Here is a 96,814-nt window from a genome sequence, read left to right as displayed (position 1 = left end):
CGGCCCAACCGGCCCAACCGGCCCAACCGGCCCAACCGGCCCAACCGGCCCAACCGGCCCAACCGGCCCAACCGGCCCAACCGGCCCAACCGGCCCAACCGGCCCAACCGGCCCAACCGGCCCAACCGGCCCAACCAGCCCAACCAGCCCAACCAGCCAAATTAGCCCAACCGGACCAATCAACACGACCGGACCAAGCAGCCGACCCAGACCAGCCAGCCCATTGGTCGCTCCCAGCGCGCCCATTCGCAGAAGCCCCAGCCACCCTCTCAACAAGCACACCAGAGGGCGCGCACCGGACCGGGGGCCGGCGCTGCCGACCTTCGAACGAAGCGCTTTATCCCCGCAATGTCAGGACTAAGGGTGATCTAAGCGCGCCACCCACAAGAGCGCCGGCCCAAGGGGCCGGTCCGGCGCGCGCCCGGCACCTTCGGTGCTATTCGGGCGCAAGAAGGGGTGGGTGGTGGATGTGGTGACAAGGGGTTTCGGGGCGAGGGGTTGGACCGTTATCAAGGCTGTCCTGCGACAGCTCTCTTGCGACAGGCCGGAGGTTTGGCCGACAGCGTCCCGAGAAAAAAATCGGAAACCCGGCAGCTCCCGCCAACCGGTCCGGTGGAGATCCGGCCAGCCGGTCCGTCGGCGACCCAGCCAACTACCAATGCCGAGCGCAAAACCGCCCGACTTCAACCGTCCACAGACTGCCGCCGCGCCGCGCCCACAGCCCCCAGGCGCGCCACGCCCCGCGCGCAACAGCCCCCCTCAAAACAACCGAAACGCCCGCAGCACCAGCCACACCGCGAGGCCGAGCCCCAGGCAGGCCAGCGTCAGCACCCCGAAGGCGGCGGGGGTGCCGACCCCGGGCATGCCCGCGACGTTCACCCCGAACAGCCCGGTCAAAAACCCCATCGGCAGGAAGATCGCCGCCACGATGGACAGCGCGTAGGAGTTCTTCGCCAGCCGCATGTTGCGCGCCTGGTCGAGGTGATCCGAGAGCGCCTCGAGCCGGTCGCGGGTGCTCTGCACTTCCTCCACGGCGCGGCGCGCGCGGTCGGCGATCTCGTCGAGATCCTCGCGCGCCTCGGCGCCGATCAGGCCCATGTCGGCATGGGTCAGCCGCGCCAGCGCATCGGCCTGCGGACCCAGGAAGCGGCCAAGCCGGATCACCGTCCGGCGCAGCTCGGGGATCACCCGGGCCTCGGGGTTGCGGTCGTCGAGGAACAACAGGTCCTCGAGCGCATCGACCCGGCTCTCCAGCGCCACGCCATGGGTCTCGATGCGCTGGGTGAAGTTCTCCGCAAGCGCGGTCAGGAACATGTCGGGGCTCGCGGGCAGATGCCCGGCGAGGCCGCGCTTGCGCAGATCGTCGGCGGCAAAGACCTTGCGGCGCCGCACCGTCACCACGAGCCGCGGCGCGGCCCAGATCCGCAGCGCCACCATGTCGTCGCGGTCCTCGCCCTGGTTTAGGTTCAACCCGCGCAGAATGGCGATCACCCCGCCGTCATGGGAGAGCGCCCGGGGCCGGGTCTCGGGCAGGAGCAGCGCCTCGGCGGCGCGCTCGGGCAGGGTGGCGAAAAGCCAGTCCTCGAGCCCGGGCTCGGAAAGATCGGTGTGCACCCAGCGGTAGCCCTCGGCGGGCAGCGGCTCGGCGGGGTCGATCGCACGGGCCGTGCCGTCCGGGGCGATGTCGAAGGCGCAGATCGGCGTCATGGCGGGCCTCGCTCGGCGGTGGGGCAGTGGCCTGAGCCCGCAAGCCGGGCTCAGGTGCCGCAGAATGTGGCCGGGACGACCTCCTCGGGCAAGGGCGTGCGGGCGAGGTCCGCCGCCTCGGGCTGATCGGTGAAGGGCTGCGAGAGCACCGCGTTCAGCCGGTGGAAGGGCGCGTCATCGCCTGCCACGGCCGCCTGGATCATCTCCTCGATCCGGTGATTGCGGGGGATGAAGGCGGGGTTGGCCCCGGCCATGAGCGCCTCGGCGCGGGGCTGATCGGCGATCCGCTTGCGCCACTTCGCGGCCCAGGCGTCGAAGGCCGCGCGGTCGGTGAACTGGTCGCGCGTGCTGCCGTCGAGGAGCCCCCGGAAGGTATTGGTGAAATCCGCGCCCTCGGCCTGCATGAGGCTCAGAAGCTCGCCGATCAGCGCGCCGTCCTCGGGCGTCGGCGCGTCGAGGCCGATCTTGGCGCCGAAGCGGGCCAGCCAGTCGGCGCGGATGCGCTCGGGCATGGCATGCACCTGCTCGGTGAAGCGGGTCACCGCCGCCTCCTGGTCGGGGCAGAGCGGCACCAGCGCGGTGGCGAGCTGGGCCATGTTCCAGACGATGATGTCGGCCTGGTTGGAATAGGCGTAACGCCCCATCCGGTCGATCGAGGAATAGACCCGGTCGGGGTGATAGGCATCCATGAAGGCGCAGGGCCCGTAGTCGATGGTCTCGCCCGAGAGCGTGCAATTGTCGGTGTTCATTACCCCGTGGATGAAGCCGAGGCTCATCCATTGCGCGATCAGCGCCGATTGCCGGGCGATCACCCGGTCGAGGAACTCATGCGGATCGGCGGCGCCGGGGTAATGCCGCGCCAAGGTGTAGCGGTAAAGCGCCTCGAGCGCCGCGCCGTCGCGGCGGGCGGCGAAAACCTGGAAGGTGCCGACGCGGATATGGCTTTCGGCCACCCGGGTCAGAATCGCGCCGGGCAGGGCGGTCTCGCGGTAGATCTCCTCGCCGGTGCGCACCGCGGCCAGCGCCCGGGTCGTCGGCACGCCAAGCGCGTGCATCGCCTCGGAGACCACGTATTCGCGCAGCACCGGCCCGAGCCAGGCGCGGCCGTCGCCCATGCGGGAATAGGGCGTCCGGCCCGAGCCCTTGAGCTGGATGTCGCGCCGCTTGCCCTCGCGGTCGACCACCTCGCCCAGCAGCAGCGCGCGGCCGTCGCCGAGCTGCGGGTTGAAGGTGCCGAACTGGTGGCCGGCGTAAAGCTGCGCCAGCGGGTCGGCGCCCGGCAGCGCGGCATTGCCCGAGAAGATCTCGGCGACCTCCTCGGGGGCGATGGCGCCGCCGATGCCCAGCTCCTCGGCCAGGGGGCGGTTGAAGGCCAGAAGCGAGGGCGCGGCCACCGGCGTGGCGGCAAGCTTGCTGTAGAAGCCCTCGGGCAGGCGGGCATAGGTGTTGTCAAAGGGGATCGTGAGGCTCATGGGAGGGATATATGAGCCGTGCCGCCCGGGTGCAAAGGTGGGCGGCGGCGGAAGCCGCCCTAGGGTCTGTCGTTCAACGTAAACGTGCAGGAGGCCCCTCATGGCAGCCAAGGAAGACCGCGCCGGCGCGGCGATCAAGGATCGCCCGGAATACAAGAGCAAGGGCAGGCCGCTCACCATGACCGAGGGCGAGACGGTCCTGTCGGCGGTGCGCGCCATGAACGAGAAGAACTACGGCTCGGTGGTCATCGTGGATGGCGACAACCGGGTGACCGGCGTGGTCACCGAACGCGACGTCATGCGCAAGATCGTCGGCGAGGAGCGCAACCCCGGCGAGGTCAAGCTGGCCGAGGTGATGACCCGCGAGCCGCGCGTCGCCCGCGAGGACGACGACCTGCTCGACTGGCTGCGGATCATGTCGAACGAACGCTTCCGCCGCCTGCCGGTGGTCGACGCCGAGGGGCGGATCAAGATGGTCTTCACCCAGGGCGACTTCGTCAGCTACACCTGGCCGGACCTGATCTACCAGGCGACCTCGCTCGCCAAGGCCAGCGTGACGCGCAGCTTCCCGATCTGGATGATCGGCGGCGGCATCATGCTCTATTCGATCCTGATGGTGATCGTGGTGGCCTCGATTTCCTAAGGCCCTTTGCGGGGCGCCTCGCGCCCTAGCGCAGCACCCGCGACATGAACATGTAGCGGTCGCGCGGCTTGAAGCGCGACCGCGCGTAGAAGCGCTGGGCGTCCTCGTCGGTGTGGTCCACCTCGAGGTGCAGCGCCCGGACGCCGGCCTCGCGGAGCGCCTTGGCGATCTCGTTCAGCGCCTCGCTGCCCATGCCGCGCCGACGCACGGCGGGGCGGATGTAGACCTCGTCCACGATCGCATCGAGCCCGCCGTACTCCACCGACCAGCCGAAGGTGATCACGATGTAGCCCACCGGCGCCTTGCGCGGGCCGACCAGCCAGATCGCCCCGTGCGGCGAGCCCTCGAGCAGCGGCGCGATGGCGTCCGCCTGATGCGCCGGATCGGTCTCGTAGCCCTGTTCGTGGTGGAAGGCGGCGACCAGCGGCAGAAGCTTTTCCGCGTCGTCCGGCCCGGCGAGGTGCAGCGATTTCATGTCAGCCTTTCGCGAGAGGTGCTGCCGTCCCCTAGGGCATAAGGCCCTCGGAAGAAAGGGGCGCGGGGCGGGGATCGGCGGAGCTTCGCCCCTAGCGGGGAAAGAGGTCCTCGGGCGGGGCCATCCCGGGCAGGGCCGCCATGCGCGCGATCCAGCCCGCCATGGCGGGCGAGGGGGACTGGCCCGCCTTCTCGACCCATTGGACATAGCCCCAGACCGCGCAATCGGCGATGCCGGGGGTCTCGCCGTGGAAAAACGGCCCGGCGCCGAGCATCAGCTCGAAGCGCACGCGGTCGGTGGCATAGCGCCCCTCGAGCCAGTCGAGCGCGCCGGGCGGGAAATGATCGCCGCCGGGCCGCCGCGCCTCGATGAGCTGGGGCAGGCACATGCCGATGCGGTTGGCCTCCCAGAACAGGACCTCGCGGGCGCGGCGCATCATATCCGGGTCGGTGCCGCCGAGGACGCCGAAGCGGCTGGCGATCTCCAGCAGGATCGCGCCCGACTGCACATGCGGCGCGCCGTCGATCATCAGGCAGGGCACCTCACCCGCGGGGCTCGCGGCCAGGAACGCCTCCGGGCGGGTCTCGCGCGGCTCCCAGATCTCGATCCGGCGGGTCTCATGCTCGAGACCCGCGAGCCGCAGCGCCAGCGCCACCTTGCAGGCATGGCCCGAGTCCGGGTGACCATAGAGAAGAAGCCCGCTCACAGCCGGCCCAGCCGGTCGGTGAGAAGGTCGAAGAACCCCTCGGCGTCGATCTCGCGCATGAAGGTGGCATTGGCGGGCCTGTCGGTCACCCGCCACCAGTCGGCGACGGTCATGCCCATGCAGAGCTCCGACGTGGTCTCGATCTCGACGTTGATGTGCCGCCCCGAGAAGAGCTCGGGCCGGATCAGATAGGCGGTCACGCAGGGGTCGTGCAGCGGCGCGCCCTCGGAGCCGTATTTCTCGCGGTCGAAGCGTTCGAAGAAGTCGGTCATCTCGGCCACGGCAATGCCGACCGGCGTGCCGAGCGCGCGGAAGGCGTCGTTGCGAGGCTTGGTCACCAGCGCCTTGTGGGTCACGTCGAGCGGCATGACGGTGATCGGCGCGCCCGCGGCGAAGACCTCGGCGGCGGCCTCGGGGTCGACGTAGATGTTGAACTCGGCGGTGGGGGTGATGTTGCCGACCTCGAAATAGGCCCCACCCATGAGCACGATCTCGGCGATGCGCGGGGCGATGTCGGGGGCGCGGCGCAGCGCGGTGGCGATATTGGTCAGCGGGCCGAGCGGGCAGAGGGTGACGGTGCCCGGGGGCTCGGCGCGCAGCGACTCGATGATGAAATCCACCGCGTGCCGGTCCTCCAGCGCCATGCTCGGCTCGGGCAGCTCGGGGCCGTCGAGGCCGGTCTTGCCGTGGACGTGCTCGGCGGTGACCAGATCGCGCCCGAGCGGGCGGTCGCAGCCCGAGAAGACCCGCACATCGGGCCGGCCGGCCAGCTCGCAGACCACGCGGGCGTTCTTGGCGGTCAGCTCCAGCGGCACGTTGCCGGCGACGGCGGTCACGCCCAGCACCTCGATCTCCTCGGGCGAGGCGAGCGCCAGAAGGATCGCCACGGCGTCGTCCTGGCCGGGATCGGTGTCGATGATGATCTTGCGGGGGGTCATGGGCGTCCTCTGCACTTGCGCCGGAAAAGTCGTGGCACTTCGCGCCGGGGCGCGCAAGCGCCGGGGGGCGGGGCCGGGACGTGGCAGGACGGCGCCGGGCAGGGCGGCTGTGACCGGCTTGCACGGGCGCGGGGCCGGGCTGTCACAAACGGGTTAGACTTCCGCGCGCGCATCGGCTAACCGGAGGCCACGGCGCTCGTTAGCGCTAACGATTTTGTCCATCCGGCCCGCCTGCCATTGCGGAAGGCGCGGCACTTTGGGCAGGAAGGACACGACACAGGACGAATCGGAGCTTCGATCATGGTTTCCCGCGTCATTCCGGTCGATCCCTTCGACCTCGTGATTTTCGGCGGCACCGGCGACCTCGCCCGCCGCAAGATCCTGCCGGGCCTGTTCCGCCGCTACTGCGCCGGACAGATGCCCCCCGATGCCAAGATCATCGGCGCGGCCCGCTCCGAGATGTCCTCGGAGGACTACCGCGAGATGGTCCGCGGCGCGGTCGAGGAGTTCGGCTCCGCCCCGCATGAGCCCGGGCAGCTTTCCAGTTTCCTCGAACGGATCGAATACGAGGCGGTCGACGCCATGGGCGACGGCGGCTGGCAGGAGCTGAAGTCGCATCTGCGCGACGACACGGTGCGCGCCTTCTACTTCTCGGTCGGGCCCTCGCTCTTCGGCAATATCGCCGAACGGCTGCGCGACAAGGGGCTGGCCGACGGCGAAAGCCGGATCGTCGTGGAAAAGCCCTTCGGCCATGACCTGGCCTCGGCCAAGGCGCTGAACGCCACGCTGGCGCAGCATTTCGACGAAACGCAGATCTACCGGATCGACCATTACCTCGGGAAGGAGACGGTGCAGAACCTCATGGCCGTGCGCTTCGGCAACATGCTGTTCGAGCCGCTCTGGAACTCGCAGTTCGTCGACCACATCCAGATCACCGTCTCCGAGACCGTCGGCGTCGGCGGGCGCGGGGCCTATTACGACAAGTCGGGCGCCATGCGGGACATGGTGCAGAACCACCTGATGCAGCTTCTGTGCCTGATCGCCATGGAGCCGCCGGCGAAATTCGACCCCGACGCGGTCCGCGACGAGAAGCTCAAGGTGATCCGCGCGCTCGACCCGGTGGAGCCGCATCACATCGTTCGCGGCCAATACGCCGAGGGCGGCGGCGAGGCGAGCTACCGCGAGCACGTCGAGGACGACAAGTCCCGCACCGAGAGCTTCATCGCCATGCGGGTCAACGTCTCGAACTGGCGCTGGGCGGGCACGCCCTTCTACCTGCGCACCGGCAAGCGGCTGCGGGCCCGCGCCTCCGAGATCGCGGTGGTCTTCAAGGATGCGCCGCATTCGATCTTCGGCGAAGAGGCCGGGCGGCACCGCAACGTGCTGTCGATCCGGCTGCAGCCGAACGAGGGCATGACGCTGGACGTCACCATCAAGGAGCCGGGCCCCGGGGGCATGCGGCTGGTGGACGTGCCGCTCGACATGACCTTCGCCGATGCGCTGGGCCCCGACGGCGAGGCCGTGCCCGACGCCTACGAGCGGCTGGTGATGGACGTGATCCGCGGCAACCAGACGCTCTTCATGCGGGGCGACGAGGTCGAGGCCGCCTGGGCCTGGACCGATCCGATCATCGAGGGATGGCGGTCGCGCAACGAGGTGCCGAAGCCCTACGACCCGGGCGGCTCGGGCCCCGAGGACGCGCTGATGCTCCTGCATCGCGACGGCCGCCGCTGGAGGGAGATCAAGCCATGACCTACCGCCTGGAAGAATACGCCGACCGCGAGATGCTCGCGATCAACCTCGCCAACAAGCTCGCCGGAGAGCTGCGCGGCGCCCTGGCCCGGGCCGAGCGGGTGGCCTTCGCGGTGCCCGGCGGCACCACGCCGGGGCCGGTCTTCGACGACCTCTGCTCGGTCGATCTGGACTGGGACCGCGTCGACGTCATGCTGACCGACGAACGCTGGGTGCCCGAGGAGAGCGAACGCTCCAACACCCGGCTCCTGCGCCAGCGGCTCCTGGTCGAGAAGGCCGCCGCGGCGCGGCTCCTGCCGATGTATATGCCCTGCCAGACCCCCGAGGACCGGCTCGACGAGATCGCCCAGATCATCGCGCCCGAGCTGCCGCTCTCGGTGGTGCTGCTGGGCATGGGCTCGGACATGCACACCGCCTCGCTCTTTCCCGGCGCCGACCGGCTGGAGCAGGCGCTCGACCGGCGCGCGCCGATCCTCATGCCGATGCGCGCCGCCGGCGCGCCCGAGCCGCGGGTGACGCTGACCGCGCCGGTGCTGAACGGCGCGCTCTCGAAGCACGTCCTGATCACCGGCCCCGAGAAGCGCGAGGCGCTCGAGAAGGCCCGGGGCAAGTCCCACGCGGAAGCCCCGATCAATGCCGTGCTCGACGGCGCCACGGTTCACTGGGCGGAGTAAAGACATGTTCGACGCGCTGAAGTCCCTTGCCAGCCAGATCGGCGACCGCCGCATCGAGGCGCTTTTCGACGAGAATGCCAACCGCGGGCCGGAGTTCAGCCTGAAGGCGGCCGGGCTGTTCTTCGACTACTCCAAGACCCAGCTCGACGAGCAGATCCGCGCCGCACTGCTGACCCTGGCGCGGGAACGCGGGCTCGAGGCGCGCCGCGAGGCGATGTTCACCGGCCATCCGATCAACGAGACCGAGGGCCGGGCGGTCCTGCACACCGCGCTGCGCAACCTCGACGGCGGGCCGGTGCATGTGGCGGGCGAAGACGTCATGCCCGAGGTCCGCGAGACGCTGTCGCGGATGGAGGGCCTCGCCGCCGAGATCCGCGCCTCGGATGTGACCGATGTGGTCAACATCGGCATCGGCGGCTCGGACCTCGGCCCGGCCATGGCCTACAAGGCGCTCGGGCCCTATTGCGACGGGCCGCGCTGTCATTTCGTCTCGAATGTCGACGGCGCCGACATCGCCGACACTCTGCGCGGGCTCGACCCCGAGACGACGCTCTTCATCGTCGCCTCCAAGACCTTCACCACCATCGAGACCATGACCAACGCGCGCACCGCGCGGGCCTGGCTGATGGACCGCGAGGTCAGCCCCGAGGGCCGCTTCGTGGCGCTCTCCTCGAACCAGGAGAAGGCCGCCGAATGGGGCATCCCGCCCGAGCGCACCTTCGGCTTCGCCGATTGGGTCGGCGGGCGCTACTCCATGTGGGGGCCGATCGGCCTGTCCTTGATGATCGCCATGGGCGGCGCGGCCTTCCGCGCCTTCCTGCGCGGCGGCCAGGAGGTCGACCGCCATTTCGAGGCCGCCGAGCTGCACGAGAACCTGCCGGTGCTGCTGGCGCTGGTCGGCATCTGGCACAATCAGGTGCTGGGCCATGCCACCCGCGCGGTCCTGCCCTACGACGACCGGCTGGCGCGGCTGCCGGCCTATTTCCAGCAGCTCGAGATGGAGAGCAACGGCAAGCGCGTCGCCATGGACGGCAGCGATCTGCCCTATGACAGCGGCCCGGTGGTCTGGGGCGAGCCCGGCACCAATGGCCAGCACGCCTTCTACCAGCTCATCCACCAGGGCACCCGGGTCATCCCTTGCGAGTTCCTCCTGGCCGCGCGCGGCCACGAGCAGGACCTGCGCCACCACCACGACCTGCTGATCGCCAACTGCCTGGCGCAGTCCGAGGCGCTGATGCGCGGGCGCGACCTCGAGGAGGCGCGCGGCAAGGTCGCGGGCCAGTTCGAGGGCACCGAGCTCGAGCGCCAGGCGCGCCACCGGGTCTTCCCGGGCAACCGCCCCTCGGTCACCCTGGTCTACCCGCAGCTCACCCCCGAGGTGCTGGGCAAGATCGTGGCGCTCTACGAGCACCGGGTCTTCGTCGAGGGGGTGATCCTCGGCATCAACTCCTTCGACCAATGGGGCGTGGAGCTGGGCAAGGAACTGGCGAATTCGCTGGGCCCCGTGGTCACCGGAGAGGCCGACGCCAGCGGCAAGGACGGCTCGACCCGGCAGCTGGTGGACTTCGTGCACCTCTATCGCGACGGCGACTAAGCCTTTGGCCTGATGCGCTAATCCGGGCGGCCCCTGCAATGCATGAGGCCGCCCTGGGTTCCGAAAATTTTGTGACTTTTATTTACGCCTAATTCGGAACGCAGCCGATCTGTCCCGTGTTCTCGGACCAGTTGCATGAGAGACAGAAAGGAGCTTTCCGAATGACTCGCATTATGACCTCCGCACTCGCCCTGACCCTGGCCACCGGCACCGCATTTGCCGACAGCCACACCGCCGGCCAGGACATGGAGAACGCCGCAGAGCAGACCGGCGACGCGATCAAGAAGAGCGCCGAGGCGACCGAGAACGCCGCCGAAAACGCGGCCCAGACCGCCGAGAACGCCGGCGAGGAGATGGCGAACGAGGTCAAAGAGGCCGCCGGCATCGCCGAGGACGCCGAGCTCATCCGCACCCGCGACATCACCGACGGCCCGGTCTATTCGGTCAACGCCGAGGACGGCATCGAGAACATCGGCGCAGAGACCTATGACTCGGTCTCCGACGACTGGGACCAGATCGGCTCCATCGAGGACGTGGTCCTCACCCGCGAGGGCGAATTCCGCGGTGTCGTGATCGAGATCGGCGGCTTCCTCGACCTGGGCGACAAGCACGTCTTCATGTCCACCGACGACGTGCAGCTGGTGCCCGTGGATGACGTGAACTACGCGCTGGCCGTGGGTCAGAGCGAAGAGCAGCTCGAAGAGATGGAAGGCGTCGACGAGACCTTCTGGCAGTAATCCTGCGCTCTCGAGATGACGGAAAGGCCGGGCGGTTTGCCCGGCCTTTTTTGTGTGGGGGATAGCGCCTCGGTCTTTATTCGGCGGGTGATCTGTGCGCGGCGGGCTCAGGGCTCCGACGCTCCAGGAAATTGGGGCGCGGCTTTAGGTGCCAAGCGCAGCCCTCCCGGACTTCCCCGCGCCCCGGCGGCTCACCCCTCGTCGGGAATGTCGAACCCCGGCGCGGCCAGCTCGAAGCCCGAGAAGCGGAACCCCGGCGAGACCGTGCAGCCCACGAGCGTCCAGTCGCCGGTGGTCTCGGCCGATTGCCAGGCGCCCTCGGGGATGACGATCTGGGGGCTCTCGCCGGCCAGCAGGTCCGGTCCCAGCACCAGCCGCTCGGCCGGGCCCTCGGCGCTCTCCGCCTGGCGCAGGATCAGCGGCGCGCCGGCGTAGAAATGCCAGATCTCCGCGGCATCGACCCGGTGCCAATGGCTGCGCTCGCCCGCCGCCAGGAGGAAATAGATCGCCGTGCCCGAGGCCCGCTCGGCCCCCGGCCCGATCCAGGTCTCGCGGTAATGCCCGCCCTCGGGATGGGGCGAGAGACCCAGGTGGGCGATGATCCCGTCGGCTGTCATGGCGGTCCTTTCCGGTGGGGCGGCGGTGAGGGTTATCTGGCGGGAACCCTGCAAGATCGCGCGGGGCAAGGGAAGGCCGGAGCGGGGATCGGTGGGCAGGGGACGCCCAGGCGGGCAGGGGGCGCTCAGGGGGGGATCGCACCGGTTAGAGGGACGCACACCGCCAATCATGGCGGGAAAGTAATGCGCTCCGTCTATCGTGTGGGATGCGGAAAGCGCGTCGCCAGACGCGGCCGGTGGGACACGCCCGCCGCTGGTGCCTCTCCGCGGGCAACACGCGGAACAGAGGGCGCGCGCTGGACCGGGGGCCGGCGCTGCCGACTTCTGAGCGGAGCGCTTAATGGCAGCAAGGTCAGGACTAAAGACGAGCTAAGCACGCCACCCACAAGAGCGCCGGCCCATCGGGCCGGTCCGGCGCGCGCCCGGCATCTTCGATGCTATTCGGGCGCAAGAAGGGCGCGGCGCCGTAAAAAGCCCCTCCGCGCGGTGCCCTTGCGCGCCCTTAACGCCCCGAGGGCCAGTCTCCCGCCCATCCCTCATCGCCCAGGAGACCCCCGCCATGTCGCAGACCCATCCCCGGATCGACCGCATCGCCCGGGCCATCGTCGCCCGCGAGGGCGGCTACGTGAACGACCCCGACGACCCCGGCGGGGCGACCAAGCACGGGGTCACGCTGACGACCCTGCGGCGTCTGGGCCGTGACCTCGACGGGGACGGCACGGTCACGCTCTCCGACCTCCGCCGCCTCACGCCCGAGCAGGCCCGCGACCTTTTCCTGCAGCATTACTACCGCGCGCCGGGCATCGACGGGCTGCCAGAGACCCTCCAGCCCAGCGTCTTCGACATGCAGGTCAACGCAGGGACCCAGGCGGTGAAGATCCTCCAGCACCTCCTGGGCGAGATGGGCTGGCGCCTTGCCATCGACGGGATCATCGGCCCGGCCACCCGGCGCGCCGCCGCGGAGGCCGCCGCCCAGGCCCCCGCGCATCTCTCCGATTCCTATGGGATCGCCCGGCGGAACTACTATTTCGCCCTGGCCGACCGCCGCCCGGCCTCGCGCAAATACGTCCGCACCCGCGCTGGCGGCAAGGGCGGCTGGATCACCCGGGCCGAGGAGTTCATCGCCCCGCGCTACCACCTGAGCGCGCGGGCCTTCGAGCGGAGGGTCGCGGCATGGGGCTGATGGAGCTGATCTTCGGCTCGGGGCGCAACGTCCTGGCCGAGACCGCGCAGGTCTTCCGCGCCAGCGCCGAGAACGAGGCCGCCCGCGCCCAGGCGCTGCAGGAGGCCGCCCTGGCGCAATTCGCCGCCGAGGTGGCGCGGCCCCGCAAAGGCTGGTTCGACCGGCTGATCGACGGGCTGAACCGGCTGCCGCGCCCGGCCATGGCGCTGGGGACCATCGGGCTTTTCGTGGCGGCGCTGATCGATCCGGCCTGGTTCGGCACGCGGATGGCCGGGGTGGCGCTGGTGCCGGAGCCGCTCTGGTGGCTGCTGGGCGCGGTGGTCAGCTTCTATTTCGGCGCGCGCCACCAGGCCAAGGGGCAGGACTTCCAGCGCGAGCTGGCCGCCGGGATCACCGCGCTGCCCGACATGCTGGCGCGTCTGCGCGCGCTCGAGGGGCCGGGGGCACCGGGGGAGGACCGGGGGCAGGGCGCGGACGTCGAAGCCCAAGCCTCCACGCGGCGCGCCCGTGAAGGCACGCGCGCCACCTCCGCCTGGACCCCGGCCAGACCCGAGGGCACCCCGGCACCCACCGCGACAAGCCGTGCGAAACCAACCGACCCCACAGACACACGCCCCCAACCCGGCCCCCCGGCGCAGCCCTCCAACACCGACACCTCCACCGCCGAGCCGAACGCCGCGCTGGCCGCCTGGCGCGCCTCTCGCGGCCAATAACAAGCGCGACAAGTTGATCCGGGGCGGGCCTGTTCCCATTGGCCCGCCCCGCGTTTCGTGCCAGATATTCGGGCATGATCACAGAGTTCGGCCACTTCGCCCTCATCCTCGCCTTCCTGGTCGCCGTGGTGCAGACCGTCGTGCCGCTGGTCGGCGCGCACAAACGCTGGTCGGGCTGGATGGCCGTCGGCGAACCGGCGGCGACCACGCAGTTCCTGCTCGTGGGCTTTTCCTTCGCCGCCCTGGTCCATGCCTTCGTGACCTCGGACTTCTCGCTCGACCTGGTGGTCAACAACTCCCATTCGGCGAAACCGATGATCTACAAGATCTCGGGCACCTGGGGGAACCACGAAGGCTCGATGCTGCTTTGGGTGCTGATCCTGGCGCTCTTCGGGGCCATGGCGGCCTGGTTCGGGGGCAATCTGCCCGAGACGCTGAAGGCCCGCGTCCTGGCGGTGCAGGCCTCGGTGGGCGTGGCCTTCTACGCCTTCATCCTCTGGACCTCGAACCCCTTCACCCGGCAGGCGGTGCCGCCCTTCGACGGGCAGGACCTGAACCCGCTTCTGCAGGACCCCGGGCTGGCGCTGCATCCGCCGTTTCTCTACCTGGGCTATGTCGGCCTCTCGATCTGCTTCTCCTTCGCGGTCGCCGCGCTGATCGAGGGCCGGGTCGATGCCGCCTGGGGCCGCTGGGTGCGGCCCTGGACGCTGGCGGCCTGGATCTTCCTGACCATCGGCATCGGGCTCGGCTCCTGGTGGGCCTATTACGAGCTTGGCTGGGGCGGATTCTGGTTCTGGGACCCGGTGGAGAACGCCTCCTTCATGCCCTGGCTCTTCGCCGCGGCGCTCCTGCATTCGGCCATCGTGGTCGAGAAGCGCGAGGCGCTGAAGGCCTGGACGATCCTCCTCGCGATCCTGGCCTTCGGCTTCTCGCTGATCGGCACCTTCATCGTTCGCTCGGGCGTGCTGACCAGCGTGCATGCCTTCGCCAGCGACCCCGAGCGCGGGGTCTTCATCCTGATGATCCTGGTGGCCTTCACCGGCGGCGCGCTGACGCTTTTCGCGGCCCGCGCGGGCTCCATGCAGGCCAAGGGCGTCTTCGGCGTGGTCAGCCGCGAGAGCGCGCTGGTGGCCAACAACATCCTGCTGGCGGTCTCCTCCTTCGTGGTCTTCGTGGGCACGATCTGGCCGCTGGTGGCCGAGATGGCCTTCGACCGGAAGCTCTCGGTCGGGCCGCCCTTCTTCAACGCGGCCTTCACGCCCTTCATGGTGGCCCTGGGGCTGATCCTGCCCTTCGGGGCGATGATCTCCTGGAAGCGCGGCAAGACCTCGCGGCTCGTGAAGAGCCTCGTGCCGGTTTTCGTGCTGGCGCTGGCGCTGGCGGCGCTGGCCTGGGCGATGCAGAGCGGACGCTCGGCACTGGGGCCGGTGGGGCTCTTCCTCGGGGCTTGGATGGTCGGGGGCGCGCTGGTCGACCTCTGGTCGCGCACCGGGCAGAGCCGCGACCTGTCGCGCCTGGCGCGGCTGCCGCGCGCGGACTGGGGCAAGTCGGTGGCCCATGGCGGCCTCGGCATCCTCTTCATCGGGGTCGCGGGGCTCATGGCCTGGGAGAAAGAGGACATCCGCGTCGTCCAGGTCGGCGAAAGCTTCGAGGTCGCGGGCTTCACCCTGACGCTCGACGACGTGCAGCGGGTGCGCGGGCCGAACTACACCTCGGTCATGGGCTTCGTGACCCTGGCGCGCGACGGCGCCGAGGTGGCCCAGCTGCGCCCGGAAAAACGCAACTACCCGGTGGCGCGCATGCCCACCACCGAGGCGGCGATCGACTACCGCGCGATGCGCGACGTCTACGTGGTGATCGGCGACCGGCAGGACGACGGCGGCTGGGTCATGCGGACCTACATCAAGCCGCTCGCGAACTGGATCTGGGCGGGCTGCCTGATCATGTCGCTGGGCGGCGCGCTGAGCCTCTCGGACCGCCGCTTCCGGGTGGCCGCCGGCGCGCGCAAGCCGCGCCCCGGCCAGGTGCCGGCGGAATGAGGGCGCTGCGGAGCCTCGCCCTGGCCTTGGCGCTGGCCGCGGCCCCGGGCCTGCCCGCGGGCGCGGTGCAGCCCGACGAGGTGCTGGAGGACCCCGCCCTCGAGGCCCGGGCGCGGCAGATCTCGGAGGGGCTGCGCTGCCTCGTCTGCCGCAACGAGTCGATCGACGAGAGCAACGCCTCGCTCGCCCGCGACCTGCGGCTCCTGGTGCGCGAGCGGCTGAGCGCGGGCGACAGCGACGAAGAAGTGGTCGACTACATCGTCGAGCGCTACGGCGAATACGTGCTTCTGAACCCGCAGGCCGACGGCTGGAACTGGCTGCTCTGGGGCGCCGGGCCGCTGATGCTGCTGATCGCGGGCGGGCTCGGCGCGGGCTACCTGCGCGGGCGCGCCAGGGCCCGGCCCGAGACCGAGGAGGGCCTCAGCCCCGAAGAGAAGCGCCGGCTCGACGACCTCCTCGGGCGGTGACGCCGCGTAGCGCTTTGCCTTTCGCCCGCGGGCCATGTTTGATGGCGCGCAACACGAGGCGAGAGGGGGAGCCCCATGCAATACGAGACGATCACCTACGAGGTCCGCGACGATGTCGCCGTGGTCACCATGAACCGCGCCGACGTGATGAACGCGCTCAACACCCAGATGCGGGCCGAGATCACCCACGCCATGAAGCAGGGCGGCGAAGAGGCCCGCTGCGTGGTGCTGACCGGCACCGGACGGGCCTTCTGCTCGGGCCAGGACCTGGGCGACCGGGGCACCGCGAACAACCTCGACCTGGAGCGCACGCTGCGCGACGAATACGTGCCGATGCTGCGCGCCGTGGTCGACTGCCCGGTGCCGACCATCGCCGCGGTCAACGGCGCCGCGGCCGGGGCAGGGGCCAACCTCGCGCTGGTCGCCGACGTGGTGATCGCCACCGAGAGCGCCTTCTTCAGCCAGGCCTTCACGCGCATCGGGCTTATCCCGGATGCCGGCGGCACCTGGGCGCTGCCGCGGCAGATGGGGCTGGCCAAGGCCATGGGCGCGGCGCTTTTCGCCGAGAAGATCACCGCGCGGCAGGCGGACGACTGGGGGATGATCTGGGAGGCCGTGGCCGACGAGAGCTTCGAGAGCCACTGGCAGTCCCGCGCCGCGCATCTGGCCAAGGGCCCGACGGCGGCCTTCCAGAAGGTGAAACAGGCGCTGCACGCGAGCTTTGCGAACGATCTCGAGGAGCAGCTGGCGCTCGAGGCCAAGCTGCAGGGCGAATGCGGCAAGACCCGGGACTTCAAGGAGGGCGTGGTGGCCTTCCTGGAGAAGCGGCCGCCGGCGTTTGAGGGGCGGTGAAGACCGCGTAGCAGCTAGCTAGCGATTTGGCTCCGATGATTTCTTCTGGCCCCGTCTGCTTCAAAGCTAAATAAGCGAGATCTAGTAAAACCGTCTGATGGTGATCTGATCACGCACAGTGGCTTTTGAGATTGAAGCACTTTGGGGGGCTTCTACCGCTCATTCGCAAGCTAGGTCATTTTGACGACTATGTTGTGAATGGGCGGATTAAGCAAAGGATTGCATTGAACCCACCGGTTGCATCCCATCTGCATTGCAGAAGGATGTAGCGGAAACGGGAAAGTGCCTTCTCCTCGGCGAGAAACCCGAGATGGGGAAACTTCTCCAGGTTAGCTTTGCTAAAGAACTCACCCTGATTTGCTCCAAACGTCGCTGACCCGTCCGAATACGCACAAGTCCAGTTTTTGGCGTCAAAAATCGTGCAGTCTTCGTATTCGTTTAGGAAATCCCCGGTTCGACTGACGACCTTGTCCTGTTGGACGCGATATTCTGTGACTGCACGGGGAAATAGCTTGGGTTGCCCTTGTTCCGGGTCAATGGCGTCAGAAGCCGTGTAAGCGACAAAAATTTCTCGATCAAAGTTGAGATCGAAAATCGCGAAGACGAACCACGAGACGATGAACAAGCTGGCAATGCCTCTCATCCTCAAGGTTTAGCACGGCGACATCGAAACACGATCCCCCCTTAGCCCACAAAAAAACCGCGGCACCCTCGGTGCCGCGGCTCAAATCTCTCGCGAAGAGCTCCCCGCCTCAGCGGGTCTCGATGTCCGAGTAGTCCCGCTCGGTGTTGCCCAGGTAGAGCTGCCGCGGGCGGCCGATCTTGTTCTGCGGATCGTTCAGCATCTCCTTCCACTGGCTCACCCAGCCGACCGTGCGCGAAAGCGCGAAGATCGGGGTGAACATCGAGGTCGGGAAGCCCATGGCCTCGAGGATGATGCCCGAGTAGAAATCCACGTTCGGGAAGAGCTTCTTCTCGGTGAAATAGGGGTCCGCGAGGGCCTGTTTCTCCAGCTCCTTGGCGGTCGCCAGCACCGGGTTGTTCTCGATCCCCATGAGGTCGAGCACCTCGTCGGCGGACTGTTTCATCACCTTCGCGCGCGGGTCGAAGTTCTTGTAGACCCGGTGGCCGAAGCCCATCAGGCGGAAGGGATCGTTCTTGTCCTTGGCGCGCGCGATGAACTCGGGGATGCGCTCGGGCGAGCCGATCTCCTTGAGCATCTCGAGGCAGGCCTGGTTGGCGCCGCCGTGTGCGGGGCCCCAGAGGCAGGCAATGCCGGCGGCGATGCAGGCGAAGGGGTTGGCGCCCGAGGAGGAGGCCAGCCGCACCGTCGAGGTCGAGGCGTTCTGCTCGTGGTCCGCGTGCAGCGTGAAGATCCGGTCCATGGCGCGCGCCAGGATCGGGTCGACGACATATTCCTCGGCCGGCACGGCAAAGCACATATGCAGGAAGTTCGCCGCGTAGGACAGGTCGTTGCGCGGATAGACGAAGGGCTGGCCCACCGAATACTTGTAGGCCCAGGCCGCGATCGTCGGCATCTTGGCGATCAGCCGGTGCGAGGCGATCTCGCGCTGGTGCGGGTCCGAGATGTCGGTGGAATCGTGGTAGAAGGCCGACATGGCGCCGACCACGCCCACCATGATCGCCATGGGATGCGCGTCGCGGCGGAACCCGCGGAAGAAGTTCACCATCTGCTCGTGCAGCATGGTGTGGCGGGTGATCGTGCCCTCGAAGGTCTCGAGCTGCTGCGCAGAGGGAAGCTCGCCGTAAAGCAGCAGGTAGCAGACCTCGAGGTAATGCGACTTCGACGCCAGCTGGTCGATCGGGTAGCCGCGGTGCAGCAGCTCGCCCTTGTCACCGTCGATGAAGGTGATGGTCGAGTCGCAGCTCGCCGTCGAGGTATAGCCCGGGTCATAGGTGAAGACCCCGGCCTGGGCGTAGAGCTTGCGGATGTCGATCACGTCCGGCCCGGCGGTCGGCGAGTAGATCGGCAGGTCCCAGGAGTTTCCGTCGATGGAAAGCGTGGCGTTCTTGGTGCTGTCAGGCATGCGTCGTCCCTTCGTACTTCCTGTTGCGCGCCGGAAGGGCCGGCGCGGGCATTATGTCTGCGGCCGGACCGGCGGCGCGCCCTTGGCGCTCAGCCCGGTTCGGCCGCCGCTTGATCGAGCCGGAGGAGGCTTTCCTCGCGTCCCAGAACCAGCATCATGTCGAAAACGCTCGGGGTGACGGAGCGCCCGGCCAGGGCCGCGCGCAGGGGCCCTGCGAGCTTGCCGAACTTGATCCCGTTTGTCTCCGCGGCAGCCGTCAGAACGGCCTCGAGTTGATCTCGCGACCAGCTAGCATTTTGCAACTGCGGCGTCAATTCTGCCAGTATACCACGGGATACATCGTCCAGCGCCTTGGCCGCCTTCTCATCCGGCTCGATCGGCGCGGACGTCAGGATAAAGTGTCCCTTTTCAAGGAGTTCCGGCAGGGTCTTCGCGCGGTCTTTCAGGCAATACATGGCCCGAGCCAGCCCGTCTTTCTGGGCCTCGGTCAGGGCCGGCTGGCCGGCTGCCGCGAGGTAACCCTCGAGTTCTTGCAGCAGCGCAGCATCCTCCATGACCGCGATGTGCTGGCCGCAGATGTTCTCGAGCTTCTTGAAGTCGAGCCGCGCGGCGGATTTGCCGATGCCCGAGACGTCGAACCACTCCAGCGCCTGGGCGTCGGTGAAGAACTCGTCGTCGCCATGGCTCCAGCCCAGCCGCGCCAGGTAGTTGCGCATCCCCGGCGCCGGGTAGCCCATGACCTGGTATTCCTCGAGCCCCACCGCGCCGTGGCGCTTCGAGAGCTTCTTGCCGTCCGGCCCGTGGATCAGCGGGATATGCGCGTAGACCGGCACCGGCCAGCCCATGGCGGTATAGATGCCCATCTGCCGCGCGGCGTTGTTGAGGTGGTCGTCGCCGCGGATCACATGGGTCACGCCCATGTCGTGGTCGTCGACCACCACCGCCAGCATGTAGACCGGCGTCCCGTCCGAGCGCAGCAGCACCATGTCGTCGAGCTGGTCGTTGCGGATCTTCACGTCGCCCTGGACCGCGTCGGCGATCACCGTCTCGCCTTCGAGCGGGGTTTTCAGGCGCACCACGAAAGCCGCATCCGCCGGGTGATCGGCGGGATCGGCCTCGCGCCAGGGCGAGACGAAGAGGGTCGAGCGGCCCTCGGATTTGGCGGCCTCGCGGAAGGCCTCGATCTCTTCCTGGGTCGAGAAGCACTTGTAGGCCATGCCGCGTTCCAGCAGCGCCTGGGCGACCTCGGCGTGGCGCTCGGCGCGGTCGGCCTGGCTGACCACCTCGCCGTCATGGTCGAGCCCCAGCCAGTCGAGCCCCTTGAGGATCGCCTCGGTCGCCTCGGGGGTCGAGCGCGCCTTGTCGGTGTCCTCGATCCGCAGGAGGAACTTGCCGCCCCGGCCGCGGGCGAAGAGCCAGTTGAACAGCGCCGTCCGCGCGCCGCCGATGTGCAGATATCCGGTGGGCGAGGGGGCGAAACGGGTGACAATCCTGTCCGACATGAGCGGCGATTAACCTTTCCATAAGAGAGGGGGCGCATCCTGGTTGCGCGAGCCTTAGCGGCGCGACGGACAGAGGACAAGCATGGGCCGCATCGGGGGCAGCGTGGCGGATTTCCTGGCGGATCTGCTGGCGCGGCAGGCCGGGGCCTTCTTCGCCTGGGGCGTGGCCGCGCTGGCCGCGGGCATCGGGCTCTATTTCGCCCTCCGGGTGGAGCCGCCGCTCTGGGCGCTGGCCGCGCTTTGGATGCTGGGGCTGGCGGGGCTTTGGGCCGCGCGGCGGGTGGCGCTGGTGCCCCGGGCGCTGATCTGCGCGCTGGTCTTGCCGGCCTTGGGGCTGGCGCTGGCGGGCAGCCGGGCGCATCTGGTCGCGGGCCCGGTGATCGAAGGGCGCTATTACGGCCCGATCGAAGGGCGCATCGTCCAGATCGACCGCTCCGCCTCGGACAAGCTGCGGCTGACGCTCGACGGGGTGGTGCTGCCCTGGCACGCGCCCGAGGCGCTGCCGCGCCGGGTGCGCGTCTCGCTGCATGGCGCGCAGGGCTGGTTCGACCCGCGCCCCGGGCAGCGGGTGATCCTGACCGGCCATCTTTCCGCGCCCGGCGGCCCGGTAGAGCCCGGCGGCTTCGACTTCCGGCGCCACGCCTGGTTCCAGGGCGTGGGCGGCGTCGGCTACACGCGCAGCCCGGTGCTGTTGCTGGCCCCGCCTGAACCCGGGGCCTCGGGTTTGGGTGCGCTGCGCCACCGCGTCTCGGCGCGCCTCCAGGCGGGGCTGCCGGGGCCCGCGGGCGCCGTCGCCGCGGCGATCCTGACCGGCGACCGCAGCGCCATCCCGCGCGCGGTGACCCGCGACCTGCGGCAGGCGAACCTCGCGCATCTCCTGGCGATTTCAGGTCTGCACATGGGGCTGCTGACGGGGCTCGTCTTCGCCGTGGTGCGGCTCGGGCTGGTGGCCCTGCCGGGGGTCGGGCAGACTTGGCCGGTGAAGAAGATCGCCGCCCTCGCGGGGCTGGGCGCCGGGGCCGGCTACCTCGCCCTTTCCGGCGCCAATGTCGCCACCGAGCGCGCCTTTGTCATGGTGGCGATCATGTTCCTCGCGGTGCTCTTCGACCGCCGCGCGCTGTCGCTGCGCTCGGTCGCGCTGGCGGCGCTGGTGATCCTCGTCACCCGGCCCGAGGCGCTCCTCTCGCCCGGCTTCCAGATGTCTTTCGCCGCCACCGGTGCGCTGGTCGCGGCCTTCGCGGCCTGGCGCGACAGCGGGGTGGAGCGGCGCCTGCCGCGGCTCGCCCGGGGCCCCGCCGCGCTGGTGCTGTCGTCGCTGGTCGCGGGCGGGGCGACGGCGCCGATCGCCATGGCGCATTTCAACATCCTCGCCCATTACGGGCTGCTGGCGAACCTCCTGGCGGTGCCGCTCATGGGGCTCTGGGTCATGCCGCTGGGCCTTCTGGCGCTGGGGATGATGCCCTTCGGCCTCGAGGCGCTGCCGCTCCGGGCCATGGGCTGGGGGCTCGACTGGATCCTCGGCGTCGCGGCGCGGGTGGCGGGCCTGCCCGGCGCCCTCGGCCAGATCCGCGCGCCGCCCGAGATGGTGCTGCCGCTGATCACCCTGGCCTTCCTGCTGGTGCTCCTGACGCTCGGCCGGCTGCGGCTCCTGGCGCTGGCGCCCGCGGCGCTGGCGGCGCTTCTCTGGTCCGGGGCTGAGCGGCCCTGGCTCCTGATCGACCGGCAGGGCGTGCTGGTGGGACAGATGACGCACAAGGGCAGGGCGCTCTCGCGCCCGGCGGGCGCGGGCTTCGCCGCGCGGCTCTGGCTCGAGAATGACGGCGATGCCGCCGATCAGCCACGCGCCGCGGCGCGCTGGCCCGCGGTCACGCGTGTCACGCATCTGGGCGACCGCCAGGCGCTGGCGGGGTTCACCGGATGCAAAAAGGGCGAGATCCTGGTCAGCCGCTATGCCCTGGAGGCTACCCCGGGCTGCCGCGCCTATACGCCCGAGAGCCTGGCCCTGACCGGGCCTGTCGCGCTTTACCGCGACAGTGCCGATGCCAAAGCGCCCCTGCGCGAGGTCACCGCCGCCGCCCGCTCGGGCCCGCGGCTCTGGGTGCAGGGCGCGCCCGCGCCCCGCGAAAGGCTCGCGGGGCTGGCGGCGCGCTCGCTCAATAGGTTCGGATCAGCCCGACCAACCGGCCCTGAACCTTGACCGAGCCGCGCGGCAGCACGCGGGGCTCGTATGCCGGGTTCGCCGCCTCCAGCACGATCATGTCGTCCTTGCGGCGGAAGCGTTTCAGCGTCGCCTCGTAGCCTTCGACCTGGGCCACGACGATGTCGCCGTTCTGCGCCTCGGTCGTCTCGCGGATCACCACGACGTCGCCGTCGTTGATCCCGGCTTCGATCATCGAGTCGCCGCGCACCTCGAGGGCGAAATGCCGCCCCGCGCCCGAGAGCATGCTGCCCGGCACCGCGATGCCCGGAGGCGCGTCGTTGATCGCCTCGATTGGCATGCCCGCGGCGATCCGGCCCAGAAGCGGCAGCTCGCTGGCATGCACCGGCTCCACCGGGTCGGAATTGGCCGGGCGCCCGTCGGGGCGGTCGCCCTCGATCACCCGGGGCTCGAAGCCATGCGTGGCGCTGCCGCCAAGGCTTTCGGGCAGTTTCACGATCTCGATCGCGCGGGCGCGATGGGCGAGACGGCGGATGAAGCCGCGTTCCTCGAGCGCGGTGATCAGCCGGTGAATGCCCGACTTCGACCGGAGGTCGAGCGCCTCCTTCATTTCGTCGAAACTGGGGGGAACCCCGTCGCGCAGCACGCGCCGGTTGATGAAGTCGAGGAGATCGAGTTGTTTCTTGGTCAGCATGACACAAATTCCTGCAGCCTGTCCGCTTTTGTTCTACGTGCGTTCGCGTTTTGTGTCAACACGGGCGCGAATCGACCAGATATTGTGCGGGGTGACGTGATGCGCGCGCTCTTGGCCGTGGATGGCGGCGGCACGCGCTGCCGGATGCTCTTCGCAGAAGGCGCGTCGCGCGCCGAGGTGACCCTGGGCGGCTGCAACCTCTCGAGCGATTTTGCCAGCGGAATCAATGTCCTGACCGAAGGACTGTCGGCGCTGGAGGCGCAGTTGGGCCGCCCGCTGGCGCAGGTGCCCGCCTATTGCGCCCTGGCCGGGGTCGTCGACGACAGCATCGCCCGCCGCGCCGAGGCGGCGCTGCCCCTGGCCCGCGTTCGGGTCGAGGAGGACCGCCGCGCCGCGCTTTGGGGCGCGCTTGGTCCCCGGGGTGACGGCATGATCCTGCACGCCGGCACCGGCTCCTTCGTGGGGCTTCGCCGCGAGGGTCAGGCGCGCTTCGCCGGCGGCTGGGGCGCAAGGCTCGGCGACGAGGGTTCGGGCTACGCGGTCGGCCGCGCCGCCCTCAGGACCGCGCTGGCGGTGGGCGAGGGCCGGGCGCCCGAAGGCCCGCTCAGCCGTCGCATCACGCGCGAGATCGGCCCGCCCGCCCAGGTCATCGCCTTCGCCCAGGCGCGGGCCCCGCATGAGATCGCGGCGCTGGCCGAATGGGTCACCGAGGCGCAGGAGAGCGACCCCGCCGCCCGCGCGATCCTGACCGAAGCCGCGGGCGCGCTGACCGGGACCGCCCGCGAGATCGGCGCCCGTCCGGGCATGGCGCTTTGCCTGACCGGCGGGCTCGGCCCCGCGCTCGGTGCCTTCCTGCCCGAGGCCTTCCGCCCGGGCCTCACCCCCGCCGCGGGCCGCCCGCTTGACGGCGCGCTGCGCCTCGCGGCGGATTTCGCGGAGAGCCTCGCATGACCCGGATCACCTATCTCAACGCCCGGCTCTTCGACGGCTGGGACCTGCACGAGCCGCAGCCCGTCAGCTTCGAAGGCGGGCGGCGGCTGCCCGAGGCCGACCCTGGCGGAGGCGCGACGGCGGACCTCGAAGGCGACATCCTGGCCCCGGGCTTCGTCGATCTGCAGGTGAACGGCGGCGGCGGGGTGCTTTTCAACCACGACCCGAGCGCCGCGACGCTCCAGACCATCGCCCGCGCGCACCGGCGGCTCGGCACCGCGCATCTTCTGCCGACGCTGATCACCGACACCCCCGAGGTCACCCGCGCCGCCATCGCGGCCGCGCGCGAGGCCTGCGCTGCACGGGTGCCGGGCATCGCGGGGTTGCACCTCGAGGGCCCGCATCTCTCGGTCGAAAAATGCGGCGCCCATGACCCCGCGCTGATCCGCCCGATGACCGAGGAAGACCTCGCGACGCTTCTCGCCGCCGCCCGCGATCTGCCCTGTCTGAAGGTCACGCTGGCGCCCGAGTCGGTCAGCGAGGCGCAGGTTGCAGCACTGGCCGAGGCCGGGGTCTACGTGGCGCTTGGCCATAGCGCCTGCGACGCCGAGACCGCGCGCGCCTATATCCGCGCCGGGGCGCGCGGCGTCACACATCTCTACAACGCCATGAGCCAGCTGAGCGCGCGCGCCCCGGGCCTGACCGGCGCGGCCCTGGCCGAGGGCGTCTGGGCCGGGCTCATCGCCGACGGGGTGCATGTGGCGCCCGAGGCCATGCGCGTGGCGCTCGCCGCCAACCCGCGGGTCTTCCTGGTCAGCGACGCCATGGCGGTGGCTGGCACCGAGGCCACGGAATTCACCCTGAACGGGAGGCGTATCCTGCGTGCGGGCGGAGAGCTGCGGCTCGAGGACGGGACGCTGGCGGGGGCGGATCTGGACCTCGCGCGGGCGGTCTCGGTGCTGATGCGCGCCTGCCACGCGCCGCTGCCCTGGGCCCTGGCGCGCGCCACCCGGCTGCCCGCCGAGGCGGCCGAGCTGCGCGGCGGGGCAGGGCGGCTGCGCCCCGGCGACGCGGGCCGTCCGATCCGGCTGCGGCAGGGGCCTGAGGGTCTGGCGCTGGTGCCGCTGCCGATGGGGTGACGCGGGGCGCGCGTGCTTTGGGGTATGATTTTGCGGCTGGGAGGGCCGATAGCGCGGCAAGGGGCCTGCAAAGGTCTCGCCGCCCTAAGCCCGACGGGCGGCGAGCCGGCCAGACGGTGCGCCGGGTCGGCAAAGTGCCGCCCCCCGCAACGACCTTCAGCGAGCGGTCAAAGCCGCACCGCGCCCGCCTTGGACCAAACCGACAGCCTGCCTCAGCCCAGCCCCCGCAAGAGCGCCTGCGACGGCTCGCCCGTCACCGCCAGCCCCTGCGCCGCCTGGTAGGCGCGGATCGCCTCGGTGGTCTTCGGCCCGATCACCCCGTCGGTGCCGCCGGTGTCGAAGCCCCGCGCGGTCAGCCGCTCCTGCAGGCGGCGGCGGTCCTCCACCGTCAGCCCGTATTCATCCGGCCCGAAACTCGCCGAGAGCGGCGGCGCGCCCGCGATCCGCGCGGCCAGGTAGCCCACCGCCAGTGCGTAGTTCTCGGAGTTGTTGTAGCGCAGGCCCACGTCGAAGTTGCGCGAGGCCAGGAAGGCCGGCCCGCCCGCGCCCGCAGGTGTAAAGAGCGCCGCCTCGCCGAGCTCCGGCAGGGGGCCGCCGCGCGCCGGCCGCACACCCGCCGCGGCCCAGGCCGAGGTCGCCCGCCGCGCCCCGCGCTCGGTCGGCAGACCCGCGGGCGCCGTCACCTCGACCAGCAAAGGCAGACCCCGCCGCCAGCCGCTGTCGGCCAGATAGGCCGCCGCCGAGGCCAAGGCGTCGGTCGGATCCTCCGCCCAGATGTCGCGCCGCCCGTCGCCGGTGAAATCCACCGCATGGGCCTGGAAGGTGGTCGGGATGAACTGCGTGTGCCCCATGGCCCCGGCCCAGGAGCCGGTCAGCCGCTCGGGCGTGGTGTCGCCGCGCGCCAGGATGCGCAGGGCGGCCAGGAGCTGGGCCTCGAAGAAGGCCCCGCGCCGCCCGTCGAAGGCCAGGGTCGAGGTGGCCGAGACCACCGGGATGTCCCCGCGCCGCGCGCCGAAGCGGCTCTCCACCCCCCAGATTGCCGTCACGACCGAGGCCGGCACGCCGTAGCGCGCCTCGATCCGGGCGAGGGTGTCCGAGAAGGCCGCGTATTTCTGCCGCCCGGTGGTGACCCGCGCCTCGCCCGCGACGATGTTGAGGTAGTCCTCGAAGCTGCGCTTGAACTCGGTCTGGTTGCGGTCACGCTCGACCACGCCGGGCAGGTAGCCCGCCCCCCGGAAGGCCCGCGCCAGCGTCGCCTCGGGGATCCCTTGCGCCGCCGCCCGGCCGCGGAAACTGGCGACCCAGGCGTCATAGGCGGCATTGGGCTGGGGCCTCAGCCCCGGGTCACCCACGGGCGCGGGGCTCGTCGCCACCGGCAAGCCGGCGCCACCGCCGCAAGCGGACAGAAGGCCCGCCGCGGCGAGCGAGGTGAAGGTTCTGCGGGTCAGGGTCATGGGGGTGCTCGGGAGTTGTGAAATTATCTGCCTCGCGCCCGAGTGTGGCGCGGCGCCGCCCGCCCGGCAAGAGACCGCCGGGGCACCGGCGGGCGGACGCCGAGGCCGCTCGGGCCTCGGGCGCGCCCGCCGAAACGCCCCCCGCTCAGAACCCCTGCGCCGCGGTCACCGCGCGGGTCCAGGCGGCGTATTTCGCCTCCCGGGTCTCGGCGTCCATGCCCGGTTCGAACTTGCGGTCCAGCGCCCACATCTCGGCAAAGCCCGCCTGGTCGGGGTAGATGCCGGCGCGCATGCCGGCGAGCCAGGCCGCGCCCATGGCCGTGGTCTCAAGGACCTCGGGCCGGTCCACATCGGCGCCGATGATGTCGGCCAGGAACTGCATCGCCCAGTCCGAGGCGCTCATCCCGCCGTCGACGCGCAGGGTGGCCGCGGCGCCTTCCCCGGCCCAGTCGGCGCGCATGGCGTCGAGCAGGTCGCGGGTCTGGTAGCCGACGCTTTCCAGCGCGGCGCGGGCGAACTCCTCGGGGCCGGAGTTGCGCGTCAGCCCGAAAATCGCGCCCCGGCATTCGGCGTTCCAGTAGGGCGCGCCGAGCCCGGTGAAGGCCGGCACCAGCACGACGTTCTGGCTTTCGTCGGCCTTCTCGGCCAGGGGCTGGGTCTCCTTGGCCTCGCGGATGATCTTCAGCCCGTCGCGCAGCCATTGCACCACGGCGCCGGCGATGAAGATCGAGCCCTCGAGCGCATAGGTCGGCTTGCCGTCGAGCTGGTAGGCGATGGTGGTCAGGAGCCGGTTCTCCGAGCGTACGGGCTCGGGCCCGGTGTTCAGCAGCGCGAAACAGCCGGTCCCATAGGTGGATTTCAGCATGCCCGGCTCGAAACAGGCCTGGCCGATGGTCGCCGCCTGCTGGTCGCCCGCCACGCCGAGGATCGGCAGCTCGCGGCCGAAAAGATCGGCGCGGGTGGTGCCGTAGTCCGCGGCGCTGTCGCGCACCTCGGGCAGCATCTCCATGGGGATGTCGAGGAGCTTGCAGATCGAGCTCGACCAGCGCCCCTTGCGGATGTCGTAGAGCATCGTGCGGCAGGCGTTGGTGGCATCGGTGGCATGGGTGCGCCCGCCCGTCAGCTTCCAGATCAGGTAGCTGTCGACGGTCCCGAACAGAAGCTTGCCGGATGTCGCGCGCGCCCGGTCGGGATCGACCTCGTCGAGGATCCACTTGAGCTTGGTCGCCGAGAAATAGGGGTCGAGCAGCAGCCCGGTGCGGTCGGTGACCATCTCCTCGTGGCCCGCGGCCTTCAGCTCCTGGCAGAGCGCTGAGGTCCGCCGATCCTGCCAGACGATGGCGCGATGCACCGCCTGGCCGGTCTCGGCGTCCCAGACCAGCGTGGTCTCGCGCTGGTTGGTGATGCCGATGCCGGCGATCTCCTCGGCGGGCAGCCCGGCCTTCTCGATCACCCCGCGGCAGGTCGCCGCCGTGGTGGTCCAGAGGTCCGAGGCCTCGTGTTCGACCCAGCCGCTGGCGGGGTAGTGCTGTTCGAACTCCTCCTGCGCGGTGGCGACGATGCGCAGCCGGTCGTCGAAGAGGATCGCCCGGCTCGAGGTGGTGCCCTGGTCGATGGCGAGGATATGGGTCATGCGGGGGGCCTCCGGTCTTCTCTCTCTCCCGTGTGCCCCAGAGAGAACCCGATGGAGCGCCGAGGTGCAATGCCCGCCGCCGCCTCCCGCGCCCCTGACCGCGCCGCCTGCCTCAAAAGCCCGCCGTCACCCGCTCAAACGCCCCATCGCAACGGGCTCCCCTCAGGCCCGGAGCGCCACACCGGCCACCCCGCACCCCCACCCCCAGGCTTGACCGGGCCCAAAATACTCCGGGGGCTCCGGGGGCAGAGCCCCCGACCACCCGCGCCACAAGCGCATCGCGCCCACCGGAGACCCCAAACCAGCAACTGGCGCCCCTCAGGCCCGGAGCGCCACATCAGCCACCTCGCTCCATCACCCCCAGGCCTGACCGGGCCCAAAATACTCCGGGGGCTCCGGGGGCAGAGCCCCCGACCACCCGCGCCACAAGCGCACCGCGCCCACCGGAGAACCAAACCCGCAACAAGGCCCGCTCAGACCCGGCGCGCCACACCAACCCAAGCCCCCCATGACTGGGCCAGATACACTCCGGGGGTCCGGGGGCAGCGCCCCCGGCCTTCCCCCTCGTCACGCGAAGCGGACGAATTTCTCGAAGGGCATCTCCCGCAGCCGCGTGCCGGTTGCCGCGAAGATCGCGCCGGCGAGGGCGGGTGCGGCGGGGGGCACCGGGGGTTCGCCGATGCCCAGCACCCGGTCGCCGTTCTCGAGCCCGCGCACCGCGATCTCGGGGGCCTGCCAGATGCGCATGCCGGAATGGGCGTAGTAGTTGTCCGGGCCCGCCACGCCCCCCGAGAAGGTCACCTCGCAGTTCATCGCGTGGCCGAGCGCCCAGATCATGCCGCCCTGGCAGAGGTTCCCGAAGTTCACCGGGTCGACCACGCGGCCGACCTCGGCGGCGATCCAGGCGCGGGTGAGGCGCAGCCCGTTCTCGCTGTCCTCGACCTCGATCACCTCGGCGGTGGGCACGCCGAAGCTTTTCACGAAGGCCACGCCGCGGCCGACGCCCGGCCGGGGCGCGGGGCCGGACCAGTCCGACATCTCGCCCACCGCCTCGAGCACCGCGCGGGCAAGCGGGTCCGAGGCCAGCCGCAGCCGTTCCTCGAGCGGATCGGCGCCCGCGGCGTGGATCAGCTCGTCGAGCGCGGCATTGTAGAAGAACCCGTTGGCCGAGGCCCCGACCGAGCGCCAGGAGGAGACCGGCGCCAGCCCCTCGGTCCGGTAGCCCGAGATCCGCTGGTGCGGCAGGGCGAAGGGCTGCTCGAAGGCGCCGGCGACGATCTGGCTGTCGGGACCTGGGGCCGAGAGCCCCTGGCGGCCCATCTGCGAGGCCATGACCGAGGGCTGGGCGATGCCAAGGTCCATGGCCTCGACCCGGCCGTCGCGCACGCTGCCTTTCAGCCGGGCCATGGCGATGGCGCGGGGGAAGTCGTGGATCATGTCCTCTTCGCGCGAATAGGTCAGCTTGACCGGCGTTCCGGGCATCTGCAGGGCGATCTCGGTGGCGTGTTTGACCACTTCGTCCTCGAGCCGGTGGCCGAAGGAGCCGCCCATCATGGCGACATGAAGCCGGACCTGGTCGGGGTCGATCCCGGCGAGCCGCGCGACGTTGTTCTGCACGAAGCGCGGGATCTGGGTGCCGGTCCAGACCTCGGCGCCCTGGGCGTCGATCTTGACCACCGCCGAGATCGGCTCGAGCGGGGCATGGGCGAGATAGGGCGCCCGGTATTCGGCCTCGACGGGGGTGGCCTCGGCCAGCGCCGCGGTCACATCGCCGTCGTCGCGCTTGCGGCTGTCGAGCGCCTCTTCGGTGAAGGAGGCCGAGAGCGCCGCCCAGTGGTCCTCCTGGTCGAGCGGATAGGCGGGCGGGCCCCAGTCGGCGCGGATCGCCCGGGCGGCCTGGAAGGCGCGCCAGGTGTTGTCGGCGACGATGCCGAGCCCGCCGGTGATCGGCACGATGTCGGTCACGCCGCGCATCTTCAGAGCCTCGGCGGCGTCGAAATCCTCGCGCGCGCCGCCCTGGGCGGGGTTCAAGAGCACCGTGGCATGGACCATGCCGGGGATCTCGGCGTCGATGCCGTAGCGCTGGGTGCCGGTGCTTTTCGCGACGATGTCGAGCCGCTGCATCTCGCGGCCGATGTAGCGCCAGTCCTCGGGGGCGCGGAGCGGCACGTCCTGCACCACCTCGATGTCCTGCAGGTCGGCCGCGAGGTCGGTGTAGGGCAGGCGGCTGCCGTCGGGCAAAAGGACCGCGCCGTCTTCGGTCCTGAGGCTGGTCACATCCGCGCCGCTGCGGCGCGCGGCGGCGAGCTTCAGCGTCTCGCGGGCCGAGGCGCCCGCGGCGCGCAGCTTGTCGAACCCGTCGGCCACGGTGGTCGAGCCGCCGGTGATCTGCATGCCCATGACCTTCATCACGCCGTTGACCGCGCCTTCGGTCATGCTGCGCATGGCGCCCTGGGCGGGCACAAGGAATTCCGAGGCTTCGGCGGCGAGCGCGGTGTTCCAATAGGCGGGCGCGGGCGGGCCCGGGTCGATCCGCACATCCTCGAGCGCCACGTCGAGCTCCTCGGCGATGAGCGCGGCCTGGACGTGGTAGACGCCCTGGCCCTTGTCTGCGCGGGGCGTGATGAGCGTCACGCCCTCGGCGTCGATGCGCACGTAGGGCGTGAGCGCGGCGCTGCCCTCGGGGGCGGGCTTTAGCGGGTTCGCATGGGGCTTGCGGACGGTATAGGCGCCGAAGGCAACGCCGCCTGCGACCACCAGGCCGCCGACCAGGAAGCTGCGCCGCGCGATGGTTCCGATGCGGCTCATCTCAGGCCTCCTTCATCTTGAGGGCGGCGCTATGGATCGCGGCGCGGATGCGGACATAGGTGCCGCAGCGGCAGAGGTTGCCGCCCATGAAATCGTCGATGTCTTCGTCGGTCGGCTCGGGCACCTGCGAGAGCAGATCGGCGGCCTGCATGATCTGGCCCGACTGGCAGTAGCCGCATTGCGCGACCTGGTGATCGATCCAGGCGGCCTGCAGCGCATGCAGCGCCTCGGGCGTGCCGAGGCCCTCGATGGTGGTCACCTGCGAGCCCGCGAGGCTGCCCGCGGGGATCTGGCAGCTGCGCACGGCCACCCCGTCGAGATGCACCGTGCAGGCGCCGCATTGGGCGATGCCGCAGCCGTATTTCACGCCCTTGATGTCGAGTTCGTCGCGCAGCACCCAGAGCAGGGGCATGTCGTCCTCGACGTCGACCTCGTGCTCGGTGCCGTTCACCGTGAGTTTCATCCGTGATCCCTCCGTGGGTTTGGCAAAAGCCTAGCACCTTGGGGCGGGCGCGCCTATCGGGGCGCGATCACTTCTGGGCTGACGTGGGGGCCGGTTTCGGGGGCAGTTGCGGGGCTGTCGCGAGGGCAGGCAGCGGGGCTGCGCGCGGCTCTGTGATCGCCCCCGCGGGCGATTGCGGGGAACCCGGGGCCCGCGCTTTGCGCTCGGTCTGAAAGCCCCCCTTGCGCCGGAGCCGCTCCGGCCTCCAGCCAATCAAAGGACACTCTATGAGCGAGACGCAGCGCGACCCCGTGATCGACACTGACAAACCCGTGCTGGTGACCGGCGCCACCGGCTATGTGGCCGGCTGGATCGTCCAGCGCCTCCTGCAGGCCGGCGCCACCGTGCATGCCCCGATCCGCGACCCCGAGCGGGCCGAGAAGACCCGCCACCTCGACGCCCTGGCCGAGGATGCGCCGGGCACGATCCGCTATTTCAAGGCCGATCTCCTCGAGGACGGCTCTTATGCCGAGGCCATGGCGGGCTGCGGCGTGGTCTTTCACACCGCTTCGCCTTTCACCTCGGATTTCGAGGACCCCCAGCGCGACCTCGTCGACCCCGCGCTCGAGGGCACCCGCAACGTGCTGACCGAGGCCGCCAAGACCGAGAGCGTGACCCGCGTGGTGGTGACCTCCTCCTGCGCGGCGATCTACACCGACAACAGCGAATGCGCCGCCGCCCCGGGCGGGGTGCTGACCGAGGATGTCTGGAACACCAGCGCCTCGCTCGAGTACCAGCCCTACAATTACTCCAAGACCGTGGCCGAGCGCGAGGCCTGGGCCATCGCCGAAAGCCAGGATCGCTGGCGGCTGGTCACGGTGAACCCCAGCCTGGTGATCGGCCCCGCGATCGGCGGCAAGCCGACCTCGGAGAGCTTCACCATCATGGAGCGCCTCGGCACCGGCGAGTTCAAACAGGGCGCGCCGCGGCTCGGGATCGGCATGGTCGACGTGCGCGACGTGGCCGACGCCCATATCGCTGCCGGCTTCCTGCCCGAGGCCCAGGGGCGCCACATCACCTCGGGTCATGACACCGATCTTTACGCCGCCTCGCAGGAGCTGGTCGGGGAGTTCGGCGACCGCTTCCCGCTGCCCGGCCGCGCCGCGCCGAAATGGTTGGTCTGGCTGATCGCGCCGAAAGCGGGCCTCGAGCGCGGCTATGTCGCGCGCAACGTCGGCGTGCCCTTCCGGGCGGACAACTCCAAGAGCCGCCAGGCGCTCGGCGTGAGCTACCGCCCGCTCGGCCAGTCGATGCGGGAGATGTTCGATTACATGATCGAGGCGGGGTATTTCACGCGGGTTTGAGAGTTGGGGGCTGGCTGCGGTTGGGGGGATTTTTCTCCGTCTTTGGCGTCGGCGTCGGCGTTGGCCTCGGCCCTGGCTTCGGGCTGCGGGCTCCGGGCTCCGGGCTGCGGGCTGAGGCCTCGCCTGCCGAGGACGTCACGGACAGGCCCCGCTGCCCCTGTTCCTCGGTTGAGAGCGGCTGCCCCCGCCACCCACCGCCTCAGCTCGCCCACACCAGTCCGCCCTCGACACCAACCCACCCAGACAGTCCAAAACACCAACCCCATCACCCCTCACACCTCCTTGCGCCCGAACAGCATCGAAGATGCCGGGCGCGCGCCGGACCGGCCCGATGGGCCGGCGCTCCTTGGGGTGGTGCGTTCAGATCGCCTCTAGCCCTGACCTTGCCGGGATAAAGCGCCTCGCTCGGAGGGAAGCTGCGCCGACCCCCGGTCCGGCGCGCGCCCTCTGGTGTGCAAAATGGCGGCCGTCGAAGGATGCGGGCTGGAACGCATGTTCGCCGCACGGCAGGCACGCCCCCCCTCCAGCTGTCGCGTCGCGCGGAGGCTTTTCCCTACATCCCCCTGCAGCCGTCGCGCCACGCGGAAGCATTTCCCTACTTCCCCCTCCAGCCGTCGCGCCACGCGGAGGCCTTTCCCTATTTCCCGTCCAGACGTCGCGCCGCACAAAGACTTTTCCCAACCTCCATCACATCTCACGCCGATCTTGCACCAACCACGCGCCCCCTTGCGCCCGAACAGCACCGAAGGTGCTGGGCGCGCGCCGGACCGGCCCCTTGGGCCGGCGCTCCTTGGGGTGGTGCGCTTAACTCTCCTCAAGCCCTGACCTTGCGTGGATAAAGCGCCCCGCTCCGAGGTCGGCAGCGCCGGCCCCCGGTCCGGTGCGCGCCCTCTGGTGCGAAAGCTTTGAGCGGGGAGGGGGCGGTTTGGGAGGTGAGGACTAGGAGTGGAGGCGGTGACGCTTTCCGCGCTGTCGCGCCGCGCAGGCCCCACGCGGCACCCATATACGCCCCCAAACGAACAAGGCCGCCGCACCCCAGCGCGACGGCCCCCTCACTCTCCACCGGGCAGGCCAAAACCCACCCAGCCTCAGCCCCGATCACGACGCCTTCCGGATACCCCCATCGTCGGAGGCTTCCGTCGGCACCAGCGCGGTGACCACGTCGCGCATCGGCAGGACGCCGGTCTGCCGGCCCTCGCGGGTCACGCGGTAGGTCAGGTCGGCATTGCCCTCGGCCTTGGCGATCACGCTTTCCAGCGTGTCGTTCTCGTCGACCTCGCCGTCGGCATTGCCGGGGTCGGCCTCGGTCTCCTGCATCACCGTGCGGGCGCGCAGCACCCGGGCGCGATTGATGTCCGAGATGAAGTCCACGATGTAGGGATCGTTGGGATGCATCAGGATGTGCTGCGGCTCGCCCTGCTGCACCACCTCGCCGTCCTTCAGGATCACCAGGTGATCGGCCAGCTTCAGCGCCTCGTCGAGGTCGTGGGTGATGAAGACCACGGTCTTCTGCAGCTCGCGCTGCAGCTCGATCAGCAGGTCCTGCATGTCCGTGCGGATCAGCGGGTCCAGCGCCGAGAAGGCCTCGTCCATCAGCATGATGTCGGAGTTCGAGGTCAGCGCCCGGGCGATGCCCACGCGCTGCTGCATGCCGCCCGAAAGCTGGTGGGGGAACTGCGGCCCCTGGCCCTCGAGCCCGACGCGGTCGAGCCACTTTGTGGCCTCGGCCTCCCAGTCGGCGCGCGGCGCCCCGTCGACGATCATCGGCGTCGCGGCGTTTTCCAGCACCGTGCGGTGCGGCAGAAGCGCGAACTTCTGGAACACCATCGACATCTTCTTGCGGCGCATCTCGCGCAACTTGGCCTCGGAGTAGGTCATGATGTCGGAACCATCGACCCAGACCTCGCCGTCGGTGGGCTCGATCAGCCGGTTCAGGTGCCGGATCAGGGTCGACTTGCCCGAGCCCGAGAGGCCCATGATGACGGTGATCTCGCCGGCCTGCATGTCGACGTTGATGTCGCGCAGGCCCAACACGTGGCGGTGCTGGTCGAGCAGCTCGGCCTTGTGCATCCCGTCCTTGGCGTGGCGCAGGGCCTCCTGCGGGTCGGTGCCGAAGATCTTGTAGAGCTTGCGGATCGAAATCTTGGGATCAGCCATGTCCGGTCCTCCTCAATGCTTCTGCGCGGCGTTGACGCGCGCCAGCGCCGCCTTGGTGGAGCGGTCGAGGATGACCGCGAGCAGCACGATGCCCAGGCCCGAGACCAGGCCCACGCCCAGCTCGAGGTTGCGGATGCCGCGCAGGACGAGCACGCCGAGACCCGGCGCCGAGACCAGCGAGGCGATCACCACCATGGCGAGCGACATCATGATCGTCTGGTTCACGCCGGCCATGATGTTGGGCAGCGCCAGCGGGATCTGCACGCCGTAGAGCTTCTGCCGCTTGGTCATGCCGAAGGCGTCCGCGGCCTCGATCACCTCCTTGTCGACGAGCCGGATGCCGAGGTTGGTCAGGCGGATCACCGGCACGATGGCATAGAGGATGATCGCGATGCCGTAGAGTTTCGGCTCGGTCACCGAGAACAGGAAGATCAGCGGGATCAGGTAGACGAAGGGCGGCAGCGTCTGGAGCATGTCCAGGACCGGGATCATGCCCGCCTGCAGCCGGTCCGAACGCGACATGGCGATGCCGATGGGCACGCCCAGGAGCACGCAGATGAAGGCGCAGACGAAGATCACCGCCAGCGTCTGCATGGCGTAGTCGTAGTAGTCGATGAAGGCCATGGCGGCGAAGGAACCGGCGACGAAGGCGGTCAGCCCCCAGGAGCGGCTGATCAGCCGGATCACCAGCGCCAGGAAGGGGATCATGATCCACCACGGGATGCCCTGGAAGGCCCAGAGCGCGTATTCCAGCGCCCAGCTCAGCGGCTGGGTGATCGGGTCGAGCACCAGCGAGAGCGCGTCCTTGATGCCGAGAAAGCCCTGCTCGAGCCCCTTGGTCACCTCGCGGGACTGCGGGAAGGCCTCGCAGGAATCGTTCAGTGCATCCATCGAGGGGAAGGGCGTGTCCCAGATCGAGACCTCGGGCGCGTCGCCCTTGGCCTTGTTCATCAGGTCCGACATCGACATCGGCGCGCCGCCGCCGCCGCTTCCGTCGCACCAATCGCGGAGCCCCAGTGTGTTGAACACCCAGTCGTAGGTCGCCATGGTCGTGTTCCCTAGTTTGTATCCTTGGCCCCGGGACCGCGCGGACCCCCGGGCGTAAAACAAAAGCGGCGAGGCAGCGCTAGGCTGCCCCGCCGGCAAGACTGCGTGACGCGCCTTACTGCAGGACGGCCTGCAGGTTCTCGGTCGCGCTGTCGTTCAGCCACTCGGTCCAGATGTCCTGGTAGGTGGTCAGGAAGTAGACCGCGCCTTCCTCTGCGGAGGCGGAGTTCTCGTCCATCCAGCCCAGGACCGAGTTCATCACGTCGGTCGGGAAGGTCATGGTGGCGAGGAACTCGGTCAGGTCCGGGTGCTCCTCGGCGAAGGTCGAGACGACCGCGGTCTTCACCGGGGCGGCCGGGTAGGAGGTCTTGCCCACGTCGGTCGCGTCCTTCTGGGTGGCCTTCTTGTGCTCGGCCTCGTTGTAGGGGCCCATGTCCACGGAGACCATGTCATAGGAGCCCAGAAGCGCGGTCGGCGCCCAGTAGTAGCCGAACCAGGGTTCCTCGTTCTCGAAGGCCGAGGCCATGGAGGTCGCCAGCGTCTCGCCGGAGCCGTGGTTGAAGACCTCGAGGCCCGATTCCTCGACGCCGAAGGCCGGGATCAGGTTGTCGTTGGTGATCCGGCAGCCCCAGCCCTCGGGGCAGTTGTGGAACATGCCGCCGACCAGCTCGGGGTTGGCCAGCACGCCGTCGATGGTCTTCAGCTCGGGGTGCTCCTCGACCAGGTAGGCCGGGACCCACCAGCCCTCGACGCCGCCGGGCTGCAGCACGTCGCCCAGCTCCTGGACGCGGCCTTCCTCGACCAGCTTGCGATAGGCTTCGCCCGTGGAGTTGGTCCAGAGCTCGGTCACGATGTCGGGCTCGCCGTTCTCCACCAGCGAGGTGATCGCGGGCACGGTGTCCGAGGGCACGACCTGCACTTCGCAGCCGTAGCCCTGCTGCATGATGAAGGAGGCGACATTGGTCACGACCGAGGCCGAGGCCCAGTTCATTTCGGTGATCGACACCTGGCCGCACTCTTCCTGAGCGAGCGCCGGGGCTGCGAAGAGCGCCAGCGCGGCGGAGGTATAGGCAAGTTTGTTCATGGTTTCCCTGATCTTTGCTTATGCGTTGCTTGTGCGTTCATCCGGGTCCGCGAAACCGCCGCTGGGGCGGTCCGCGGGACCGTCCAAGCGTCGAAGGTATCGGTGGATTTCCGCCGAAAAAAGGGGTGAATTGTCGGAAAACGACATTACCTGTCGCAATCGGACCGGTTCCGGGGCTTGGACGGCCAGGGCCGATTTTCCGTGATTGTTCATGATTTTCAGCAGTTTGCGGCGCGTTCCTCAAGCGCCCCGCGCCGAGACGCATTGTCGCGCGCCTGTCGCGCCTGCTAGATCCCGATCCAGACCGTGAACATCCGTCGCACCGGGAGCCCGCCCATGTCTTCGCTCAGATTCGCCGCGAGCCTGTCGCGGCTCGGCACCGAATCCGCCTTTACCGTCCTGGCCCGCGCGGGTGCGCTTGCCGCCGAGGGACGCGACATCGTCAACCTCGGGATCGGCCAGCCGGATTTCCCCACGCCCGCCCATATCGTCGAGGCCGGGGCCGAGGCGCTCCGGGCCGGCCATCACGGCTATACCCCCGCCGCGGGCACGCCCGAGCTGCGCGCCGCGGTGGCCGAGGATCTTGCCCGGCGCCACGGCGTCTCGGTCGATCCGGGCCGCGTGGTGGTGGTGCCGGGCGGCAAGCCCACGATGTTCTTCGCGGTCCTGATGTTCGGTGAGCCCGGCGCCGAGATCCTCTATCCCGACCCCGGCTTCCCGATCTACGGCTCGCTGGTGCGCTACTCGGGCGCCACGCCCGTGCCCTATGCGCCCTCCGAGGCGCTGGGCTTCGGCATCTCCGCCGAGAGCATCCTGTCGCGCATCACCGAGAAGACCCGCCTGGTGATCCTGAACTCGCCCGGCAATCCGACGGGCGGGGTGACCAGCCGGGAGGAGATCGACAAGCTCGTCGCCGGGCTGGCCAAGCATCCGCATGTGGCCGTTCTTTCCGACGAGATCTATTCGCAGATGCTCTACGGCGGGCGCGAACATGTCTCGCTCCTGCAATACCCCGAGATCGCCGACCAGCTGATCCTGCTCGACGGCTGGTCCAAGACCTACGCGATGACCGGCTGGCGGCTGGGCTACGCGGTCTGGCCCGAGGCGGCGGTGGAACATGTCACCCGGCTTTGCATCAACGACCACAGCTGCGTGAACGCCGCGGCGCAACAGGCGGGGCTCGCGGCGCTGACCGGCCCGCAGGACGCGGTGGCCGAGATGGTCGCCGCCTTCGACCGCCGCCGAGCGCTGATCGTCGAGGGGCTGAACGCGCTGCCCGGGGTCAGCGCGCCCGATCCCGGCGGCGCCTTCTACGCCTTCGCCAATATCACCGGCACCGGGCTCGACGCGCGGGCGGCGCAGGACCTGTTCCTGGAGAAGGCCGGGGTGGCCAGCGTGGCCGGCACCTCCTTCGGGGAGAACGGCGAGGGCTACCTGCGGTTCTCCTACGCCAATTCCGAGGCGAACATTGAGAAAGCGCTGGAGCGCATCGCCGCGGTGCTGCGCGCGGGGTGAGGTTGGGGCGGGCCCTCGGTCCTGTCCCGCGCCTCATCCCGAACGGAGCGCCAGCGCCGGGCCGGGGGCCGGCGCCGCTGCCCGCCGATCGGCGCGCTTTATCCCGGCCATGTTCGTCCTAGCCCGGAGCAAAGCGCGTCACTCGCAAGAGCGCCGGCCCATCGGGCCGGACCGGCGCTGGCGCGGCGGGCCTGCGGCCCTTGTTCCGCGCCAAATTGGGGGGCGGCCGGGCAGGGTGCGCGGATGACCGCTGCGAAGCGCGCCCTGCCAATCCGCACTCCACAACACCCCACACAAAAAAAACGCCCCCGAGGATCTCCCCCGGGGGCGTCTTTCACTCGCAAGGGACCACCAAGGCCCCCGACGCGGCTCAGGCCACGTCGAAGCGGTCGGCGTCCATGACCTTGGTCCAGGCCTTCACGAAGTCCGCCACGAACTTCTTCTCGTGGCCGTTCTCGGCATAGACCTCGGAGAGCGCGCGCAGCTGCGAGTTCGACCCGAAGACCAGGTCGACCCGGCTCGCGGTCCACTTCGCCTCGCCCGAGGCGCGGTCGCGGCCCTCGAACTCCTGGGCGTCGTCGGACAGCGGCTTCCACTCGGTGTCCATGTCCAGCACGTTGACGAAGAAGTCGTTGGTCAGCGCGCCCGGACGGTCGGTCAGCACGCCGTGCTTGGACCCGCCGGTGTTCAGCTCCAGCGCCCGCATGCCGCCGACCAGCACGGTCATCTCCGGCGCGCTCAGCGTCAGGAGATGCGCCCGGTCGATCAGCAGCTCCTCGGTCGGCACGGTGTAGCCGGTCTTGAGGTAGTTGCGGAAACCGTCGGCGCCGGGCTCGAGCACGTCGAAGCTGTCGGCATCGGTCTGCTCGGCGCTGGCGTCCATGCGGCCGGGGGTGAAGGGCACCTCGATCTCATGGCCGCCCTTCTTCGCGGCCTCCTCGATCGCGGCATTGCCGCCCAGCACGATCAGGTCAGCCAGCGAGATGCGCTTGCCGCCGGACTGCGCCTTGTTGAAGGCTTTCTGCAGGCCCTCGAGCACTTCCAGCACCTTGGAAAGCTGCTGCGGCTCGTTGACCTCCCAGTCCTTCTGGGGCGCCAGCCGGATGCGCGCGCCATTGGCGCCGCCGCGCTTGTCCGAGCCGCGGTAGGTCGCGGCCGAGGACCAGGCTGTATAGGCCAGCTCGCGGGTGCTGAGACCGGACTCGAGCAGCTTCGCCTTCAGCTCGGCGATGTCCTTGGCGTCCACCAGCTCGTGGTCGCGCGCCGGGATCGGATCCTGCCAGATCAGGTCCTCGGAGGGCACTTCCTTGCCGAGGTAGCGGACCTTGGGGCCCATGTCGCGGTGGGTCAGCTTGAACCAGGCGCGGGCGAAGGCATCGGCAAACTCCTCGGGGTTCTTGTGGAACCGCTCGGAGATCGCGCGATAGGCGGGATCGACCTTCATCGCCATGTCGGCGGTGGACATCACCGGGGTGACCTTCTCGTCTGAGCCGTCGACCTGCGGGGCCATGTCCTCTTCGCGGAGGTTCTTCGGGTGCCACTGGTTGGCGCCGGCGGGGGATTTCACCACTTCCCACTCGTAGCCGAAGAGCGTGTCGAAGTAGCTCATGTCCCACTGGGTCGGCGTCGGCGTCCAGGGGCCCTCGAGACCCGAGGTGATGGCGTGCTTGCCCTTGCCGCTCTCGAAGGTGGAGGTCCAGCCGAAGCCCATGGCCTCGAGCTGGCCGCCCTCGGGCTCGACACCGACATGGGCCGCGTCGCCCGCGCCGTGCATCTTGCCGAAGGTGTGGCCGCCGGCGGTCAGCGCGACGGTTTCCTCGTCGTTCATCGCCATGCGCGCGAAGGTCTCGCGGATGTCATGCGCCGAGGCCTGCGGGTCGGGGTTGCCGTCCGGACCTTCCGGGTTGACGTAGATCAGACCCATCTGCACGGCCGCCAGCGGGTTCTCCAGTGCGCGGCCCTCGGCGTAGCGCGAGTTCTCCTCGTCGGAGGTGGCGAGCCACTTCTGCTCGGAGCCCCAGTAGATGTCCTCCTCGGGTTCCCAGATGTCCTCGCGGCCGCCGGCGAAGCCGAAGGTCTTGAAGCCCATGGTCTCGAGCGCGACGTTGCCCGCCAGGATGAAGAGGTCGGCCCAGCTCAGCGCGGCGCCGTACTTCTGCTTCACCGGCCAGAGCAGGCGGCGGGCCTTGTCGAGGTTGCCGTTGTCCGGCCAGGAGTTGAGCGGCGCGAAGCGCTGGCTGCCCGAGGAGGAGCCGCCGCGGCCGTCGCCGGTGCGGTAGGTGCCCGCCGAGTGCCAGGCCATGCGGATCATGAAGGGGCCGTAATGGCCGTAGTCTGCCGGCCACCAGTCCTTGCTGTCGGTCAGCACCTTGGCGACATCAGCCTTCACCGCGTCGAGATCCAGCGTCTTGAAGGCTTCGGCATAGTCGAAGTCGCCGCCCATCGGGTCGCCCACGGGCTGGTTCTGGTGCAGGATCTTCAGGTTCAGCTGGTTCGGCCACCAGTCGCGGTTGGTGGTGCCGCTGAACCGGCCCTTGGTCGATACCCCATGGATGACCGGGCAGCCGCCCAGATCGTTTCCGTCCATCATCGACTCTCTCCTTCTCTTGGCTGTCATCTGGCCCTTGCGGGCCATGGTCTGGCTGTCGCTTCCGAAGACCGCGCAAGGCGCGGGTTCGGGAAAACCTGGGTCACATCTATCATCGCAGGCCGCGGTGTCATCCGGGTTGACGCATCTCCTGCCGCACCGGGCAGGGCGGGGCCTGCGCTAGCCTTAAGATAGCACCGGGGCGCCATGAGTTTAATTTGTATTTCGGCATCGTTCCGATAATCTGGGATTATGGCGAACCTCACCCTCCGACAGCTCCGCTACGTCGACGCCCTGGCCCGGCACGGCCATTTCGGCCGCGCGGCCGAGGCCTCGGCGGTCTCCCAGCCCGCGCTTTCGGTGCAGATCAAGGAGCTGGAGGCGGCGCTGGGCATGAAGCTCTTCGAGCGCGGCGCGCGGGCGGTGCGGCTGACCGGCTTCGGCGAGGAGTTCGTGACCCGCGCCCGCGACATCCTGCGCGCCGTGGACGAGCTGGGCGACATGGCCCGCGCGGCGGGCAGCGGGCTGTCGGGGCGGCTGCGGCTCGGGGTGATCCCGACCATCGCGCCCTATCTCCTGCCGCGGCTGATCCCCGAGCTGGGCCGCGCATTCCCCGCGCTCGACCTGCAGATCCGCGAGACCCTGACCCGCCGGCTGATCACCGAGCTGAAGGAGGGCCGGCTCGACGCCGCCATCGTGGCGCTGCCGGTCTCGGAGCCCGGGCTCGAGGAGATGGCGCTTTTCGACGAGGATTTCGTGCTCATTCGCCCCGAGGCCGAGGCGGATCTTCCGGTGCCCGACGGCGAGGCGCTGGCGCGGATGCGGCTCCTGCTCCTCGAAGAGGGGCACTGCTTCCGCGATCAGGCGCTGTCCTTCTGCGACATGACGCCGAACCTGCCGCGCGAGGGGCTCGAGGGGTCTTCGCTGGCGACGCTGGTGCAGATGGTGGGCGCGGGCATCGGGGTGACGCTGATCCCCGAGATGGCGGTCCCGGTCGAGACCCGCTCGGCCCGGGTCTCGGTCGCACGTTTCGCGCCGCCCCGCCCGAAGCGGCAGGTGGGGATGATCTGGCGCAGCTCGAGCCCGCTGGCCGAGCGCTTCGCCGATCTGGCCGGGGTCGTGGGGCGCGCGGCGCGCTCAGGCTGAGGCGCGGGCCAGCACCCCCACCAGCGTCTCGCGGTCGAGCGGCACCGGGTTACCGCGCATCGAGGAGGCGCTTTCCGAGGCCGCGGCCCAGTCCTCCAGCTCGGCCTCGGCGCTGGGTGCCTCGAAGGGCGGCAGCCCGCAGTCGTCGATCCAGTCCTGCAGCGCGTCGAGCGCGCCGACCTTGGGCACCCCGAACTGGTCGGCCAGGACCCGCAGCACGTAGTCGATCCGCCCGGTGGGGGCCTGCGCCTCGGTGAGCGCCTCGGCATTGGCGCGCAGGACCGGCCCCATGAGCCGCCCAACGATCACCCCATGCGCCTGCCCGGTGCGCCCGCCCGCGACGCCCGCCAGCCCGTGCATTGCGCCGAGCCCGGCATTGGCCAGCGCCACGCCGCCGATCAGGCTGACATAGGCCATTTCGTCCCGCGCCTTGGGGTGGTCCTCGTTCATCAGCCAGTAAAGCGCCTCGATCCCGCGCGGGATCGCGTCGCGGCAAAGCGCATCGGTGACCGGGGTCGCGCGGCAGGACAGATAGGGTTCGATCACCTGTGCCACCGCGTCGAGACCCGAGGAGAGCGTCACGCCCTCCGGGCTGCCGTCGGTCAGCGCCGGGTCGACGATGGCGCAGCGGGGCAGCATCCGGCTGTCCCGCAGCGACACCTTGCGGCCCGCCTCGGGCACGCCGATCACCGCGTTGCGCGTCGCCTCGGAGCCGGTGCCCGCCGTGGTCGGCAGGGCGATGAGCGGCAGCGGGTCGCGGTCGAGCGCCCGCCCGTCGCCCACCACCTCGAGGTAGGCGCGCGGGCCCTCGGGCTGGGGCAGGAGCGCCGCCAGCGCCTTGCCCATGTCGATCACCGAGCCGCCACCGACGGCCAGGATCACCTCGGGCGGGGCCTCGGCCAGTTCCGAGAGCCGCGCCTCGAGCGCGGGCAGCTCGGGCTCGCCGCGGTGGTCCTGCAAGGTCAGATCGGCGCCCTCGGCCTCCAGCCGCCGCGCCAGTTGCCCCGCGCCGGGGGCGGAGGCGCTGCGCAGCATGAGCACTCGGGTGCCATGGGACAGGCAGGCCGCGACGGCCTGATCGGCGGCTCCCCGGCCAAAAAGCACATGGCGGGGCAGGGCGAGCGAAAACATCTCCATATGCGCAGAACCTAGGGGGTCCTGCGGCGAGGGAAAGCCGCCCATGCGCAAAGCCGAGGATGCGCAGGCCGGGGCCGCCCCGTCATGGCGCTGTGACAAACCCGTGGTTTTGCACCCCCGCGCGGGCTCATCGGGGCTGGACAGGCGGTAATCATTTCGAGTATTCGCGAAATATGGAAACGCCACCCGAAGACCAACTCGCCGCGCTTGGCCATCCACACCGCCTGAAGCTCTTCCGGCTCCTGGTGCGCCGCTATCCCGACGCGGTGCCCGCGGGCGAGCTGGCCGAGGCGCTGGAGACCCGCGCCAACACGCTCTCCTCCTATCTGTCATCGCTGCGTCACGTCGGTCTGATCAGTCAAAGCCGATCCGGCCGGTCGCTGCTTTACCGTCTCGATGCCGAGCGGGCGCGGGGGCTGATGGAGTTTCTCTTTGCCGACTGCTGCCAGGGCCGCCCGGACCTATGCGCCCCCGGCGCGGCGGCGCTGACCGAAGGACCAGGCCCCATGGATAACCGCAAATACCGGGTGCTCTTCATCTGCACCGGCAATTCCGCCCGCTCGATCTTCGCCGAATCGATCCTGCGCCGCGAGGCCGGCGACCGTTTCGAGGCCTTCTCGGCCGGGACACGGCCGCGCTCGGAGCTGAACCCCTTCGCGGTCTCGGTCCTGCGCGACAAGGGCCATGACGTGAGCGCCCTGCGCGCCAAGACCATTGCTGAGTTCCAGGGCCCGGAAGTGCCGCGCTTCGACTTCGTTTTCACCGTCTGCAACCGCGCCGCCAACGAGGAATGCCCCGCCTGGGCCGGCCAGCCGGTCAGCGCCCACTGGGGCATGACCGACCCGGTCAAGGCCGAGGGCGCGGAGGCCGAGAAGAGCCTGGCCTTCCAGCAGGCCTACGGCGCCCTCAGAAACCGCATCCTGGCCTTCGCGGCGCTGCCGCTCGAGACGCTCGACCGCATCTCGCTGCAGCGCGCCGTCGACGAGATCGGCCAGTCAGAAACAGGAGAGCCCGCATGACCACCTACGCGCTGAACGGCCTTGGCCGGATCGGAAAACTGGCGCTGAAGCCGCTGCTCGACAGCGGCGCCGAGGTGGCCTGGCTGAACGACGCGGTGGGCGACCCGGAGATGCACGCGCATCTCCTGGAGTTCGACACCGTTCATGGCCGCTGGGACGCGGACATCTCCGCCGATGCCGAGAGCCTGACCATCGACGGCACCCGGCTGCCGGTCCACAATGCCAGCCGCATCGAGGACCTGCCGCTCGAGGGCGTCGACGTGGTGATCGACTGCACCGGGGTCTTCAAGTCCGAGGCCAAGCTCGCGCCTTACTTCGAGGCCGGGGTGAAAAAGGTCGTGGTCTCGGCCCCGGTCAAGGACGGGCCGACCGCCAATGTGGTCTACGGCGTCAACCAGGACATCTACGACCCCGCACAGCATGACATCGTCACCGCCGCCTCCTGCACGACCAACTGCCTCGCGCCGGTGGTCAAGGTGATCCACGAGGCGATCGGCATCCGGCACGGCTCGATCACCACGATCCATGATGTGACCAACACCCAGACCATCGTCGACCGACCCGCCAAGGACCTGCGCCGGGCCCGCTCGGCGCTCAATTCGCTGATCCCGACAACCACCGGCTCGGCTACCGCGATCACGCTGATCTACCCCGAGCTCAAGGGCCGGCTGAACGGCCACGCGGTGCGGGTGCCGCTCTTGAACGCCTCGATCACCGACTGTGTCTTCGAGGTGGCCCGCGAGACCACCGCCGAGGAGATCAACGGGCTTTTCGAGGCCGCCGCCGCCGGGCCGCTTCGGGGCATCCTGGGCTACGAGACCCGGCCGCTCGTCTCGGCCGATTACACCAATGACACCCGCTCGGGCATCGTCGATGCGCCCTCGACCATGGTTGTCGCGGGCACCCAGGTGAAAGTCTACGCCTGGTATGACAACGAGATCGGCTATGCCCACCGGCTGGTGGACGTGGCCCGCATGGTCGGGGGCAGCCTGTGACCGCCGCCCGCCCCGAGAACGCGCTTGGCGCCTATGTCGCGGTCACCGCGGCCTACTGGGCCTTCATGCTGACCGATGGCGCCCTGCGGATGCTGGTGCTTCTGCATTTCCACACGCTCGGCTTCTCGCCGGTGCAGCTGGCCTATCTGTTCCTGCTCTACGAGCTGGCGGGGGTGGTCACCAACCTCTGCGCGGGCTGGATCGCGGCGCGCTTCGGCATGACCTCGACGCTCTATGCCGGGCTCGGGCTGCAGGTCGCGGCGCTCCTGGCGCTGGCGGCGCTTGATCCCGGTTGGGCGCTCTGGGCCTCGGTCGCCTATGTCATGGCGGTGCAGGGGGCGAGCGGGGTGGCCAAGGACCTCTCCAAGACCTCGGCCAAGAGTGCGGTGAAATCGCTGGCGCCCACGGGGCAGGGCGGGCTCTTCCGCTGGGTCGCGGTGCTGACCGGCTCGAAGAACGCGGTGAAGGGCCTGGGCTTCCTCCTGGGGGCGGGGCTCCTGGCCCTGTTCGGCTTCGTGACCTCGGTCCTGGCCATGGCCGCCGTGCTGGCGCTGATCCTCGCGGGCGTGGCGCTGAAGATGCCGGGCGGCCTGCCGGGCGGGCGCAAGAGCGCGAAGTTCGCCGAGGTCTTCTCCAAGCACGCCAATATCAACCGGCTGTCGCTGGCGCGGGTGTTCCTGTTTGGTGCGCGCGACGTCTGGTTCGTGGTCGGCATCCCGATCTATTTCTACGCGGTCTTGTCCGACGGCTCCGAGGCGGGCAACCGCGCGGCCTTCTTCATGATCGGCAGCTTCATGGCGGTCTGGACCATCCTTTACGGCGCGGTGCAGGCCGCGGCCCCGAAGCTCCTGCGCGCCGCCGAGCGCCCCGAGGCCGAGCTGATCCCCGAGGCCCGCGCCTGGACCGGGCGACTCTTTGCGCTGCCGCTCCTTCTCGCGGTGACGGTGGCGCTGGCGGGCACGCCCGGCACCTGGCTGACGGTGACGCTGGTCGCGGGGCTCCTGGTTTTCGGGGCGATCTTCGCGGTGACCTCGGCCTTGCACAGCTACCTGATCCTGGCCTTCGCGGGCGGAGAGCGGGTGACCATGGACGTGGGTTTCTACTACATGGCCAATGCGGCAGGGCGGCTTCTCGGCACGCTGATGTCGGGGGTGAGCTACCAGCTCGGCGGGCTGCCGGCCTGCCTGGGCGTGGCCTCGGTCTTCCTCGGGGTCTCCTGGCTGGCGGCGCGGCGGCTGCGGCCCGAGGCGGAGGGCGTGGCGGCCTGAGCGCGCGCGGCCCTTCCCGGCACCCGTCTTGACGCCGCTGCCACGCCCTGCCGAGCCCCCGCAAACCCCGCCCCGGACGCCCCCTCCGGCGCGCCTGGTTGCCCCGGGTCGAAATATGGGTAATGTCTGGCGCCGACATGACGCCAGGACCTGACTTCCCGATGACGCTTCGCGCAAGAATGCGACCCACGACCCCGCGGGGCCTGCGATGAGCCGCCCCGCACCCCGGCGCAAACCCGCGCCGCGCCCGACCTGGGCCAAGGCCCTCCTGGACCGCGCCGCAGCGGCGCTTGCCGCGCTCGACCCCGCGCGGCTGCCGCGCCCGGTGCCCGCCCTTGTGCCTGCGCGCACCACGCGGCCCCGGGGCCGCCCCCATCCCCTGCAACAAAAACAAAAGACGGTGTTCCCCGATGTCTGACGTGGCCGGCAAACCCTGCATTCTCTGTGTCGCGATCACCGGATCGGTGGCGACCAAGGACAACAACCCCGCGGTGCCGATCACCGTCTCCGAACAGGTGGAATCCACCCAGGAAGCCTTCGAGGCCGGCGCCGCGATCTGCCACGCCCATGTGCGCAACGACGACGCGACGCCCTCTTCGGACCCCGAGAAATTCGCCCGCCTGAAAGAAGGGCTGGAGAAACACTGCCCCGGCATGATCATCCAGTTCTCCACCGGCGGGCGCTCGGGCGCGGGCCAGGCGCGGGGCGGGATGCTGCCGCTGCGCCCCGACATGGCCTCGCTGTCGGTCGGCTCGAACAACTTCCCGACCCGCGTCTACGAGAACCCGCCGGACCTCGTGGACTGGCTCGCCTCGGAGATGCGCACCCATGAGATCACCCCCGAGGTCGAGGCCTTCGACCTCAGCCACATCCTGCAGGCGGTGAAGATGCACGAGGAGGGGCGGCTTTACGGCGCGCTCTACGTGCAGTTCGTCATGGGCGTGAAGAACGCCATGCCCGCCGACAAGGAGGTCTTCGACCTTTACGTCGACCTCTTCCGCCGCCGCGCGCCCGGGGCCAACTGGTGCGCCGCGGGCATCGGGGCGAACCAGATCAAGGTCAACGAATGGGCCATCGCCGCGGGCGGCCATACCCGCGCGGGGCTCGAGGACAACGTCCGGCTCGACCGCGAGACGCTGGCACCCTCGAACGCGGCGCTGATCGCGCGGGCGGCCGAGCTTTGCGCGAAATACGACCGGCCGGTGGCCACCGCCGCCCAGGCGCGCGAGATCCTGGGCCTGCGGGCGGCCTGACGCCGCGCTTCCCATCGCCCGGGCCGAGGCGCTACAAGATCCCATGGCGCGCAAGGGACATACCGCGCCCCGAGGCGCGAGCCGGGGCGGGCCGCGCGGGCTGATGCCCGCGCTGGGCGCCGCCTTCGTCGGTGTCCTGCTTCTGGGCGTGATCGTCTTCCGGGCGCTGACCGGCCTGATCCACGACCGGGCCGAGGCCGACGCCGAGGCGCTCCTGGCGCAGAGCGAGGCCACCATCGAGGGCTGGCTCGGCCAATACCGCGCGCTGCCGCCGCTTTACGCCCGCGACCCCCGCGTCGTCGCCGCCATGAAGGGCGCGCCGCGCCCGGGCGACCTCGATGCGCTGGGCCGCGAGCTGGCGGAATGGAACCGCATCGCGCGCACCTCGGACACCTATGTCATGGCCCCCGACGGCACCACGGTCGCGGCCTCCAACTACGCCGAGGAGCTGAGCTTCGTCGGGCGGAACTTCGGTTTCCGCCCCTATTTCCAGGAGGCCATGGACGGCGCGCCGGCCAGTTTCTTCGCGCTGGGCACCACCTCGGGGCTGCGCGGCTACTACCTCTCGGCGCCGATCCGCGATGGCGCGGGCGGCGAGGTGCTGGGCGTCGTGGTGGTCAAGGTCTCGATCGCCGCGCTCGAGGCGGTGCTGGGCGAGGGCGCGCATCCGGTCTTCGTCAGCGACGAGGCCGGCGTGGTGATCTTCGCCACCCAGCCCGGGCTGCGGCTGACCGCGCTCGAGGAGATCCCCCCCGAGGCCCGCGCCCGGGTCGAGGAGACCCGCAAATACGAGCTCGAGCGCATCGGCCCGGCGCCCCTCGAAGGGCAGGCCGGCGGCGGCTGGGGCGCGCCGCTCTTGCGCGCGCCGGGCATCGGCGAGGGCAGCGCGCCGCAAAGCTACCTGTCGCACGAACGGCCCATGGCCGCCGAGGGCTGGCAGTTGCACCTGCTTTATGACTACGCACCGGTGCGCCAGCAGGTCTGGACCCTGGCCGCCGCCCTCATCGCCGCGGGCATCGCGCTGACCGCGCTGGCGGCGCTCGGCCTGCAACGCCGCGCGCGGCTGATCCAGCGGCTCGCGGACCGCGAGCAGAACCAGCAGGAGCTCGAGCGCCGCGTTGCCCGCCGCACCGCCGAGCTGACCGAGGCCAACCGCCAGCTCCAGGTCGAGGTCGAGGACCGCCGCACCGCCGAGGAAACCCTGCGCCAGACCCAGAACGAGCTGATCCAGGCCGGCAAGCTGGCCGCGCTGGGGCAGATGTCGGCGGCGCTCAGCCACGAGTTCAACCAGCCGCTGACCGCGATCCGCACCTATTCCGAGAATGCCGCCGCCTTCTACGAGGCCGGCAAGGCGGACCGCGCCGCCGAGAACATCGCCCGGGTCCTGCGGCTGACCGAACGCATGGCGCAGCTCTCCAAGCGGCTGACCCGCTTTGCCCGGCGCTCGGGCGACGACGTGGTGGCGGTGGACCTCGACAGTGTGCTCTCCGAGGCGCTGGCCCTGATCGCGGCGCGGGTGGAACGTTCGGGCGCGCGGATCGAGATTTCCGGGCGCCGCGGGCTCTGGGTGGCGGGCGGCGCGACGCGGTTGCAGCACGTGGTGATGAACCTCGTCGGCAACGCGCTCGACGCCGTGCCGCCCGGCCGCGCGCCGGAGGTGACGATCACCCTGACGGAGGACGCGGGCCAGGTCGCCATGACTGTGGAAGACAACGGCACCGGCATCCCCGACGAGGCGCTGCCGAAGATCTTCGATCCCTTCTTCACCACCAAGGAGGTCGGCCGGGGGCTCGGGCTCGGCCTGTCGATCTGCTACAACATCCTGCGCGACTTCGGCGGCACCATGCGCGCCGAGAACCGCGCGGGCCACGGCGCGCGCATCATCGTGACGCTGAAACAGGCGACGGACAGACAGATGGCGGCGGAATGAGCGCGGAATGACCAAGGTGCAGGTGCTGCTCGTCGACGACGACGAGGATATCCGCCACTCGGTCAGCCAGACGCTGGAGCTGGCCGGCTACGAGGTCGAGGCGCTGGCCCGCCCCGAAGGCGCGCCGGCGCGGCTCGGCCAGGGCTTCGCGGGCGTCGTGGTCTCGGACATAAGGATGCCGGGCATGGACGGGCTGGCGCTGCTGCGCGCTGCGCTCGAGGTCGACCCGGACCTGCCGGTGATCCTGATCACCGGCCATGGCGACGTGCCGCTGGCGGTCGAGGCCTTGGGGCAGGGCGCCTATGACTTCATCGAGAAGCCTTTTGCCGCCGAGCGGCTGACCTCCTCGGTCGCGCGGGCGCTGGAAAAACGCGCCATGACGCTGGAGCTGCGACAGATGCGCGAGACCTCGCAGGGCGAGGACCTGATCGAGCACCTGGTCCTGGGCCAGAGCCCCGAGATCGCGGGGCTCAAGCGCAAGATCCGCACCATCGCCGCGAGCGCGCTCGACGTGCTGATCGTGGGCGAGACCGGCACCGGCAAGGAACATGCCGCCCGCGCGCTGCACGCCGCCTCGGACCGGGCCGACCGGCCCTTCGTGACGGTGAACCTCGCCGCGCTGCCCGCCGATCAGGTCGAGGCCGAGCTTTTCGGCTATGTCGCGGGGGCCTTCCCGGGCCTCTCGCGGGGCCGGGCGGGGCGGCTCGAACACGGGCGCGGCGGGACGATCTTCCTCGACGAGATCAGCTCCACGCCGCTGGCGGTCCAGGCTAAGCTCCTGCGGGTGCTCGAGGACCGCGCGATCCTGCCGCTGGGCGCCAGCGAGCCGGTGCCGCTCGAGGCGCGCTTCGTGGCCTCGAGCCGCGTCGGCCTCGAGGCGCGGGTGGCCGAGGGCGCCTTCCGCGACGATCTGCTGTATCGCATCAACCCGGTGACGCTGCATCTGCCGACGCTCTCCGAACGCGCCTCGGACCTGCCGCGGCTTTTCGTGGCCTTCCTCGACCAGGCCGCCGAGCGCATGGGCCGGCCCGCCCCCGAGGTGCCGCCCGAGGTGCTGGTGCGGCTGACAGAACGCCCCTGGCCGGGCAACATGCGCGAGCTGCGCAACGCCGCGGAACTGTATCTCCTGGGGCTCGACGAGGCGCCGCGCGACCCCGGCGGGCAAAGCCTGTCGGAGCGCATGGACCGCTTCGAGAAGGACGCCATCGCCGCCGCGCTGGTGGCCAACGCCGGCAACCTGAAGGCGACCTACGAATCGCTCGGCCTCGCCCGGAAGACGCTTTACGAGAAGATGCAGAAGCACGGGCTGCGCCGCGAGGACTACCTCAGCCCCGGCTGACGGCCCCGGAAGGGCCGCCCCCGTGTGGGTTTCCACCCGCGTCGCCGGGCCGATGGGTGGATTTGGGAACATCCTCCCGCCAAGGAGCGGAAAAAAATCACGATTTTGCTCTGCGCGATTTGCATGTGTCCGTGGCACCATGCTTCCTGTCGGCTGCCGGCCTGTGCCGGCTGCTCGACCGGCCAGTCCGGCCGAAATCTTTGGGAGGATAAGATGAAGTTTCTTTCGACCACCACGATCGCACTCGGCCTGATGGCCACGGCCGCCCAGGCGCAGGACGCCCAGGGTGCCGGTCAGTGCGACGACGGCGAGATGGTGATCAAGTTCAGCCACGTCACCAACACCGACCGCCACCCCAAGGGCATTGCCGCCTCGCTCCTGCAGGAGCGCGTCAACGCCGAGATGGACGGCACCGCCTGCATGGAGGTCTATCCGAACTCCACGCTCTACAACGACGACCAGGTGCTCGAGGCGATGCTGCAGGGCGACGTCCAGCTGGCCGCGCCCTCGCTGTCGAAGTTCGAGGCCTTCACCAAGGAGTTCCGCCTTTTCGACCTGCCGTTCATGTTCGCCAACATCGACGCGGTCGACGCCTTCCAGAACTCCGACACCGGCCAGGCGATGAAGGACAGCATGCAGCGCCGCGGCCTGCAGGGGCTCGAGTTCTGGCACAACGGCATGAAGCAGTTCTCGGCCAATGTGCCGCTGATGTCGCCCGAGGACGCCTCGGGGCTGAAGTTCCGCGTGCAGCCCTCCGACGTGCTGGTCGCGCAGATGGAAGCGCTGAACGCCAGCCCGCAGCCCATGGCCTTCTCCGAGGTCTACGGCGCGCTCCAGCAGGGCGTGGTCGACGGACAGGAGAACACCTGGTCCAACATCTACGGCCAGAAGTTCTTCGAAGTGCAGGACGGCATCACCGAGACCAACCACGGCATCATCGACTACCTGGTGGTGACCTCGGTTGACTGGCTCGACGGTCTCGACCCCGAGGTGCGCGAGCAGTTCACCACGATCCTCGCCGAGGTGACCGAGGCGCGCAACGCCGAGTCCTTCAACACCAACCAGGAAGCCCGCCAGGCCATCCTGGACGCCGGCGGCGAAGTCCGCACCCTGGACGACGCGCAGCGCGGCGCCTGGGTCGACGCGATGAAGCCCGTCTGGGACCAGTTCGTCGAGGACGTCGGCCAGGAGAACATCGACGCCGCGCAGGAGTTCAACGCGCAGGTCACCGGCTCCTGATCGCCTGACACCACCACAGGGCCGGCCCCGCATTCCCGGGGCCGGCCTCTTGCGCCGTTCCGCGCAATCCACGGCACGTCTCTGGGGGAGGAGACCATGTCTACCCATCCGACCGGCACATCGGCCTTCGCCCGCGCCGTCGACGGTTTCGAACGCACCGCCATCGCGATCCTACTGGGGCTGATGACGCTGGTGACCTTCGTGAACGTCGTCCTGCGCTACCTCTTCAACTCGTCGCTGATCTGGGGCCTCGAGGTCACGCTGATCCTCTTTGCCTGGCTGGTCCTCTTCGGGGTCAGCTACTGCGTGAAGGTCACCGCGCACCTGGGCGTCGACGCGCTTCTGAACGTCATGGGCGCGGGCCCGCGGCGCTGGCTCACGATCCTGGCGGGGCTGATCTGCATCGTCTACGCGCTTCTCATGATGAAGGGCGCATGGGACTACTGGGCGCCCTACGCGAGCCTCGACCGCACCAGCGGGCGCTGGTTCCCGACCGGCTTCGAGCAGACCCGCGACCAGGCCTGGTACATCACCGACCAGGTGCCCATGGTGCCCTTCCTGCGCTGGCTCGAACCGCTCATCAACATGGGCGAGGAATACGAGAAGCTGCCGCGCGTGGTGGGCTACACCATGCTGCCCGTCGGCGTGGCGCTGCTGACTTACCGTTTCATCCAGGCCTTCGTGGCCGTCCTGCGCGGCGAGCGCGCGGCGTTCATCGTCAGCCACGAGGCCGAGGATGACGTCGCCGAGGCCCGCCAGAAATCCCGCGCCGAGGAGTCCTGACCCATGGATGTCATCATTCTCTTTTCCATGGTGATCGGCCTTCTGCTGATCGGCGTGCCGATCGCGGTCTCGCTGGGCCTGTCCTCGATCCTGTTCCTGCTGGCCTTCTCGGACACCTCGCTGGCCTCGATCGCGCAGAGCTTCTACCAGGCCATGGCGGGGCACTACACGCTCCTGGCCATTCCCTTCTTCATCCTGGCCTCCTCCTTCATGTCCACGGGCGGGGTGGCGGCGCGGATCATCCGCTTCTCCATCGCCATCGTCGGCCATCTGCCGGGCGGGCTGGCGATTGCGGGCGTCTTCGCCTGCATGATGTTCGCCGCGCTCTCGGGCTCTTCGCCCGCCACCGTGGTGGCCATCGGCACGATCGTGATCGCGGGCATGCGCCAGGTCGGCTATTCCAAGGAGTTCGCCGCCGGCGTGATCTGTAACGCGGGCACGCTGGGCATCCTGATCCCGCCGTCGATCGTGATGGTCGTCTACGCCTCGGCCACCGATGTCTCGGTCGGGCGGATGTTCCTCGCGGGCGTGATCCCGGGGCTCATGGCGGGCCTCATGCTGATGACCACGATCTATGTCATCGCGCGGGTCCGCGACCTGCCGCGCGGCGAGTGGCAGGGCTGGGGCGAGGTCTTCGCCTCGGGTCGCGAGGCGGCCTGGGGGCTGTTCCTGATCGTGATCATCCTGGGCGGCATCTACGGCGGCATCTTCACGCCCACCGAGGCCGCGGCGGTCGCCTCGGTCTATGCCTTCCTGATCGCCACCTTCGTCTACCGCGACATGGGGCCCCTGGCCGCCGACGGCGGCCGGTCGGGCAGCGCGGATATGACCAAGATGGTCGAAGAGGGCTCGCTCTCCGCCGCCGCCGCGCCGCGGCAGGAGAAATCCACCCTCCTGCAGAAGCCGCATGCGCTGATCACCGCCTTCTTCCACCGCGACACCCGCGACACGCTCTTCGAGGCGGGCAAGCTCACGATCACGCTGATGTTCATCATCGCCAACGCGCTGATCCTGAAGCATGTTCTGACCGACGAGCAGATCCCCCAGCATATCGCCGGGGCGATGCTGGACGCGGGCTTCGGGCCGATCATGTTCCTGGTGATCGTGAACGTGATCCTGCTGATCGGCGGGCAGTTCATGGAGCCCTCGGGCCTGATCGTGATCGTGGCGCCGCTGGTCTTCCCGATCGCCATCGAGCTGGGCATCGACCCGATCCACCTGGGCATCATCATGGTGGTCAACATGGAGATCGGGATGATCACCCCGCCGGTGGGTCTGAACCTCTTCGTGACCTCGGGCGTGGCGAACATGCCGGTGATGAACGTGGTGCGCGCGGCGCTGCCCTTCCTCGCCGTGCTCTTCGTCTTCCTGATCCTGGTGACCTATGTGCCCTGGCTCTCGACCTGGTTGCCGACGACCTTCATGGGGCCGGAGATCATCACCTACTAGGCGCGGGCCCGTCCCTGATACCAGCGCCATCCCGGGAGACCGGGGTGGCGTTTTCCTTTGCGGGGTCGGGGGCGTCCAGCGCGCGCACCCGCGGAAAACCCGGGCCTCAAATAGCCTCTGGGCGGGCTTGAGGCCCGCCCAGACCCACGCCTTTCGGCATGGAACGCAGCGGGGTGCTCGCTACGCGGCCTTCGCCTCGAGGTCCGTCACCAGCCCCGAGAGGAGCCGGCTCCAGCCTGCGACGAAGTCCTTTTCCACCCGGCGCGACGCGCAGTCGGGCAGGGCGGAAATCTCACGGGTGGCGAGGTCGCGCAGCGCCTCGCGCCATTCGGCGATCGAGAGGTTGGGCACCGCGGTGGCGCCGTCCTCGATGTGGTCGCGCAGCCCGTCGACCGGGGCCGCCAGCAGCGCCCGGCCGGCGGCGCGGGCCTCGCTCGCGACGATGCCGAAGGCCTCCCAGCGCGAGGGCATGGCCACCGCGTCGAGCCCGCCCATTGCGGCGACCGGATCGGCGGCATGGCCCACGAAGCGGATGCGGGCATCGCCGCGCGCCAGGGTCTCGAGGCGGGCGCGCTCGGGCCCCTCGCCGATGACGCGCAGTTCGAGGTCCAGCTCGGGCGCGGCGCGGAAGGCCTCGATCAGGATGTCGAAACCCTTCTGCGGCGCCAGCCGTCCCAGCGCGCCCAGGACGCGGGCCCGGCGCTGCGGCGCGGGCAGGGCGCGGAAGGCGGAGAGGTCCACGGTCGGGCGGATGGTGACCAGCGCTTCGGGGGCGACCAGCTCGCGCGCGCTCATCCAGGCGGCCTGGGCGTGGCTCACCGCGACCACCCGATCAAACAGCGCATAGGCGGTGCGCAGGAGCGCCAGGAAGCGGCCCTTCTGCGGCACGTTCAGCGCGGTGAAGCCCTCGGTGTAGCTGTGCTCGACATGCACGAGGGGCGTGGCGGGATGCAGGGCGCGCAGCGCCATGAGTGCCGGCAGCCCGCGCCAGTTCACGGTCAGATGCGAGACGATGACATCGGCGTCGCAGCGCCCGTGGCTGAGCGCGCCGCGCTTGACCTTGCGGATGCGGTGCAGCCCCTCGCGGGCCAGCTCGGGGTGGCTCCGGATGTGGTCGAGCAGGCGGGTCACGCCGCCGGGCTGGGTGTCGTCGACGAGGTGGAGGATCACGGGCAGGGTCATCTCGGGGGTCCTTCTGGGCGGATTGTCGGAGAGAGAGGGCAGGTCGGTTGCGCTAGTTCGGTCAGGCGGGGCGGGTTCCGGCCCGCGAGAGGCCGAGCACGGGTTTCAAGAGGCGGCTCCCGCCAGCGCCGAGGACCAGCGCCGCGGCCAGGGTGGTCAGCGTCTTCACCGGCTCCTCGAGGAGCGGCCGGCGCGAGGTCGCAAGCGCGCCGAGCGCCAGTTGCACCGCACGCGGGCCGTCGAGCGCGCTGACCGCCCGGCGGGCGAGGTAGCGCAGCTGGTAGGCGCGGGCGGCGGGGGTGACGCGCGCGAAGAACTCCGGTGCCAGGGGCGTCAGCTTCTCGACCATGCGCTCCCAGGCGTCGTGCTGGCGCTCGGTGTTGGCCGAGAGGCCCGCGCCGTTCACCCGGTAGGCGGTCAGCAGGCCCGGCACGCCCTCGATGCTCCAGCCGGTGGTCAGCATGAGGCGCATCCAGCACTCGATGTCCTCGGACTGGCGGAAGGTCTCGTCGAAGACGCAAGCGCGGGTGCCGGCGTGGCGCGGGTAGTAGACCAGCGCCTCGGCGGCCTCGCGGCGCATGACCGCGGCCGAGCCGTTGCCGATCGGGTTGCGCTTGAAGACATGCGCGGCGTCGATCTGGCGCAGGCGCGGCTTCTGGGCGTGGCCGGTGGGCCGGCCGGCGCCGTCGATCAGCACCGAGCCCGAGAAGCTCAGCCCGACCTCGGGTGCCGCGTCGAGATGCGCCACATGCACGGCCAGCTTCTCGGGCCGCCAGAGGTCGTCTGCGTCGCAGAAGCCGATATAGGCGCCGCGGGCCTCGAGGATGCCGGTGTTGCGCGCCCCGGCGAGGCCGCGGTTGGGCTGGCTGACCAGCCGGATGCGGGCGTCGGACATATGGGCCCGGGCGATCCGGGCGGTGGCATCGGTGGAGCCGTCGTCGACCACGATGATCTCGAGGTCGGTGAAGCTCTGCGCGGTCAGCGAGGCCAGGGTCTCGGCCAGGGTGGCCTCGGCGTTGAAGGCGGGGACGACGATGGAAGCGCGGGGCATGGCTCTGGTCCTTCAGTTGGTGAAGAGCGCGCGGCGAAGGCGGCGGGGCATGAACGGGGCGGCGGCGGCGGCGAGCGTCGTGGCGAGCCCGCGGCGCACCGGCGAGAGGAACCCGCGCGGGTGCCGCGCGAGCCCCTGCAGCGCCAGCCCCAGCGCGGCGGCGCCGCCCAGGTCGAGGCGCAGCGCGCGGCGCGCGAGGTAGCGCAGGTAGATGGCCTCGGCGCAGGCGTCGGGGCGGTGGCCGTAGCGGCGGGCGGTCTCGATCACCCGGGCGCGGGCGGCCTGCATCCGGCGCAGGTCCGAGGACAGGCCCGCGGGGCTCGCGCGGTAGTAGAGGTGCAGCCCGTCGAGACCGCGCAGCTCGCAGCCCTCGCCGACCAGCCGGACCAGGAAGTCCAGGTCCTCGTTGTGGATCATGCCGGCGTCGAAGCCGCCCGCCATGGCGAAGGCCGCGCGGCGGATCGAGAGGTTCGACAGGGTGCCGACCGGGTTCTCGCCGAGCAGCATCGGGATGGTCACCCGGCCCGCCGGCACGGTCGAGACCGAGCGGGCGTCCTCGGGCGTCGCCTGGAAGAAGGCGATCTGGCCGAAGACCGCGTCGAGGCGGTGGTAGTTCATCGCCCGGTTCACTGCGTCGAGCTTGCCCGGCGCCCAGATGTCGTCGGCGTCGCAGAAGGCGATGATCTCGCCGCGCGCCAGCGCCAGGGCGCCGTGGTTGCGCGCCGCGCTCGGGCCCCGGCCGGGGTTGGCGGTCCAGAGGATGCGGCGGTCGGCGGCGGCGCGGCGGGCCAGGATCTCGCAGGTGGCGTCGGTCGAGCCGTCGTCGATGACCAGCACTTCCCAGTCGGTGAAGCTCTGGCTTGCGATGCTGTCGAGCGTGGCCTCCAGCGTGGCGGCGGCGTTCAGGCAGGGGATGATGACGGAGATGCGCGGCATGGCTCAGGCCCTTTGCGGCGAGGAGAGGAAAGCGAAGGCGAGGGCGGGCAGCGAGGCGCCGACCATGGTCAGGGTGCTCACGCCCAGGTAGCCGAGGGCGATGGCGGTCAGCCCATGCGGGGCCATGACCAGCGTGTTGGCGATCACCGCGAGGGTCAGCACCAAGGTGGCCCCGAACTCGATCTCCGCGCGGTTGGAGCTGCGCAGCCAGCCGGCGGCGGCGGTCCAGATCAGCGTCGGGATGGCCGCGAGGCAGAGGATCGAGACCAGGTGCGACAGCTCCGCCCAGTCGGGCCCGAGGAGCAGCGGAACATACCAGGGGGCGAGCAGCGACTGGGCCAGCACCGCGGGCACGATCAGCCCGAGCGACAGGAGCAGGCTCTCGCGCAGGGCCCCAGCGCGGTCGGCCTGGGCGCAGAGATGCGGGAAGAGCACCGTCGCGAAGGCCACCGAGAAGGAGTTGGCGAGGCTCAGGCCCGCGTTGAAGGCCATGAAGTAGAGGCCCAGCGTCTCGGCACCGAGCAGCGCGCCGACGATCAGCTTGTCGGCCTGAAGGCGTGCGGCCTTGACGATTTCGACCCCGAGCACGGCCCAGCCGAAGGCCAGGAAGGGCTTGATGGGCGCGAAACCCGCGGCGCGGTTGCGCTGCCAGGGCCGCAGGCGGCGCATGGCGATGAGCCAGAAGGGCGCGGTCAGCAGGCGCGGCAGGATCAGCGCCAGGGCGACCGGCCAGACCAGCGCCAGCGCGACCGAGAGGAGGTTGGCGATGACCACCTGGCCACCGGCGATGGCCGCGGTGCGGCGCATCCGGCCCTCGCGCATGGCCAGCGCCGCCTGCACGAGGCCCGCCGGCATGAAGAGATACTCGCCCGCCAGCACCAGGATCAGCAGCGCCACCGCGGCGCTGCCGCCGGCGGCGTAAAGCAGCCCCGCGACCGCGGCCTGGGCGGCGAAGAGCCCCAGGCACCAGGTCCAGAAGATCCGGTGGGCGGTGGCGCAGGTCGCCTCGAGGTTCTCCTCGCGGGCGGCGATGATGCGCTGGTTCACGCCGTTCTCGGTCAGCGCCTTCAGGATGTCGGCGGCGGCGAGCGCGGCGGCGGCGATCCCGACCTCGCGGACGTCCATGACCCGGGCCACCGCGATCACCACGAAGAGCCGCGACGCCTTGGCGGCTGCCTCCGACGCGCCATAGGCGGCGAGGTTCTTTGCGAGGGTTGCGATTGACGAGTTGCGGGGCATAGGGCGGGGTCCTAAGGTTCTGGTGCACGGTTGTTTTAGCCGGGCCAGCGCGGGTCCGTCCCGGCCCCGGACGGGGAGGGCGGATGCGCCAAGGGACACGCGCCTGTCCGAAGGGATAGCCGGGGCATCCCGGCGCGCCGGGAGAGGCGGGCAGCGGGCGTTTGAACCCGCTGCACGAGGGACAATTGCAGCCGGGGCTCGCATGGCACCGAAGATTTTTCCGAAGCTCATTTGCGGGTTCAGCGCGCTGGCGCTGGCCGCCTGTTCATCGCTCAGCCCACCGCGGAACCTCGAGCCCGTGGCCGAGGGGCAGGGTTACCAGGCACAGTATCGCACGCCGCCGCCCCGGGCGCCCGAGCCGCTCTACCTGCGCGCCGAGGAGATGAACGCCGCCGATTGCCTGCCCTATCGCGGCGGGGCGCTTCAGGGCGGCGCGAAGTTCGCCGCGGGCGTGCCGCAGGTGCTGCGCGGAGAGCGGCTGTCGCGCAACGACCTGGTGGCGATCCGCGTGGGCGAGGACGAGGTCTTCAACGGCGCCTATGTGGTCTCGCGCGACGGGGCGCTGAAGCTGCCCTTCCTCGGGCCGATCCGCGCCCAGGGCCGCACGACCGGCGCGATCGAGACCGACCTGGTGGCCGGGCTCCTGCGCGCGGGGCTTTACTCCGAGGCGCCGCTGGTCTCGGTCCGGGTGACGGATTTCGCCTCGATCTCGGTGGGCGTCTCGGGCGCGGTCTTCGAGCCGCGCGCGCTGGAGATCGGCGCGGTGGCGGCCGAAAGCCTCGATAGGGCGCGGCAGGAGGCGCTCGGCGCCTCGACCGAGGGGCGCAACCTCTCGGCCGCGATCCGCGCCGCTGGCGGCATCCGTCCCGACGCCGACCTTTCGGCGGTCGAGGTTCGGCGCGGCGGCTCGGTCTACCGGGTCGACATGCGCGGCGTCTTCGAGGGCCGGCACGTCGGCGACGTCATGCTGCTGGCCGATGACGAGGTGGTGGTGCCCTCGCGCAACTGCTTCCAGGACGACCTGATGCGCCCGAGCCCCGTGAGCCCGCCGGGGGTGACGCTGTTCCTGTCGAACCTGACCCAGCCCGCGACCGCCAATGCGCCTTCGGCGATTGGCCGCGAGGTCCGCGAGGTGCCCTATGGCACGCGCCACATGCAGGCGGTGGTCGACACCAACTGCGTCGGCGGCGCGCGGTCGACCAGCGCCAACCGCTCGGCGGTGCTGTTCACCCGCAACCCGGTGAGCGGCGTCTCCACGGTGATCGAACGCGACATCGAGGACATGCTGCGCCGGCCTGACCGCGACGACTACGACCCCTATGTGATGCCGGGCGATTCCATCGCCTGCTACGACAGCACGGTGACCAATATCGCCGAGATCGGCCGGGTGCTGGGCATCGTGGTCCCGGCGGCGATCCTGGTGAGGTAAGGCGGGCGGAGGTCGGGGCGCTGCTGTTCAGCGCGAACTCCCACCCGCCACGCCAGCCCTCAGACCGGGCCGCCGCCCTCGGGGCCGGCCTCGGCGCTGGCATCCTCCAGTTCTTCTGTCGCCCGGGCGATGGCGGCGCTGAGCGCCGGGGCGTCGTCCTTCTCGGCGGCCAGTTCCACCGCCAGGAGCCGGTCGCGCAGGCCGAGCTGGCCGAAGACCGCGGCGCTGCCGGCGATCTTGTGGCAGCGGGCGGCGATCTCCTTCTTGTCCTCGGGTTCGGACTTCAGCCAGTGCAGAAGCTCGCGCCGCTCCTGCCGGAAGCGGGTCTCGTAGCGCGCCATGACGTCGTCGAAGGCGCTTTGCACCTCTTCGGGGGCCGGAGGCCGATGGGCCCGCGGCGGCGGCGCGGGCTTGCCCTCGGGCGGGACCGGCGGGGCCAGAGGTTCGGGGGCGGGGTCTGTTCCGGGTGTCGCGCTTGCGGCGGAGAATGTGGCCGCATCGGAGGGCTGCGCGCCGGGGCTGGCAAAATTGCTTACATCGGCGTGCTGAGCAGCTGCGCCGGAAGCAGAGCCCACATCACCCGCGCCGCCCGCAAGCCCGACCGGACCCGCCCCGTTCACCGGGGCCCCCTCGGCATGGGGCGGCGTCTTGCCGTTCAGCCCGGACGCCCCACCGGCCAAAGCCGCACTCCCGTCAGGCGCGGCGTCGACCGCCTGCCGCGTGTCGCCCACGCCCACGCCGTTGACGTTCCGCGCGATGGCCTCGCGCAGCTCGGTCTTGGAGAAAGGCTTGCCGAGGAAATCGCTCATGCCCGCATCGGCAAAGCGCTGCCGCGCGTCGGCCAGCACATTGGCCGAAAGCGCCACGATCGGCACGTCGCGCGACAGGCCCGCGCCCGCGCGGATGTGGCGGGTCGCGTCGAGCCCGTCCATGACCGGCATGGAGACATCCATGAAGATGATGTCGAAGCGCTGCGCCTCGGCGATGCGCAGGGCCGAGGCGCCGTTCTCGGCCTCGGTCACGCTGTGGCCCAGCCCGCGCAGGGTCTCGCGGGCGACCTGGCGGTTGATCTCGTTGTCCTCGACCACCAGCACCTCGAGCCGCGCCTGCGGGGTGCTTTCGTGAAGCGGCCGCCCGGTGTCGGCGGGCGCCTCGGTCGGCTCGAGCGGCAGGCGCAGCCAGAAGACGCTGCCTTCGCCCAGCGTGCTTTCGACGCCGATCTCGCCGCCCAGCCCCTCGACGAAGCGCTTGGCGATGCCGAGGCCCAGCCCGGTGCCGCCGGTCTTGCGGTGGAAGGAGGAATCGGCGGTGTGGAAATCGTCGAAGACATGCGGCAGGTCCGCCTCGGAGATGCCGAGCCCGGTGTCGATGACGCGGAACTCCACCCGCGGCGGCGGGCCCTGGTCGACCACTTCGACCTCGATCGCGATGCGGCCCTGGTGGGTGAACTTGATGGCATTGCCGACCAGGTTCAGCAGGATCTGCTGCATCCGCATCTCGTCGAGCAGCACCCAGTCGAGCCGCGGGCCGGTCCAGGACCATTCCAGCCGGTTGCCGTTCTTGCCGGCGTTGCCCGACTGGCCGTCGACGACGTTCTGCAGGAAGCGGCCCAGGTGCACCGGCTTCATCACGAAGCGCGTCTTGCCGGATTCGTGGCGCGAGATATCGAGCACCGTGTCGACATGGTGCATCAACAGGTCACCTGAAAGCTTCATGTTGCCGATGTAGCGCGCCTGCTGGTCGGTCAGCCGGGTCTCCTCCAGCAGCCCGAGGTTGCCGATGATGCCGTTGAGCGGCGTGCGGATCTCATGGGTCATGACGGCCAGGAAGTCGGATTTCGAGCGCTCGCCGGCCAGCGCCCGGTCGCGGGCCTCGACCAGTTCGCGCTCGGCGGCGACGCGGGCCGAGATGTCGCGCAGAAAGCCGATCACCAGCTGGTCGTCGCCGTCCTCGGCGACCTGCAGCGCCAGTTCGACGGGGAAGACCTCGCCGGATTTGCGGATCCCCTCGAGCCGCACGCGGCCCTGGCCGACGACGTGGTAGTCGCCGCCCTCGGCCATGCGCTCCATGCCGGCGTCATGGGCCTCGCGCAGGTGGCCGGGGACCATGACCTCGCCGATGGTGCGGCCGTAGACCTCTTCGGCGCTATGCCCGAAGATCGTCTCGGCGGCGGCGTTGAACTCGAGGATGCGGCCCGTGCGGTCGGTCACCACCACCCCGTCGAGCGAGGAGCCGAGGATGGTGTTGAGCCGCGCATAGGCCGAGGCCAGTTCCGCGCCGCGCCGCTCGGTCTGGCGGTTGGCGGCATAGGCATGGGTCGAAAGCAGCACCAGCGCCACCACCAGCGCCACGGTCACCAGCGCCAGCCGCACGAAGGTCGAGGCGATGGCGGTGCGCCGGGCGTCCGATTGTTCGGCGAAGAAGAACAGCCCGGTGTTGGCCATGAGCCGCACCACCGGGCGCTCGGCCTCGGCGCGGGCGATCATCTGGGGCAGGGCGGCGCGCAGCTCGGGGTCGGGCGCGTCGATCATCGGGATCGTGTCGTCGAGGAAGACCCGGATCGCGGCGAGCGCCGCGGCATAGCGCGGCTCGGCCTGCATGTCGGAATAGATCGAGCCGCGGGTCAGCGTGGCGATGCGGCTGTAGAAGATGTCGAACTCCAGCCGGACCTGCGCCAGAGCGGCGTCGGTGTCGGCGGGCTCGGCGGTTTCCGCGTGTTCCAGCGCGCGCTTGTATTCGAGGTATTCGACCTCCGCCTGCGAGAGGGTCCATTGGACGTTGTCCGATTCCGCCGTGCTGAGCAGTTGAAGGTCCTGCCAGACCTCCCGCACGAGGAAGGCCATGACGAGGATGCACAACGAGGCCATCGCCACCAGGAGCCAGGGTCCTGATTGGCGGTTCTGACCGGGTTTGACCATAATGGATCGCCTCTCGACTGCGGTGCGCCGAGAATACGACGTCACTCTTCGACGATCTCCATCCTATCGAGTTGCCAGATGCTGCGCGAGTATATCACCTCGGTTCGGTATTCAGCGTTCGCATCATAGGGATAAAGAACCCACAACGGGCCCTTTTCACGCCGGGACATGGCGTTTCCGTCCATCTCGTAGGCCACGATCGGGCCATCCTCGATTCCGTCCGAGGTGGGGATCTCGACGGTGTAGTCGTTGATGGCGGTGGCACGGATGGTGCCTTCCTCGGCGCCCACGTGTTCGAGCAGGGTGCTCAGCGAGACGCCGGTGAAGACATGGCTGCCTTCGGTCCAGATGGTCTTGGTCTCGACATCGCGGGCTTCGAGCTCTTTCAGCATCGCGATGTCGAATTGTGCGGTCTCCTCGACGTTGGTCTCGGAGATGGCGCCGCTGATCGTCAGGACGACGGGCCCCTCGGGCATCGGCAACGCCTCAGCCTGGGCCAGCGACGCCGAAAGGGCGAGGCCGCACAGGCTCAAGGGTAGGGATCGTGCATTCATGCGCATGGAACTCTCCTAAAACGGTGCCCTTGGACTGTCAGATTCACGCGAAGATTTCACGCGCGCTTGCGGATCGAAGCCTATCCTTTGGGATAGGTTTCGCGGTTCAGGCCGCCGGTCGCAGTCCAAGTTGCGCCGCCAGCCGGCTCTCCAGCCCCTCGCCGAGGTCGCTGCGGTCGAGCGCGAAGGCCAGGGTGGCCTCGACGAAGCCGCGCACCGAGCCGCAGTCGAATCGCTCGCCCTCGAAGCGGTAGCCGCTGACGCCGGCGCGGGGCAGGTCGCGGTTGATCGCGTCGGTGAGCTGGATTTCCCCGCCCGAGCCGGGGCCGAGGCGCGCCAGCTCCTCGAAGATCGAAGGTTCGAGGATGTAGCGGCCGATCACCGCGCGGGTCGAGGGCGCGAGCGCCGGGTCGGGCTTTTCCACGAGCGAGCGGGCGCGGGTGACGCGGCCGCGGCTCTCGCCGCAGTCGAGCACGCCGTAGGCGCCGACCTCGGCGCGGGGCACATCCATGGCGGCGACCATGTGACCGCCGGTCCGGGCATGGGCGTCGACCATCTGCGACAGGGCCGGGGTGGCGCCGCGGATCACGTCGTCGGGCAGGAGCACCGCGAAGGGCTCGTCGCCGACGAGGCGGCGGGCCAGCAGCACCGCGTGCCCGAGGCCGCGCGGCTGGTCCTGCCGCAGGATGGTCATCGCGCCCTCGGGCATGCGGGTCGCGTCCAGCGCCTCGAGCGCCTTGGTCTTGCCGGCCTCGCGCAGCTGCGCCTCGAGCGCGCGGGCGGTGCAGAAGTAATCCTCGAGCGCGGATTTCCCGGCGGCGCTGACGAAGATGAACTCCTCGATCCCGGCGGCGCGCGCCTCGTCGATGGCGTATTGAATGAGCGGGCGGTCGACCAAGGGCAGCATCTCCTTCGGGACCGACTTGGTGGCGGGCAGGAAGCGGGTGCCAAGACCGGCGACGGGGAAGACGGCTTTGCGGATATGGGTCATCGTGGGGCCTTTCTGGATCGGGGATTGCAGTTGGGGATAGGCGATCGGGGTTAAGGAAGGCTGAGGCCCGGGGGGATGGGCCGGAAGCAGGGTTAATGGCGGCTGAAGGGGCTCAGTAGGCGCCCCGGCCCGAGACCACCGCCCGGAAGGTCATGGCGATGAGCAGGAGGTCGAGCAGCGGGCTCTTGGCGCGGACATAGGCCAGGTCCATGTCGATCATCTTGTCGAAGCCGATGTCGGCGCGGCCCGAGACCTGCCAGAGGCCGGTGATGCCGGGCTTCACCCGCAGCCGTCCCAGCGCGCGGGCGGGATAGGCGGCGACTTCTTCACGCAGCGCCGGGCGCGGACCGACGATCGACATCTCGCCTTTCAGCACGTTGAGGATCTGCGGCAGCTCGTCGACCGAGAGGCGGCGCAGCAGGCGGCCGACGCGGGTCACGCGCGGGTCGTGGCGGGCCTTGAAGCAGACGCCCTCGCGGTCGGATGTGGCCAGAAGCGCGGCGCGGCGCGCCTCGGCGTCGGTGAACATCGAGCGGAACTTGTAGACCCCGAAGGTCACGCCGTCCTTGCCGACGCGGGTCTGCTTGAAGAAGACCGGGCCGCGGCTGTCGGCCTTGATCGCCGCGGCGACCAGCAGGAGGAGCGGCGCCAGCAGAAGCAGCGCCGAGAGGCTGACCGCCAGGTCTAGCCCGCGCTTGATGACCTGGGCGCGGTCGACGCCGGCCAGGGCATGGCGCGCGGCGCGGGCCAGGAAGGTGGCATTGCCGAGGAGGTAGCGCCCGGCCATGCGGCGGGGCTCCATCGCCAGCCGCCAGACCCATTCGAGCCGCGCGCGGCGCAGCGCCATGGGCGCGCGGGCGACATTGCCGGCCAGGAAGTCGAAAAGCGCGCCGACGCCGAGTTGCAGGCGCGGGGTGAGCGCCGCGCTGTGCTTGTCGATCCAGATCTCCTGCTTCGGCACGCCCATGGCGACCAGCAGGATGTCGGCGCCCGAGGCGTTGATCTCAGCCAGCGCCGCGGCATCGTCCTGCGCGCCCTCGTAGCCGTCGCGGGTGCCCGCGATGCGCAGGCCGGGGATCATGGTGCAGAGCTTCGCCGCCGCGGCCTCGGCGGTGCCGGGCGTGCCGCCGAAGAGAAAGACCGACAGGCCGCGCTTGGCCGCGCCGCGCAGCAGCTCGGGCACGAAGTCGGTGCCGTTGAGGTTCTCGGTCAGCCGGGTGCCGGTCATCCGGCCCGCGAGCTCCACGCCGATGCCGTCGGGCAGCACCGCGTCGGCCCGGGCGAAGGCGGCGGCCAGCGCCGGAATGCGGGCCCGCAGGTTGGCGGTATGGGCGTTGACGAAGAAGACCCGGCGGGCCGCGCCCTCGAGCAGCGCCTCGACCGTCGCGCCGGTGGTCGCGTCAACCATAGGGAGATCCATCACCGAGGCGCGTGGCAGCCATGCGGCACCCGCGAGCGCGGCACTGGCATCACACTGGAAAAGCGCGGGCGAATAGTGTTTCATGATCCATAAGCTCCGGTGTTTGCTGGTTTTCAGTGTTTTTGTCCGGAACCGGTTTGCAGACCAGACGAGCAAGCGGAGAGCCTTGGCCGCCCTTCGGCGAGGCGAAACACCAATGTGACTAGTTGCGGGTGAGAGCGGAGAGAACGCCTATCCGATCGGATGACCGGGCAGAGCTTTTCGCGCATTTCGTGTCTTGATCGCGCGCGATTCAGACGCAATAGATCATCCAAAGGGACGGATGCTGACGTGCGAATACTCTTTGCCGACGACCACGACCTGCTGCGCGACATGATCGTCGCCTACCTCGAGGCCGAGGACGGGATCGATGTGGAACAGGCCGCCAGCTTCGAGGAAGCCTGCGCCAAGATCGAAACCGGCGGGCGCTACGACCTGGTGCTCCTGGATTACAAGATGCCGGGGATGCGCGGGCTCGATTCGCTCGAGAAGGCGCTGACGCTCGACGGGCGCGACCAGCGGGTCGCGATCATCTCGGGCGAGGCCTCCCGCGAGATCGCCGAGAAGGCGCTCGCCATGGGGGCGGCGGGCTTCGTGCCGAAGACGCTGGCGGCCAAGTCGCTGGTCAGCGCGATCAAGTTCATGGCCATGGGCGAGCAATACGCCCCGATCCAGTTCATGACCGCCGAGGCCGAGCGCGAGAGCCATCCGATCGTCGACAAGCTCACCCAGCGCGAGACCGAGGTGCTGAAAGGCGTCTTCGAGGGCAAGTCCAACAAGGAGATCGCCCGCGACCTCGACCTGACCGAACCGACGATCAAGCTGCACATGAAGACGCTGTTCCGGAAGCTCGACGTGAAGAACCGCACCCAGGCGGCGCTTCTGGCCAAGGAAGAAGAGATCTTCTGAGCCCTCAAGCCTATCCCATCGGCTAGGCGCGCTGGCCTCTGGTGTGCCGACCTATGCCCCCGCGTGCGGGTCAGCGCGGGCGCCATAAGGGTAAAGAACGGGCAAAGGAGATTTGCCCATGACCCTCGCGACCGAGACCCCCGATCGTCCGCGCCCCTCTGCCATCGCGCTTCTGCGCCAGCCGCTGCGCAGCCTGTCCTTCCGCCGCCTTCTGGTCGGCGGGCGGCTGGGCGACGCGGGCCGCCTGCCGCGCTACGCGGCGGTCTTCATTCTGAGTGCCGCGGGCGTCTGGGCGCCGATCACCGGCTATCTGACCACCACGCCGCCGAGCTACGCGAGCCAGGCCTCGCTGATCCTGCCGGGCTCCGGGGCCTCGGCCTCGGTGAACCTCGCTGAGATCGGCCAGGCCTCGTCCTACGCGCATTCGGCCTTTGCCAACAATTCCGTCAGCCCGACCGAGACCTACAAGCGCCTGATCGGCGCCGACCGCATCCTCGCCGCCGCCGCCGCGCAGCTCGGGGGCACGCTGCGCGACTTCGGGCGGCCGCGGATCACGCTGGTGGACCAGACCGGGCTCATTCACCTCGAGGTCACCGGCGGCACGCCGCTGGCCGCCCAGGACAAGGCCGAGGCGCTGCTTTCGGCCTTCTTCTCCGAGATCGACCGCCTGCGCGAGGACGAGCTCAGGGTGCGCGCCGACGGCGGGCTGGGCGCGATCCGCGACTACCAGGAGACCGTCGCCGCCACCCGCGCCGCGATCACCGAGCTGCAGCGCGAGACCGGGCTGCATTCGGCCGAGCAATACCGCCAGCATGTCGCCCGGATCGACGGCGACCGGCGGGCGCTCGATGACCTGGCCGCGCGGCTGGCGCAGAAATCCCGCGCGGTCGAGGCGCTGGTCCTGCGGCTCGGCATGTCGGCGGATCTCGCGGCGGCCTCGCTGCGGCTTTTCGCGGACCGCGAATACATGTCCATGCTGGAGGAGGCCGCGGCCCAGGGCGCGACGCTCGCGGACATGCGCTCGCGCTTCGGTCCCCGGCATCCGAGCGTCGCCCAGGCCGCCGCCGCCTCCGAGGCCGCGCGGACCGCGGCGCTGGCGCGGGGCGGGCAGGTGACCGGGCTGGCCGCCGCCGCGCTCGACCGGCTGGACCTCTCGCCCGACGGGGCGCGGGCCGATCTTCTGGCCGAGCTGGTGCGCCTCGAGGCCGAGCGCGCAGGCCTCGCCGCCGAACACGCCGCCCGCGACAAGGCGCTCTCCGCCGAGATGACCTGGCTTGCCGAGGCCGCGCCTGCCGCCGCAAGGCTCGAGGACATGCAGCGCGACTTCGACGTCGCCGAGGCGGTCTTCGCCTCCGCCATCGCCCGCGCGGAATCGAGCAAGACCGACATCTATGCCTCCTATCCGCTGGTGCAGGTGCTGGAGGACCCCTCGCTGCCCGAAGGGCCGTCCTCGCCGCGGGTCAAGCTGGCCATCGCCGCGGGCGTCGCGGCCATGATCATGCTGCTCATCGGCCTGTCGCTCGGCTGGATCCGCCAGGCGGTGATCGGACGGCTCATCGCCCAGCCCGAGGACCAAGCATGAGCGCCGTCGCGACGGCCGCGCCCGTGCCCGCCAATCCCGCCGCGAGCACGGCCGCCGCGCCCACCGCCGCGCTGGCCCTCGCCAACCCCGCCGAGGCCATGGCCTACAAGGCGCTGATCTGGACCTGGCCCTTCTACGCCTTCGGCGCGCTCTATGTCGTCGGCCCCGTCCTGGCCTGGTGCCTCGGCGCGCTGGCGCTCCTGTCGCTCTACTTCGGCCCGGCGATCCGCGCCGACCTGCGCGCCACGGGGCCCGTCCCGCCGGTGGTCTGGGCCTGGATCTTCGGCATGGTCGTCATGCTGGTCGCGCTCTGGGTCGGGCATCTCGACTGGGGGCTCGGCATGAAAAAGACCATCAAGAGCTCGATCGGCTGGGCCAAGGGCTGGGCGCTCATGGCGCTCTTCCCCTTGGCCGGCGCGGTCCTGCCCATGCGCCGCGAGGTGCTGGCGCGCGGGCAATGCGTGATCGGGCTCTGGACGCTCTGCCTTGCGCCGGTGCTTCTTGCGGCACCCTATATCGGCCTGCCCGAGCGCATCTTCACCTCGCCGCTGAAGGCCGTCGGCGGGCCGGGGCCGGAGTATTTCTCGGTCTATTTCTTCACCTTCGACCCGGCCTCCTGGACGCCGCGCTGGCAGTTCTACGCCCCCTGGTCGCCCTTCGCGGCGCTCCTGGGCGTGGTGCAGGTGCTCTTCGCGCTCGAGGAAAAGAACATCCGCTGGCGCAGCATCGGCATCGCCGCAGGCGTCCTGATGATCCTGGCCTCGAAGTCGCGCATGGGGCTCGTGGGGCTCGTGGCCTGCACCATGGGCCCGCGCCTCATGCCCTTGATCCTCAAGGGCTGGGCCTGGAGCCTGCTGGCCGCCTGCGCCACCGGCTTCGCCATCGTCGGCGGCACCCTGGTCCAAGGCGCGCAAAGCGCGGTCTATGCCTTCAAGAACGCCCGCGCCGACAGCACCCGCGTCCGCGCCACGCTGCAGCGGATCGCCGGCGAGCGCTGGCGCGAAGAGGCGGTCTGGTTCGGCCATGGCACCGTGCAGCCCGGCCCGCATCTGGTGGAATACATGCCTATCGGCAGTCATCACACCTGGTATGGGCTGTTGTTCGTGAAAGGGCTCGTGGGGCTTTTTGCGCTGCTCGTGCCGCTGGTCTGGCAGACGGTTCTGGCGCTGATGGACGCCGCGCGCGGGCCGCGCGGGGCGCTGCCCCTGGGCATCGTGATGACGCTGGTGCTGCTGTCCTTCGGCGAGAACATCGAGATCGAGGCCTATATGCTCTGGCCCGGGCTGATCGTGCTGGGCATTCATGCCCGCGAACTGGCCGAAGAGGGCGCGACGCGCCGTGCGGGGCAGGGCGCGAAGGATGACGGGATGGTCGGCCAGCCGGGGTGATCTGCACCCTGTGTGCCAGCCGTGGCAGCTCTGCCACAGCTGACGCTGATCCGCGTCAAATTCAAAAACATGCGTGCATTTCGTGCGCCGAGCTTTCACCACTGCGGATGTTCCCGTTGGGCTTCCATTGCACCCGGGACCCGACGAAACCGGCTCGCACCGCAAGGTGCGGGCCGTTAATTTTTCCAAGCCTTATCAAGGGCTCGCGCGGATCAGAGCGCCAGCCAGAGCTGGAACAGAACCCCCGTCAGGAACGCCCCCGAGAGCGACAGCGCGATGTAGATCGCGAAGACCCGGAAGCGCGCCAGCGCCCAGACAGCCATGGCCGCCGGGATCGAGGTCACCCCGCCCGCGACCAGGAAGGTCATCCCCGCGCCGGGCGCCATGCCCTGGTCGATCAGCCCGCCGACCAGCGGCAGGGCCGCGTAGCCGTTGAGGTAGGCCGGCACGCCCACAAGCGTCGCGGCGAGGATCGGCAGGAAACCTCCGCCGCCGAGCGTGCGGGTGATCGTCTCCTCGGGGATATAGGCCAGCATCAGGCTTTCCAGCAGGAAGGCCAGCAGCAGCCATTTGGCCAGGAACAGCGTGGTCTCGACGCTGGTCCGCAGGAAGCGGGCGCGGCGCTCGGGGTCGGGCCAGAAGCGCCAGGTCACCGGCTGCGGCGCGCGCAGCTTTGCCCCGCCGCAGCCGCCGTTGCCGACGCCCGCGCGCAGCGGATCGGAGAGCGCCCCGCCGCGCGCCAGCGCATGCACCGCGAGCCCGCCGAAGAGCCCCAGCCCGATCGCCGCCAGCGTCTTGGCGAGCGCGAAGTCCAGCCCCAGGACGCCGGTCGTCAGCAGGAACATCGAAGGGTCCATGATCGGCGAGGAGAGCCAGAAGGCCATGACCGCCGAAAGCGGCACGCCCATGGCCAGGAGCGCCGCGATCAGCGGGATCACCCCGCAGGAACAGAAGGGCGAAAGCGCCCCCGCCAGCGCCCCGAGCCCGATCATCAGGAGCGGCGCGCCGGTGAAGGCCCGGGCGATCAGGTGGTCGGCCCCGGTGGCATTGGCCCAGGCCGCCATGAGGACCGAGAGCAGCAGGAAAGGCGCGGTCTCGGCCAAGGCCTCGGCGGCGAAGCGGGCGCTCTCGCCCGCCTGGCCGGGGTCGGTCAGCGTGAGGGCGATGAGCAGCGCCGCCGAGGCGAGCCAGACCCTCTGCCGGGTCCAGAGGTGATGCACGAGGCGGCGGGGCGCGGGGCCGGGAAGGGGCAGATCGGTCATCGGGGTCTCCGGGGTGGGGTTGGGGCCTCTAGGCGGCGCCCGCGTCCGAGGGCGTGTCGGTATCGGCAGGGGCGACGCCCGCACAGCATTCCGCCGTGAGGAAGTCGACGAGCCCGGTCATGGCAGGATAATCGGCGCGGTTCACCACCTCGCGGCCGCGCTTTTCCTGCGCGACGAGCCCGGCTTCGACCAGGGTCGAGAGGTGATGCGCCAGGGTCGAGGCCGGCAGGCCGAGATGCGCGCCGATCTCGCCGACGCGCAGGCCCTCGGGCCCGGCCTTCACCAGGAGCCGGAAGATCGAGAGGCGGGCGTCGTGCCCCAGCGCTGCCAGCGCGCGGGCGGGAGGTGTCGTGGTGCTCATGGGGCGATTCATAACCACAAAACTAGTTTTGTAAAGGTAATTGAGGGCGCGGGGCGGGAGGTGGGGGCAAAGTGCTGAGAAAACAGGGGGTTGGTGCTGGGCCTTGCGTGCGCGGGTTAGGGCGGCGCAGACGCGCAAAAGAAAACCCGCCGCGACTGCTGCGGCGGGCTTCCGTCTCTCTCCGGGCAGTTGGCCCCGCTCAGGCCACCTGCCGGCCCCGGCTCCAGACGCCGCGCACCACGGGCAGGTCCTCGACCTGGCTGACCCGGACCACATCCGCCAGCCGGCCCTCGGCAAGCTCCCCCCGATCGGAGAGCCCCGCCGCCTCGGCGGGCGCTGCGGTCACCGTCGCCACCGCGCGGGGCAGGTCGTCCCAGACCTTCGCCAGCCGCAGCGCCGCGAACAGGAGCGCCGAGGGCACGTAGTCCGAGGACAGGATGTCGAGCAGCCCGCGCTCGGCGAGGTCCAGCGCCGAGACATTGCCCGAATGCGAGCCGCCCCGGATGATGTTCGGCGCGCCCATCATGATGGCGATGCCTTCCGCGCGGCAGGCCTCGGCGGCCTCCACGGTGGTCGGAAACTCGGCGAAGCGCACACCATGGCGGCGCGAGGTGCGGACATGGTCGGCGCTGGTGTCGTCATGGCTCGCCAGCACCGCGCCGATGCGGCGCGCCTCGGCCACGGCGCCGGCCTCATGCGCCGCGCCGTTCTGGGCCTGCAGCTCCTTCAGATGCGCGACATGGGCGACGAAATCCTCTTCGGTCATTCCGCGTTTCTTGGCGACATAGGTGCGCAGCTGGCCGAGGTCGCGGAACTGCCGCTGGCCGGGGGTGTGGTCCATCAGGCTCAGGATGCCGACCCGGTCCTCTGGGCCGAAGCCCGCCAGCTCCTCGAGCAGCGTCTCGGAGCAGATCTCGGCCCGCAGGTGCAGGAAGTGGCTGATCTTCAAGACACCCTTGGCGCGCAGCGCCAGCAGCTCGTCGGCAAGCTGGCGGGCATATTCGTGGTAACGCGCCTTGCCGCCGTGGATCGAGCCCACGCGCAGCGCGTCGAAGACCGTGGTGATCCCGGTCGAGGCCAGCTCCGCGTCATGCGCGAGCAGCGCGGCCAGATGCGGCCAGTCGACCGAGGGGCGCGGCTCGATGTGCCGCTCGAGGTTGTCGGTGTGCAGCTCCACCAGCCCCGGGATCAGCAGGTCGCCGCCGCAGTCCACCGCGCCGCGCGGCAGGGTGGTGCCCTCGGTGATCGCGGCGATCTCTCCGCCTTCGAGATGCAGCGCGCCGGGGATCACCCGGTCGCGCAGGACCAGCCGGGCATTGGCAAGGCAGAGGGGTCCGGCCAGCGCGGGATCGGCGGCGCGGGGGGCGGGATGGATCGGCGAGTTCATGGCTCTCCCTTCCGGTTGGGGCACGGGCCGCTCTGGCTGACAGTCATGACAGCTTTGGAGCGGCCTGCGAAGCGGGGCATGGGCGGACGGCGGGTCATGGGGTCATCCGCGCCCGGCTGAGCGCGGACAGCGCGCGGGCGACGGTCTCGGTCGGCGGGCCGTCATTGGCGATCTCGGTGACGGGCAGCCCTTCGGGCAGGGGCAGGGCGGCGCGGGCCTGCCGCGCGGCGATCTCTTCGAGGCTTTCGCGCCCGCGCCCGGCAAGGCGGCGGGCCAGGGTCTCGGGGCGCGCGGTGATATGCAGCACCTCGAGGCCCGGGAAACAGGTGGCGGCCTCGGGCAGGACGCGCCGCGAGAGGTTGGCGAGCCGGATCTCCCCGGAGGCGACCTCGGCGCGGGTGGCCGCGGGGATGCCATAGGCCAGCCCATGCGCGCGCCAGCTCAGGCAGAAGGCCCCGGCGGCCTGCCGGTCGGTGAAGGTCTCTTCCGAGACCGGCTCGAAATCCTCGCCGCCGAGGCCCGCCTCGCGGGTGATGACCCGGCGCACCAGGCGGAAGCGCGGCTCGGCCGCGGCGAGCCCCGCCATGACGCTGTCCTTGCCGACGCCCGAAGGGCCGACCACGGCGATTAGCCGGCCCGGCGCGGGGGCGTTGGTGCCGCCGGTGCCCCGCGACGCCTCGGGCGCGTCCCCTCGGCCCGCGCGCGACGAGCCGGCGCCCGCTGTCACCACCCCGCTCATGCCGCGCAGCCCGGGGTGAAGCCGGTCACATCGACCTCGCGGTCGGCGACCCGGGCGCGGGCCTCGGCGTCGTGGAAGATGCCCACGATGGCCGCGCCGCGCGCCTTGGCGGCCTCGATCAGCTCCAGCACCACCGCGCGGTTGGTGGCATCGAGGCTCGCCGTCGGCTCGTCCAGCAGCAGCGCGGGATAGGCGAAGGCAAAGCCGCGCGCGATGTTCACCCGCTGCTGCTCGCCGCCCGAGAAGGTGGTCGGCGAGAGCTGCCAGAGCGTCTCTGGGATGTTCAGCATCTCCAGAAGTGCGGCCGCCTTTTCACGCGCCGCCTCGGCGGAGACGCCGGTGGCGCGCAGCGGTTCGGCCACCACTTCCAGCGTCGGTACACGCGGCACCACCCGCAGGAACTGGCTGACATAGCCCAGCGTCTCGCGGCGAAGCGCGATGATCTCGCGCGGGGCGGCGCGCGCGACATCGGTGTGACCGACTTGGATGCGCCCGGCCTCGGCCAGGTAGTTGCCGTAGATCATCCGCATCAGCGTGGATTTCCCCGAACCCGAGGCGCCGGTCAGCGCCACGCATTCGCCCGGGGCGACTGACAGCTCGGCCCCCTGCATCACCCGGATCGCCGCGCCGCCCTGGTTGTGCAGGGTGAAGGTCTTCGACAGTCCAGAAATCTCGATCATCTTGTCTCTCCTTGTCGGCTCAGACCTGCAGCACGCTCGAGACGAGCAGCTGGGTATAGGCGTGCTGGGGATCGTCGAGCACCTGGTCGGTCAGCCCCTGTTCGACCACATGGCCGGATTTCATCACCATCAGCCGGTCGGCCAGGAGCCGCACGACGGCGAGGTCGTGGGTCACGATCACCACCGAAAGCCCGAGGTCGCGCACCAGCCCGCGCAACAGATCCAGGAGCCGCGCCTGCACCGAGACGTCGAGCCCGCCGGTCGGCTCGTCCATGAAGACGAGCCGCGGCCCGGTCACCAGGTTGCGGGCGATCTGCAACCGCTGCTGCATCCCGCCCGAGAAGGTGCCGGGGCGGTCGTCGATCCGCGTCGTGTCGATCTCGACCCGACCGAGCCAGTCGGCGGCGGTCGCGCGGATCTCGCCGTAGTGCCGGGCGCCCACGGCCATGAGCCGCTCGCCCACGTTGCCGCCCGCCGAGACGCCCATGCGCAGCCCGTCGCGGGCGTGCTGGTGCACGAAGGCCCAGTCGGTGCGCGAGAGCATCCGCCGCTCGGGCTCGGACATGGTGAGGATGTCGCGCGGGCCATCCTCGCGGGTGTCGAAGATGACCTCGCCGCGGTCGGGGACAAGCTGGCCCGCCAGGCAGGAGAGCAGCGTCGACTTGCCCGAGCCGCTTTCGCCGACGATGCCCATGACCTCGCCGGGGTAGAGGTCGAAGCCCACGCCCGCGCAGCCGATATGGGCGCCGTAGCTCTTGCCGAGGTCGCGCACCGACAGGAGCGGCGCGGCGGGCGAGGGGGGCGTTGCCCGAGCCGGGGCCGATTGGGTCAGGGTCTCGGTCATGCGGCGTCCTTTCCGCGATAGCCGCGCGCCTGGCGGGTCTCGCAATAATCGGTGTCCGAGCAGACGAAGATCCGCCCGCCCGCGTCGTCGGTGATCACCTCGTCGAGGTAGCTGTCCTCGGCCCCGCAAAGCGCGCAGGGGTGGTCGGCCTTGGAGGGATCGAAGGGATGATCCTCGAAATCGAGGCTCTCGGCGGCGCTGAAGGGCGGCAGCGCGTAGATCCGCTGTTCGCGCCCCGCGCCGAAGAGCTGGATCGCCGCCGAGCGCCCGAGCTTGGGGTTGTCGAACTTCGGGATCGGCGAGGGGTCCATGACGTAGCGCCCCTCGACCTTGACCGGGTAGGCATAGGCGGTGGCGATATGGCCGTGCCGCGAGATGTCCTCGTAGAGCTTGACGTGCATGAGCCCGTATTCCTGCAGGGCATGCATCTTGCGGGTTTCGCTCTCGCGCGGTTCGAGAAAGCGCAGCGGCTCGGGGATCGGCACCTGGTAGACCAGGATCTGGCCTGCGCGCAGCGGCGTCTCGGGGATCCGGTGACGGGTCTGGATGACGCTGGCCTCCTCGGTGCGCGTGGTGGTCGCCACGCCCGCGGTGCGTTCGAAGAACTTGCGGATCGAGACCGCGTTGGTGGTGTCGTCGGCGCCCTGGTCGATGACCTTGAAGCGGTCCTCCGGCGTCATCACCGCCGCCGAGACCTGCACCCCGCCGGTGCCCCAGCCGTAGGGCATGGGCATCTCGCGGCTGGCGAAGGGCACCTGGTAGCCCGGCACTGCAAGCGCCTTGAGGATGGCGCGGCGCACCATGCGCTTGGTCTCTTCGTCGAGATAGGCGAAATTATAGGCGTCCTGGGTCATGACTGGACCTTTCGCGGCAGGAAGACTTTCGTGTTAGACGCGATTTCCCGCGCCGCCATGCAATCGCCACAAATGCGTCCTAGCTGGTGTCCGCATTGAACGATGGAGCATTCATGGACTGGACCCTCATCTTGGTCTTGCTGGGTTTCGCGGCGTTTCTGGTCGGCCGGTTGTGTCTTGGTGTGTTCTACGAAAACAGCAGATTGAACACGGTTCTGGAGTTTCCGACCGGCAAACCCGAGGACGAGACCCTCGGGGATGACGACTGGGACGACCGGGACTAGGCACATTCTTCCGCCTCCCGCGCCGGGCGGGTGGCGCTTTCGCGGCGCAGCTTCCGCACGAGTTCCAGCTCGGACTGGAAGTCGACGTAATGCGGCAGCTTGATGTGCTCGAGAAAGCCCGTCGCCTGGATGTTGTCGGCGTGATACAGCACGAATTCGGTGTCCTGGGCGGGGGCGCCCTGGTCGTCCTCGCCCAGTTCCTCCCAGCGCAGCGCCCGGTCGACCAGCGCCATGGAGATGGCCTTGCGCTCGCTCTGGCCGAAGACCAGCCCGTAGCCGCGGGTGAACTGCGGGGGCTCGGATTTCGAGCCGGTGAATTGGTTGACCGTCTCGCATTCGGTCAGGGCGATCTCGCCGATCTCGACCGAGAAGCCCAGCTCGGGCACCTCCATCTCGAGAGGCACCGTGCCGATCCTGAGCTCGCCCACGAAGGGGTGGTTGCGGGCGTAGCCGCGCTGGGTCGAATAGGCGAGGCTGAGGAGGAACCCCTCGTCGGCGCGGCTCAGGACCTGCAGGCGCAGGGCCCGGTCGGCGGGCATTTCCAGCGGCTCGCGGGTGACGTCGCGCGGGGTCTCCTCGCCGGGCTCGGGCGTCTCGATCAGCCCTTCGCGGTTGAGGAACTCCATGACGCGCGGCATCGGCTGCTCGGCGCCCTCGGGCGCCTCGGGGCCGGGCTGGTCGGGCGGGGTGCCCTCGGCGGCCAGCGCGAAGTCGATCAGCCGGTGGGTGTAGTCGAAGGTCGGCCCGAGCACCTGCCCGCCGGGCAGATCCTTGAAGGTGGCCGAGATGCGCCGGTCGCAGGCCATGGCCCCGGTGTCGACGGCCTCCGTCGCGCCGAAGCGCGGCAGGGTGGTGCGATAGGCGCGGATCAGGAAGATCGCCTCGATCAGGTCGCCGCGCGCCTGTTTGATCGCCAGCGCGGCCAGGTCGGCGTCCTGCAAGGAGCCCTCGGCCATGACCCGGTTCACCGCCAGCGCCAGCTGCTCGCGGATCTGCGCGACCGATAGCTCGGCGACGGAGGGATCGCCCCTGCGCTCTTCGGCGAGCCAGTCGTGGGCGTTGTCGATCGCCCGTTCGCCTCCTTTGACGGCGACATACATCAGCGCACCTCCGTGGAGCGGGGCAGGGCGGCGAGCCGCGCCCCGCAGGTGAAGAGGAAATCCCGCCCGAGCGGGTAGTGCCGGCGGTTCTCGGCAAAGGCCCGGGTCTCGGGCAGCGACAGCGCGGCGGTGGTCTCGATGCCGGGGCCCGAGAGCACCGCGCCCTCGGCGGCGAGATGCGGCAGCTCGACGATCAGCGTGGCCGAGCGGTCGGGGTATTCCGGCGTGCCCAGCGCGAAGCGGTCGAGCGGCGCCAGCGCCTCCCAGGTGCCGAGCGCAAAGGCGGCCTCGGCGGGGGCGACCACGGGGGCGCCGGTGTGGAAGGCCAGCCACTGGCGCACCTCGGCGCAATCGGCGGCACCCGCCAGGTGCACCGGCGTCGTGCCGTCGACCAGCGTCAGCAGCACTGCGCCCGCGGCGGGCGACAGCGGCTCCGGCGGGGATGCGCCCGCGAGCGTGTGGATCGTGCCGGGGCGGGCCATGGCCTCCATCAGGCTGCGGAAGGCTTGCGCGGCCTCGCGCGGCGGGGCGGCGAAACCGCCTTCAAGGGTGTGGGCCTGCATCAATCCTCTCCCCGGACCATGGTGAAGAAATCGACCTTGGTGGTCGTGGCGCGGGCGGCGCGGCTGGCGCGGGCGGTGCGGGCCTCGTCCTCGAGCACTTCCAGCACGCCGCTTTGCAGGCGCGCCGACGCCTCCGTCTGCATCAGCGCGTCGACGAGCGCGGCGGCCTCGGCATCGGCCTTGCGGCGGCCCTTGAGGTAGGCGTGGCCGACCTCGCCCGAGGCCAGCCGCAGCGCGCAGCGGGTCACCGTGACCTCGCCCAGGTTGAAGGGCTGGCCGGTGCCGCCGGCGCGGCCGCGCACCATGACGCTGCCGATCTCGGGGGCGCGCAGCCAGTCGAAGCCGGGGCGGTCCAGGCAGGCATCGAGCAGCGCCGCCACGCGGCCCTCGGGCGCCTTGGCCAGGCGGCCCATCCGGGCCTTCCGGGCGGCGGTTTCTGCGTTTGGCTCTTCCATCTCGACAAATCCGCGTTATACTAGACAACTATACAAATCATCGCAGATTGCCCCCTGCGAGGCCAGAGGAGTTTTGTGAAACTTGCGTGACGCGAAGACAGGATCCGGCGGTCGGACGCCGCTTTGGCAGGCCATCGCCACGGCGCTGCGCTCGGACATCTCGGACGGGCGCTACGCGCCGGGGGACAAGCTGCCGACCGAGGCGGCGCTGTCGGAGCGCTTCGGGGTGAACCGTCACACGGTGCGCCACGCGCTGGCGGCGCTGACCGAGGAGGGGCTGGTGCGCAGCCGCCGCGGCGCGGGCGCCTTCGTTGCAGCGCGGCCCACCGATTACCCGATCGGGCGGCGGGTGCGCTTCCGCGAGAACCTCTTGGCGGCGGGGCGGCAGCCCGAGAAGCGCCCCTTGCAGATCGAGACCCGCGCGGCGACCGAGGGCGAGGCCCGGGCGCTCGACCTCGCGCCGGGGGATGCGGTGGTGGCCTACCACGGGCTGTCGCTTTCCGACGGCCAGCCCATCGCGGTCTTCGAGAGCCTCTTTCCCGCCGCGCGGCTGCCCGGCCTCGCCGAGGCGCTGGCCGAGGAGCCCGGCGTCTCCCCGGCGCTGCGCCGCGCGGGCGTGGCGGATTTCACCCGCGCCAGCACCCGGCTGACGGCGGTCCTGGCCGATGCGACCCAGGCGCTGCACCTGCAACTGCCTGAGGGCGCGCCGCTGCTTCGTTCCACGGGCGTGAACATCGACCCCGAGGGCGTGCCGGTGGAGTTCGGCCGGACCTTCTTCGCGGGCGATAGGGTGACGCTGACGCTCGGCCCCGAAGGCTGAGGCGGGCGAGGGCGTGGCAGGGGGCGCACAAACCGCACCCCGCGCCTCAGCCCCCGTATTTCTCCAGGAAAGCCGCGGCGGAGAGCGCCCGGAAATCCGGCAGCGCGGCGCGCAGCCTCGCGTGGTCCCAGTCCCACCAGGCCAGCGCCATGAGCCGTTCGGCCAGATCCGCGGGCTGGCGGCGGCGGATCTCGCGCGCCGGGGTGCCCGCGACAATCGTGTAGGGCGCCACGTCGCGGGTCACCACCGCGCCCGCCGCGACCACGGCACCATGGCCCAGCGTCACCTCGGGTTTCACCAAAGCGCCATGGCCGATCCAGGTGTCATGCCCGATCCGCGCCAGCCGCGCCCGCCTCCGGGCGAAGAATTCGGCGTCGACGTCCGCGTCGTCCCAGTAGTCCGAGGAGCGGTAGAGGAAGTGATGGCAGGCCGCCGTCTCCAGCGGGTGATCGGTCGCGCCGATGCGGCTGAAGCTCGCGATATTGGCGAACTTGCCGACCTCGGCGTTGGCGATATCGGCGTAGCGGTCGCAGTAGGAGTAATCCCCCAGCGTGGCATAGGCGATCCGGCTGCCGCGGCCGATCTCGACGTAGCGCCCGAAGGTGCTTTCGGTCAGCTCGCACTCGGGGTGCAGATAGGGGCGGTCGGGGCTCAGCCGGGCCATGTCACTGCGACCTCTTGATCAGCCGCCCGCGCAGCTTGCCCGAGAGCCAGTCCATCGCCATGACCATGAGCACGATCAGCACGATGTAATAGGCGACCTCTTCCCAGTCCTTCTGGGTCTGGATCGCCTGGGTCAGCATCAGCCCGATGCCGCCGCCGGTGATCGCCCCGATGATCGTGGCCGAGCGGGTGTTCGACTCCAGGAAATAGAGGATCTGGCTCAGGAGCACCGGCACCACCTGCGGGAGCACCCCGAAGCGGTAGCGTTGCAGGGGCTTGGCCCCGGTAGAGGAGACGCCCTCGATCTGCTTCTCCTCGACGTTCTCCAGCGCCTCCGAGAAGATCTTGCCGAAGGTGCCGGTATCGGTGACCAGGATCGCCAGCGCGCCGGTCAGCGGGCCGGGCCCGAAGGCGCGCGACAGGACCACCGTCCAGATCAGCGCGTCGACGCCGCGCACGAAGTCGAAGATCCGCCGCATCGCGAAGCGCAGCGAGGTCAGCGGCGCGAAGCGCTTGGCCCCGAGGAAGGCCAGCGGCAGGGCGACCAGCGCCGCGCCGAATGTGCCGAGAAAGGCCATGAGGATGGTCTCGCCGATCGCCCAGGCCACGTCCTTGTGGCGCCACATCGGGTTGTTCCAGACGTCCTGCACGGCGCCCACGAGGTTGGCCCGCGCGGGGTCGATGCGCTCGCCCCAGAGGATCCGGCCCAGGCTGTGGCCGTGGTAGGGGCTCTCGAAGGTGAAGAAGAAGAGCTCCCAGCCGGGGAAATAGTTGAAGATCTCGGTCTTGGTGCCGGTGACGGTGATCCGCCCTTCCTCGGTGGTGATCGCCACGCGGCGCGAGGAGGCGCTGATCCAGTCGGGCGGCGTGTCCGAGAGGTTCGTGATGACCTCGCGGCCCTCGGTGGCGATCTCGATCAGCGGGTGACCGGGCACCGCGACCTCGGTGCGGTTGCCGGGCAGAAGCCGCACCTCGTGGCCGGGCCCGAGCGCCACGCTCAGGGTCTCCTCGCCGGTGACCCAGGCCGGGCGCGCGCCCTCGGGGTAGGCGCCCTTGCGCTCGCCCTCGACGGCGTAGTCCATCTCGCCCGAGCGGGCGTCGCGGGTCACATGCACCTTGTAGGACCAGCTGTCCGAGGCCAGCGTGACGGCGTTGTCCCAATCCGCGCGCTTGGCGAGCCCGGGGATGTCGAAGGCGAAGACGATGTAGGTGAAATAGGCCAGCACCAGCACCGGCAGGGCCAGCGCGGTCAGGCGCTTGCGGGCGAAAAGCCTGTCGGCGTCCTGCCGGGCGGTCTCGAGCGTCGTGGTGGTCATGCGCGCTGCCCCTCCGTGAGGCGGTTGCGGGTGCGGCTGGAAAGCTGGTCGAAGAAGACGATGGCGCCGAAGAGCAACAGGAAGATCGCCGCCGCCTCGTCGAAGCGGCCGGGGCCCCAGGCCATGGCGTTGCGCAGCTCGTAGCCCAGCCCGCCGGCGCCGACGAAGCCCAGGATCGCCGAGGCGCGGATGTTGATCTCGAAGCGCAGGAGCGCGTAGCTCAGGTAGTTCGGCGCGACCTGCGGAAGGACGCCGAGCCACATCCGCTGCGCCCAGGTGGCGCCGGTCGAGGCGAGCCCCTCGACGGGTTTCAGATCGGCGTTCTCGGCCACCTCGGAGAAGAGCTTGCCAAGCGCGCCGGCGGTATGGATGGCAATGGCGATCATCGCCGGCACTGGCCCGCCGCCCAGGACGAAGATCAGCACCAGCGCCACGACGATCTCGGGCACCGCGCGCATCACGTCCATGATCCGGCGGAAGAGCCCGATGAGCCGCGGCCAGCGCGCCAGCCCGCGCGTCGATAGAAGCGACAGCAGCAGCCCCGCCGCCGCGCCGATCAGCGTCGAGACGGCGGCGATGTTCAGCGTCTCGACCAGGGCGGGGAAGAACTCGGCCAGGAGCCCGGGCAGATCGGCGCGCATCGCCCAGGCCTCGGCCAGGACCTCGGCGGGGTAGTCGCCGACCTGGGAGATGCCGGACCAGAAGCCGCCGGCGTTGCGGTCGTTGGCGACCATGAAGCCCGAGACCATCAGCAGGGCGAAGATCATCAGCGTCAGCCCGCCGTAAAGGCGGCGGCGCTGCAGTTCGGCCATGTAGCTGTCACGGACCTGGTGGACCGGCCCGCGGTCCGGGGCGGTCGGGGGGGCGTCTGTCATTGTCGGGGGCCTCGGTCGGGTCGGCGTCGGGTCGGCGTCGGTCTGGGCGCTGGCGCGCGCGCGCCCCGGGGCCTGTGCCTGGCCCGGGACGCGCGCCGGTCGGGGCGTCGGGCAGATCAGCCGCCGATCGCCGCCTTCCGGGCCTCGATGATCGACAGGTAGGTGTCGTGGGTCACCGGCTGGAAGCCCAGGGTGTCGCCCGCGGCCACGCCGTAGGCGCAATCCTCGTCACGCTCGTGCAGGCCGTCGACCAGCTCGGTCATGGTGGCCTTCACCTCCTGGGGCAGGGCCTGGCGCAGCACCACGGGGCCCTCGGGGATGACCTTGGACTGCCAGATCTGGACCAGCTCGTTCATGTCCACGAGGCCCGCGTCCACGGCCTTGCGCAGCGCGCCGGAGTTGTAGCCGTCTTCCCAGTTGCCCTGGCCGTCGGCCCAGGTCACGCCGGCGTCGATGTCGCCGTTGTTGACCGCGACGATGGTCTGTTCGTGACCGCCGGTGAAGACCACGTCGGCGAAGTATTCGCCCGGCTCCATGGTGATCTCGGCGTCCTCCTGGGGGATCTCGATCGAGGGGATCAGGTAGCCCGAGGTCGAGTTCGGGTCGCCGAAGCCGAAGACCTTGTCGGCCATGTCCTCGAGCGAGGCGATGCCCGCGTCCTTCCGGGCGAAGCCGATCGAGTGGTAGCCGATCGAGCCGTCGTTGTTGACCTTTACCAGCACCGGCTCCACCGCCTCGGGGGCCTGCAGGTAGGTCGCCGCATAGGCCGAGGCGCCGAGCCAGGCCATGTCGATGGTGCCGCCCAGGAGACCCTGGATCACGCCGTTGTAGTCGGCCGGGGCAAAGAGCTTGACCTCGACGCCGAGCGCCTCGGCGGCATAGTCCTGCAGGCAGCTGTAGCTGTTCAGCCGGTCCTGGGCGTTCTCGCCGCCGAGGATGCCGATGCGGAACTCGTCGATCTCCTGGCCCATGGCGGTGGTGCCAAGGCAGGTGCCGGCCGCGAGGGCGAAGGCAAGGGTGGTCTTCATCTGTCTCTCCATTGACGTCGTGATGAACGGATGGGCCCGCGGCTCCTGCGGGCGGGATACTGGCTCAGGCCGGGACCCGCTGTCGGGCGGACCTGTCCAGGGTTTCGAGCGCGGTCGAGGTGGCGGCTTCCGAGAAATCCGCCCCCGCGCCGTAGATGTCGCGGGCGACCCCGGCGGTGAGCTGCGCGGGCGTGCCGTCGAAGACGACGCGGCCGTCGCGCATGCCGATCACCCGGTCGCAGTAGCGCCGCGCGGTATCGAGCGTGTGCAGGTTGGCGATCACCAGCCGGCCGTCCTCTTCGTGGATGCGGCGCAGCGACTGCATGACCACCTGGGCGTTCATCGGATCGAGCGAGGCGATCGGCTCGTCGGCCAGGATCACCGCGGGATCCTGCATCAGCGCACGCGCGATGGCGACCCGCTGCTGCTGCCCGCCCGAGAGCGCCTCGGCGCGTTTCGGCGCTTCCTCGACGATGCCGAGCCGGTCGAGGATCTCGATGGCGCGGTGAATGTCGGCCTGGGGGTAGAGGTTGAACATCGTGGCCAGGGTGGGCTGGCGGTTCAGCGTGCCGTGCAGCACGTTGGAGACCACGTCCATGCGCGGCACCAGGTTGAACTGCTGGAAGATCATCGCGCAGCGCGACTGCCAGGCGCGGCGGGCGCGGCCCGAGAGGCGGGTGACCTCCTCGCCCTCGAAGAGGATGCGCCCGGCGCTGGCGTCGGTCAGCCGGTTGAGCATGCGCAGGAAGGTGGATTTGCCCGCCCCCGAGCGGCCGATGATGCCGATCATCGCCGGCTTGTCGACCTGGATGGACACGGCGTCGACCGCCGTCTTCGGGCCGAAGCGCTTGGTCAGCGCGTCAATCGTCAGCATTGCTATCCCCTGTTCGTCGTTGGGGGGCACCTACCGGCGACAGACAACGGAACGGCGACAGTTGTGAGACGTCTCGGTCACGTTTCGATGTCGGATTTGTAACGGCGCGGGGGCTTTGCGCGGCGCGGTAAGGGCGCGTCGGGGGCTTGTCAGAAAACTGTTACATGACGGCGCGGCGGTGCTAGGCTCGGGCCATGACCACGCCGCGCCCGATCCCGGCCTGCCTTGCGCTGGCCGTTCTCGCCGCCCAGCCGGGCCCGGCGGCGGCGCGGATCGCCGATGTGCTCTGCGCGCCCCGCGCGCAGATGGTCGAGCGGCTCGAACGGAGCCAGGGCGCGCGGCTCGAGAACCGCGGTATCCGCGGGCCGGACGTGGTGCTGGAGGTCTGGGTCAGGCCGGAGAGCGGCGCCTGGACGCTGGTGCAGAGCTATGCCAACGGCCAGGCCTGCATCGTCGCCATGGGCGAGGGCTGGCAGGAGATGGCCCCGAAGGCCGCCCCCGCCGACACGCGCGGCGGCCCGGCGGACCCCGCGCGAGACGAGACGCTCTGAGATGGCCGGGCGCATCTGCCCGGCCGCGCCCAATATAATGTCAGTGCAATTGCCGCTTCGGCGTGGCCACCGCCGCCACATGCATGGCCGCGGCCTGGGTGCGGTCGCCGTCGATCTCGAGCCGGGGGCCCAGCGGCAGGGCACCCATGCCCAGCCGCGCCATCCAGCGCTGGAAGACCGCGGGCACGATGCCGATCACATGGGTCGCGCCTTCCGCCACGGCGGCCTCGGCCATGGCCTGCATCAGCCGCGTCTGCACGCCGATGCGCCGGTCCGAGGGCACCTCGGGCGACAGGAAAAGCCGCGTCGCCTCCCAGATGTGGTCGACCACCGGCGCCTTTTCATAGAGCACGTAAGAGGGGATGTCGGTCAGAAGCCCGTTCTGGGCGTCGCGCAGCATGTAGCTGTAGCAGCCGCAGCGCGCCTTGGTCGGCAGGACGCGGATCCCGGCCATGACCTCGCCGAACTCGTGCACAACGATGTTGCGCGCCTGCGGCGTATCGTATTGATCGAACTCCAGCCCGCGCTCCTCGGGCAGATCCCATTGTTTGCCCTGGATGAACACCCGGTGGCGCGCCCGCAGGAAGTCGAGATACAATTCGCCGTAATGATGTTGATTGTGCACCGAAAGAACCGTCGAACGCAGCCGCGGCTCGCTGGATTTCAGCGCGTCGGGAACGGAATTTTCCCGCGATGATCTGGCGGTCTCCTTGCGAATCTCCCTCTCAAGCGGGTCGCGCTCGAGCTCGGGAAACACGATGTCCGCCTTACGATGGACTAATGTCACGTTTCTGCCCCAATGCCGGAGGTTGCGGGGTAACACACCACAATCACTCTTTTTTATCCATACTTTGGCCACATTTTCGAACAGCTTCAATGTCATTGTTCTCAAATGTGAAAGTATTCGTTGTATTGTGGTGCATGAAATCACCGGACGAGAGAGCCTGAAATGCCGCTACCTGCGCTTTTTGGTCGCGAAATCGAGCTTTGGGCCGACCGTCGAAGGCTGCGTGAATACGCCCGGATCGGGCGTATCCTCTTCGTGCAACGCATCATTATCTACACCGCCGCAAACGTTCTTGCGGGCTATTACTACAGCTGGCGCACGGCGATCATCTTCATGGGGCTGGTGCTGGCCGCCGAGCTTTATGACGCCATCTGCTTCCGCAACATATTGTCCGTGAAGGCGTGGAATGCGCGACATGTGCGCATTGCCATGATCAGCCTCTATATCGGCACCGCCTTTAGCGCGGTGGTGATCGCCAGCTTCTCAATCACGCTTGCGGGAATGCAGGGCACCGACAACGGGCATTTCCTGTCGATGTTCCTGCTCTTCTCCGCCTCGATCTTCGCGGCGATGAACAATCGCCATTTCCTGAATGTGCTGGCGCTGCGGCTGTCCATTTACGTCGCGGCAATTCTCTACATTCCGGTCCGAGACGTCTGGATCGAACGCCCGCCGATCAGTTCCGAGATCTGGCTACATCTTTTCACGGTGATCTTCGTCCTGGCCTTCATTCTGGAATGCGCCCGGAATTTCATCGCCGGCTACAACGCCAACCTGCGCAGCCGCAAGGCGCTCGAGGAAGAGCACGAGCGCACCAAGGCGGCCTTCCAGGCCAAGACCCGGTTCCTCTCGACGGTCAGCCACGAGCTGCGCACGCCGCTGACCTCGATCAAGGGCGCGCTCGAGGTGATCAACACCGGCGCGCTCGGCGAGGCGCCCGAGAAGATGCGCGGCCCGCTCGACGTGGCGACCCGCAACAGCCGCCGGCTGGCCGAGCTGGTCAGCGACCTCCTGCTGCTGCAGAAGGCCGAGGCGGGCAAGTTCGACTTCAACATGGAGCACGCCGATCTCAGCGAGCTGATGACCGAGATCGTCGAGCGCTTCCGCCCCTTCGCCGAGAACCTCGAGGTGGCGCTGAAGGTCGATGTGCCGGATGCCCAGCTCTGGGCGCGGATCGACAAGACGCGCTTCAACCAGGTGATCGCCAACATCCTGTCGAATGCCACCAAGTTCTCGCGCAAGGACGGCGGCGAGGTGAACGTGGCGCTGCGCCCCAGCGGCGACATGATCCGCATCGCCATCTCCGACAACGGCGAGGGCATCCCCGAGGAGTTCCGCGACAAGGTCTTCCAGGAGTTCCAGCAGGCGGGCCCCCTGGAGACCCGCCGCCACGAGGGCACCGGGCTGGGGCTGAGCCTCTCGAAGCGGATCATCGACGCCCACGACGGGCGGATCTGGTTCACCACCAGCACCGGGCGGGGCACGACCTTCTTCATCGAGCTGGCGCGCGAGCCCGAGCCGATCGAATCCTCGAGCGTCGTCGCCGCCTGAGCGGACGACACAACCTGACAGGGCCAAACGGGCAGGGCGCGGCGGCGCCTTTTTGTCGTTCCGGGGAAAGATTGCGCGCGGGGTGGGCCCCCGCGCGGGGTGTCAGACCGAGACCAGCCGCAGAAGCTCCGCCCGGTCCACCGCCTCGGCGCGTTCGGAGAGGACCACGCTGCCGCGCTGCAGGGCGGTGAACTGGTCGGCCAGCCCGTAGGCGAAGTCGAAATACTGCTCGACCAGCACGATCGCCATGTCGCCGCGGGCGCGCAGGTAGTCGATCACCTCGCCGATCTGCTGGATGATATTGGGCTGGATGCCCTCGGTCGGCTCGTCGAGCAGCAGGAGCTTCGGTCGGGTGATCAGCGCCCGCGCGATGGCGAGCTGCTGTTGCTGGCCGCCGGAGAGGTCGCCGCCGCGCCGCCCGAGGAACTCCTTCAGGATCGGGAAGAGGGTGAAGACCTCCTCGGGGATTGCATGTTCGCTCGCGGGCAGGCAGGCGAAGGCGGTCTCGAGGTTCTCGCGCACGGTCAGCAGCGGAAAGATGTCCCGGCCCTGCGGCACATAGCCGATCCCGGCGCGGGCGCGGCGATGGGCGGGCAGGCGCAGCATCTCCTGGCCTTCGAGCATGACCGAGCCGCCGCTGGCCGGGTGGCTGCCGCTGATCGCCTTCAGAAGCGAGGTCTTGCCGGTGCCGTTGGTGCCCATGACGCAGGTGACCTCGCCCGCGCGGGCGGTCAGCGAGATGCCGTTCAGGATGCGGCTCTGCCCGTAGTGCAGCACCAGGTCCGAGACCGCGAGAAGCGGCGCCGCCTCGGCGCGGGCGTCGCTCCGGGGCTCAGCGGCCGAGATAGACATCGATCACCTCCTGGTTCCGGGTCACATGATCAAGCGAGCCTTCCGCCAGCACCGCGCCCTCGTGCAGCACGGTGACCTTGCAGCCGAGGCGGCGGACGAACTCCATGTCGTGTTCCACGACCACGATGGCGTGCTGCTCGGCGAGGCTGCGCAGCAGCGCGGTGGTATGCTCACGCTCGGCCGGGGTCATGCCCGCCGCGGGCTCGTCGACCAGCAGGAGCTGCGGGTCCTGCGCGAGCAGCATGCCGATCTCCAGCCATTGCTTCTGGCCGTGGCTCAGCTCACCGGCGCGGCGCCCCAGCATCCCCGCGAGGCCGATGGTCTGGGCCAGCTCGGCGATGCGGTCGCGGTCGCGGCTCTCGGGGCGCCAGAAGAGCACCCGGAAGGGGCGGCGGTCGGCCTTGAACGCCATCATCAGGTTGTCCTCGACGCTCTGGTCCTCGAAGACGGTGGGCCGCTGGAACTTCCGCCCGACGCCCGCGCGGGCGATCTGCGCCTCGGAGAGCGCCAGGAGCGACTGGCTGCGCGGTCCCCAGATCACCCGCCCGGCGTCGGGCCGGGTCTTGCCGGTGATGATGTCCATGAAGGTGGTCTTGCCCGCGCCGTTGGGCCCGATCACCGCGCGCAGTTCGGCCGGGCCGATCGAGAAGGACAGGTTGTTGATCGCCTTGAAGCCGTCGAAGCTGACCGAGACGCCGGAGACCTCGAGCAGCTGGGCCTTGGGATGCGCGGTGCTCATCGCTCGGCCTCCGGTTCGCGCAGCGCGCCCTCGTCGGGGCCGAGGTCGCTGCCGTGGCGCTCGGGTGCGCGGCGCGCGGTCCAGAGGTCGACGAGCCCGCCAAGCCCCTTGGGCGCGAAAAGCGTGACCAGCACGAAGGAGAGGCCCAGGAGCACCAGCCACCAGTCGACCCAGTCGATCCGGTAGATGCCGAGGTCGATCGCCGGCGCGCCGCCGCCGGTGAACCAGGTCGAGACCAGGCTCACGAAGCCCGCGCCGAGGACCGCCCCGTAGAGCCGCCCGCGCCCGCCGATGGCCACCCAGACCGCCAGGTAGATCGAGGCGATGGGCGCGATCTCGCCCGGGTTGATGATGCCCGCCTGCGGGTAATAGAGCGCCCCGGCGATGCCCGCGACAACGGCGCTTAAGGTAAAGACGAAGAGCTTGAAGCCCTCGACCGGGTAGCCCAGGAACCGCACCCGGGTCTCGTCGTCCCGGATCGCGCGGATCACCCCGCCCATCTTGCCCGCGACCACCCAGGCAAAGAGCAGATAGCCCAGGCCGAGCGCCAAGGCCGAGGCCCAGAAGAAGAACAGCGCCACCTGCGCCTGCGGCAGGGCCTCGAGCCCGGGGATGTTCTGCAGGCCCGAGAGCCCGTTGTTGCCGCGCAGCCCGCTGTCGTTCTGGAACAGCCAGAGCGACAGCGCCAGGGTCATCGCCTGGGTCAGGATCGACAGGTAGACGCCGGTGACGCGGCTGCGGAAGGCGAGCCAGCCGAAGACCAGCGCCAGGAGCCCCGGCACCAGCACCACCATCAGGAGCTGCAGCGGCAGTGCGTGCGCGAGGCCCCAGATCCAGGGCAGCTCCGAGGAGCCCACGACCCCGAAGATCTGCGCGCCGATGGCGTCGCGGATCTCGGCCTGGGTCGGCGGGATGAGCTGGTTGGCCAGGCTCTCGGCGACGATCGCCTCGGTCCGGGCATACATCAGCCACATGCCGATGGCGTAGCCGCCGATCCCGAAGAAGGCCATGTGGCCGAGGCTCAGGATGCCGCAGTAGCCCCAGACCAGGTCCATCGCCAGCGCCGCCAGGCAGAAGCAGAGCGTCATGCCCAGCACCTTGAGGAAGGAGGTCGAGACCAGCCCGGTGCCCAGGGCCTCCGACAGGGTGGTGACGAGCAGCGCGAAGAGGGTCAGCGCGCCGAGGAACCAGGGCAGCGAAGGCGTGGCGCGGATCAGCGCGGCCAGGCCCGAGGGGCGGGGGGACGGGGTCACGGCCATGCGCCTATTGCCCCGCCGCCCGGCCCTTGAGCGCGACGATGCCGCGCGGCCGGACCTGGATGAACAGGATGATGAAGAGGATCATGTAGGTCTGCGCGGCCAGCGTGTTGGAGGGATTGAACCATTCGATGCCCTTCTGGAAGAAGCCGATCAGCGTGGCCCCGGCGAGCGTGCCCCAGACATTGCCGACGCCGCCCACGACCACGGTCATGAAGCTTTGCACGATATAGTTGGCGCCCATCTCCGAGGTGACCTGCGCGTAAAGCCCGATGGCGACCCCGGCGATGCCCGCGATGCCCGAGCCGAGCCCGAAGGTCAGCATGTTGATGCGCCCGGGGTTGATGCCCATGGAGGCCGCCATGCGCGGGTTCTGGGTCACCGCCCGCACCTCGAGCCCGAGCCGCGTGCGGTTCAGGATGAACAGCAGGAGCCCCAGGAACAGCAGGCCGAGCACGAAGATCGCGATGCGGATGTAGGAGATCGAGATCACGTCCGAGATCACCATGCTGCCCGCCAGCCAGTCCGGCGCGGTGAAGGGCCGGGCCTGGGTGCCGAAGATGTTCTTGGCGAGCTGCTGCAGCGCGATGGAGATGCCGAAGGTCGCCAGCAGCGTCTCCAGCGGGCGGTGATAGAGCCAGCGGATCACCAGCCGCTCCATGGCGACGCCCGCCGCGAAGGTCACCGCGAAGGCCAGGGGCAGGGCGACCAGGATCGAGACGGTGTAATCCGGGATCACCTGCTGGACCACGTAGCCGGTATAGGCGCCCATCATGATGAACTCGCCATGGGCCATGTTGATCACCCCCATGACCCCGAAGGTCACGGCCAGGCCGATGGCGGCGAGGAAGTAGATCGAGGCGAGCGAGAGCGCGTCGAGCGAGATGTCCACCGCCTCGCTCAGCGCCACCCGGGTCTCGACCGCGGCGAGCGCCTCGGCGGCGGCGGATGTGACCGCGGCGTCGGGCTCTTCGTAGAGCGCGTAGAAGACATGCGCCTCGACCGTGGCCTGCATCTCTGTGGGGCCCACGAAAGGCGCGACGCGCCCCTCGGCGGCCAGGGCGTCATAGGCCGCGCGCCGGGCCTCGGGATCGGAGAGCCGCGCCAGGGGCAGGCCGCCGACGCTGCCGCCCTCGATATGGGCGGCGAGCGCCTGGCGCAGGTCCTCGGCGCTTTGCGGCGCGGGTGCGAGGTCCGCCTCGACCAGCTCGGCATAGGCGGCTTCGATGTCGAGGTCGCTGCCGGGCACGCGCAGCCGCGCGAGGTTGGCGTCTTGCGGTAGGGCCAGGCCGCGGCCCTCCTCGACCTCGAGGATCTGGTTCAACACGCCGCGCAGTTCGACCGAGACGCCGCTCGACATCCGCGCGATGGCCGCGGTGCGGGCCTCGGTGTCGCTGCCGAAGCGCGCAGTCAGCATGTCGAGAAGCCGGGTCTTCCGGGCCTTGAGCGCGGCCAGCTCCTCGCCCGGGATCGAGGCTTCGAGCGGGGCGATCTGGTCTCGCGCCATGTCCGAGGAAATCGCATCGAGCGCCGCGCGCCTCTCGGCGGGGTCGGGGGCGGAGAGCTGGAACTGCACGAGCGCGCCCGCGATCTCGCGGCGGACGCCGCCGTTGGGGCGGATCTGGTCGAGCCCGTCCTCGGGCGCGGCGCCGAGGTCGGCGCCATCGGCGACGCCGACCATCCGGCCGTCCTCGATGTAGACGAAGCGCCCGTCGCTTTCGCGCTGGTAGACCTCGCGCTCCTGCCAGCGGGCCAGGAACTCCGCCACGCCGGGCGCGCCCGAGGCCACCAGCGCCTCGATCACCGGGCCGACGCTGCGCCGCGAGGGTTTGGCGATCTCTTCGGCGTTCTCGCTGAGGACCGCCCCGAGGTCCGGGGTCTGGGCCTGGGCCGCGACGGGCAGCGCAAAGGCAAGCGCCAGCGCCAGGACGAATGCGCGCAACATGCGGGGAAAACCTTCCTCTTGGGGTGCGGAGGCGCGCCCTGTCGCGCGCCTCCGCAAGTCGCCTCAGTAGTTCGAGGTCAGCTGCACGCAGCTTTCGGTCTCGGTGTTGTACATGCCGCACTCGAGACCTTCCCAGTCCGAGGTCAGCGGCGCCGAGCCGGGCAGGTAGTCGGTCCAGGCGTCGCCCGGCACTTCCTCGGTCTCCGAGATGATGTCGAACTGGCCGTCCTCGCGGATCTCGCCGATTAGGACCGGCTTGGCGAGGTGGTGGTTGGTGCCCATGACCGCGGTGCCGCCGGTGAGGTTCGGGAACTCCTGGCCCCACATGGCCTCGCGCACGGCGTCGACCTCGGTGGTGCCGGCGGCCTCGACCGCGTTCACCCACATGTTGAAGCCGATGTAATGGGCTTCCATCGGGTCGTTGGTCACCCGCTCGGCGTCGCCGATGAAGTCATGCCAGGCGGCGATGAACTCGGCGTTGGCCTCGGTCTCGGCGGACATGAAGTAGTTCCAGGCCGCCAGGTGGCCGACCAGGTTCGAGGTGTCGAGGCCGGAAAGCTCCTCCTCGCCGACCGAGAAGGCCACCACGGGGATGTCGTCGGCGCTGACGCCCTGGGCCGCGAGCTCGGTGTAGAAGCCGACGTTGGCGTCGCCGTTGATGGTCGAGATCACCCCCACCATGGAGCCGTCCTCGCCCAGGCCCACCACGTCCGAGACGATGGTCGACCAGTCGGAATGGCCGAAGGGCGTGTAGTTCACGAAGATGTCCTCTTCGGCGATGCCGGCGTCCTGCAGGTAGCTTTCGAGGATGTTGTTGGTGGTGCGCGGGTAGACGTAGTCGGTGCCGAGCAGGGCGAATTTCTCCACGCCCAGTTCCTCGAGGAAGTAGTCGACCGCCGGGATCGCCTGCTGGTTCGGCGCGGCGCCGGTGTAGAAGACGTTCTTCGAGCTTTCCTCGCCCTCGTATTGCACCGGGTAGAACAGGAGCCCGTTCAGCTCCTCGATGACCGGCAGCACCGACTTGCGGCTGACGCTGGTCCAGTTGCCGAAGATCACGTCGACCTCGTCGACGGTCAGGAGCTGCCGCGCCAGCTCGGCGAAGCGCGGCCAGTCCGAGGCCGGGTCGACGACCACCGGCTCGATCTCGCAGCCCAGGACGCCGCCCGCGGCGTTCTGCTGCTCGATCAGCATCAGCATGGTGTCCTTCAGCGTGGTCTCCGAGATCGCCATGGTGCCCGAGAGCGAGTGCAGCACGCCCACCTTGACCGGGCAGCTGGTCTCCTGGGCCAGCGCCGGCAGTGCCGCGCCGGTCAGCGCGGCGGCGATCAATCCAGTTCTGAGTGCAGTCATCCTATCCCCCTGCGGATATGGGGCCCGAGGGCCATTGCTCCGGCGCTTGCCCTCGGGCGGGGACATCTGTCCGGGCCTTGGGGGCGCCGTCCGGGCACCGCGGCGGCGCCCTGCCGCCCGTGGTGTCGCCCGGACCCGCTTTTTAGGCCGCCTTGCCGCGCGGCATTCCCAGCGCGGCGAGGGGCTCGGGGGGTGGGAGAGGGGCCGGATGCCCAAACATTGGCCAAATGCCTAGGGCCGCGCGCGCCATTGAGGCAGAGTGCGAAGTTTTGGGTAGGGGGAGGTGGGGAGGTTTTGGGTGGAGCGGTGGACTTTCTGACCGGGGCGAAGGGTGAACTTGTAGCCGTGGCGGCGGGCGCGCTTGTGGCCCGGGCGGAGGGTGAGCCTGTGGCCAGGGCTGAGGGTGCGCTTGTGGCCAGGGCGCGGATGCGCTTGTGGCCGGGGAGGCTGGTGAGTTTGTGGACGGGGCGGAAGGTGAGCTTGTGGCCGTAGCCGCGTGTGAGCTTTTGGCCGGAGCCGCGTGTGAGCTCTTGGCCGGGGCAGAGGGTGAGCTTGTCGGGGCGGACGGCGGAGCGGCTGGGGCTTGGGGTTGGCTCGCGTGGTGTGCGGTTCGAGACAGCCGAGACCACGCCCCCTCTTCTTGCGCCCGAACAGCACCGAGGGTGCCGGGCGCGCGCCGGACCGGCCCCTTGGGCCGGCGCTCCTTCGGATGGCGCGCCTAACTCGCCTCTCGTCCTGACCTTGCTGGGATAAAGCGCCTCGCTCGGAGGTCAGCAGCGCCGGCCCCCGGTCCGGCGCGCGCCCTCTGTTGTGAGAGTTTCGAGCGGGGCGGGCGAGTGGATTGGCAGGTTGGGACAGGAGCATGAGACGGTGAGGCTTTCCGTGCTGTCGCGGCGCGCGTCCTCTGGTGCGCGGGGTGTCGGCGGGGCGGCATCCGTTGCGCGGGCTCCGCTGCCGGGGAGCTTTGAGCGAGAGGCGTGGGTGCCGGGGAGCTCCGGGCGAGAGGCGTGGCTGCCGGGGAGCTATGAGCGAGAGGCGTGGCCGCCGGGGGCAACGGGCGAAAAGCGCGGCTTAAAGCGCGGCTTTGTGAGAGAGGCGCAAAGTGCGGCGCCGGTGAGAGACACCGCACAGCAGCCGGACCGCGCCACAAAGCGCGCCACCCCCCGCCCGCGCGAACTGGTTGCAACCCCCTCCACGCTCGGTTTTGCTTGGCGCAACGGAAGGTCAGCCAACCGCGCCGGTGAAAGGACTGCCATGCTGAAAACGGTTCTCGGCGTCTGGGCGCTGCTCTTCGGCATCCTGCTGATCATGATCGGCAACGGCATGCAGAGCACGCTCATGGGCATCCGCGGCGGGCTCGAGGGTTTCTCGACCACCCAGCTTTCCGTCGTGACCTCGGCCTATTTCCTGGGCTTCCTCGTGGGCTCGCGGGTGGCGCCGGTGCTGATCCGGCGCGTCGGCCACGTGCGGGTCTTCGCGGCGCTCGGCTCCTTCATGTCGGCCGGGCTCATCGCCTTTCCGCTCCTGGTCGAGCCCTGGGCCTGGGTGCTGATCCGCCTGGCGCTGGGGTTCTGCCTTTCGGGCGTCTATGTCTCGGCGGAGAGCTGGCTCAACAACAAGGCGACGAACCGCACCCGCGGCACGGTGCTCTCGGCCTATATGCTGGCGCAGACGCTGGGCATGGTGGGCGCGCAGGGGCTCGTGGGCGTGGCCGAGGCCAATGGCTTCACGCCCTTCGTCTTGGCCTCGATCCTGGTCTCCTTCTCCTTCGCGCCGATCCTGCTGTCGGCGAGCCCGGTGCCCGCCGCCGATGCGATCAAGCCGATGAGCCTCCGGGCGCTTTACGGCAAGTCGCCGCTCGGCACGGTGGGCACGCTGCTTCTGGGCTGCGTCTTCGCGGCGCAGCTCGGCATGGCCTCGGTCTATGGTGCCGCGGCGGGGCTGAGCACCGCGCGGGTCACCACCTTCATCGCGATGATCTTCATCGGCTCGATCGTCTTCCAGGTGCCGATCGGCTGGCTCTCGGACCGGATCGACCGGCGCTTCATGATCCTCGGCGTCTCGGCGATCGGCGCGCTGGCCTGCCTGACGCCCTGGGTGCTGCAGCCGGGCTTCGGCGGGCTCCTGGTCGCGGGGTTCGTCATGGGCGGGACGGCGAGCCCGCTCTATTCGCTGCTCATGGCCTATACCAATGACTACCTCGAGCTCGAGGACATGCCCGCCGCCGCCGGGGGGCTGTTGTTCATCTACGGGCTCGGCGCGGTCCTGGGCCCGCTTCTGACCGGCCAGATCATGGAGTGGATCGGCAACGAGGGCTTCTGGCTGTTCCTGGGCCTGGTCTTCGCGGGCATCGCCGGCTGGTGCCTCTTCCGCATGACCCGCCGCGAGGCGCCCTCGGTCGAGGAGGCCGGCGACTACGTGAACCTCGTGCCGACGGCGTCCGCCGTGGCGGTGACCGCCGCGCAGGAGTGGAGCGCGGAGGAGAGCGAGGCAGCGGCGGCTGCGGAGGCTGAGGAGGCGGAAGAGGCGGAGCGGGCCGAGCGCGTTGCGGAGGAGCGGGGCGCGTCTGATGGTCGGTCAGAAGACGCCGCAGAGACAGCGGAGAGCCAAGAGGACAAGCAAGATGGCGAAAGCCGCTAACTCGAAGCGGTGTCGGCCCGGCTCATTCCTCTAAAACGCTCGCCGTCGGTTTCGGACGCTCTCTCCACACGAGCCCAACACAGCCGCTGTCCAGTAGAAACAGCACCCCAAAGTGACCATCCGCGCCCCACTTGCGCCCGAATAGCACCGAAGGTGCCGGGCGCGCGCCGGACCGGCCCGATGGGCCGGCGCTCCTTGGGATGGTGCGCATAGCTATCCTCTAGCCCTGACCTTGCTGGGATAAAGCGCAAAGCTCTGAGGGCAGCAGCGCCGGCCTCGGTCCGGCGCGCGCCCTCTGTTGCGAGAGTTTTGAACGGGGAGGGGGCGGGTTGATAGGCTGGCAAGTGACCCGGAGGCGGTGACGCTTTCTGCGCTGTCGCAGTGCGCGCGGATGGGGACTCACAAACCCCACGCAGAACTTGGACCATCCTTAGGTAACTGCGCACCGCTTGCGCCCGAATAGCATCGAAGATGCCGGGCGCGCGCCGGACCGGCCCGATGGGCCGGCGCTCCTTTGAGTGGCGCCCTTCGTTCGCCTTTCGCCCTGACCCTGCCAGAGTAAAGCGAATCGCTCAGAGGGCAGCAGCGCCGGCCTCGGTCCGGCGCGCGCCCTCTGTTGCGAGAGTTTTGAACGGGGAGGGGGCGGGTTTCTAAGCTGGCAAGTGACCCCGAGGCGGTGAAGCTTTCTTCGCTGTCGCAGTGCGCGCGAAT

Annotated in this window: 81 protein-coding genes and 1 pseudogene; 34 read left to right on the top strand and 48 right to left on the bottom strand. The window is 69.9% G+C overall.

The annotated features are described in order from the left end of the window. Positions 1 to 759 precede the first annotated feature (759 nt). Together ACX938_RS14470 and ACX938_RS14465 are read right to left on the bottom strand one after the other, a co-directional pair. On the bottom strand, positions 760 to 1,707 hold the full coding sequence (locus ACX938_RS14470; RefSeq protein ID WP_459431583.1) for a CorA family divalent cation transporter: 948 nt from the start codon (positions 1,705 to 1,707) through the stop codon (positions 760 to 762). A gap of 50 nt (positions 1,708 to 1,757) precedes the next feature. Next, on the bottom strand, positions 1,758 to 3,179 hold the full coding sequence (locus ACX938_RS14465) for a protein adenylyltransferase SelO (protein WP_459431582.1): 1,422 nt from the start codon (positions 3,177 to 3,179) through the stop codon (positions 1,758 to 1,760). Positions 3,180 to 3,279: 100 nt separating this feature from the next. Here ACX938_RS14465 and ACX938_RS14460 point away from each other — a divergent pair, with 100 nt between their 5' ends. After that, positions 3,280 to 3,822 carry a CBS domain-containing protein gene (locus ACX938_RS14460; protein ID WP_232754713.1) on the top strand — a complete coding sequence of 181 codons (543 nt, stop codon included), beginning with the start codon at positions 3,280 to 3,282 and terminating at the stop codon, positions 3,820 to 3,822. 25 nt (positions 3,823 to 3,847) lie between these two features. On the opposite strand, the gene ACX938_RS14455 is transcribed toward ACX938_RS14460, so the two are convergent. From ACX938_RS14455 to ACX938_RS14445, 3 genes are all read right to left on the bottom strand, one after another. Next, a complete protein-coding gene (locus ACX938_RS14455) occupies positions 3,848 to 4,297 on the bottom strand; it encodes a GNAT family N-acetyltransferase (protein WP_232754712.1) in 450 nt (149 codons plus the stop codon). Between the two features lie 91 nt (positions 4,298 to 4,388). Further along, positions 4,389 to 5,003: a glutathione S-transferase family protein gene (locus ACX938_RS14450; protein WP_459431581.1), complete on the bottom strand. Its 615-nt coding sequence runs from the start codon at positions 5,001 to 5,003 to the stop codon at positions 4,389 to 4,391. Next, positions 5,000 to 5,941 (bottom strand): nucleoside hydrolase, encoded by a 942-nt coding sequence (locus ACX938_RS14445; protein WP_459431580.1) that lies wholly within the window; start codon positions 5,939 to 5,941, stop codon positions 5,000 to 5,002. Before ACX938_RS14445 ends, ACX938_RS14450 begins: the two co-directional genes overlap by 4 nt. 300 nt (positions 5,942 to 6,241) lie before the next feature. Here ACX938_RS14445 and zwf point away from each other — a divergent pair, with 300 nt between their 5' ends. The 4 genes from zwf (at position 6,242) to ACX938_RS14425 (ending at position 10,698) form a co-directional block, all read left to right on the top strand. Further along, complete coding sequence (gene zwf / locus ACX938_RS14440) at positions 6,242 to 7,693, top strand: glucose-6-phosphate dehydrogenase (protein ID WP_232754709.1); 1,452 nt, start codon at positions 6,242 to 6,244, stop codon at positions 7,691 to 7,693. Further along, positions 7,690 to 8,367: a 6-phosphogluconolactonase gene (gene pgl / locus ACX938_RS14435; protein ID WP_232754708.1), complete on the top strand. Its 678-nt coding sequence runs from the start codon at positions 7,690 to 7,692 to the stop codon at positions 8,365 to 8,367. Before zwf ends, pgl begins: the two co-directional genes overlap by 4 nt. A gap of 4 nt (positions 8,368 to 8,371) precedes the next feature. After that, positions 8,372 to 9,961, top strand: coding sequence for a glucose-6-phosphate isomerase (gene pgi, locus ACX938_RS14430; protein WP_459431579.1), 1,590 nt, complete (start codon positions 8,372 to 8,374; stop codon positions 9,959 to 9,961). Positions 9,962 to 10,134: 173 nt separating this feature from the next. Further along, a complete protein-coding gene (locus ACX938_RS14425) occupies positions 10,135 to 10,698 on the top strand; it encodes a PRC-barrel domain-containing protein (protein WP_232754706.1) in 564 nt (187 codons plus the stop codon). A 191-nt stretch (positions 10,699 to 10,889) separates the two neighbouring features. Here the strand turns inward: ACX938_RS14425 and ACX938_RS14420 are convergent, their stop codons facing one another. Then, positions 10,890 to 11,315 carry a cupin domain-containing protein gene (locus tag ACX938_RS14420; RefSeq protein ID WP_459431578.1) on the bottom strand — a complete coding sequence of 142 codons (426 nt, stop codon included), beginning with the start codon at positions 11,313 to 11,315 and terminating at the stop codon, positions 10,890 to 10,892. A gap of 559 nt (positions 11,316 to 11,874) precedes the next feature. Here ACX938_RS14420 and ACX938_RS14415 point away from each other — a divergent pair. The 5 genes and pseudogenes from ACX938_RS14415 to ACX938_RS14395 all read left to right on the top strand — a co-directional run bounded on the left by ACX938_RS14415 (position 11,875) and on the right by ACX938_RS14395 (position 16,569). Next, positions 11,875 to 12,498: a holin-associated N-acetylmuramidase gene (locus ACX938_RS14415; protein ID WP_459431577.1), complete on the top strand. Its 624-nt coding sequence runs from the start codon at positions 11,875 to 11,877 to the stop codon at positions 12,496 to 12,498. Continuing rightward, positions 12,489 to 12,995: pseudogene (locus ACX938_RS14410) on the top strand (holin family protein); the annotation flags it as partial. The gene ACX938_RS14415 and the pseudogene ACX938_RS14410, both read left to right, overlap by 10 nt. 290 nt (positions 12,996 to 13,285) lie before the next feature. Next, the gene (locus tag ACX938_RS14405; RefSeq protein ID WP_459431576.1) at positions 13,286 to 15,250 is read left to right on the top strand and encodes a heme lyase CcmF/NrfE family subunit; all 1,965 of its coding nucleotides are present in this window, start codon (positions 13,286 to 13,288) and stop codon (positions 15,248 to 15,250) included. Beyond that, complete coding sequence (locus ACX938_RS14400; RefSeq protein ID WP_459431575.1) at positions 15,247 to 15,717, top strand: cytochrome c-type biogenesis protein; 471 nt, start codon at positions 15,247 to 15,249, stop codon at positions 15,715 to 15,717. Before ACX938_RS14405 ends, ACX938_RS14400 begins: the two co-directional genes overlap by 4 nt. Before the next feature lie 75 nt (positions 15,718 to 15,792). Next, positions 15,793 to 16,569 carry an enoyl-CoA hydratase-related protein gene (locus tag ACX938_RS14395; RefSeq protein ID WP_232754701.1) on the top strand — a complete coding sequence of 259 codons (777 nt, stop codon included), beginning with the start codon at positions 15,793 to 15,795 and terminating at the stop codon, positions 16,567 to 16,569. A gap of 187 nt (positions 16,570 to 16,756) precedes the next feature. On the opposite strand, the gene ACX938_RS14390 is transcribed toward ACX938_RS14395, so the two are convergent. The 3 genes from ACX938_RS14390 to gltX form a co-directional block, all read right to left on the bottom strand. Then, positions 16,757 to 17,194, bottom strand: a complete 438-nt coding sequence (locus tag ACX938_RS14390; RefSeq protein ID WP_459431574.1) for a hypothetical protein — start codon at positions 17,192 to 17,194, stop codon at positions 16,757 to 16,759. A gap of 127 nt (positions 17,195 to 17,321) precedes the next feature. Further along, on the bottom strand, positions 17,322 to 18,617 hold the full coding sequence (gltA, locus tag ACX938_RS14385; protein WP_459431573.1) for a citrate synthase: 1,296 nt from the start codon (positions 18,615 to 18,617) through the stop codon (positions 17,322 to 17,324). 89 nt (positions 18,618 to 18,706) lie between these two features. Continuing rightward, positions 18,707 to 20,119, bottom strand: coding sequence for a glutamate--tRNA ligase (gltX, locus tag ACX938_RS14380; protein WP_459431572.1), 1,413 nt, complete (start codon positions 20,117 to 20,119; stop codon positions 18,707 to 18,709). An 82-nt stretch (positions 20,120 to 20,201) separates the two neighbouring features. On the opposite strand from gltX, the gene ACX938_RS14375 reads away from it, so the two are divergent. Continuing rightward, a complete protein-coding gene (locus ACX938_RS14375) occupies positions 20,202 to 22,316 on the top strand; it encodes a ComEC/Rec2 family competence protein (protein ID WP_459431571.1) in 2,115 nt (704 codons plus the stop codon). On the opposite strand, the gene lexA is transcribed toward ACX938_RS14375, so the two are convergent. Next, positions 22,273 to 22,971, bottom strand: coding sequence for a transcriptional repressor LexA (gene lexA, locus ACX938_RS14370; RefSeq protein WP_232754695.1), 699 nt, complete (start codon positions 22,969 to 22,971; stop codon positions 22,273 to 22,275). The two genes, ACX938_RS14375 and lexA, sit on opposite strands and share 44 nt — an antisense overlap. A gap of 99 nt (positions 22,972 to 23,070) precedes the next feature. Here lexA and ACX938_RS14365 point away from each other — a divergent pair, with 99 nt between their 5' ends. Both ACX938_RS14365 and ACX938_RS14360 read left to right on the top strand, forming a co-directional pair. Then, a complete protein-coding gene (locus ACX938_RS14365) occupies positions 23,071 to 23,922 on the top strand; it encodes a glucosamine kinase nucleotide-binding domain-containing protein (protein WP_459431570.1) in 852 nt (283 codons plus the stop codon). Next, positions 23,919 to 25,040 (top strand): N-acetylglucosamine-6-phosphate deacetylase, encoded by a 1,122-nt coding sequence (locus tag ACX938_RS14360; protein WP_459431569.1) that lies wholly within the window; start codon positions 23,919 to 23,921, stop codon positions 25,038 to 25,040. Before ACX938_RS14365 ends, ACX938_RS14360 begins: the two co-directional genes overlap by 4 nt. A 212-nt stretch (positions 25,041 to 25,252) precedes the next feature. On the opposite strand, the gene ACX938_RS14355 is transcribed toward ACX938_RS14360, so the two are convergent. The 4 genes from ACX938_RS14355 to ACX938_RS14340 all read right to left on the bottom strand — a co-directional run bounded on the left by ACX938_RS14355 (position 25,253) and on the right by ACX938_RS14340 (position 31,398). Then, entirely contained in the window at positions 25,253 to 26,494 is a 1,242-nt protein-coding gene (locus ACX938_RS14355) for a lytic murein transglycosylase (protein ID WP_459431568.1), read from the bottom strand. Positions 26,495 to 26,639: 145 nt separating this feature from the next. Further along, positions 26,640 to 28,127 carry a glycerol kinase GlpK gene (glpK, locus tag ACX938_RS14350; RefSeq protein ID WP_459431567.1) on the bottom strand — a complete coding sequence of 496 codons (1,488 nt, stop codon included), beginning with the start codon at positions 28,125 to 28,127 and terminating at the stop codon, positions 26,640 to 26,642. 567 nt (positions 28,128 to 28,694) lie between these two features. Then, on the bottom strand, positions 28,695 to 30,935 hold the full coding sequence (locus ACX938_RS14345; protein WP_459431566.1) for a xanthine dehydrogenase family protein molybdopterin-binding subunit: 2,241 nt from the start codon (positions 30,933 to 30,935) through the stop codon (positions 28,695 to 28,697). A 1-nt stretch (position 30,936) separates the two neighbouring features. Next, on the bottom strand, positions 30,937 to 31,398 hold the full coding sequence (locus tag ACX938_RS14340) for a (2Fe-2S)-binding protein (protein ID WP_459431565.1): 462 nt from the start codon (positions 31,396 to 31,398) through the stop codon (positions 30,937 to 30,939). A 266-nt stretch (positions 31,399 to 31,664) separates the two neighbouring features. Here ACX938_RS14340 and ACX938_RS14335 point away from each other — a divergent pair, with 266 nt between their 5' ends. Continuing rightward, positions 31,665 to 32,741 carry an NAD-dependent epimerase/dehydratase family protein gene (locus ACX938_RS14335; protein ID WP_459431564.1) on the top strand — a complete coding sequence of 359 codons (1,077 nt, stop codon included), beginning with the start codon at positions 31,665 to 31,667 and terminating at the stop codon, positions 32,739 to 32,741. Between the two features lie 1,098 nt (positions 32,742 to 33,839). Here the strand turns inward: ACX938_RS14335 and ACX938_RS14330 are convergent. From ACX938_RS14330 to ACX938_RS14320, 3 genes are all read right to left on the bottom strand, one after another. Then, positions 33,840 to 34,898 carry a quaternary amine ABC transporter ATP-binding protein gene (locus tag ACX938_RS14330; RefSeq protein WP_232754687.1) on the bottom strand — a complete coding sequence of 353 codons (1,059 nt, stop codon included), beginning with the start codon at positions 34,896 to 34,898 and terminating at the stop codon, positions 33,840 to 33,842. A 12-nt stretch (positions 34,899 to 34,910) separates the two neighbouring features. Beyond that, positions 34,911 to 35,945, bottom strand: coding sequence for an ABC transporter permease (locus ACX938_RS14325; protein ID WP_232754686.1), 1,035 nt, complete (start codon positions 35,943 to 35,945; stop codon positions 34,911 to 34,913). A gap of 115 nt (positions 35,946 to 36,060) precedes the next feature. Further along, positions 36,061 to 37,029 (bottom strand): ABC transporter substrate-binding protein, encoded by a 969-nt coding sequence (locus ACX938_RS14320; RefSeq protein WP_232754685.1) that lies wholly within the window; start codon positions 37,027 to 37,029, stop codon positions 36,061 to 36,063. Between the two features lie 336 nt (positions 37,030 to 37,365). Here ACX938_RS14320 and ACX938_RS14315 point away from each other — a divergent pair, with 336 nt between their 5' ends. Beyond that, entirely contained in the window at positions 37,366 to 38,544 is a 1,179-nt protein-coding gene (locus tag ACX938_RS14315) for a pyridoxal phosphate-dependent aminotransferase (RefSeq protein WP_459431563.1), read from the top strand. 370 nt (positions 38,545 to 38,914) lie between these two features. Here ACX938_RS14315 and katG read toward each other — a convergent pair whose 3' ends face one another. Beyond that, positions 38,915 to 41,131, bottom strand: coding sequence for a catalase/peroxidase HPI (gene katG / locus ACX938_RS14310; protein WP_459431587.1), 2,217 nt, complete (start codon positions 41,129 to 41,131; stop codon positions 38,915 to 38,917). Positions 41,132 to 41,383: 252 nt separating this feature from the next. On the opposite strand from katG, the gene ACX938_RS14305 reads away from it, so the two are divergent. Next, positions 41,384 to 42,277 (top strand): hydrogen peroxide-inducible genes activator, encoded by an 894-nt coding sequence (locus tag ACX938_RS14305; RefSeq protein ID WP_232754683.1) that lies wholly within the window; start codon positions 41,384 to 41,386, stop codon positions 42,275 to 42,277. Here ACX938_RS14305 and ACX938_RS14300 read toward each other — a convergent pair. Next, positions 42,269 to 43,414, bottom strand: a complete 1,146-nt coding sequence (locus ACX938_RS14300; protein WP_459431562.1) for an iron-containing alcohol dehydrogenase — start codon at positions 43,412 to 43,414, stop codon at positions 42,269 to 42,271. The two genes, ACX938_RS14305 and ACX938_RS14300, sit on opposite strands and share 9 nt — an antisense overlap. Positions 43,415 to 43,587: 173 nt before the next feature. Between ACX938_RS14300 and ACX938_RS14295 the strand changes: the two genes are divergently transcribed. The 9 genes from ACX938_RS14295 to ACX938_RS14255 all read left to right on the top strand — a co-directional run bounded on the left by ACX938_RS14295 (position 43,588) and on the right by ACX938_RS14255 (position 54,689). Continuing rightward, positions 43,588 to 44,433: an arsenate reductase/protein-tyrosine-phosphatase family protein gene (locus ACX938_RS14295; protein ID WP_459431561.1), complete on the top strand. Its 846-nt coding sequence runs from the start codon at positions 43,588 to 43,590 to the stop codon at positions 44,431 to 44,433. Then, positions 44,430 to 45,428, top strand: a complete 999-nt coding sequence (locus ACX938_RS14290; RefSeq protein WP_459431560.1) for an ArsJ-associated glyceraldehyde-3-phosphate dehydrogenase — start codon at positions 44,430 to 44,432, stop codon at positions 45,426 to 45,428. Before ACX938_RS14295 ends, ACX938_RS14290 begins: the two co-directional genes overlap by 4 nt. A 65-nt stretch (positions 45,429 to 45,493) precedes the next feature. Further along, positions 45,494 to 46,696: an organoarsenical effux MFS transporter ArsJ gene (arsJ, locus tag ACX938_RS14285; RefSeq protein ID WP_459431586.1), complete on the top strand. Its 1,203-nt coding sequence runs from the start codon at positions 45,494 to 45,496 to the stop codon at positions 46,694 to 46,696. Positions 46,697 to 47,106: 410 nt separating this feature from the next. After that, positions 47,107 to 47,949 (top strand): beta-keto acid cleavage family enzyme, encoded by an 843-nt coding sequence (locus tag ACX938_RS14280; RefSeq protein WP_232754677.1) that lies wholly within the window; start codon positions 47,107 to 47,109, stop codon positions 47,947 to 47,949. Positions 47,950 to 47,992: 43 nt separating this feature from the next. Continuing rightward, a complete protein-coding gene (locus ACX938_RS14275) occupies positions 47,993 to 49,879 on the top strand; it encodes a sensor histidine kinase (RefSeq protein ID WP_459431559.1) in 1,887 nt (628 codons plus the stop codon). A gap of 7 nt (positions 49,880 to 49,886) precedes the next feature. Then, entirely contained in the window at positions 49,887 to 51,218 is a 1,332-nt protein-coding gene (locus ACX938_RS14270) for a sigma-54-dependent transcriptional regulator (protein WP_459431558.1), read from the top strand. 213 nt (positions 51,219 to 51,431) lie between these two features. Continuing rightward, entirely contained in the window at positions 51,432 to 52,457 is a 1,026-nt protein-coding gene (locus ACX938_RS14265) for a DctP family TRAP transporter solute-binding subunit (protein WP_459431557.1), read from the top strand. Between the two features lie 96 nt (positions 52,458 to 52,553). Next, entirely contained in the window at positions 52,554 to 53,240 is a 687-nt protein-coding gene (locus tag ACX938_RS14260) for a TRAP transporter small permease (RefSeq protein ID WP_459431556.1), read from the top strand. Positions 53,241 to 53,243: 3 nt separating this feature from the next. Continuing rightward, on the top strand, positions 53,244 to 54,689 hold the full coding sequence (locus ACX938_RS14255) for a TRAP transporter large permease (protein WP_232754673.1): 1,446 nt from the start codon (positions 53,244 to 53,246) through the stop codon (positions 54,687 to 54,689). 180 nt (positions 54,690 to 54,869) lie between these two features. On the opposite strand, the gene ACX938_RS14250 is transcribed toward ACX938_RS14255, so the two are convergent. The 4 genes from ACX938_RS14250 to ACX938_RS14235 all read right to left on the bottom strand — a co-directional run bounded on the left by ACX938_RS14250 (position 54,870) and on the right by ACX938_RS14235 (position 59,097). Then, entirely contained in the window at positions 54,870 to 55,871 is a 1,002-nt protein-coding gene (locus tag ACX938_RS14250) for a glycosyltransferase family 4 protein (protein ID WP_459431555.1), read from the bottom strand. Positions 55,872 to 55,932: 61 nt separating this feature from the next. Next, complete coding sequence (locus ACX938_RS14245; RefSeq protein ID WP_459431554.1) at positions 55,933 to 56,922, bottom strand: glycosyltransferase family 2 protein; 990 nt, start codon at positions 56,920 to 56,922, stop codon at positions 55,933 to 55,935. Between the two features lie 12 nt (positions 56,923 to 56,934). Beyond that, positions 56,935 to 57,858: a glycosyltransferase family 2 protein gene (locus ACX938_RS14240; RefSeq protein WP_459431553.1), complete on the bottom strand. Its 924-nt coding sequence runs from the start codon at positions 57,856 to 57,858 to the stop codon at positions 56,935 to 56,937. A gap of 3 nt (positions 57,859 to 57,861) precedes the next feature. Beyond that, positions 57,862 to 59,097 carry an oligosaccharide flippase family protein gene (locus ACX938_RS14235; protein WP_459431552.1) on the bottom strand — a complete coding sequence of 412 codons (1,236 nt, stop codon included), beginning with the start codon at positions 59,095 to 59,097 and terminating at the stop codon, positions 57,862 to 57,864. A 202-nt stretch (positions 59,098 to 59,299) separates the two neighbouring features. On the opposite strand from ACX938_RS14235, the gene ACX938_RS14230 reads away from it, so the two are divergent. Next, positions 59,300 to 60,526 carry a polysaccharide biosynthesis/export family protein gene (locus ACX938_RS14230; RefSeq protein ID WP_459431551.1) on the top strand — a complete coding sequence of 409 codons (1,227 nt, stop codon included), beginning with the start codon at positions 59,300 to 59,302 and terminating at the stop codon, positions 60,524 to 60,526. Between the two features lie 59 nt (positions 60,527 to 60,585). Here the strand turns inward: ACX938_RS14230 and ACX938_RS14225 are convergent, their stop codons facing one another. The 4 genes from ACX938_RS14225 to ACX938_RS14210 all read right to left on the bottom strand — a co-directional run bounded on the left by ACX938_RS14225 (position 60,586) and on the right by ACX938_RS14210 (position 66,397). Further along, positions 60,586 to 63,444, bottom strand: coding sequence for a hybrid sensor histidine kinase/response regulator (locus ACX938_RS14225; protein WP_459431550.1), 2,859 nt, complete (start codon positions 63,442 to 63,444; stop codon positions 60,586 to 60,588). A 41-nt stretch (positions 63,445 to 63,485) separates the two neighbouring features. After that, positions 63,486 to 63,920 carry a putative pterin-binding protein gene (locus ACX938_RS14220; protein WP_459431549.1) on the bottom strand — a complete coding sequence of 145 codons (435 nt, stop codon included), beginning with the start codon at positions 63,918 to 63,920 and terminating at the stop codon, positions 63,486 to 63,488. Between the two features lie 184 nt (positions 63,921 to 64,104). Next, positions 64,105 to 64,989, bottom strand: a complete 885-nt coding sequence (locus ACX938_RS14215; protein ID WP_459431548.1) for a UTP--glucose-1-phosphate uridylyltransferase — start codon at positions 64,987 to 64,989, stop codon at positions 64,105 to 64,107. A 112-nt stretch (positions 64,990 to 65,101) separates the two neighbouring features. Further along, positions 65,102 to 66,397, bottom strand: a complete 1,296-nt coding sequence (locus ACX938_RS14210; RefSeq protein WP_459431547.1) for a WecB/TagA/CpsF family glycosyltransferase — start codon at positions 66,395 to 66,397, stop codon at positions 65,102 to 65,104. A 342-nt stretch (positions 66,398 to 66,739) separates the two neighbouring features. Here ACX938_RS14210 and ACX938_RS14205 point away from each other — a divergent pair, with 342 nt between their 5' ends. From ACX938_RS14205 to ACX938_RS14195, 3 genes are all read left to right on the top strand, one after another. After that, positions 66,740 to 67,357, top strand: coding sequence for a response regulator (locus ACX938_RS14205; RefSeq protein ID WP_232754663.1), 618 nt, complete (start codon positions 66,740 to 66,742; stop codon positions 67,355 to 67,357). Positions 67,358 to 67,475: 118 nt separating this feature from the next. Further along, positions 67,476 to 68,939, top strand: coding sequence for a GumC domain-containing protein (locus ACX938_RS14200; protein ID WP_459431546.1), 1,464 nt, complete (start codon positions 67,476 to 67,478; stop codon positions 68,937 to 68,939). Positions 68,940 to 69,037: 98 nt separating this feature from the next. Continuing rightward, positions 69,038 to 70,327: an O-antigen ligase domain-containing protein gene (locus tag ACX938_RS14195; RefSeq protein ID WP_459431585.1), complete on the top strand. Its 1,290-nt coding sequence runs from the start codon at positions 69,038 to 69,040 to the stop codon at positions 70,325 to 70,327. Between the two features lie 212 nt (positions 70,328 to 70,539). On the opposite strand, the gene ACX938_RS14190 is transcribed toward ACX938_RS14195, so the two are convergent. The 7 genes from ACX938_RS14190 to ACX938_RS14160 all read right to left on the bottom strand — a co-directional run bounded on the left by ACX938_RS14190 (position 70,540) and on the right by ACX938_RS14160 (position 76,454). Further along, the gene (locus ACX938_RS14190) at positions 70,540 to 71,589 is read right to left on the bottom strand and encodes a permease (RefSeq protein ID WP_459431545.1); all 1,050 of its coding nucleotides are present in this window, start codon (positions 71,587 to 71,589) and stop codon (positions 70,540 to 70,542) included. A gap of 28 nt (positions 71,590 to 71,617) precedes the next feature. After that, positions 71,618 to 71,950, bottom strand: coding sequence for an ArsR/SmtB family transcription factor (locus tag ACX938_RS14185; RefSeq protein ID WP_459431544.1), 333 nt, complete (start codon positions 71,948 to 71,950; stop codon positions 71,618 to 71,620). Positions 71,951 to 72,149: 199 nt separating this feature from the next. After that, positions 72,150 to 73,337, bottom strand: coding sequence for an alpha-D-ribose 1-methylphosphonate 5-triphosphate diphosphatase (locus ACX938_RS14180; protein WP_459431543.1), 1,188 nt, complete (start codon positions 73,335 to 73,337; stop codon positions 72,150 to 72,152). A gap of 94 nt (positions 73,338 to 73,431) precedes the next feature. Beyond that, the gene (gene phnN, locus ACX938_RS14175) at positions 73,432 to 74,064 is read right to left on the bottom strand and encodes a phosphonate metabolism protein/1,5-bisphosphokinase (PRPP-forming) PhnN (RefSeq protein ID WP_459431542.1); all 633 of its coding nucleotides are present in this window, start codon (positions 74,062 to 74,064) and stop codon (positions 73,432 to 73,434) included. A gap of 8 nt (positions 74,065 to 74,072) precedes the next feature. Next, positions 74,073 to 74,756, bottom strand: a complete 684-nt coding sequence (gene phnL / locus ACX938_RS14170) for a phosphonate C-P lyase system protein PhnL (protein ID WP_459431541.1) — start codon at positions 74,754 to 74,756, stop codon at positions 74,073 to 74,075. 19 nt (positions 74,757 to 74,775) lie between these two features. Further along, positions 74,776 to 75,600, bottom strand: a complete 825-nt coding sequence (gene phnK / locus ACX938_RS14165; RefSeq protein WP_459431540.1) for a phosphonate C-P lyase system protein PhnK — start codon at positions 75,598 to 75,600, stop codon at positions 74,776 to 74,778. Further along, complete coding sequence (locus ACX938_RS14160; protein WP_459431539.1) at positions 75,597 to 76,454, bottom strand: alpha-D-ribose 1-methylphosphonate 5-phosphate C-P-lyase PhnJ; 858 nt, start codon at positions 76,452 to 76,454, stop codon at positions 75,597 to 75,599. The genes phnK and ACX938_RS14160 overlap by 4 nt, the downstream gene beginning before the upstream one ends. Before the next feature lie 113 nt (positions 76,455 to 76,567). Between ACX938_RS14160 and ACX938_RS14155 the strand changes: the two genes are divergently transcribed. Next, a complete protein-coding gene (locus ACX938_RS14155) occupies positions 76,568 to 76,738 on the top strand; it encodes a hypothetical protein (RefSeq protein WP_459431538.1) in 171 nt (56 codons plus the stop codon). On the opposite strand, the gene ACX938_RS14150 is transcribed toward ACX938_RS14155, so the two are convergent. Genes ACX938_RS14150 through phnG form a run of 3 tightly spaced genes read right to left on the bottom strand, consistent with a single transcriptional unit; the run spans position 76,735 to position 78,856 of the window. Further along, positions 76,735 to 77,838: a carbon-phosphorus lyase complex subunit gene (locus tag ACX938_RS14150; protein ID WP_459431537.1), complete on the bottom strand. Its 1,104-nt coding sequence runs from the start codon at positions 77,836 to 77,838 to the stop codon at positions 76,735 to 76,737. The two genes, ACX938_RS14155 and ACX938_RS14150, sit on opposite strands and share 4 nt — an antisense overlap. After that, positions 77,838 to 78,401, bottom strand: a complete 564-nt coding sequence (gene phnH / locus ACX938_RS14145) for a phosphonate C-P lyase system protein PhnH (protein WP_459431536.1) — start codon at positions 78,399 to 78,401, stop codon at positions 77,838 to 77,840. The genes ACX938_RS14150 and phnH overlap by 1 nt, the downstream gene beginning before the upstream one ends. Next, positions 78,401 to 78,856 (bottom strand): phosphonate C-P lyase system protein PhnG, encoded by a 456-nt coding sequence (phnG, locus tag ACX938_RS14140; protein ID WP_459431535.1) that lies wholly within the window; start codon positions 78,854 to 78,856, stop codon positions 78,401 to 78,403. Before phnG ends, phnH begins: the two co-directional genes overlap by 1 nt. A gap of 82 nt (positions 78,857 to 78,938) precedes the next feature. On the opposite strand from phnG, the gene phnF reads away from it, so the two are divergent. After that, positions 78,939 to 79,676, top strand: coding sequence for a phosphonate metabolism transcriptional regulator PhnF (gene phnF / locus ACX938_RS14135; protein WP_459431534.1), 738 nt, complete (start codon positions 78,939 to 78,941; stop codon positions 79,674 to 79,676). A gap of 46 nt (positions 79,677 to 79,722) precedes the next feature. Here phnF and ACX938_RS14130 read toward each other — a convergent pair whose 3' ends face one another. The 5 genes from ACX938_RS14130 to phnC form a co-directional block, all read right to left on the bottom strand. Then, on the bottom strand, positions 79,723 to 80,340 hold the full coding sequence (locus tag ACX938_RS14130) for an LbetaH domain-containing protein (protein ID WP_459431533.1): 618 nt from the start codon (positions 80,338 to 80,340) through the stop codon (positions 79,723 to 79,725). Position 80,341: 1 nt separating this feature from the next. After that, on the bottom strand, positions 80,342 to 81,655 hold the full coding sequence (phnE, locus tag ACX938_RS14125) for a phosphonate ABC transporter, permease protein PhnE (RefSeq protein ID WP_459431532.1): 1,314 nt from the start codon (positions 81,653 to 81,655) through the stop codon (positions 80,342 to 80,344). Next, positions 81,652 to 82,530: a phosphonate ABC transporter, permease protein PhnE gene (gene phnE, locus ACX938_RS14120; protein WP_459431531.1), complete on the bottom strand. Its 879-nt coding sequence runs from the start codon at positions 82,528 to 82,530 to the stop codon at positions 81,652 to 81,654. Before phnE (ACX938_RS14120) ends, phnE (ACX938_RS14125) begins: the two co-directional genes overlap by 4 nt. 116 nt (positions 82,531 to 82,646) lie before the next feature. Then, the gene (phnD, locus tag ACX938_RS14115) at positions 82,647 to 83,558 is read right to left on the bottom strand and encodes a phosphonate ABC transporter substrate-binding protein (RefSeq protein WP_459431530.1); all 912 of its coding nucleotides are present in this window, start codon (positions 83,556 to 83,558) and stop codon (positions 82,647 to 82,649) included. A 64-nt stretch (positions 83,559 to 83,622) separates the two neighbouring features. Continuing rightward, the gene (phnC, locus tag ACX938_RS14110; RefSeq protein ID WP_459431529.1) at positions 83,623 to 84,432 is read right to left on the bottom strand and encodes a phosphonate ABC transporter ATP-binding protein; all 810 of its coding nucleotides are present in this window, start codon (positions 84,430 to 84,432) and stop codon (positions 83,623 to 83,625) included. Positions 84,433 to 84,626: 194 nt separating this feature from the next. Here phnC and ACX938_RS14105 point away from each other — a divergent pair, with 194 nt between their 5' ends. Then, complete coding sequence (locus ACX938_RS14105; RefSeq protein ID WP_459431528.1) at positions 84,627 to 84,983, top strand: hypothetical protein; 357 nt, start codon at positions 84,627 to 84,629, stop codon at positions 84,981 to 84,983. Between the two features lie 40 nt (positions 84,984 to 85,023). Here ACX938_RS14105 and ACX938_RS14100 read toward each other — a convergent pair whose 3' ends face one another. Next, positions 85,024 to 85,608, bottom strand: coding sequence for an acyl-homoserine-lactone synthase (locus ACX938_RS14100; RefSeq protein ID WP_459431527.1), 585 nt, complete (start codon positions 85,606 to 85,608; stop codon positions 85,024 to 85,026). Positions 85,609 to 86,025: 417 nt separating this feature from the next. On the opposite strand from ACX938_RS14100, the gene ACX938_RS14095 reads away from it, so the two are divergent. After that, a complete protein-coding gene (locus ACX938_RS14095) occupies positions 86,026 to 87,321 on the top strand; it encodes a sensor histidine kinase (RefSeq protein WP_459431526.1) in 1,296 nt (431 codons plus the stop codon). Between the two features lie 102 nt (positions 87,322 to 87,423). Here ACX938_RS14095 and urtE read toward each other — a convergent pair whose 3' ends face one another. From urtE to urtA, 5 genes are all read right to left on the bottom strand, one after another. Next, positions 87,424 to 88,173 (bottom strand): urea ABC transporter ATP-binding subunit UrtE, encoded by a 750-nt coding sequence (urtE, locus tag ACX938_RS14090; RefSeq protein ID WP_459431525.1) that lies wholly within the window; start codon positions 88,171 to 88,173, stop codon positions 87,424 to 87,426. Continuing rightward, positions 88,154 to 88,912, bottom strand: coding sequence for an urea ABC transporter ATP-binding protein UrtD (gene urtD, locus ACX938_RS14085; protein WP_459431524.1), 759 nt, complete (start codon positions 88,910 to 88,912; stop codon positions 88,154 to 88,156). The genes urtE and urtD overlap by 20 nt, the downstream gene beginning before the upstream one ends. Then, on the bottom strand, positions 88,909 to 90,126 hold the full coding sequence (gene urtC / locus ACX938_RS14080; RefSeq protein ID WP_459431584.1) for an urea ABC transporter permease subunit UrtC: 1,218 nt from the start codon (positions 90,124 to 90,126) through the stop codon (positions 88,909 to 88,911). Before urtC ends, urtD begins: the two co-directional genes overlap by 4 nt. A 49-nt stretch (positions 90,127 to 90,175) precedes the next feature. Further along, the gene (gene urtB / locus ACX938_RS14075; protein WP_459431523.1) at positions 90,176 to 92,113 is read right to left on the bottom strand and encodes an urea ABC transporter permease subunit UrtB; all 1,938 of its coding nucleotides are present in this window, start codon (positions 92,111 to 92,113) and stop codon (positions 90,176 to 90,178) included. A gap of 63 nt (positions 92,114 to 92,176) precedes the next feature. Further along, on the bottom strand, positions 92,177 to 93,463 hold the full coding sequence (urtA, locus tag ACX938_RS14070) for an urea ABC transporter substrate-binding protein (protein ID WP_232754637.1): 1,287 nt from the start codon (positions 93,461 to 93,463) through the stop codon (positions 92,177 to 92,179). Positions 93,464 to 94,717: 1,254 nt separating this feature from the next. Between urtA and ACX938_RS14065 the strand changes: the two genes are divergently transcribed. Then, positions 94,718 to 96,103, top strand: a complete 1,386-nt coding sequence (locus ACX938_RS14065; protein ID WP_459431522.1) for an MFS transporter — start codon at positions 94,718 to 94,720, stop codon at positions 96,101 to 96,103. Positions 96,104 to 96,814 lie beyond the last annotated feature (711 nt).

The sequence above is a fragment of the Roseivivax sp. genome (assembly GCF_054552075.1).
This window is presented reverse-complemented; position numbering and strand designations above follow the sequence as displayed.

What these genes read in the sequence shown, in the direction of transcription:
- ACX938_RS14470 (WP_459431583.1), bottom strand. Translation starts at nt 1,707, where the DNA reads ATGACGCCGATCTGCGCCTTCGACATCGCCCCGGACGGCACGGCCCGT.
- ACX938_RS14465 (WP_459431582.1), bottom strand. Translation starts at nt 3,179, where the DNA reads ATGAGCCTCACGATCCCCTTTGACAACACCTATGCCCGCCTGCCCGAG.
- ACX938_RS14460 (WP_232754713.1), top strand. Translation starts at nt 3,280, where the DNA reads ATGGCAGCCAAGGAAGACCGCGCCGGCGCGGCGATCAAGGATCGCCCG.
- ACX938_RS14455 (WP_232754712.1), bottom strand. Translation starts at nt 4,297, where the DNA reads ATGAAATCGCTGCACCTCGCCGGGCCGGACGACGCGGAAAAGCTTCTG.
- ACX938_RS14445 (WP_459431580.1), bottom strand. Translation starts at nt 5,941, where the DNA reads ATGACCCCCCGCAAGATCATCATCGACACCGATCCCGGCCAGGACGAC.
- zwf (WP_232754709.1), top strand. Translation starts at nt 6,242, where the DNA reads ATGGTTTCCCGCGTCATTCCGGTCGATCCCTTCGACCTCGTGATTTTC.
- pgl (WP_232754708.1), top strand. Translation starts at nt 7,690, where the DNA reads ATGACCTACCGCCTGGAAGAATACGCCGACCGCGAGATGCTCGCGATC.
- pgi (WP_459431579.1), top strand. Translation starts at nt 8,372, where the DNA reads ATGTTCGACGCGCTGAAGTCCCTTGCCAGCCAGATCGGCGACCGCCGC.
- ACX938_RS14425 (WP_232754706.1), top strand. Translation starts at nt 10,135, where the DNA reads ATGACCTCCGCACTCGCCCTGACCCTGGCCACCGGCACCGCATTTGCC.
- ACX938_RS14420 (WP_459431578.1), bottom strand. Translation starts at nt 11,315, where the DNA reads ATGACAGCCGACGGGATCATCGCCCACCTGGGTCTCTCGCCCCATCCC.
- ACX938_RS14415 (WP_459431577.1), top strand. Translation starts at nt 11,875, where the DNA reads ATGTCGCAGACCCATCCCCGGATCGACCGCATCGCCCGGGCCATCGTC.
- ACX938_RS14405 (WP_459431576.1), top strand. Translation starts at nt 13,286, where the DNA reads ATGATCACAGAGTTCGGCCACTTCGCCCTCATCCTCGCCTTCCTGGTC.
- ACX938_RS14400 (WP_459431575.1), top strand. Translation starts at nt 15,247, where the DNA reads ATGAGGGCGCTGCGGAGCCTCGCCCTGGCCTTGGCGCTGGCCGCGGCC.
- ACX938_RS14395 (WP_232754701.1), top strand. Translation starts at nt 15,793, where the DNA reads ATGCAATACGAGACGATCACCTACGAGGTCCGCGACGATGTCGCCGTG.
- gltA (WP_459431573.1), bottom strand. Translation starts at nt 18,617, where the DNA reads ATGCCTGACAGCACCAAGAACGCCACGCTTTCCATCGACGGAAACTCC.
- gltX (WP_459431572.1), bottom strand. Translation starts at nt 20,119, where the DNA reads ATGTCGGACAGGATTGTCACCCGTTTCGCCCCCTCGCCCACCGGATAT.
- ACX938_RS14375 (WP_459431571.1), top strand. Translation starts at nt 20,202, where the DNA reads ATGGGCCGCATCGGGGGCAGCGTGGCGGATTTCCTGGCGGATCTGCTG.
- lexA (WP_232754695.1), bottom strand. Translation starts at nt 22,971, where the DNA reads ATGCTGACCAAGAAACAACTCGATCTCCTCGACTTCATCAACCGGCGC.
- ACX938_RS14365 (WP_459431570.1), top strand. Translation starts at nt 23,071, where the DNA reads ATGCGCGCGCTCTTGGCCGTGGATGGCGGCGGCACGCGCTGCCGGATG.
- ACX938_RS14360 (WP_459431569.1), top strand. Translation starts at nt 23,919, where the DNA reads ATGACCCGGATCACCTATCTCAACGCCCGGCTCTTCGACGGCTGGGAC.
- ACX938_RS14355 (WP_459431568.1), bottom strand. Translation starts at nt 26,494, where the DNA reads ATGACCCTGACCCGCAGAACCTTCACCTCGCTCGCCGCGGCGGGCCTT.
- glpK (WP_459431567.1), bottom strand. Translation starts at nt 28,127, where the DNA reads ATGACCCATATCCTCGCCATCGACCAGGGCACCACCTCGAGCCGGGCG.
- ACX938_RS14345 (WP_459431566.1), bottom strand. Translation starts at nt 30,935, where the DNA reads ATGAGCCGCATCGGAACCATCGCGCGGCGCAGCTTCCTGGTCGGCGGC.
- ACX938_RS14340 (WP_459431565.1), bottom strand. Translation starts at nt 31,398, where the DNA reads ATGAAACTCACGGTGAACGGCACCGAGCACGAGGTCGACGTCGAGGAC.
- ACX938_RS14335 (WP_459431564.1), top strand. Translation starts at nt 31,665, where the DNA reads ATGAGCGAGACGCAGCGCGACCCCGTGATCGACACTGACAAACCCGTG.
- ACX938_RS14330 (WP_232754687.1), bottom strand. Translation starts at nt 34,898, where the DNA reads ATGGCTGATCCCAAGATTTCGATCCGCAAGCTCTACAAGATCTTCGGC.
- ACX938_RS14325 (WP_232754686.1), bottom strand. Translation starts at nt 35,945, where the DNA reads ATGGCGACCTACGACTGGGTGTTCAACACACTGGGGCTCCGCGATTGG.
- ACX938_RS14320 (WP_232754685.1), bottom strand. Translation starts at nt 37,029, where the DNA reads ATGAACAAACTTGCCTATACCTCCGCCGCGCTGGCGCTCTTCGCAGCC.
- ACX938_RS14315 (WP_459431563.1), top strand. Translation starts at nt 37,366, where the DNA reads ATGTCTTCGCTCAGATTCGCCGCGAGCCTGTCGCGGCTCGGCACCGAA.
- katG (WP_459431587.1), bottom strand. Translation starts at nt 41,131, where the DNA reads ATGGACGGAAACGATCTGGGCGGCTGCCCGGTCATCCATGGGGTATCG.
- ACX938_RS14305 (WP_232754683.1), top strand. Translation starts at nt 41,384, where the DNA reads ATGGCGAACCTCACCCTCCGACAGCTCCGCTACGTCGACGCCCTGGCC.
- ACX938_RS14300 (WP_459431562.1), bottom strand. Translation starts at nt 43,414, where the DNA reads ATGGAGATGTTTTCGCTCGCCCTGCCCCGCCATGTGCTTTTTGGCCGG.
- ACX938_RS14295 (WP_459431561.1), top strand. Translation starts at nt 43,588, where the DNA reads ATGGAAACGCCACCCGAAGACCAACTCGCCGCGCTTGGCCATCCACAC.
- ACX938_RS14290 (WP_459431560.1), top strand. Translation starts at nt 44,430, where the DNA reads ATGACCACCTACGCGCTGAACGGCCTTGGCCGGATCGGAAAACTGGCG.
- arsJ (WP_459431586.1), top strand. Translation starts at nt 45,494, where the DNA reads ATGCTGACCGATGGCGCCCTGCGGATGCTGGTGCTTCTGCATTTCCAC.
- ACX938_RS14280 (WP_232754677.1), top strand. Translation starts at nt 47,107, where the DNA reads ATGTCTGACGTGGCCGGCAAACCCTGCATTCTCTGTGTCGCGATCACC.
- ACX938_RS14275 (WP_459431559.1), top strand. Translation starts at nt 47,993, where the DNA reads ATGGCGCGCAAGGGACATACCGCGCCCCGAGGCGCGAGCCGGGGCGGG.
- ACX938_RS14270 (WP_459431558.1), top strand. Translation starts at nt 49,887, where the DNA reads ATGACCAAGGTGCAGGTGCTGCTCGTCGACGACGACGAGGATATCCGC.
- ACX938_RS14265 (WP_459431557.1), top strand. Translation starts at nt 51,432, where the DNA reads ATGAAGTTTCTTTCGACCACCACGATCGCACTCGGCCTGATGGCCACG.
- ACX938_RS14260 (WP_459431556.1), top strand. Translation starts at nt 52,554, where the DNA reads ATGTCTACCCATCCGACCGGCACATCGGCCTTCGCCCGCGCCGTCGAC.
- ACX938_RS14255 (WP_232754673.1), top strand. Translation starts at nt 53,244, where the DNA reads ATGGATGTCATCATTCTCTTTTCCATGGTGATCGGCCTTCTGCTGATC.
- ACX938_RS14250 (WP_459431555.1), bottom strand. Translation starts at nt 55,871, where the DNA reads ATGACCCTGCCCGTGATCCTCCACCTCGTCGACGACACCCAGCCCGGC.
- ACX938_RS14245 (WP_459431554.1), bottom strand. Translation starts at nt 56,922, where the DNA reads ATGCCCCGCGCTTCCATCGTCGTCCCCGCCTTCAACGCCGAGGCCACC.
- ACX938_RS14240 (WP_459431553.1), bottom strand. Translation starts at nt 57,858, where the DNA reads ATGCCGCGCATCTCCGTCATCATCCCCTGCCTGAACGCCGCCGCCACG.
- ACX938_RS14235 (WP_459431552.1), bottom strand. Translation starts at nt 59,097, where the DNA reads ATGCCCCGCAACTCGTCAATCGCAACCCTCGCAAAGAACCTCGCCGCC.
- ACX938_RS14230 (WP_459431551.1), top strand. Translation starts at nt 59,300, where the DNA reads ATGGCACCGAAGATTTTTCCGAAGCTCATTTGCGGGTTCAGCGCGCTG.
- ACX938_RS14225 (WP_459431550.1), bottom strand. Translation starts at nt 63,444, where the DNA reads ATGGTCAAACCCGGTCAGAACCGCCAATCAGGACCCTGGCTCCTGGTG.
- ACX938_RS14220 (WP_459431549.1), bottom strand. Translation starts at nt 63,920, where the DNA reads ATGCCCGAGGGGCCCGTCGTCCTGACGATCAGCGGCGCCATCTCCGAG.
- ACX938_RS14215 (WP_459431548.1), bottom strand. Translation starts at nt 64,989, where the DNA reads ATGACCCATATCCGCAAAGCCGTCTTCCCCGTCGCCGGTCTTGGCACC.
- ACX938_RS14210 (WP_459431547.1), bottom strand. Translation starts at nt 66,397, where the DNA reads ATGGTTGACGCGACCACCGGCGCGACGGTCGAGGCGCTGCTCGAGGGC.
- ACX938_RS14200 (WP_459431546.1), top strand. Translation starts at nt 67,476, where the DNA reads ATGACCCTCGCGACCGAGACCCCCGATCGTCCGCGCCCCTCTGCCATC.
- ACX938_RS14195 (WP_459431585.1), top strand. Translation starts at nt 69,038, where the DNA reads ATGGCCTACAAGGCGCTGATCTGGACCTGGCCCTTCTACGCCTTCGGC.
- ACX938_RS14190 (WP_459431545.1), bottom strand. Translation starts at nt 71,589, where the DNA reads ATGACCGATCTGCCCCTTCCCGGCCCCGCGCCCCGCCGCCTCGTGCAT.
- ACX938_RS14185 (WP_459431544.1), bottom strand. Translation starts at nt 71,950, where the DNA reads ATGAGCACCACGACACCTCCCGCCCGCGCGCTGGCAGCGCTGGGGCAC.
- ACX938_RS14180 (WP_459431543.1), bottom strand. Translation starts at nt 73,337, where the DNA reads ATGAACTCGCCGATCCATCCCGCCCCCCGCGCCGCCGATCCCGCGCTG.
- phnL (WP_459431541.1), bottom strand. Translation starts at nt 74,756, where the DNA reads ATGATCGAGATTTCTGGACTGTCGAAGACCTTCACCCTGCACAACCAG.
- phnK (WP_459431540.1), bottom strand. Translation starts at nt 75,600, where the DNA reads ATGACCGAGACCCTGACCCAATCGGCCCCGGCTCGGGCAACGCCCCCC.
- ACX938_RS14160 (WP_459431539.1), bottom strand. Translation starts at nt 76,454, where the DNA reads ATGACCCAGGACGCCTATAATTTCGCCTATCTCGACGAAGAGACCAAG.
- ACX938_RS14155 (WP_459431538.1), top strand. Translation starts at nt 76,568, where the DNA reads ATGGACTGGACCCTCATCTTGGTCTTGCTGGGTTTCGCGGCGTTTCTG.
- ACX938_RS14150 (WP_459431537.1), bottom strand. Translation starts at nt 77,838, where the DNA reads ATGTATGTCGCCGTCAAAGGAGGCGAACGGGCGATCGACAACGCCCAC.
- phnH (WP_459431536.1), bottom strand. Translation starts at nt 78,401, where the DNA reads ATGCAGGCCCACACCCTTGAAGGCGGTTTCGCCGCCCCGCCGCGCGAG.
- phnG (WP_459431535.1), bottom strand. Translation starts at nt 78,856, where the DNA reads ATGGAAGAGCCAAACGCAGAAACCGCCGCCCGGAAGGCCCGGATGGGC.
- ACX938_RS14130 (WP_459431533.1), bottom strand. Translation starts at nt 80,340, where the DNA reads ATGGCCCGGCTGAGCCCCGACCGCCCCTATCTGCACCCCGAGTGCGAG.
- phnE (WP_459431532.1), bottom strand. Translation starts at nt 81,655, where the DNA reads ATGACCACCACGACGCTCGAGACCGCCCGGCAGGACGCCGACAGGCTT.
- phnE (WP_459431531.1), bottom strand. Translation starts at nt 82,530, where the DNA reads ATGACAGACGCCCCCCCGACCGCCCCGGACCGCGGGCCGGTCCACCAG.
- phnD (WP_459431530.1), bottom strand. Translation starts at nt 83,558, where the DNA reads ATGAAGACCACCCTTGCCTTCGCCCTCGCGGCCGGCACCTGCCTTGGC.
- phnC (WP_459431529.1), bottom strand. Translation starts at nt 84,432, where the DNA reads ATGCTGACGATTGACGCGCTGACCAAGCGCTTCGGCCCGAAGACGGCG.
- ACX938_RS14105 (WP_459431528.1), top strand. Translation starts at nt 84,627, where the DNA reads ATGACCACGCCGCGCCCGATCCCGGCCTGCCTTGCGCTGGCCGTTCTC.
- urtE (WP_459431525.1), bottom strand. Translation starts at nt 88,173, where the DNA reads ATGTCTATCTCGGCCGCTGAGCCCCGGAGCGACGCCCGCGCCGAGGCG.
- urtD (WP_459431524.1), bottom strand. Translation starts at nt 88,912, where the DNA reads ATGAGCACCGCGCATCCCAAGGCCCAGCTGCTCGAGGTCTCCGGCGTC.
- urtB (WP_459431523.1), bottom strand. Translation starts at nt 92,113, where the DNA reads ATGTTGCGCGCATTCGTCCTGGCGCTGGCGCTTGCCTTTGCGCTGCCC.
- urtA (WP_232754637.1), bottom strand. Translation starts at nt 93,463, where the DNA reads ATGACTGCACTCAGAACTGGATTGATCGCCGCCGCGCTGACCGGCGCG.
- ACX938_RS14065 (WP_459431522.1), top strand. Translation starts at nt 94,718, where the DNA reads ATGCTGAAAACGGTTCTCGGCGTCTGGGCGCTGCTCTTCGGCATCCTG.